Genomic DNA, 114,188 nt, shown 5'->3' with positions numbered 1-114,188 from the left:
GGCACCAAAGACCTTTTCGGCTTCCAGCGACTTGTTCGGCACCCATTTGTCGGTCACCGACATGATCGCCAGGATCACGCCTTCCTGGTCGCGCAGCGCGATGTCCGTGCCCGGCTCCAGCCCTTCGGCGAATTTCTCGGACACGTCCAAGTTGATCGGCATCGGCCACAGCGCGCCCGAAGTCAGGCGCATGTCGTTGACGACGCCGTCATAATCGGCCTGGGTCAGAAAGCCCTTCAGCGGGTTGAAGCCACCGTTCATCAACAGTTCCAGATCACAGATCTGGCGCGGGGTCAGATCCCAGCTGGGCATGTTGCCTGCTTCGTCCTTCAGCGCGGCGGCGGCGGCTTCCGAGACGTAAAGCTCGGGGATCGGGGTCTGGTTGGGATTGGTCATGTGCGAAACCTGGTGATTACATGAGACAAATGACCACGCAGGCCCTTGGGGTCGCGTGACTTGCAAGCGGCATACAAGCCCTGAAAGCGATATTCAAGTCTGGGAAAACGCTTTTTGAGGATGCTGGGCGGTTCTTTGCAACAGCGGGTGGCATGGTTCAAATGGAACGGGGCAGAGGCGGATCACCGCCCCTGCCCCGTCCATGTCGAAACGCCGCCGGTTGCGGTCAGGCGATGCCCACGACCAGTTGTTCGGGCGCGGTGACCACGCCGTCCTGTGCGGCCAGGAAATGTTCCGCGTCCAGCGCCGCCATGCAGCCCATGCCCGCACTGGTGATGGCCTGGCGATAGGTGTGGTCGGTCAGATCGCCCGCCGCAAAGACGCCGGGGATCGAGGTCCGGGTGCTGCCCGCCTCGACCTTCACGTAACCGCCATTGTGCAGTTCCAGCTGATCCTTGACCAGTTCGTTCGCGGGCGCATGACCGATGGCGACAAAGACCCCGTCGGCCGCGATCTGGCGCGTGCTGTCATCGACGGTGGATTTCAGAACCGCCCCGGTGACGCCCATCGGCGTATCGACGCCGGTCACTTCCTCCAGCTGGTGATTCCAGATCACCTCGACCTTGGGATGGTTCATCAGGCGGTGCTGCAGGATCTTTTCCGCGCGCAGGCTGTCGCGGCGATGGACCAGCGTGACCTTGCTTGCGAATTTCGTCAGGAACAGCGCCTCCTCGACGGCGGTGTTGCCGCCGCCGATCACCACGACCTCGCGGTTGCGATAGAAGAAGCCATCGCAGGTCGCGCAGGCGCTGACGCCAAAGCCCTTGAACTTCTCCTCGGACGGCAGGCCCAGCCAGCGCGCCTGCGCACCCGTCGCCAGGATCACCGCATCGGCCGTCACGACGCGGCCGCTGTCGCAGGTGGCGGTGAAGGGACGCTGCTGAAGGTCCAGCGCGGTGACCATGTCGGTCACGATCTCGGTGCCCATCGCGCGGGCATGTGCCTCCATCTTGACCATCAGTTCGGGGCCCTGGATCTCGGTCTCGCCGGGCCAGTTCTCGACTTCGGTGGTGATGGTCAGCTGCCCGCCGGGCTGCATCCCCTGGATCAGCATCGGTTCCAGCATGGCCCGCGACGCATAGACAGCAGCGGTATAGCCGGCCGGACCCGATCCGACGATCAAAAGTTTCACATGCGTGCGTTCGGTCATCTTGCGCCCCAATCTTGGTTTGTGCATGAGGTAGTCCCTTCGACGCCCAACTGCAACGCATCCCGGAACCCCCCGCAATCCCAGAAAGATTGTTGCGCATTTCCGGGCCGCATTGTAGTTTCCGGTAACGCCAAGACCCTGTAAAAGAAAGACCACCATGGCCGGCGCCAAACTTGACGACATCGACCGTAAGATCCTTGCCGAATTGCAGGCCGATGGCCGGATGACCAATGTCGAATTGGCCCGCCGTGTCGGCATATCGGCCCCGCCCTGCCTGCGCCGCGTCCGCACGTTGGAGGAGCTTGGCTATATCCGCGGCTATCATGCCGACATCGACGCCCGAGAGCTGGGATTCGAGGTCCAGGTCTTTGCCATGGTCCGCCTCAATTCGCAATCCGAACGCGACCTGTCGGCCTTCGAGGCGCTGGTCCAGGATTGGCCGCTGGTCCGCGAATGCCACATGCTGAACGGAGAGATCGATTTCATCCTGAAATGCGTCTCGCCGGACCTGTCGACCTTCCAACGCTTTCTGACGAATGCCTTGACGGCGGCGCCGAACGTGGCCTCGGTCAAGACGTCGCTGGTGATCCGCGGCGCCAAGGACGAACCCTCGGTTCCCTTCGAGATCGTCGAAGAGCGCATCCGCGAAGCCGGCTGAGCCACGAAACCCTGCAGCCACCGGCGACGTTCCCTGCCCCACAGGCAACAGGAGCGCATCATGGCACATATCTTCATCGTCGGCGGCGCGGGCCAGATCGCCCGCTTGATGACCCCGCAGCTGATCGCGGGCGGCAATCGCGTCAGTTCTCTCTATCGTCACGACGAACAGCATGACCAGCTGGCCGATCTGGGGGCGACGCCGGTCAAGGGCGACCTGACGCAACTGAGCCCACAGGACATGGCCTCAATGCTGACGGATGTGCAGACCGTGATCTTTGCCGCAGGCGCCGGTGGTGCCGGAGAGGACCTGACCAACGCCGTCGACGGCGAAGGCTTGGAGAAGACGGTCGCCGCCGCCAAGGAGGCCGGCGTCAAGCGCGTCTACCTGATTTCGGTTTTCCCCGAGGCAGGCCGCAACGCGGACTTGGGCGATGGTTTCGAAAATTACATGCGCGTCAAGAAGATGGCGGATGTTCATCTGGTCCAGAGCGGACTGGAATTCGTCATCATCCGTCCCGGCACGCTTGGTGACGACGGCGCGACCGGCAAGGTGTCTGCGGGGCTGGCCGTCCCCTATGGCACCATCCAGCGCGCCGATGTGGCCGATTTCATTGCCCAGGCCGTCGCCACCCCCCAGATCGTCAACACGATCATCGAGCTGGCACCGGGCGATGATCCGATCCCGGTTGCCGTCAGCGCATTGGCCAGCACAGCCCGTTGATCAGCGGGCAATGGCGCTGATCAGGCGGCCATAATCGACCTGGCCCTCATGCGTGGCACGACGATAGCTGAAGAATTTGACGGGGTCGGAATAGGTGCAATGGCGTGACCATTCTGCCTCGACCCCGGCCTCGCGCAGGCGCATCAGGCCAAAGGCAGGCAGGTCGAACATCGGCTTCCCCTTCGCGCCCTGCGCAAAAAAGCGTTCGTAATCCTGATCTTCCGCCAGGAAGTTGTCCATGAAGTCGTCACCGACCTCATAGGCGCGCTGGCTGATGCTGGGGCCGATGACGGCCTTGATGCTTTGCGCGCCCAGATCGTGCATGGCGGCCACGGTCGCCTCGATTACACCGCCGATGGCACCGCGCCATCCCGCATGACAGGCACCGATGACCCCCATATCCGCATCGGCAAGCAGGATCGGCTGACAATCGGCGGTCAAAACGGCCAGCGCCACATCCTGTCGGGCCGTCACGATGCCGTCGGCGCAAATCTCTCGGGTCGCGACAATGTCGTCATCCAGATCCAACGTCACCACATCCGCGGAATGCACCTGCTTGACCGTCGCCAGGCTGGACGCGGCAACTCCCATCGCGGTCGCCACGCGGGCGCGGTTCAACTCGACCATATCACGCTGATCGGTGGACCGCCGGCCGCAGTTCAACCCTGCGAACAATCCCGACGAGGCCCCACCCTTGCGCGTGAAGAAGCCGTGCCTGACATCGGACAGCAATGGGTGGGTCAGTATTTCAAGTGTTGTCTGCATGTATCTCCAGCGCCTCGAAGCCGGGAACGGGGGTGGCCCCTTTCGGCCAAATGGCGATCGCCTTGAACAGGTGACCCATTTCCGCCGGGTCGGTCAAGCGCGCAAGCGCAGCCATCGCCCCCGCATCGCCTGTCTGGGCCAGTTTGCGGGCCCGTTCCGCGGCACCAAGCGACAACAGCCAGTCGCCTTGGTGCACCGGACGCGAGACCATCGCCCCCGCGCGCAGTGCCGCAGCCGCCAAGGGGGCGAAGTCAACATGGGCCGTCAGGTCGGCCAATCCGGGATTGGCCAGCGGATCTTCGGGGGTATGGTTTCTAAGCGCCTGAAATGTATCGCCATATCCGTTCCATCCACCATAATCGACGATGATCGCCGCACCGCCATGATCCGCGATCCTAGTCGCGATCACATCGACGGACGCAACCGCCTCGGCGCAATCCTCGACCACGTCGCCGGGCTTGCCGTCGCGCGGGAACGGGACGACGGGTCCCAGCCCCATCCGCAAACCCCCATCGTCAGACAGGCCGACCATCCGTTCGCGCCAGCCCTCGGCGGTCATCTGATACTGCCGGATCGGCAGGGCATCGGCGAACTCATTCGCAATCAGGAACAGGGGTTTATTGGGTAGATCCTTGAGACTGTGGATATGGTGGGGGGCGCCCAATCGTTCGGACTGCACCCTGCGAAGAAAGGGCGAGGCTTCGATCAGGCAGATCTGTGCCGCGTCCCGCATTCCGGGCGCAACGGCGATTGCCCGCCACATATCCGCCATCAGCGTTCCGCGTCCCGGACCGGGTTCCGCCAAGGTGATCGGCGACGGGCGGCCCTGGTCCATCCAGGCCTGAGCCAGCGCCAAGCCGCAAAATTCACCGAACATCTGATGGATTTCAGGCGCCGTGATAAAATCGCCAGCCTGCCCGAAGGGGTCGCGCGTTGCGTAATATCCGTGGCGGCTGTCCAGCAGGCAGATCTGCATGTAATCCGCCAGCGTGATCGGCCCCGTGGCACGGATGCGGGCCGCGATGATCTGGGCCAGCGGCGTCATGCGGTTCCGGCCACCGCCGGACGCCTGACCGCCATCACGATCAGCACCAGCCCGATCAGCAGCATCGGCAGGGACAGCACCTGACCCATGCTGAGCCCGACGACCGGACCGCCGATGACATGCCCAAGCGGGTTTTCAGGCGTGATGAACTGGGCATCCGCGACCCGGAAAAATTCGACGAAGATGCGGGCAAGGGCGTAGCCTGCAAGGAAAATTCCGAATTGCAGCCCCGGTCGGCGCAGCGCACCCGCGCGCAGCGTCACCAGCAGGATCACGCCCAGGACCAGCCCCTCCAGCCCGGCTTCGTAAAGCTGGCTGGGGTGGCGGGCACAGATGCCTGTGACGCCCGGGCAGTTCTGCGCGGCCTCTCCGGGGAAGGCGACGCCCCATGGCAGGTCGGTCGGGCGGCCCCACAATTCGGCATTGATGAAATTCGCGACGCGGCCGAAAAACAGCCCCACGGGAGCCACGACGGCCATCGCGTCGGCCAGCCGCAAGGCGGGGATGCCGTTCCTGCGGCAATAGATCGCGGTGGCCAGGATGACGCCCGCGAAACCGCCGTGAAAGCTCATCCCGCCCTGCCAGACCTGAAGGATCTGGGCGGGGTTGGCCAGGTAATAGGCCGGTTCGTAGAACAGCACGAAACCAAGCCGCCCCCCCAGGATCACGCCCAGGATCACCCAGGTCAGAAGGTCGTCGACCTTGTCGGCCTGCATCGGCGGACGGTCACCCCAGATGGCGGGCCTGCGCATCATCAGCGCGATCAGCTGCCAGCCGATGATCAGCCCCGCCAGATAGGCCAGCGCGTACCAGCGCAGCGACAGGGACAGGCTGCCAAGGTTGATCGTGAAGATCTCGGGGGCGATATCGGGGAAGGGGATCATGGGGCCTCGGCTTTCGATTGCGGCGCACGCTAGTCAGCAAACCGCCCGTGTCAACATTGAACCCCGCCGCCCGTCGGACCATATAGGACCGGACCAAGCTTGAAGGACAGGCAGACATGAGCACCGATAACCGCTTCTTCGACGACATCTCGAAAATGATGACCAATGCGATGGGCGTGGCCCAGGGCGCCCGCACCGAGGCCGAGAACGCCATGAAGGGCTGGGTCGACCGCTGGCTGGCCGACCGCGATTTCGTTACCCGCGAGGAATTCGAGGCCGTCCGCGAGATGGCCATCAAGGCCCGCACCGAAAACGCCGAACTGAAGGCGCGCCTGGACGCGATGGAAACCGGCCGTCAGGGCGACTGAACCGCGACGGTCTGCTTCAGCGTGCCGTTGCGGTCATAGAGCAGCACCTGCGCGTCCCCGGTGACGACCACGATCCAGTCGGTCGCGAAGGTCACGGCCTGCACCTGAACATTGTCCGGCAGCTTGATATTGCCGGGCAATTCGGGCAGCACCGGCTGACTCAGGCGCAGCCACAGCAGCGCGACCACCGCCACCATCCCGAACCCCATCACCAGCGTCAGCCCGGTGACGAGCGTCTTCAGGAACCTCAGTTCCGGAACCGCTTTCGCCGCTGCCTTCCAATCGGTATCATCTTCCGCCATGTCGAACCTTGTTGTGATCATCCCGGCCAATCCGCCAGAACGGCTTGATAAGGCGCTTGCCCTTGCCGTGCCAGAGGATGCGGCGCTTTCCCGGTCGCGTCTATCGCGCATGATCGCGGATGGCGATGTCCATGGACCGGACGGCGTGGTCCGTGACGGCAAGGCCAAGGTGTCCGAAGGCCAGGAATACCGCATCACCCTGTCGGCCCCCGAAACCGTCGAAACCCTGCCCGAGGCGATTCCCCTGACCATCGTCCATGAAGATGATGACCTGATCGTGATCGACAAGGCGGCAGGCATGGTCGTCCATCCCGCGCCCGGATCGCCCACCGGAACGCTGGTCAACGCGCTGCTGGCGCATTGCGGCGACACGCTGTCGGGCATCGGCGGGGAAAAGCGGCCGGGCATCGTGCACCGGATCGACAAGGACACGTCGGGCCTGTTGGTTGTGGCGAAATCGGACCGCGCCCATCACGGTCTTGCCGCCCAGTTCGAGGCCCACACCGCCCAACGCCGCTATCTGGCGCTGGCGCATGGCGTCATCGATCCCGCCGATCCACGGCTGCGCGGCACCCCCGGCATCAGCTTCGAGGATGGGTTGGTGATGAAGATCACCTCGCGCCTGTCGCGCCACCCGACCGATCGCCAGCGGCAGGCCGTCTATTTCGACAAGGGCCGCCATGCGGTCACGCGCGCCAAGCTGTTGGAACGGTTCGGCACTCCGCCTTCGGCCATGCTGGTGGAATGCCGGCTGGAAACCGGGCGCACCCATCAGATCCGTGTGCACATGACCCATGCGGGACTGGGGCTGATCGGCGACCCGACCTATGGCGGGGCCCGCAAGGCATCAGCCAAGGCGCTTGGCGCGGCGGCCGACCTGGTCCAGGCCTTTTCGCGCCAGGCGCTGCATGCGGCGCATCTGGGGTTCGATCACCCGGTCACGGGCCAGGCCATGTCCTTCGACAGCCCCCTGCCCGATGACATGCAGCAGGTTCTGGACGCTTTGCGCGCCACCGCCTCTTGACGTCAATGTGACCGATACACAGTTTGCAAGGTCCGATTCAGGGCGCAGACTGGCCCCCTGATCGGACGATCGGTGGCCTGCCTGCGGCATTCTGTCCGGAACCCGCAGGCGCAGGGTCGCGTTCGTCGGTCTCTGCGAAAGGCAAACATCATGGCGACATACGGCAATCTTCCGGCCCCCAGTCCCGAACAGGGTTTGAACCGCTATCTGCAAGAGATCCGCAAGTTTCCGCTTCTGGAACCGGAAGAGGAATACATGCTGGCCAAGGCATGGGCCGACCATGAGGACAGCGAGGCCGCGCACCGGATGGTGACCAGCCACCTGCGTCTGGCGGCCAAGATCGCCATGGGTTACCGCGGCTATGGCCTGCCCCAGGCAGAAGTCATCAGCGAGGCCAATGTCGGTTTGATGCAGGCAGTCAAGCGCTTTGATCCCGAACGCGGCTTCCGTCTGGCGACCTACGCGATGTGGTGGATCCGCGCCTCGATCCAGGAATACATCCTGCGGTCCTGGTCGTTGGTCAAGATGGGCACCACCAGCGCGCAGAAGAAGCTGTTCTTCAACCTGCGTAAGGCCAAGTCCAAGATCGGCGCGCTTGAGGAAGGCGATCTGCGCCCCGAAAACGTCGCCCAGATTGCGACCGAGCTGAACGTGACCGAAAAAGAGGTCATCGACATGAACCGCCGCCTGTCGGGCAGCGATGCATCGTTGAACGCGCAGGTCGGTTCGGGCGACGGCGAATCCTTGGCCCAGTGGCAGGACTGGCTGGAGGATACCGATGCCAACCAGGCCGAAGCCTATGCCGAGACCGAAGAGCTGGACACCCGCCGGCAGATGCTGATGTCCGCCATGGACGTGCTGAACGACCGTGAACGCGACATCCTGATGGAACGCCGGCTGCGTGACGATCCGATGACACTGGAGGATCTCTCCAGCCGTTACGACGTGTCGCGCGAACGCATTCGCCAGATCGAGGTGCGTGCCTTTGAAAAGCTGCAGGACCGGATGCGTGTTCTGGCGCGCGAAAAAGGCATGCGGATCAGCGAAGAGGTCGAATAAAGGATCGGCGCCGCATTGACGCGATGCGGCGCTGCTTTATGGTCGGCCAAACCCTGATCTCGTCTCTGAAAGCGTCCCCCAGCCATGACAGCGTTGACCGAATTTCGACGTCTCGAGGCGCAGGGAACCTGGAAGGAATCCCCGACCGCCACCGCGCGTGAGGTCATCGTATCCATCGGCGAGGCGACGCTGACGCTGATGGATCCCAAGACCGACCGGCCCCTGTCGCATTGGTCCCTGCCCGCGGTCGTGCGCCTGAACCCCGGCAAGCTGCCTGCCCGATATACCCCCACATCCGGCCCCCCCGATGAAACCGTCGAGATCGACGACCCGCTGATGGTCGACGGGATCGAGCGTGTTCAGACGGCCATCGCCCGCCACCGCGTCAAGCCGGGGCGGCTGCGTGGCGTGCTGACCGGTTTGGTGATGCTGGGGCTGGTGGGCGCCTTCATCATGTGGCTGCCCGATGCGCTGATCCGCCATGCCGTCCGCATCGCCCCGCCCGCCCAGCTGCGCACCATCGGCAAGGCCGTTCTGGCCGATCTGGAGCAGGGCACCGGCCCGATCTGCCACCGCAATTCCGGCCAGCAGGTGCTGAACTGGATCACACCGCGCCTTCTGAACCGAGATGCGCTGGTCCAGGTGGTGCCGGGGCCGCTGAATGGCGCGCTGCGCCTGCCGGGACAGATGTATCTGCTGGGCAACGACCTGCTGGCATCGACCACCGGCCCCGAGGCAGCGGCGGGGCACCTGATCGCGGCCGAGATCGCGCAGGATGAACAGCAGGTCACACAGCAGGCCTTGGAATATGCGGGGGCCTTCGCGTCGCTGCGGCTGATGACCTTGGGGACGCTGCCGCGCAACGCGCTGGCGGGATATGGGGAACAGCTGCTGGATCAACCGCTGCAGCGGCCCGACGCGGACGCCCTGCCCGCGGCCTTTGCGGACCATGACCTGTCGACCGAGCCCTATGCGCGGTCCCTGGACCCGACCGGCGCATCGGTCCTTTCGCTGATCGAACGAGACCCGATGCGCGACACTGATGGTGGCCGCCCCTTGCTGACCGATGAACAATGGCTGGCCCTGCAGCAGATCTGCGCCGGCTGACCGCTCAGACGAACTGTTCGCGCAACAGGCGTTCGTCCAGCCCGTGACCGCTGTCGAACATCAGCCGATGGCGGATGTCCGAGGCGCTGCGGATCTGGACCTGGGTGACATGGCGGAAGGACCGGCTGTCGGCATCGGCCATGACGGGGCGGCGTTCGGGGTTCATCACCTCGATCACCACTTCGGCGGCCTTGGGCAGCAGGGCGCCGCGCCAGCGACGGGGGCGGAAGGGGGCGATGGCGGTCAGGGCCAGAACCTCGGAGCCGATGGGCAGGATGGGGCCGTGCGCCGAATAATTATAGGCGGTCGATCCGGCGGGTGTGCTGACCAGCGCGCCGTCGCAGACCAGCTCCTCCATTCGCATGCGGCCATCGACATGGATGCGCAGCTTGGCGGCCTGCGGGCCCTCGCGCAGCAGGCTGACCTCGTTGATGGCCAGGGCCTCGTGGCAGGTGCCGTTGGCGCAGGTGGCGCGCATCCGCAGCGGGTTGATCACCGCCTCCTCGGCGGCGGCCAGGCGTTCGGGCAGATCCTGGGCGGCATAGCTGTTCATCAGGAAACCCACCGTCCCGCGGTTCATGCCATAGACCGGCATGTCGCGCCCCTGCATCGCGTGCAGCGTCTGCAGCATGAACCCGTCACCGCCCAGGGCCACCACGACCTGGGCCTGATCCAAGGGGGTATCGCCATATCGCGCAGTCAGTTCGGCATGGGCCTGTCGTGCCGCTCCGGCCTGGCTGGCGGTAAAGTGAATGCGTGCCGTCATAAGCCGGTCGTTTCCCCCATGATGGCGTCCCCGTGATAGGCGCGCAGCATTGACCGCCACCGCGCGGATGACAAGCCCGCCCGGACGGCCCCTTGGGTCGCAAGGGTCACGCGGCGGGTCGTTTTGTCACTTTCCGCAATCAGGATGTTACGTTAGAAGGCCTGCATCCTCTGCCGCCCCAGCCATAAAAGGACGCGAGACCGATGAACGCCCCCACCCGCGACAACGGCTTTTTCACCGAAACCCTGGCCAGCCGTGACCCCGACATCGCCAAGGCCATCACCCAGGAACTGGGTCGTCAGCGCGACGAGATCGAGCTGATCGCCTCGGAAAACATCGTCAGCCGCGCCGTGATGGAGGCGCAGGGATCGGTCCTGACCAACAAATACGCCGAAGGCTATCCGGGCAAGCGTTACTATGGCGGCTGCCAATATGTGGATATCGCGGAAAACCTGGCGATCGAACGCGCGAAGGCCCTGTTCGGCTGCGAATACGCGAACGTCCAGCCCAATTCCGGCAGCCAGATGAACCAGGCCGTCTTCCTGGCGCTGCTGCAGCCGGGCGATACCTTCATGGGGCTGGACCTGAATTCGGGCGGTCACCTGACCCATGGTTCGCCTGTGAACATGTCGGGCAAGTGGTTCAACGTGGTCAGCTATGGCGTGCGCCAGCAGGACCAGATGCTGGACATGGACGTGATCGCCGAAAGCGCCCGCCAACACAAGCCCAAGCTGATCATCGCCGGCGGCACCGCCTATAGCCGCACCTGGGACTGGGCAGCCTTCCGCAAGATCGCGGATGAGGTCGGCGCCTATCTGATGGTGGACATGGCCCATATCGCAGGTCTGGTCGCGGGTGGTCAGCACCCCTCGCCCATCGGTCATGCGCATGTCGTCACCTCGACCACGCATAAATCCCTGCGCGGCCCGCGCGGCGGCCTGATCCTGACGAACGATGCCGACATCGCCAAGAAGGTCAACAGCGCCGTCTTCCCCGGCCTGCAGGGCGGACCGCTGATGCATGTGATCGCCGCCAAGGCCGTGGCCTTCGGCGAGGCCCTGCGCCCCGAGTTCAAGACCTATGCGGCTCAGGTCGTCAAGAACGCCCAGGCCATGGCGGATGAGCTGATGAAGGGCGGCATCGACATCGTGTCGGGCGGCACCGACAACCACCTGTGCCTGGCCGACCTGCGTCCCAAGGGCGTGACCGGCAAGGCGACCGAGGCTGCCCTGGGCCGCGCGCACATCACCTGCAACAAGAACGGCGTGCCCTTCGACCCCGAAAAGCCGTTCGTCACCTCGGGCATCCGTCTGGGTGCGCCTGCAGGCACCACGCGCGGCTTTGCCGAGGCCGAGTTCCGCCAGATCTCTCGCTGGATCGTCGAGGTCGTCGACGGACTGGCCGCCCATGGCGAAGAGGGCAACACCGAGGTCGAAGCCAAGGTCCGTGCCGAAGTGGCCGAGCTCTGCGCCCGCTTCCCCCTCTATGCCGGCATGTGATCAGCGCTGAGTGCTGAAACAGGAACCCCCGTCGCGCAACCCGCGGCGGGGGTTTTTCGTGGCGCTCAGCTGATCCAGGACGGCTTGCGCTTGTCAAAGAAGGCGGCGATGCCTTCGGGGGCCTCGGTTCCCTCCCAGATGGCGACCAGCCGGTCGATGCTGTCCTCGATCACCGCATCGTCGATCCGCATGCCCAGGGCGCGGCATTGCGCCTTGGCGGCCGCGACAGCGCCGGGGGCCGCCTGCAGATAGGGGGCGATCTCGGACTCGATCGCGGCATCCAGGGCATCGGCTGGAACGCTGCGGGCGGCAAGGTTCAGATCCACCGCCTCGGCTGCGCCGAACAGACGCGCCGAAAAGAAGACCCGCCGCGCCCTGTCCTCGCCCATGCGGGCGATGACATAGGGGCCGATGGTGGCGGGGATCAGCCCCAGCTTCACCTCGGTCAGGCCGAACCGCGCGCTGTCGGCGACGATCGCCACGTCGGCCACCGACATCATGCCGACACCGCCGCCGAAGGCATTGCCATGAACCCGCGCGATCAGCGGCTTGGGCAACAGGTTCAGTGATTGCAGCATCCCGGCCAGAACCCGGGCGCCTTCGCGGCGCGTCTGGGCATCCGCGGTCATCTGCGCCTTCATCCAGGCCAGATCGCCGCCCGCGCAAAAGCTGGCGCCCTCTGCCGCCAGGACGACGACGCGCACGGCGGCATCGGCGCCAAGGCTGGAACAGGCTTCCGTGATGTCATCCATCATCTGGCGCGACAGGGCATTGTGCTTGTCAGGGCGCGCCAAGGTGATGGTGGCGACGCCGCGGGCATCGGTTTCGATCCGGATCGTCTCAGGCATGGGTTTCCTCCCGCAGGGTGCGTGCGAATGCGGCCGCGCGGTCGATCACCGCCATGTCCAGCCCGTGATCAAAGCCTTGCGCGGCAAGGTGGCGGGCCAGCGCTTCGGTCGCGACATTGCCCGCCGCACCGGGCGCATAGGGGCAGCCGCCCAGACCACCCACCGCCGCATCAAAGACCCGCAGGCCACGCGCAAGGCTGGCATCGACATTCTGCAGCGCCCGCCCTGCCGTGTCGTGATAATGCCCCGCCAGCCGGTCGGCCGGCAATTCATTTAGCACCGCACCCAACATGGCGTCGATGGTCTCGGGGCGGCCTTGCCCGATCGTGTCGCCCAGGCTGACCTCATAGCAACCCATGTCGCGCAGGGCCGCCACGACGCGGGCCACGTCCGAGGGCGCAGTGGGGCCGTCGAAGGGACAGTCGGTCACCACGCTGACATACCCACGCATCGGAACGCCATCGGCCCGGGCCGCGTCGGCCACGGGCCGGAACCGTTCCAGGCTGTCCGCGATGGATGCGTTCAGATTGGCGCGGCTGAACCCCTCCGAGGCGCTGGCAAAGATCGCAACCTCCGAGGCACGGGCCTGATGCGCCGCCTGATATCCCTTCAGGTTCGGCGTCAGCGCGGCATAGCTGACCCCCGCCCTGCGCGCGATGCCTGCCATGACCTGCGTGGCATCGCCCATCTGCGGCACCCATTTGGGGCTGACGAAACTCGTCACCTCGATCCGGCGAAAGCCGGCCTGCGACAGCAGATCGACCAGGGCGATCTTGTCGGCGGTGGCGATCATGCGCTTTTCGTTCTGCAGCCCGTCGCGCGGGCCCATCTCGAAGATTTCGACGCGGGATGTCATTCGGGACCCTCATCCAGGCGGATCAGGGCGGCGCCCGCCTCGACCTGATCGCCCTGGGCGGCCAGAACCTCGGCCACGGTGCCGTCGCGGCTGGCCAGCAGGCTGTGTTCCATCTTCATCGCCTCCAGCACGCAGAGCCTGTCGCCCGCACGGACCTGCTGGCCTTGCGTGACATGGATCGCCTTGACCAATCCCGGCATCGGCGACCGGGTCAGCCCGTCGCCCCCGTCATCGGCCCCCGCCCGGTCCAGCGGATCGACGGGCTTCAGATGGACCGTGTCGCGCCCAAAGACGCTGACTCCGGCATCATGGTGGACGATCCGCTGGCGGCACAGATCGCCATCGACCCACCACCGGTCGCCCTGCCAGCGCACGTCATGGGTGCTGTCTTCCAGTGTAACGCGGGCATGGCCCGGACCCAGAACCTCCAGCACGGCATGGCCGCCATCCCACGCGATGGTCCGGCGCAAGGGTTGCCACAGCGTCATGCCGCCTTGGGTATGGGGATCGGCCAGCCCGGCCAACCCGATCACTGCCAGTGCGACGGATGGTCCGTCGGCATCGCTCGGGGCCGTCAACATGTCCAGATCGCGCCCGATCAGACCGGTATCGACCTGTCCCGCGCGGAACCCGTCATGCCGGGTCAGGGCAATCAGGAAATCCAGGTTCGTGACCGAACCGGCGACATCGGTATCGTCCAGGGCCGATTCCAGCGACCGCAGCGCCACCGCGCGGGTCTGTCCCCAGGTGACGACCTTGGCGATCATCGGGTCGTACCAAGGCGAGATCACGTCCCCCTGGCGCACCCCCGTCTCGATCCGGGCCGAGGCGGGAAAGCCCAGATGCGCCAGGCGGCCCGTGGCGGGCAGGAAACCCGCGGGCACATCTTCGGCGTAAAGACGGGCCTCGAACGCATGGCCGTTGATGGTCAGGTCATCCTGCCGGGCGGGCAGGTCCTCGCCGCTGGCGACGCGCAGCTGCCATTCGACCAGGTCGATGCCGGTGATCGCCTCGGTCACGGGATGTTCGACCTGCAGGCGCGTGTTCATCTCCATGAACCAGAAGCGGTCGGGGCGCAGGCCGTCGCTGCCATCGACGATGAATTCGATGGTCCCGGCCCCGGAATAGCCGATCGCCTCGGCGGCGCGGACGGCTGCATCGCCCATCGCCCGGCGCATCTCGGCGGTCATGCCGGGGGCCGGGGCTTCCTCGATCACCTTCTGGTGGCGACGTTGCAGCGAACAGTCGCGTTCGAACAGATGCACGGCGCGCTTGCCGTCGCCAAAGACCTGAACCTCGATATGGCGCGGTTGCAGGACGTATTTCTCGATCAGCACGTCGGGGTTGCCGAAAGCCGTCCGCGCCTCGGATTGGGCGGAGTCCAGCGCTTGGGCGAAATCGGCGGGGTCGTCGACACGGCGCATCCCCTTGCCACCGCCGCCCGCCACGGCCTTGATCAGCACCGGATAGCCGACCTCATCCGCCATCCGCGCCAGGTGATCCGCATCCTGATCGGCGCCGTGATAGCCGGGCACCACGGGCACGCCCGCCTTTTCCATCAGCGCCTTGGCCGCATCCTTCAGCCCCATCGCCCGGATCGCATCCCCCGAGGGACCGATGAAGACCAGCCCTGCCGCCTGCACCTGATCGACGAAATCGGGGTTTTCCGACAGGAAGCCGTATCCCGGATGGATCGCCTGCGCCCCTGTCGCCATGGCCGCCGCGATGATGGCATCGCCGCGCAGATAGCTGTCGGCGGGGGCAGGTCCGCCCAGATGGGCCGCCTGATCGGCCATCTGCACATGGCGCGCCGCGCGGTCGGCATCGGAAAAGACGGCGACCGTGGTCACGCCCATGCGGCGGCAGGTGTCGATCACGCGGCAGGCGATCTCTCCGCGGTTGGCGATCAGGATCTTGTCGAACATGGGCGACCTTTCGTGTCGATGGATGGCACCGGCGGCTGTGCGCCCCCGGGCCCCGCGGAATATCTGGCGATGGATGACGGCACGACGGGCCTACATCCGGAAGATGCCGAAGCGCGTCGGCTGGATCGGCGCATTCAGGCTGGCGCGCAGGGACAGGGCCAGCACCTCGCGCGATTTGCGCGGGTCGATGATCCCGTCATCCCAAAGCCGCGCCGAGGCATAGAGCGGGTGGGACTGGCGGTCGAACATCTCGACCGTGGGGCGCTTGAAGGCGGCCTCCTCTTCGGCGGACCATGTGCCGCCCTTGCGCTCGATGCCGTCGCGGCGGACGGTGGCCAGAACGCCGGCCGCCTGTTCGCCGCCCATCACGCTGATGCGGCTGTTGGGCCAGGTCCACAGGAAGCGCGGCGAATAGGCGCGGCCCGACATGCCGTAATTTCCCGCGCCGAAGCTGCCGCCGACCAGCATGGTGATCTTGGGGACGTTCGTCGTGGCGACGGCCGTGACCATCTTGGCGCCGTGTCGGGCGATGCCTTCGTTTTCGTATTTGCGACCGACCATGAAGCCGGTGATGTTCTGCAAAAACACCAGCGGGATGCCCCGCGCGCTGCACAGTTCGATGAAATGCGCGCCCTTCTGGGCAGCTTCGGAAAACAGGACGCCATTGTTGGCGACGATGCCGACCGGGCAGCCCTCGACATGGGCGAAACCGGTGACCAGCGTTTCGCCGAACCGCGCCTTGAATTCGTCAAAACGGCTGCCGTCGACGATGCGGGCGATGACTTCGCGGATGTCATAGGGGGTGCGCAGGTCGGCAGGCACGACGCCGAACAGTTCATCGGGGTCATAGGCGGGCGCTTCGGGCGATTGCCACAGGACCGTCTCGGGGCGGCGGCGGTTCAGGTTGGCGACGGCGCGGCGGGCCTGGGCCAGGGCATGGGCGTCATCCTCGGCCAGGTAATCGGCCACGCCCGACAGGCGCGTATGCACGTCGCCGCCGCCCAGATCCTCGGAGGTCACGACCTCGCCCGTGGCGGCCTTGACCAGCGGTGGGCCTGCCAGAAAGATCGTGCCCTGCCCGCGCACGATGATGGTCACGTCGGACATCGCGGGCACATAGGCGCCGCCCGCGGTGCAGGACCCCATCACCACGGCGATCTGCGGGATGCCCTTGGCGCTCATCCGGGCCTGGTTGAAGAAGATGCGCCCGAAATGGTCGCGGTCGGGAAAGACCTCGTCCTGGTTGGGCAGGTTCGCGCCGCCGCTGTCGACCAGATAGACGCAGGGCAGTTCGCATTCCTCGGCGATCTCCTGGGCGCGCAGGTGCTTCTTGACGGTCATCGGGTAATAGGTGCCGCCCTTGACCGTCGCATCATTCGCCACGACCATTACGTCCTGCCCGTGCACGCGGCCAATCCCCGCGATGACGCCTGCACCCGGGGCCGCGCCGTCATACATGCCATGGGCCGCCGTCGCGCCGATCTCCAGGAACGGGCTGCCGGGGTCCAGCAGGTTCGCCACCCTTTCGCGCGGGGGCATCTTGCCGCGGCTGACATGGCGTTCGGTGGCTGCCGAACCCCCGCCCGCGGCGGCCTGGTCGGCGGCCTGACGCACCGTGTCCAACAGGTCCAGATGCGCCTGCCGGTTGGCACGGAACTGGTCGGAGGAGGGCAAGGCCTGGCTGGTCAGCTTCATTGGGGAACCTCTGATTGGGGCCGGACGGTCATTCGGCTTCTGCCAGCGCGCGCAGTTCGCGGCGCATGACCTTGCCGGTGACGGTCATCGGCAGGCTGTCCAGAAACGCGATCTCGCGCGGATAGGAATGGGCGGCGGATTGGCGGCGGGCATGGTCGCGCAGCTGATCGGCCATGGCGTCATCGGCGGCAAAGCCGGGGCGCAGGACGACATAGGCCTTGACGATCTGGGTGCGCAGGGCGTCGGGTTTGCCGATGACGCCCACCTGGGCCACGGCGGGATGGCGCAGCAGGCAATCCTCGATTTCCGAGGGGCCGATGCGGTATCCGGCCGATGTGATCACATCGTCGTCGCGGCCCACGAAATGGATATGGCCGTCACGGATGACACCCTTGTCGCCCGTCACCATCCAGTCGCCGCGAAATTTATCCGCCGTCGCCTCGGGGCGGTTCCAGTATCCCAGCATCATGCTGGCCGCCCCGCGCAGGATGGCAATGTCGCCATCCTGCCCATCGGGCAAGGGACGGCCCTGATCGTCGATCACCGCCACATCGCATCCCGGGACCGCCTTGCCGATCGCGCCTGGCTGGGCCTGGAACATCCGACCCGCCCCCGACGCGACCATGTTGCATTCGGTCTGGCCATAGAATTCGTTGATCTGCAGGCCAAAAGCACCCTGCCCCCATTCCAGCATCGGCGCCCCAAGCGTTTCCCCGCCCGAGGCGACGCTGCGCAATCCCGGCAGGTGGATATCGGCGGCCTTCAGCATCTTCAGCGCGGTCGGCGGAAAGAAGATGTTGCGGATCTGACAATCGTCGACCAGTCGGGCGACGGCGGCGGGATCGAATTTCGGCATCCGCGCCGCCACGACCGGCACGCCAAGCGCCAGCGCGGGCATGGCCACGTCGAACAGACCGCCGATCCAGGCCCAATCGGCGGGCGTCCAGATGACGTCGCCGGGCTGGCCCAGCAGATCGTGGCTCATCTCGACGCCGGGCAGATGGCCGGTCAGCACGCGGTGGCCGTGCAGCGCGCCCTTGGGCGCCCCCGTCGTCCCCGAGGTATAGATGATGACCGCCGGATCATCGGGTCCGGTTGGGCGTGATGGAAACGCCCCTGCACCTGGCAGCCCATCCTCGGGCACGATCACCCGCAGATCGGGGAAGGCGCGCAGCATCGCGCGGCCTTCGGCATCCGCGATGACCGTGCGGATGCCGGCGTCGTTCAGGCGCAGGGCCAGCGCCTCGGGGCCGAACAGCTTGAACAGCGGGACCGAGATGGCGGCCGATTTCCAAATCGCCAGATGCGCGGCGGCGGTCCAGGACGATTGCGTCCGCAAGACGCCCACGCGTTCGCCCCGCGGCACGTCCAGTGCATGTGCCAGGCGGTTTGTCATCTCGTCCAGTTGCCCGAAGGTCACGGGATGGGGGCTGCCGTCATGGTCGATGATGGCCACGGCGGCGGCGTCATGGGCCAGGCATTGATCGGCCATGTTCAGGCGGGCGGGCAGGTTCCAACGGAAGTCACGGCGCAATGCGTCATGGTCGGTATGCGTCAGCATCCGCATCTTATCGCCCTTCGGTCAGATAGGCGTCCAGCCACAGATATTGCCGCGCGGTCTGGGTCAGCATGCATTGCGTGCCGGCCGGACCCGCGCCGGTGCCGCCGCCCCAACGGCTGCCCTCATAGGAACAGGCCGCGTCGCGATAGGCGATCCAGTCGCGCTGCATCTGGCGCAGCAGGGGCGCCTGTTCGGGCGCGGCGGAACCCAGATCGGCCATCTGGGCGTCGGCGGCCTTGGATTGCGCCATCAGCCTTTCATAGCTGTCGTTCAGCAGGCCGTCCCAGTGTGACAGTTCCTGCGACAGGCAGGATGACATGCCGACCGTCGTGCTGCCTCCGGGGCCTTCCATGCAGGCCTGCGCTGCCCTGCCGATGCAGGACATCGGATCGGCGTCACCCGCCAGACAGGCATCCACGACCGCCGGATCGGCCAGGGGCATCGCACTGTCCTGCGCCATGGCCGGACCCGTCATCGCAACCAGAGCCGCCAGTACCATGCGCATCAGACCAGCCCCATCAGTTCGCGGCCGATCAGCATGCGGCGGATTTCACTGGTGCCGGCACCGATCTCCATCAGCTTGGCGTCGCGGAACAGGCGGCTGACCACGCTGTCGTTCAGAAAACCCGCGCCGCCCATGGCCTGAACGGCCTGATGTGCCTGCACCATCGCCTGTTCGCTGGCATAAAGCACCGCGCCTGCGGCGTCCTGACGGGTGACCTTGCCCGTGTCGCAGGCCCGCGCGACCTCATAGACATAGGCGCGGGCGGTGTTCAGCGCGACATACATGTCGGCGATCTTGCCCTGCATCAGCTGGAAGGACCCGATGGGTTGGCCGAACTGCTTGCGTTCGGACACATAGGGCATGACCTGGTCCAAACAGGCCGCCATGATACCGGTGCCGATGCCGGACAGGACCACGCGTTCGTAGTCCAGTCCCGACATCAGCACCCGAACGCCCCGGCCCTCCTCGCCCAGGACGTTCTCGAACGGGATCTCGACATTGTCGAAGATCAACTCGCCCGTATTCGACCCGCGCATCCCCAGCTTGTCGAAATGCGGGCTGGTGGTGAAACCGGCCATGTCGCGTTCGACGATAAAGGCTGTGATGCCCTTGCTGCCCGCATCCGGGTCGGTCTTGGCATAGACAACCAGCGTGTGGGCATCGGGCGCGTTGGTGATCCAGTATTTATTGCCGTTCAGCACATAGCGGTCGTTCTTCTTTTCCGCCCGCAACTTCATGCCGACCACATCGCTGCCCGCGCCCTCCTCGGACATGGCCAGGGCGCCGACATGTTCGCCGCTGCACAGCTTGGGCAGGTATTTCGCGCGCTGTTCGTCGGTGCCGTTCAGCTTGATCTGGTTCACGCAAAGGTTCGAATGCGCCCCATAGGACAGGCTGACGCTGGCACTGGCGCGGGCGATCTCCTCGACCGCGATGACATGGGCCAGATAGCTCATGCCCGAACCGCCCCATTCCTCGGACACGGTGACGCCCAACAGGCCCAGATCGCCCATTTCGGTCCAAAGTTCGTTCGGAAAGGCGTTGTCGCGATCGACCTGCGCCGCGATGGGAACGATGCGGTCCTGTGCCCAACGATGCACCATCTCGCGCAGCGCGTTCACATCCTCGCCCAGATCGAATTCCATGCCCTTGTTGAACATCGCGATCCCCCCTCCCCGGTTATTGAACGCTTGTTCATTTCCTTTACCGCAGCGCCCCGCCCTGCGTCAAGACAGCCTGCGCCAAGGCGCGCGCTTGCGTCAATCGGGGTCTTGCCCCGCGCCGTCATGCGGGCCAGTAAACGGCCAGAACAATCCAAGCGGGGTCGCCCATGCGCCTTTCCATCCTGCGCCACGCCCCGGCCGTCACCCAAGGCAGGCTGGCGGGTCGCCGCGACGTCCCGGCCGATTGCAGCGACCGGGACGCCTTGGCGCGGGTCAGGTCCCGGATCGGGGTGACCGATCACGTCATCTGCAGCCCGGCACTGCGCTGCCGCCAGACCGCCGACGCCCTGGGCCTGACGCCAGACGCAACCGATCCGGTCCTCTGGGAACAGGATTTCGGCGCATGGGAGGGTCTTCCCTATGCCGAGCTGCCCGATCTGGGGCCGCTGACGACAGACCAGCTGGCCGATCACCGGCCCGAGGGCGGCGAGAGTTTTGTCGATCTTTGTGCCCGGATCACGCCGGCCTTGCGTGCCCTGACCCGTGACACGCTGATCGTGGCCCATGCGGGTACCGTTCGGGCGGCATTGTCGATGGTGGCGGGGAACGGGGCGCTGTCCTTTGCCGTCGCACCGCTGTCGCTGACCATCCTGCACCGGCATGGCAATCAGTGGTCGGTCGAGGCCACGAACCTGCCCATCTTCGAAAGCTGACGCCATGGCATCTGTCGCCCTGATCGCCCTGATCCTTGATGCGCTGATCGGCTGGCCGGGTTGGCTGTTCCGGCGGATCGGCCACCCGGTGACCTGGCTGGGACGGCTGATTGGGGCGCTGGATGCGCGAATGAACCGGGGCGGCTGGCGGCGGGTCAAGGGGGGCGTTGCGGTTCTGATTGTCATCGGAGCGGCGGTGCTGCCTGCGCTGATCCTTCAGGCGGTGCTTGGGCCTTGGGCGGCGGCGGTGCTGGCATGGCCCCTGGTGGCTGCGCGGTCGCTGGACGATCATCTGTGGGCCGTCGCGCGTCCCCTGCTGGCGCGGGACATCGCAGGCGCAAGGCGCGCGGTCGCCATGATCGTCGGCCGCGATGTCAGCCGCGCCGACGAGGCCGCGATCAGCCGCGCAGCCCTTGAGAGCCTGGCCGAAAATGCCAGCGACGGCGTCATCGCGCCCCTGTTCTGGGCCGCGGTGGCGGGCCTGCCGGGCATCGCCGCCTACAAGGCGATCAACACGCTGGATTCGATGATCGGTCACCGGACCCCCCGGCACGAGGCCTTCGGCAACGTGGCGGCGCGGCTGGACGATGTGGTGAACCTGATCCCCGCGCGGCTGACGGCCCTGCTGATCGCGGGCGCCGCGTGGTCCGGGGCGGCCCTGCGATGCGCGTGGCGCGATGCACCGGGGCACCGGTCGCCGAATGCCGGCTGGCCCGAGGGCGCCATGGCGGGCGCCCTGGGCATCCGCCTGTCCGGCCCGCGCGTCTATGGCGACCGCATTGCGGCCGAGCCCTGGCTGAACGGCCCCGCCCCCGACCCGACGGCGCGCGACCTGGATCGCGGCATCACGCTCTATCGTCGGGCGGTGGTGCTGGCGGGGGTTGTCCTGATCCTGATGGCTGTGGCCTAGAGCGTGCGGACGCTGACCGTCTGCTGACGCAGTTCCGCCGTGGTGGTGGTGGTCAGGAAGGCCGCATCCGCCGCATCGCGCCCCACCGCGACAATCGCCATGGTATCGGCATGGGCCATGCCCGTCGGATCGACCAGATGCCAGGCGCCGTCCAGATAGACCTCGACCACGGCATGGAAATCGGGCGGCGTGACCGAAGGCGCATAGACGCTGGCAAAACGCGTCGGGATCTGACAGGCGCGGCACAGCGAGATCATCAGATGCGCGTAATCCCGGCACACCCCCTGACGGTCCAGGAAGGTATCCGCCGAGGTGGTGTCGGCATTGCTGGCGCCCGCGACATAGCTGAGGTTCTCCTCGACCCAATCGCGCAGCGCCGCGACCCTGGCGCCACCGGTCAGCCCGTCGAAACGGGTGTTGATGAAGTTGAAGAAGCGGTCCACCGGGCAATAGACCGACGGCAGCAGATAGCGCAGGGCGTCGCCGGACATGTCCTCGACCTCGACCTGCGACAGGGATGCCAGATCGGGGCGCGGGCGGGTAACCTCGACCGTGGCGGTATAGTTGCAATACAGGCGGTCGCTGGCGCGCACGATCAGACGTTCGCCGATGCCCTCTTCGGCGGGAACACGGGCGGTGCGTTCGGGGTTGCCCAGGTCGATCGCGCTTTGCACGATCTCTTGGCCGGTGGCGCCCGCGGCCTCGATCACCAGCAACGCCGTGCCGGGCTGCTGCAGCGCGTAATCAAGAAGAACGTCGATTTGCATCCGCATGGGCGGGCTCCTGTCAGAAAAATGGGGCAAGGGCGCGGGCATTCGAACCGGTGCCCGCGCAGTCAATCGTGGTGAAGGGATAAGGTTCCCCGCGGCACCCTATCAGGCAAAGCCGACCGAATTGGCATCCAGCTGAATATCGACGTCAAAGGCCGCGCCGCCCATGGGCGATGCTCCGAATGTCAGCGCGCCGCCCATCTGCTGGGCATAGATCTGGCAGATCTGCATGCCCAGCCCGGCGGCGCTGTCGGGGTCGAAATCATCGGGCAGCCCCGGACCGTCATCCATCACGCGCAGCGTCAACCGGTCGTCCTGCGCCGACAGATCGACGGCGATCATCGTCCGGCGATCCTTGCCGCCATGCTTGATGGCATTGCCGATCAGTTCGGCCAGCAGCTGTCCGATGGCCGCCGCCTGCGACGGGTTGACCCGCAGGTCGCGTGGCAGCCGGTCGGTGAAATCCACCTGCGCGTTCAGCGCCTGCCCCAGGTCCTGCGTCAATGCGGCGGCATAATCGGCCAAGGTCACGAAGCCCGATTCCGGGTCCAGATGCAGCTGTTCATGCACGCGCGACAGCGTGCTGATCCGGTTGGCCGCATCCCCGATCAATGCGCCCGCATCGACATCCGCATGGATGCGGGCCTGCATCCGCAAAAGCGCGATCACCGCCGCGAAGCTGTTCTTGACCCGGTGATCGATCTCGCCCAGCAGGACCTTCTGGCGGGCAAGGGCCTCGTTCTTCAGCGCGACCTCGGCCTGCAACTGCAGCGCCTGATCCTGCAGCAGCTTGCGGGCCTCGACGATGTCGGTGACGTCGCGCGAACAGGCCAGAATGCGCATCACGCGGCCATCGGGTGCGCGCACCGGCGACACCGTGACGTCCCACCAGCGCGGGGTGCCCTTGGCGGTGGGGCAGAATGCCTCGAACCGCCTGCTGCGGCCGTCGCGGGCCTCGTTCATGGCATGGGCCAGGGCGTCGTGACTGGCCTTGGGCCACATCACCGGCCATTCGGCCCCGGCGACATCCGCGAAATTGTCGATCTCCATGGCGCACATGCCATTGCTGTTCATGAAGCTGAGCCGGCCATCCATCTCCAGCAGCTTGATGCAATCGGGGGAACTGTCCAGCACGGAAAGGGTGAACCCTTTTTCGGCGCCGTCCAGCACGTCCAATGCGGCAAGATTGTCATCAAGCAGGACCATGGCAGCGATGCGACCTTTCGGATCTGAGGGCTTGCGCGGCTGCGCGGTTCATGGGTGCCACTGTCAAAACATGCCATCCCCTGTCAAGGTCAATCAGGCCTGACCGACCGCGCCGCTGCGTTAGTCCGCCAATGGCCGCAGGCGGGCAAGGTCGTCCCCCTGACGCGACAGCCCCCGCGCCAATGGCAGAAGATCGGCCTGAAGCGCGTGATAGATGTCGGGCTTGCCTTGGAACTGGGTCATCAGCGGCAGGTTGTCGGGGCCGACCTCGTGGTGCCAGCCGCCGTGATGGGCATCGACCATATGGGTGGCCGCGAACTGCCACAGTCTGCGATACCAGTCGTCGAATTCGGGCCTCGGGTCCAGTTTCAGCAGGGCCGCCAGGGCGCCGATCGCCTCGGTCACGGGCCACCAGTATCGCGCGGGGTTGTCGACCCGACCGTCGCGGCCAAGCGTATAGGCCAGCCCGCCAAGATCGTCGTTCCAGGCGTCCGCCAGCCCCGTCCGCACCAGGGCGGTCGCCTGCGCGACGCTGTCGCCTTCGGGCCGTCCCGCCAGATCCCACCATTGCAGCAGCAGGCGTGCCATCTCGAAGCTGTGGCCGGGGGTGGTGCCTGCGGGGCGGAACATGGGATTGCCGGAATAGCCGTGATCGGGCCGCCAATCGGCATCGTAATGTTCGGGAATGCGCCAGCCATTTTCCGCCGCCTGCCCGGCGATGAAGAAGCGCAGGATGCCGCCTGCCCACGACAGGAATTCGCCCTCGCCGGTGGCCTCATGGGCGGCCAGCAGCGCCTCGACCCCGTGCATGTTGGCGTTCATGCCGCGATAGGTGGAAAAGACCTGCCAGTCGCGGGTGAATTCGTCGCGGAACAGCCCCGCCTCGGCGTCCCAGAAATGCCGGTCCAGAACCTGGATGATGTCGGCCAGCAGGCGGTCGGCATCGGGATGCCCGACCATCTTGGCGCTGGAGGCCGCAAGCAGCACGAAGACATGCCCATAGGCCAGCTTGGTGCCGTCGACCGCGCCCTTGCCATCAACCGACCACAGATATCCGCCGTGGTCGCGGTCGCGGTGCCCGTTCCACAGGAATGCCATGCCCTGATCGATGATCCCTGCCCGATCCGGCCGCCCGGACAATTGGGCAAGGGCATAGGAATGGACCAGCCGCGTCGTGCTGTGCAGTTCCTGCAGGTCGCCGGCCAGGGGGCGGCCCGTAGGGTCCAAGCCATGAAAGCCGCCCGCCGCCCGCGGGCTGGCATCGAACAGGTCCAGCGAACACCGGGCATCCTGGGCCAGAAAGGCGCGGTGGTCGGGGTCGTCCAGCAGGATGGCGGTCATGATCCGTTCCTTTCAGCGTTTGCGCAGCGCGTCGGCCAAGGCCGAACCGAAGGCACCCTGCGATTGCGCCGGGCCTGCCGAAGCCGTCGTCTTGCCACGCGGTTTTTCGGCCTTGGGGCGCTCCGGCGCGGGCTGGCCGCCGCCATCCTTGCGCATGGTCAGGCCGATGCGCTTGCGGGGGACATCGACCTCGGTCACGCGGACGCGGACGACATCGCCGGCCTTGACCACCTCATGCGGGTCCTTGACGAACCGGTCGGCCAGCTGGCTGACATGGACCAACCCGTCCTGATGCACGCCGATATCCACGAAGGCGCCGAAGGCCGCGACGTTGGTGACGGTCCCCTCCAGCAACATGCCCGGGCGCAGATCCTTGATGTCCTCGATACCATCGGCGAATGTCGCGGTGACGAAACCGGGGCGTGGGTCGCGGCCGGGCTTTTCCAACTCGGACAGGATGTCGCGCACGGTCGGCAGGCCGAAATCATCGGTCACGAAATCCTGCGCCCGCACCGATTTCAGCGCCGCGCTGTCGCCCATCAGGGCGCGCAGGTCACGCCCGCAGGCGGCCACGATCTTGCGCGCGACGCCATAGGCTTCGGGGTGGACGGCCGATGCGTCCAGCGGCTCGGACCCTTGCACGCGCAGAAAGCCTGCGCTTTGCTGGAAGGCCTTGGGACCCAGCCCCGCGACCTTCTTCAGCGCGGCGCGCGACGGGAAAGCCCCGGTGGCATCGCGATGTGCAACGATCGCCTGCGCCAAGGACGGCCCCAGCCCCGCGACATGGGCCAGCAGCGGCGCCGAGGCGGTGTTCAGATCGACGCCCACGGCGTTCACGGCATCCTCGACCACGGCCTCCAGCGATTTCGCCAGCTGGCGCTGATCGACATCGTGCTGATACTGCCCCACGCCGATGGATTGCGGCGGCACCTTGACCAGTTCGGCCAGCGGGTCCTGCAACCGCCGTGCGATCGACACCGCGCCCCTGATCGACACGTCCAGATCGGGAAACTCCTTCGCCGCCAGTTCCGAGGCCGAATAGACCGAGGCACCGGCTTCGGAGACGATCACCTTGGTCGGTGCCTTGGTCCCCTTGGGCAGACGCTTCAGCACATCGGCCACCAGACGTTCGCTCTCGCGGCTGGCGGTGCCGTTGCCGATGGCGATCAGGTCGACGCCATGTTTCGCGATCAGCGCCAACAGCGTGGCCTCGGCCCCGCGCAGGTCGTTCTTGGGCTGGAAGGGATAGATGGTGGCCGTATCGACCAGCTTGCCGGTCGCGTCGATCACCGCGATCTTGCAGCCGGTGCGGATGCCGGGATCGATGCCAAGCGTGGTCCGCGCGCCCGCAGGAGCCGCCAGCAGCAGGTCGCGCAGGTTGCGGGCAAAGACGCGGATCGCCTCGTCATGGGCGCGTTTGCGCAGATCGGTCAGCAGGTCGATATACATGGTGTTCGACAGGCGCACCCGCCATGCCCAACCTGCCACGCCGCGCAGCCAATCAGCCCCCGGCCCCGCCGCCAGCGGCCCAAGACCCCGCGCGACGATGCCTTCGGCCCGCGCCACGCCGGTTTCGGGGTCCGGAGAGATGTCGATGGTGACGATCTCCTCCTTGGCGGCGCGCAGGATCGCCAGCGCGCGGTGCCCGGGGATGTCCGCCCATTTTTCGCGATGGTCGAAATAATCGCTGAACTTGGCCCCGGCCTCCTCCTTGCCCTTGGCGACGCGGGCCGCGATGAAGGCGTCGCGCTGCATGAAATCGCGCAGGCTGCCCAGGACCTGGGCGTTTTCGGCCAGCTCCTCGACCAGGATGTCGCGGGCACCGTCCAGCGCGTCCTTGGGGGTGGCGACATCGTCGGTGACATAGCCGGGGGCCAGCCTGGCCGGGTCCTGGGACGGGTCGGCCATGATCTGGCGCAGCAGCGGTTCCAGCCCCTTTTCGCGGGCGATCATCGCCTTGGTGCGGCGCTTGGGCTTGAAGGGCAGATAGATGTCCTCCAGCGCGGATTTGGTGTCGGCCTGCGTGATGGCGCGGGCCAGATCGTCGGTCAGCTTGCCCTGATCGCGGATCGACCCCAGGATCGAGGCTCGCCGCGCCTCCATGTCGCGCAGATAGGTCAGGCGGTCGGACAGGGTCCGCAACTGCGTGTCGTCCAGGCCGCCGGTGACCTCCTTGCGGTAACGGGCGACGAAGGGAACCGTCGCGCCCCCGTCCAGCAATTCGGCGGCGGCCATCACCTGCCTGGGCTCGGCGGCGATTTCGGTGGCGATCTGGCGGGCAATGCGAAGCGCGGTGTCCATGGCGGAACCTTTCGTCGTGATCTTTGGCCGCCGTTCTAGCCCGTCGCCTCGTCCCCGCCAAGCGGTGCATCGACCTGCAGTTCCGGCAGGCGCATGACCTCGGCTGCGCTGGCCTTGCCCTTGGCGCTGTCGCGCACGACCTGGCGCAGGGCGGCGGACCGTTTCAGCAGACGCCGAAAGCCGGTTTCATCCAGGGCCAGCAGACTGGTGGGCGTGATGGCCCGCACCTCGGCCCGGCGGACGCGGCTGGTCAGCACGCCCATCTGGCCGAACATGTCGCCCCGGCCCAAGCGCGTCGTCTGACCGGCCGTCAATTGTTCGACCGCCCCCGATGCCACGAAATAGACCGTCCGCGCGGGCGTGTCCTTGCGTGTGATGACATGGCCCGCGTTGATGTACCGGGTGCGGACCTCTTTGCTCAGGCGCTTCAGCTCGGCGTCGTTCAGATCGGCGAATAGCGGGAACTGGCGGACCAGTTCGTTCTTGCGCAGGGCAAGGTCCAGCTTGGGTCGCGTTTCGGAACGGCTGCGGCGGATGGCCAGGTCGTTCATCAGCTGGGTATGGACCTCGGCCCCGATCAGCCCGTCATCGCGCATGGTGTTGTATTCGCGTTCCTCCAACCGCAGGGCGGTGCGGCGGATGAAGCGGCGTTCCAATTCCTCGGCATATCCGGGATATTGCAGGCGCAGACCCTCCAGCGCGGTCTCGACCGCCTCGATCCGGCGGCTCAGCAGTTCATGCAGCAATTCGGCCACACGGCGGCCGTGGATGCGGCGGATGCGCCTGTCGATGAAGCCGTGAAGATCCCGCAGGATTAATCGCTTGGCCAGCAACATCTCGAACCGGTCGGCGGTCAGGGCGGCCAGGGGCCCGGGCACGCCGAAACGGTTGCGCAGGATGGCGGCCATGCGGAAGGTCGGCCCATAGCCCAAGCTGCTGCGCGATGCGCGCTGATAGCCGGTCCGCCCGCTGCTGCGCGCGCCCTCGATCAGGCGGTCCACGTCGAACAGTGCCTGTTCCGACAGCCGGGCCGAGATGATGCGTTCGCGAAAGCGCTGCAGGATCATCTCGCGTTCATGGCCGGCCAGAGCGATCAGGCCCAGGGTGATGCGGTCGCGGTCCAGGATCTCGGCATTGTCTTCGGCCTCGGCGCGTTCGACGGCGGCGTCCAGGCGGGCGGCAAAGCGCTTGGCCTCGGATCGGACCGTGTCGCGGGTCAGGTCGTAATTCTCGGCCGCCTGGGACACGCCTTCGCGCACCGTCTGCAAGGCGACGGCGACCACCTGGTTGGATAGCGCCCGGTCCAGCGGGGACAGCTTGTCCAGACCCAGCAGCGTGATGACGCTGCGCAGCGTCGTCCCCTGCACGATCAGCGTGAAGAGCGTGAAGCCCGTGGCCAGGATGCCCACCAGCCGCTTGGTTTCCACCGGCACGCGCAGGCTTTCGGTCACGGCTAGCGCCAGCGCCAGCGTGACGGCGCCACGCAGGCCGCCCCACAGGATCGCCACGCGATAGGGGCGCTGGATCCGCGGCGACAGCCCCAGCACCGTCAGCAACGGCAGCACCCCGAACAGGATGATCGCGCGGGCCACGAAGGCCGCCAGGATCACCACCAGCACCAGAAGCAGGTCCGACAGGCGCACATTGTCCAGAAGTCGCGGGATCAGCAGCGCGGCCAGGATAAAGATCATCGCGCCCGCCCAATGCGCCAGCAGGCCCCAGACCTCGCGCAGGTTGACCCAGAAGGCGGGCGCAAGACGCCCCGGCCCCATGAAGTTCAGGGTCAGGCCCGCCGCGACCACGCCGATGACGCCCGACGCGCCCAGTATCTGTTCCGCCCCGATATAGGCCAGATAAGGCACCGCGACCGAGACCGAGATCTGCGCGGTTTCGAACCGCGAAAACAGCCCCATCAGCATCAGCGCCACCCGCGCCGACAGCCAGCCCGACAGGACGCCGCCCAAGATCAGGCCGGGAAACTTGCCGAAGGCCTCGGACAGGCTGGGATTGGGGACCCCCAGCATCACATAGCTCATGAAGAGACCGAAGAGGGCGATGGCGGCGGCATCGTTCAGCAGGCTCTCGCCCTCGATGATGCGGGCAAGGCGCTTGGGTGCCGACAGCGACCGGAAGATGCTGACCACCGCCGAAGGGTCGGTCGTGGACACGATCGACCCGACCAGCAGGCAGACCATCAACGGCAGCCCGCTGATCCAGGACAGGGTATAGCCGATGGTCAATGTCGCCACCACGACCGCCACCACGGCCAGCGTCAGGATCGGTACCCAGTCATCCATCATCCGGCGGATGTTCATTTCCAGCGTCGCCTGGAAGATCAATGTCGGCAGGAAGACATAGAGGAACACGCTGGATCGGATCGGCAGCGCCAGGATGCCTTCGGCCAGCGGGTTCAGCGCATCCGTCAGCTCGGTGTTCAAAAGGAAGATCGCGCCGCCCCCGATCAGCGTGCCCACCGCCGCCAGCATGACGCTGAACGGCAGGGACAGGCGCGCCGCCAACGGCTCGGCCATGGCGATCAGCAGGAACAGACAGGCGGTGAACGAGGTCAGAAGCACGATATCCATGACTTTGGAATAGTGGCAGATGTCGTCGCTGGGAAGACCACCTGACGCCATATCTGGCATCTACACCGTCCTGTGACGTCGAATTCAGTGATCGCACCGCGCAGTGCTTGAATTGCGGCCATGCAGCGCACAGCTGACAAGGCCACGGGTCGAACGACCCGCCAGATCAACAAGACCCATGGAAAGGAGGACGCCATGTCCTCGATGTTCGACCCCCTGACGCTTGGTGCCGTGACGCTGAAGAACCGCGTCGTGATGGCCCCCCTGACGCGCAGCCGTTCGGGCGACCAGCGCATTCCCAATGACATGATGGCCGAATACTATGCCCAACGCGCGGGCGCCGGGCTGATCCTGTCCGAGGCGACCAGCGTGATGGCCATGGGCGTCGGCTATGAGGCCACCCCCGGCATCTGGAACCAGGCCCAGGTCGAGGGTTGGTCCAAGGTCACCAAGGCCGTGCACGAACGCGACGGCCTGATCTTCCTGCAGCTGTGGCATGTCGGGCGCATTTCGCATCCCGATCTGCTGGGCGGCGAATTGCCGGTGGCGCCCTCTGCCATTCAACCCGAGGGCCATGTCAGCCTGCTGCGCCCCAAGCGGTCCTATGTCACGCCGCGCGCCCTGGACATCGAAGAAATCCCCGCCATCGTCGAGGCCTATCGCCAAGGTGCCGAAAACGCCCGTCGCGCCGGTTTTGACGGGGTCGAGATCCATGCCGCGAACGGCTATCTGATCGACCAGTTCCTGCAGGATGCCAGCAATACCCGCGACGATGCCTATGGCGGATCGATCGAAAACCGCGCCCGCCTGCTGGACGAGATCACCGATGCGGTCATCGGCGTCTGGGGTGCCGATCGCGTCGGCGTCCATCTGGCCCCGCGCGGCGACGGCCACAGCATGGGCGACAGCGACCCCAAGTCGCTGTTCACCCATGTGGCACGCCAGCTGGGCCGCAAGGGCGTGGCCTTCATCTGCCTGCGCGAACACGTCGCGGGCGACAGCCTGATGGGTGACATCCGCAAGGCCTTCAACGGTCCGGTCATCGCCAATGAGGGCCTGACCAAGGATGTCGCCGAAAAGCTGTTGGCCGAGGACAAGGCCGATGCCGTGGCCTTCGGTCGTGATTTCATCGCCACGCCCGACCTGCCCGAACGCTTTCGTCGGAACCTGGCCCTGAACGACCATGATCCCTCGACCTTCTATGCGGGCGGTGCCGAAGGCTATACCGACTATCCCATCCGGACGGGCATCGCCGCCGAATAGGGTCGCAAGGAACCGCAGATATGGGAAAGGCCGGGCAATCGCCCGGCCTTTTCGGTGACGTGGTCGTTTTCTTACATGCGGTCGCGGCTGGTGTCGTCGACGCGCGTGCCGCTGGGGAAGGAAGAGACCGAGACCGTGTCGCCCGGCATCAGGTTGCGGTCGTCCAGTTCGCGGGCGTTGAACAGGTCGCCGGCGCGGCGATCCACCTGCTGCATCTGGACCTGGCTGAAGTTGTGCATCTCGGGCTGTTCCTTCATGGTCAGCGATCCGGCCGCGGCGGGAATGGCGGCAAGAGCGGTCATGGCGGCGGCAATCAGGGCAAAGCGGGTCATATCTGTGTTCCTTGTTGGGGTTAAGTTTCGCTTGTCGTGATTGCAGTTACGGTCGCCGCGACCCGTTTGTTGCACCCCACACGCGAGCGTGATGCGAAGTTTCCCGCACCATGTGAAAAAGGCGGCCCCGAAGGACCGCCTTTTCCCGTTCACCGATCCCGTGGGATCAGCAGCTGTAATACATCGCGTATTCGATCGGGTGGGGCGTATGCTCGTAGGCATAGACCTCTTCCCACTTGAGGGCCATGTAGCCTTCCAGCTGATCGCGGGTGAAGACGTCGCCGGCCAGCAGGAAGTCCATGTCCTTGTCCAGTTCCTCCAGCGCTTCGCGCAGCGAACCGCAGACGGTCGGGATTTCGGCCAGCTCTTCCGGCGGCAGATCATAGAGATCCTTGTCGGAAGCCGCGCCCGGATCGATCTTGTTCTTGATGCCGTCAAGTCCGGCCATCAACAGCGCTGCAAAGCACAGATAGGGGTTCGCCGCGGGATCGGGGAAGCGGGCCTCGACGCGCTTGGCCTTGGGCGATTCCGTCCACGGAATACGGACGCAGCCCGAACGGTTGCGTGCCGAATAGGCGCGCAGGACCGGGGCCTCGAAGCCCGGGATCAGGCGCTTGTAGCTGTTGGTCGAGGGGTTCGTCAGCGCGTTCAGCGCCTTGGCGTGCTTCAGGATGCCGCCGATGAACCACAGGGCCTCCTGGCTCAGGTCGGCATATTTGTCGCCTGCGAACAGCGGCTTGCCCTCCTTCCAGATCGACATGTTCACATGCATCCCCGACCCGTTGTCGCCCTTCATGGGCTTGGGCATGAACGTGGCCGACTTGCCATAGGCGTGGGCGACGTTGTGGATGATGTACTTGTATTTCTGGATGTTGTCGGCCTGGGTCGTCAGCGTCCCGAAGATCAGCCCCAGCTCGTGCTGCGCGCTGGCAACCTCGTGGTGGTGCTTGTCGACCTTCATGCCCATGCGCTTCATCGTCGTCAGCATCTCGCTGCGGATGTCCTGGGCGGCGTCGGTCGGGTTGACCGGGAAATAACCGCCCTTGTGGGCTGCGCGGTGACCCTGGTTGCCCATTTCGTATTCGGTGTCGGTGTTCCATGCGGCGTCGGAGGCGTCGATCTGGAACGCGACCTTCTGCGGCGTCACGGAATAGCGCACGTCGTCGAACAGGAAGAATTCGGCTTCCGGTCCGAAATAGGCCGTGTCACCGATACCCGAGGACTTCAGATAGGCCTCGGCCTTTTCCGCCGTGCCGCGCGGGTCGCGGCTGTAGGGTTCGCCGGTGTCGGGTTCGACCACGTTGCAATGCACGCACAGCGTCTTTTCGGCATAGAACGGATCGATATAGGCTGATGCCGGATCCAGGATCAGCTTCATGTCGGACTGATCGATCGACTTCCAGCCCGCGATCGAGCTGCCGTCGAACATGAAGCCTTCCTCGAAGAAGTCCTCGTCGATCAGATCGCGATCCAGCGTCACGTGCTGAAGCTTGCCCTTCGGATCGGTGAAGCGGACGTCGACATAGGCGACATCTTCATCCTCGATCAACTTCAAGACATCCTTGATTTTCATCTCTTCCCTTTCTTCGTGGTAACGGCCCGGCGGCATTCTGGCCGGGCCGAGAGATATCGGGTTGTTTCGCCTGCCGCGATCAGACCGCGTCGTCGCCGGTTTCACCGGTCCGGATGCGGATGGCCTGTTCGACCGGCATGACGAAGATCTTTCCATCGCCGATCTTTTCGGTGCGGGCGGCGCCCACGATCGCTTCGACGGCGGCTTCGACCTGGTCGTCGGGCAGCACCATCTCGATCTTCACCTTGGGCAGGAAATCGACAACGTATTCAGCGCCGCGATACAGTTCGGTATGTCCCTTCTGACGCCCGAAGCCCTTGACTTCGGTGACGGACAGACCCTGCACGCCAACTTCCTGCAGGGCTTCCTTCACATCGTCCAGCTTGAACGGCTTGATGATCGCCTCGATCTTCTTCATCGCTCTAGATCCTTCCTCGCGGCTTGCCTGAAGTCTGATTGGCGCGTTTGTTGGATGGCGTAAATGCAGCAGGATGATCTTGGAAGGCCGGAAACGGTTTGTCACGGGGTCCTGCACAAAATATCGGCAACAAGATCAAAATACAGGCAAACACTATGCTGGATGGCGCTGAAATTCTGACACCCGCCCAAATGCGCGCCACCGAGGCTGCGGCCATTGCCAGCGGCGTGGTCACCGCGGCCGAACTGATGGAACGCGCGGGACGCGCCGTGGCGGATCAGATTCGCCTGCGATGGCCTGTGCCGGGGCGGGTCACCGTCTTGTGCGGTCCGGGAAACAACGGCGGCGACGGATATGTCATCGCCCGTCATCTGCATCGTGCGGGCTGGCAGGTCGACGTTCTGGGGATGCGCGGCAAAGCGGCAGGCGATGCAGGCGCCATGGCCACCCGCTGGCGGGCAACGGGGGCGATCCTGCCCCTGGATGACGGTTTCGACCCGACCGGGTCCGATGTCATCGTCGATGCGATCTTCGGCACCGGCCTGACCAGACCGCCGCAGGGCGCGATCGCCCACCTTTTGCGGACCCTGTCGGGTGACGCCCTGCGCGACAGGATCGTCGCGGTCGATTGCCCAAGCGGCCTGCGCCTTGAGGACGGCAGGTTCCCCGGTGACGGGGCGCGGGCGGGTCTGACCGTCGCCTTCGACAGCCCCAAGCCCGGCCATCTGATCGGCGACGGCCCCACGGCCTGCGGCAGGCTGGTGGTCGCCGATATCGGCCTTGGCCCCTGGCGTCAGGCCGATCCGGCAGGCGTCGCCATGACATCCGCGCCAGATGCATCCCAAGGGCGTTGGCTGGCCAAGCTGCATGGTGCGGGGCACAAATTCGCCCATGGCGCGGCATTGATCATCGCCGGCGAACAGGGCAGCGGCGGCGCGGCCCGCCTGTCGGCCCGCGCGGCGCTGAGGATCGGGGCGGGGCTGGTCACGATCTGTCCGACACCCGACGCCATGCCCGAACATGCCGGCCCGCCCGATGCGCTGATGCGCAAACCCGTGCAGGTCCCCGGGGATCTGGCGCGGATGCTGCAGGATGACCGCATCGGCGCCATCTGCATCGGTCCGGGGTGTGGGGTCTACCGCGCGCAGTCGCTGCTGCCGCCGCTTCTGGCCAGCGGACGGGCGGCGGTGCTGGATGCCGATGCCATCACAGCGCTGGCCAAGGGTCTGGCCCCTGCCCTGCATCCCGCCTGCATCCTGACCCCGCATATGGGGGAATTCGCCCGCATCCAGCCCCAGCTTGCGCAGCGTCTTTCCGACCCCCGACAGGACCCGCCCCTCTCTAAGCTCGAGGCCGCCCGTCAGGCCGCAAGGACCCTGAATGCGGTGATGGTCCTGAAAGGTCCCGACACTGTCATTGCCTGCCCCGACGGGTCCATTCGGGTCCATTCCGCCTATGACATTCCCTGGCTTGCCACCGCCGGTGCGGGCGACGTGCTGTCCGGCGTGATCACGGGCCTTCTGGCCCGCGGCCTGCCCCCCTTCCATGCCGCCCAGATGGGGGTCAGCCTGCATGCCCAGGCCGCACGGCATTTCGGTCCCGGCCTGATCGCCGACGATCTGCCCGACCTGCTGCCTGACATCATCCGGCATGCCATGGGTGACGGGCCGGCGTCGTTGCGGTAACACCCATGCCTGCCGCGCGCGAAGGACCCGCCCGCCCTTGGTCGAACTCGTCGTGGCGCGGGCCTTGCATACCCCATTTAATTCCATTAAGCATGAAATATGGAAAAAAACAGAACTCTCGAGGCCCTGTCGGCCCTGGCCCATGACATCCGGCTGGACGTGTTTCGCCTGCTTGTGCAGGCGGGACCGTCGGGCATGGCCGCCGGAGAGATCGCCGCAAGCCTTGATATCAGGGCCAACACCCTGTCGAACAACCTCAATATCCTGGGGGCGGCCGATCTGGTGCGATCAAGGCGCGAAGGCCGTTCGATCCGCTATTTCGCCCGGATGGAGACGATGCGGGGACTGCTGGGCTTCCTGATGGAGGATTGCTGCGGTGGACGGTCCGACCTGTGCCAGCCGGTTCTGGACCAGATCGCCTGCGATTGCTGATCGCGGCCCCATCCCATCACGCAAGGGCAGATAACCATGACCGACATCACGCAATCCCACGCCAGCCCCTTGGGCCGGTTCGAACGCCTGCTGACCCTTTGGGTGGGTCTGGCCATGATCGCGGGGCTTGCCTTGGGCGCGCTGTTTCCCGGGCTGGTTCAGGCCATAGCCGGGGCAGAGGTCGCGTCGATCAACCTGGTCGTCGCCGTCCTGATCTGGGCGATGGTCTATCCGATGATGGTCAGCGTCGATTTCGGTGCCGTGGGCGGGGCCTTTCGCCAGCCACGGGGATTGCTGATCACGCTGGTGGTGAACTGGCTGATCAAGCCCTTCAGCATGGCCTTGCTGGCGGTGCTGTTCTTCGACCATGTCTTCGCCCCTTGGATCGCCCCCCAGGATGCGCAGCAATACATTGCCGGTCTGATCCTGCTGGGCGCCGCGCCCTGCACCGCGATGGTCTTTGTCTGGTCGCAGCTGACGCGGGGTGACGCGACCTATACCCTGGTGCAGGTCTCGGTGAACGACCTGATCATGGTCGTGGCCTTCGCCCCCATCGTAGCGATGCTGCTGGGCGTGACCGAGATCGTGGTGCCCTGGCAGACGCTTGTGCTGGCCACGATCCTCTATGTCGTCCTGCCATTGACGGCGGGGCTGATCACGCGTCGCATCCTTGGCACCCAGTCCCGCATCGACATGTTTTCGGCCCGGGTCAAACCCTGGTCGATGATCGGCCTGATCGCGACGGTGGCCATCCTGTTCGGCCTTCAGGGCCAGACGATCCTGGACCGACCCGTCGTCATCGCGCTGATCGCCGTGCCGATCCTGATCCAAAGCTATCTGATCTTTGCCATCGGTTATGGCGCCGCCTTTCTGTCGGGCGTGCCGCATCGGATCGCCGCGCCCTGCGCCATGATCGGCACGTCGAACTTCTTCGAACTGGCCGTCGCGGTGGCCATCAGCCTGTTCGGGCTGAATTCCGGCGCGGCACTGGCCACGGTCGTCGGCGTGCTGGTCGAGGTGCCGGTCATGCTGTCGCTGGTGGCGTTCGCCAACCGCACCCGGGCCCGTTTCCCGCAGGAGCAGGCATGATCGTCATCCATCACAATCCCGACTGCGGCACATCGCGCAATGTGCTGAACATCATCCGCGCCTCGGGCAGCCAGCCGGTGGTCATCGACTATCTGACCGAGGGCTGGACCCGCGCGCAGCTGCTGGCATTGCTGGCGGCGGCCGACCTGACCCCGCGCAAGGCCCTGCGGGTGACGAAATCGCCCGCGGCAAGCCTGGGCCTGCTGTCCGAGGATGCGACGGATGACCGGATCCTTGCGGCGATGCTGGATCATCCCGTTCTGGTCGATCGCCCCATCGTGGCATCGCCGAAGGGCGTGCGCCTGTGCCGTCCTTCGGAAACGGTCCTGCCGCTTCTGGACCGCCTGCCGCCCGGCCCCCTGTTCAAGGAGGACGGGCAGATGATCCTTGACCAGAAAGGCCATCCCGTTGACTGACCTGCCCAACATCACCCCCGAATGCCTTGGCCCCGTCACCGCCGAGCCGCTGTTTTCGGCCCCGCGCAGCCAGCATCCGCCGCGCATCCTGCTGCTCTATGGTTCGCTGCGCGACCGCAGCTTTTCGCGCTTCTCGGTCGAGGAGGCCGCGCGCCTGCTGACCGCGTTCGGCGCCGAAACCCGCATCTTCGATCCGCACGGCCTGCCCCTTGCCGATGCGACCGAGGCAGACCATCCCAAGGTTGCCGAATTGCGCGACCGGGTCGGCTGGTCCGAGGGCATGGTCTGGTGTTCGCCCGAACGGCACGGAGCGATGACGGGCGTCATGAAGACCCAGATCGACTGGATTCCGCTGTCCCTGGGCGGCGTGCGCCCGACGCAGGGCAAGACGCTGGCCGTGATGCAGGTCTGCGGCGGCAGCCAGAGCTTCAACACCGTCAACCAGCTGCGCATCCTTGGGCGCTGGATGCGGCTGCTGACCATCCCGAACCAATCCTCGGTCGCCAAGGCCTGGGATGAATTCGACGAGGCGGGCCGCATGAAGCCGTCGCCCTATTACGACCGGATCGTGGATGTGATGGAAGAACTGGTCCGCTTCACCCTGCTGACCCGCGACATCAAGGATCACCTTGTCGACCGCTATTCCGAGCGTGTCGAAAGCCACGAGGCCTTGTCCAAGCGCGTGAACCAGACCAAGGCCGTCTGAACCTGCGGCGGCACTTGCCGATGGGCAAGCGGCCGGGCCGGCATTCGGAACGCCGGATGCACCGGCCGGCCGCGCGCCGATATGACAGCGCGATCAGTCGCTTGGGCGACCGGATCATATCTTGTCACCAACAGGGGATGTCGCACCAAGCCCGATTGACGGATGGCCCGGCCCGCGCAATATGGTCGCACCCTTTCCGGATCAGCAACCCCGTGACACATCCCTTGCCCAACCACCTCAGGGTCTACCTCATCAATCTCGATCGTGCGGAAGAACGGTTGCGGCGGATGGAGGAGAAATGCGCCAAGGCGGGCCTTTCCTTCGAACGCGTGGCGGCGACCGATGGGGCGACCCTTGCCTTTCCCCATGCCGACGTAAGTGCCCGCGCCTACCGATATCTGCATGGTCGCCGGATCATTCCGGCCGAGGTCGGGTGCTATTTCAGCCATGTGGAATGCGCGCGCCGGCTGCTGCAAGGCGACGCCGAGCATGCCCTGGTCCTGGAAGATGACGTCGCCTTTTCCCAAGACTTCGCAGCGGTGCTGCGCGACGCCCTGAACGCCGACGAAGATTGGGACATCCTGCGGCTCAGTACCATGAACACGGGGCCGAAATTCCGCTTCCGCGATCTTCCCAACGGTCGCAGCCTGGCCATCGCCCTGACCCGAGAGAAAGGGGCCGGCGCCTATGTCATCAACCGCCGGGCGGCAGCCTGGATCGTCGAAGACCTGATGCCCATGCGCCTGTCATACGACATCGCGTTCGATCTGGAATATCTGGACGGCCTGCGTGCCGCCTTTGTCGACCCGCCCCCCGTCGATCAACGGGACGAGGCGAAATCGCAGATCCAGAACAACATCCGCGCCTATAAATATCCCCGGTCGCGCTACCTGACGGTGCTGCCCTATCGTGCATGGATCGAAACGGCGCGGCTGGTCATGCGGTCGCTTTGCTATCTGATGCTGGTCTTTCAGCATCAGCCGCGCCTTGCCGCCATCCGCCTTGTGCCCATCCTGGCCGCGACCGTGCTGGGCATCGATGAGGTTTTCGACCATCTGAGAGACTAGCGTCCGCCCGCGTGGAACCGGCCCGACAGGGGTATTCCGGCACAGGCGTCGCATCCTGCGGGCGCGCCATAGGGCCGAACCGTCATCATGGTTGATCTTTGCCATCCTTTCCGGATAAGAGAACCCCAAGCGCAAGGACCCGGTGAAAGCCCGGGTGGCTCTTCCGGCCGCTGATCCGCCGGACAATCCTTGGTAAAACCCTGTCAAACAGCGACACCGGAACGTCTTGAAAACAAGATCGACCGCTGCAGGGTACCGGATATTCATGACCTCAATTTCCGAATACAAGAACCAATGGTTCGACAACATCCGCGGCGATCTGCTGGCGGGGGTGGTGGTGGCCTTGGCCCTGATCCCCGAAGCCATCGCCTTTTCCATCATCGCCGGCGTGGACCCCAAGGTGGGGCTTTACGCCAGCTTCTCGATTGCCGTGCTGATCGCCTTTGTCGGCGGCAGGCCGGGCATGATCTCGGCCGCGACCGCGGCCACGGCCGTCCTGATGATCACGCTGGTGCGCGACCACGGACTGCAATACCTGCTGGCGGCCACCGTGCTGGCCGGCCTGATCCAGATCGGTGCGGGCCTGCTAAAGCTGGGCCGCTTCATGCGCTATGTCTCGAAATCGGTGATGACCGGGTTCGTGAACGCGCTGGCGATCCTGATCTTCATGGCGCAGCTGCCCGAGTTGGACTTGTCCGTCCCGGGCATCACCTGGCTGTCCTATGCCCTGGTGGCGGCGGGCCTGGCCATCATCTATCTGCTGCCGCGCCTGACCACGGCGATCCCGTCGCCGCTGGTGACCATCGTGGTGCTGACGGCGCTGGTCTGGTTCATGGGCTGGGACGTGCGCACGGTGGGCGACATGGGCGCATTGCCCGATACGCTGCCGATCTTCCTGATCCCCGACATCCCGCTGAACCTGGAGACGCTGCTGATCATCCTGCCCTATTCGCTGGCGGTCGCCGTCGTGGGTCTGCTGGAAAGCCTGATGACACAGAACATCGTCGATGACCTGACCGACACCCGGTCGAACCGCAACCAGGAATGCGTGGGCCAGGGCATCGCCAACACGGCCACCGGCTTCATCGGCGGCATGGCGGGCTGTGCGATGATCGGCCAGTCGATCATCAACGTCAAATCCGGCGGGCGGGGGCGTCTGTCGACCTTCACCGCCGGTCTGGCGCTTCTGATCATGGTGGTGGGCCTGGGCGGCCTGGTCGCGATCATCCCGATGGCAGCGCTGGTCGCGATCATGATCATGGTGTCGATCGGGACGTTCAGCTGGTCGTCGATCGGCAACCTGAAGACGCATCCCCGGTCGTCATCGGTGGTGATGATCGCGACGGTGGCGACGGTGGTCTATACCCACAACCTGGCCATCGGCGTGCTGGTCGGCGTGATGCTGTCGGGCATCTTCTTCGCCGCCAAGATCGCGCAGTTGTTCGGCATCAGGAAGACCCTGTCGCCCGACGGCCGCGAGCGGACCTATATCGTCGAGGGGCAGCTGTTCTATGGCTCGTCCGAGGATTTCGCCGATGCCTTCGACTTCAAGGAAGCCGTCGACACGGTCGTCATCGATGTCAGCCGCGCGCATATCTGGGACATCAGTTCGGTTCAGGCGCTGGACATGGCAATCCTGAAATTCCGCCGCGAAGGCGCCGAGGTCGAACTGATCGGCATGAACGAGGCTTCGGAAACGCTGGTCGACAAGCTGGCCATCCATGACAAGCCGGGCGCGCTTGACACGCTGATGGCACATTGAGGGAGGATATGATGACCAACAAGATACTCGCACTGGTCGACGGTTCGGCCTATTCCGAAAGCGTCTGTCACCACACCGCCTGGATCGCCGGACGGCTGAGCGCATCGGTCGATGTCATGCACGTCCTTGGGCGTCGCGAAACGGGGGCCGGACAGAACCTGTCCGGGGCCTTGACCCTGGGTGCCCGCAGCGCCCTTCTGGCCGAACTCTCCGCCGCCGACGAAACGCGCGCCCGCCTGGCCCAGACCAAGGGCCGCGCGATCCTGGAGGATGCCCAGAAGATCCTCGAGGCGGACGGCACCGCACCCGTGGTGCCGCATCTGCGCAAGGGCGACCTTCTGGAGGCCGTGCGCGAGGTCGAGCCGGATCTGCGCGCCATCGTCATCGGCAAGCGCGGCGAGGGTGCGGATTTCGCGACCGGTCATCTGGGTTCGAACCTTGAACGGATCGCGCGTGCCTCGAAGGTCCCCGTGGTCGTCGCGTCACGGTCGTTCAAGCCGATCACCAAGGTGCTGGTGGCGTTCGACGGCAGCCCATCGGCCATGAAGGCGATCGGGCGGATGTCGAAAAGCCCGGTCTTCGAGGGGCTGGAGATCACGGTGCTTTATGTCGACAATGGCAGCGGCCGGATCGGGTCGCGCATGGACGACGCCGTCGCGGCCCTGAAAGCGGCGGGGCTGACCGCCACCGCCCGCACGACCAAGGGAGAGCCTGACGAGGCTTTGCAACAGATCGTGGCAACCGAAGGCTTTGACCTGCTGGTCATGGGCGCCTATGGGCACAGCCGGATCCGCAGCCTGATCATCGGTTCGACCACGACGGCCATGGTGCAGGCGGTCAAGATCCCCGTCCTGCTTTACCGCTGACGCCCGATCCTGAACCGGCCCCCGCGCTTGCAGGATCAAGCGCGGGGGCCGGAACGCCGCCGATCAGCCCGTCGCAAGATCGGTCCGCACCCGCGCGGCAATGATCCAGCACAAGACCACCATCATGGCGCACCACAGCCCCAGGAACAGGCTCTGGGTCGGAAAATCGACGCCCATGTCGATCAGGATGCCCGTGATCCCCGGCCCGATCGCGGTCGAAATCACCATGATCGTCGTCGCCAAGGACCGGATGGCACCCAGATGCGCGGTCCCGTAAAGGACCGGGAACAACACGCCCCACAGCGAACCTGCCATGCCCTGCGTCACCCCGACCACCGCCAGCGCGACATACCAACCCGCGACGCTTTCGGCCGGACCGATCAGGCTGACGCCGACGCCCATCGGCAGCAGCAGCAGCGGCAACAGACGGATCACCCCGAACCGATCGGCGGCCCATCCCGACGCGAATGCCGCAATCACGGTCGATATGCCGAAAGCCGTATAGCCGGGGGCCATTTCCGCCAGGGTCCATCCCTTGACCTGCGCGACATGGGCCTGATGGAAGAAGATCACGGTGGCGATGAAGCCGGGCGTCAGAAGGACGGGCAACAGCGCGGGCAGCAGCCAGTGCCGCACCGCGTCCCTGCGCCGCCATTGGCGACCCAACAGACCGGGCCTGGCCGTCTGCGTTGCATGGGTGACGGGGGCACGCGCCTCGGACAGCAGCAGGCTGAGAAGGGGTGCGACGGCAAGGCACAGCACGGCCGCCACGACCAGCCACGTTCCCCGCCAGCCGATGGAGCCGATCAGCAGGACCACCAGCAGCGGGACGATGATCTCGCCCGCGGGGTGGCCCAGATTGGTGATGGAAACGGCTTGGCCGCGCCGGGCCTCGAACCAGCGGCCCATCGCCGTCATGGCGATATGGCTGAACATGCCCTGCCCGCAAAAGCGCAGCAGAAACAGCGCGACACCCAGAATCCACAGCGTCGGCGCCCAGGCCATGCCGATCGCGGCGAAGGCAAAGACCAGCGCGACCGCCGGTGCCAGCCGCGACAGCGGCACGCTGTCCGCCATGCCGCCGCGCCAGAACATCAAGCCCGCCGCAGACAGGGTGGCCACCGTATAGAGGCTGCCCCAACTGCCATCCGTCAGACCGTGTTCATCCTTGATGAACACCGCGAAAAGCGAAATGAACCAGGTTTGCCCAAAAGCCGAGGTGAAGGTCAGCAGCAACCCCGCACCAAGCCAGCGGAGATTGTCGCGAAGAAACTGGATCATGGGCAATCAACATGGCTGGAGAGGCAGGATTTGCAGAAGCTGCAATTCGTGATCTGTGACATGGGATGAGACAGGAGGCAATGCCGCGATCCACCCGGCCGCTAGTCGCACCTGAGGCCAGATCGACACTATGATGGCACTCATGCGTTCAGGTGCCGATCACCATCTGGCGGATGCGATGTCGCAGGTCGGGATGACAGTAGGCCAATGCAGACCGCCTATGATTTGTCCCGCCTGACTTGAGGGGATTCTTACCCGCTCTGGTGGACAGGTGTCGAGGTCATGGCAGCACAAGTTATGGCACTACATTTTTCGCCACGTGTGGCGCATGACACCTTCGGCCAAGTCGGCCAAGGCGCTGCTCATTGTCTCCCCGTTCAGAGGTTTGCCGGATTGACTGTCTCGGGTCAGCATCCCGGTTATGATAGCCGCAAGGTAGCAAGTATAGTTTTCGGCGTACCGGTCATCTGGCAGTTCTATATAGGCCAGCGCAGGCGCTTCCGAAACGGCGCTACGAACCTATGGCCCCGCTGCCGGACAGAGAGGTGAGGTTGCCTGCATGCAACAGGCCGATCCATGCTATCTGCGACGCACCTGCCGACTGTGCGGCGATGGCACGATGGTGCTGATCTGATCTCTCGATCAGGATCCATCTCAGATGATATGCAAGCTTGCTTCGATCAATTGTCAGCGCCGAAGCTGGCTTTGGCGCTGACGACATCCTCCGGCAGACTTGGCTGGGGTGAACTCATCTCCCCCGTCTGCTAGTCCCGAAACGCGTTGATGCCCTCCGTAAGCCGATGAGCCGATCTGGTGCCGAAGGTGTTGATCAGCCAGCAGAACTGCCGCGTCAGGGCGTCCACGAACGCAACATAGCGCGCAGCATAGAAAAGGCCCCGCCAGCTTGCGCCGGCGGAGCCCCGTCACATGTTCTGCGATCCGTGATCAGCGACGGCGCACCAGTCCTGCCCAGATACGACCGGCATCGCGGTCGTGGCCGCCCTTGATGGCACCCATCCACGCAGCCACGCCGGCCACCAGGGCAGACACGGCCAGGAACAGCGCCGTCCAGATGGCGGCATGACGGGCGCTTTCGGCCACTTCGATGGCACGATCCTGCGCCTCTTGCACGCGCTGTTCAGCCTCGGCGCGCAGCTCTTGGGCGCGGGCTTCGGCAGCTGCAGCGGCTTCCTCGGCCTGGGTCCGGGCGTCTTCCAGACGCTGCTGCGCTTCGGCGCGCAGATCCTGGGCCTGCTGGACGGCCTGTTCGACACGGGCGTCGATCTGCGCCGGGGTCAGCTCGGTCCGTGCGGCAAGCGCGTCGCGCAGATAGTCCAGATCGTCCTCGGGAACCTCGCCCGTGCGAAGGACGGTGCTCAGGATGTTGGTCACTTCGCCGCGGATCTGTTCGTTGGAAAACTGATCGGGAGCGGCAGCTTCGCTGCGCAGGAAGCGATCCGCGACATAGTCCAGCGGATTGCCGCCAGCGCCCTGTCCGCCTTCCTCTCCGCCAATGGCCGAGGCCGCGCCGCCTGCCAACTGACCGACACCGCTGATCGCGCCACCCGCGACCTGACCCACGCCACCGACGACGCCACCGGCCAGTTGACCGGCACCTTGGGCCACGCCGCCCACGGCGGAACCTGCCGCTTCGACTGCGGTGGTGGCGGCATTGCCTGCCGCGCGCACACCGCTTGTCACGGCACTGGCCGCCAGAATGCCGCTGAGCAGCATGCCCAAGGCCCAGACCGTCAAACCGTGAATGCCGTCGCGGGCCTCGACCTCATCTTCGGAGGTCGAGCTGCGCCGACGCATACGTCCAGCGACATAGCCGCCCAGACCATAGACGGCGACCATCGCGATAAAGGCAAAGAGCCCCACCAGGATCAGCGCGAAGGTCCCCAGACCCTCGCCTTCCTCGGGCGAGACCGAACCGAGCCCGATCGCGGTCGTGAAGCCGGTGAAGACGACGGACGCGCCAGCCGCGATCGCGGCACCCGCCAGAATCGATGCCCAATCGACATGGCCGCGCTTGGTGTCGTCCTCCAAGATTCTTTCGTTCATAATGTCTCTCCCAAAGATGCGAACGCCTTGTCCCAGGCCGGTCTCTGACCGCCCGGACCCGTGTTCACGAACGCCGAAGGGTCGGAATGTTTCCCCAAGCCGGTCAATTATATGAACTTCGCGCCGTGATATCGGTGTTCGGGGCGAAACGGCCTAGGAAGGCGGCCCGATTGGATCGGCAGGATCGACCGCCGACGGAGGGCATCTGCGCCATGGGAATTGAGAGACTGGACATAAAGCCGCCTAGACTGCCACGGAAGGCTTGGCCCCCGCATTCCGTCAGTCTGGAAATTGATCTTTGATAGAGCGCAGCCGCTGCGGGGAACATGTGCCGCCGCGCGATGTTGGCCCCACTGGCAACAAGAGGTGTGCAGCTGCGCCGGGTGAATTTTACCCTGGATGGCTCGGGCCCCTTCGCCGGGATGATGCGCTTCGGCCTCATCGGTGACGGCGAGGTCGAGTTCATCGCGATTGGGGTGACGCGCGATGAGATGTCGCGCTTCCAGACAATCGAAATTCTACCCGAAGATGAGGAGTCGTTCGAAGCCCCCATCAAGGAGGCCGTCGTCGCCGAAAGCTGTCTTGATACCGCCGATGCCCGCGCATCGGGATATATCACGTTCGAAACGCTTTAGAACGGTGGGGTTATGGAAGGTGTGGCATTCCGCAAACTTTCGCGCCATCGGTCTTCCAAATGCGCCGGGGCATGCCAAAATTCCATAACTGGCATACGACCGATTTCACGAAGCCGATCCTGCCACGATGTGGAACTAGGCAAACCGACCCGGTCGCAACCGATTTCGGATCACCTGTTTTTTATCAGTTGGGAACGGATGTGTTTCACCCGTTCATATCCAAGCTGAATATCAGAAGATCAGGGACAATATCCCGATAACGACAAGCAGTCCGATGATGAAGATGATGCCGACAGCACCGCCGAGAAATTTAAGCATGGTGATCTCCTGTTTTTCAGAAGGGTAAACCATGTCGGACCGGTCTTGTTCCCTGACCGGCGCATTGCGTCATATGATGGCGCATGGGAAAGCGGATAATTTATTGTCTGCATTTAAATGGAACCCGTCCCGCCATACCGCGTTTTTCATCATTGTATGACCAAAGAGTTTAACCCAGATGCTATCCCCTTTGAACATCCTCAGCGTATCGGACGATGACTGGCAGATGATCCAGAGTGCATTGCGCATGTTCGATCACAACTTGGAATACCGGCGCCTTCGTGCGCGACTGGAGCATGCCGTCGAAAGGCCAGAAGGCGATGATGCCGAAGACGATAAGGCACCCCGGTCCAGGGCGCATTGACGATCATCGCCTGGGCAAGCCACCGTTTGGATACTTGGCGCAGTCGCGACGCATTTTTCCACCTTCACTAGTGAAAATCCGCCATCCCCTCGCCTGCGATCACAGGCCAGATGCTTTGCTGGAATGCCGATCCAACCCGTGCACAGATTTCCTCTGGTGCGGATTTCGGGACTGTGCTAGATCGCCCAAAGTCCTGCGATTACTGGTTTAATGCGGGCGCGTGCGGGTGTGGCGGAACTGGTAGACGCACCAGATTTAGGTTCTGGCGCCTTTGGCGTGGGGGTTCGAGTCCCTTCACCCGCACCAATTTCCCCGGTTTGATGCGCCCTTCCAAGGCGGCATTGTTCAGGTGCGATCGTCAGCCGTCCGCGTCGGTGATGACGTTCAAGTCGCGCAGCTGCTCCGGCGTCAGAATATTGATCTCGTCGGGTGGGGTGCGCAGTGCCAGCGGCATCAGCCGCAGATCGACACCCATCTGGTCCAGAAATTCCATCACGCTGGCTTGGGCCTGTTGGACATCTGCCACGGCCATTAAGGCTGGCAGGATGGTGTTCTTGCCGAAATAATGTTGATGGACGCCGACGACGCCCCCCTCCTCTACCAGCCTTTCCCGCCCTCCGGCCAGGATATACGGACAGGCAGACAGGCAGACTGCGCCATCTTGGATGGTCGTCGACAGACCCACCGACCGGATGCTGCGCCCGATCGCCAGCGCATCCGACACCGACCCGCCCGAGCTGTCCAGCGCCACCTGCGTCGCCTGCGGACGCGCCTCCTCCAGCCAGGCCACAAAGCGGTCGCCATCGCCCGGCGCGATCTGTCCGGTGATGGCGATCAGGTCGGCACCTTCGCTGAATTCCAGCTGGTCGGGCATCGGTCGCATGGCCGGCGCGCCGGGACGTGACGGATCCGATGGCCGCAGGTCGGGGCGATAGGGGCGCACGCTTGGTCCCTGCGCCGGAGGGGCGAACAGGCCCGGTGCGGCGCTTCCGGGGCTGCGCATCATGTCGATGCCGACGATGGCCGCACCCATCAGCACCTGCGACACCAGCACCGCCCTGATGACGCGTTGAGGCGAGGAAAAGAGCCCCACCTCAGCGATCCTCGGGACGCGGCGGGGCCTGGCGGGCGTGTGGCACGGCATCGGCGCGATGCAGCAGGTCCTGCGCCGCAAGGGCCGCGCGCAGTTCGCCCACCGTCATGCGGTCGTCGCTGTGACCTTCGCCGCGACCCGACCGGATGGCGGCCTGCACCACCATGATGATGAAGACCAGCACCGCGGGCAGCAGGTCGATGGAGATCGCGCCCGCCCATGCCGGTACGAAATTCCCTGCATAGGCGATGACCGCATCGGCGGCCGACATGGGGGTGTAAAGCGCCTCGTCCGGTGCGGGCATCGCGATCACCGCGCCGGCTGCATCGTTCAGCGTCTGCGCGCGCTGCGCGACCAGCCCCAGGACGGAATTGATGGTGCTGGACTGCCCCGCCCGCATTTCGGCGGTCGAGCCGTCCAGTTCGGGCAGGACCACTGCGTCGGAAAGATCCTGCGCCGCACGCGACACGAGGGGGGCGGGGTTCAGCTGGCGCAGCTGGGTGATCAGGCCCGCCAGTTCGACCGCGTCTTCGGAGAAGCGGACCGTCCGATCCTCCAGCGGGCCCGGTTCGACCGAAATGCCGCGCATCTGCGACAGGATCGTGTTGCCTTGGCTGAAGGTCGCCTCGATGGGTGCTTCGGCTTGGTCAAGCTGGGCCTCCAACGCCTGCAGTTCGGCGCTTTTCTGGGTCAGGACGCGAAAGACCGCGCCGCGTCCCGAAAAGCCCGACAGAGTGCCCCCGGCCTCCTGTTCCGAAAGGTCCTGGAAGGATTGGCGCACGCGGGCCACATCGCGCGACAGCGACTGACCGGCCACCGCGTTGGCATGGGCGCGTTCCAGCGAGGTCTGATAATGCTGGACCGTGGTCGCCATATGCGTCTCGACCGCCGCACCCCCGGCAAGGGCCGCCGCATTCAGCCAGGACGACATCGCCACGATCGCGACCGAGCCGAGCGCCATCGTCAGCAAAAGCCCAACCCGCGACGCAGCCGACCGCACCGCGGGCAGCAGGCGCAGCAGATAGGACCAGAAGACGAAGATGCCTACCGACACGGCGATGGAATAGGCCAGCGCCGCAAAGGTCGTCCACATGCCGGGATCGTCCAGCAGCGTCCGGACCCCCAGATAGGTATAGATCCCGGAAGCCGCCGACAGAACGCCAAGCGCCGTCGAGGTAAAGCTGTCCAGCCAATCCAGATGGCGTTCCAGTTCACGGGCATAGCGATCGCCCGCACGGTCCGGCAGGGCATGGTCGGGGATGGTCCGTTCAGGCGGGGCGCGGTCCGGTTGGGGGCTGGGGGATGACATGCGCGCTCCGATGCTTGGGGTTCATCGCCAGATAAACGCAATTGGCCGTGGGTCTCAGCCCCCGACCGCTCACTTCTGCGTCAGGCGATATGCTTGTGGGGGGCGATCGGCGCGCCGTCCAGGATGACCTGATCGCCGCCGGGCCGGCTCAGCGACAGCCTGTCGCGGTCCAGAACGCTGACCGTGCCCCGCTGAATGGCGACGATCCCCTCGGCCCGCAGTTGTGCCAGCGTTCGGTTCACGGTCTGGCGCGAACATCCCGCGAAACCCGCCAGTTCGGTCTGGCTGATCTGGACCGAGGGGTTCTGGTCACTGGTCATGCCCAGCAGGTGGATGCGGATGCGATCTTCGGCGGCATAGAACATCGCCACCGATTGCTGGCGGTTGTCGCGCGTCAGGCGGTCATGGAAGATGCCCGCGAAATTGGCAAGGATCAGGTCGGCGGGCATGTGCTTGAGCACCAGCGCGGCGTCGAACAGCATGACCGTCGTGTCCGGCAGCGTGGTGCAGGTGGCAGCGCAGGTCAGGCCGGAAAACTGCTCGACCTCGCCCAGAACTTCGCCCACGCGGGCAAGATGCGCCAGGATGCGATTGCCGTTGACGTCGATGAAGCTGACCTCAATGCGACCGCGCAGGATCAGGTATCCCCAACGGGCAGGTTCGCCCTGGCGCAGGATCTCGGTCGGGCGGCGCAGATGCTGGATGGTGGTTTCGGACATCAGCTGCGCCATCTGGCGCCGTGTCAGGCCCTTGAACAGCGCCGGCGGCGCCTTGTCCAGATGATCCAGCCATTCCAGAATGTCGAAGTTGCGCCGCCCGACCGGAACGGGCGACGCCAAATCGTGCTGATTGCCCGCCTCGCTCACGCGTGGCCCCCTGTCGCGACTGATGCTGCATCAAGTATAGCCCGAAATCGCGGGCCCAATGCAAGCTGCCGTCACAGCACTTCAACCGACAGGTGGTCAATTCTCGCACCGACCGAGACTGTAAACGGGCACGGGAAAAAAACACAAACGTCCCGATCGGTGCCAGGTCTTTGTAAATCAGAACTATCTGGATGAATGTCGGCTGCACGACATTCCGCGGAAATAATAAATGATTAGTTAACGAAAAATTACCAGTTTCATGCGCCCCGCGCGGAAAAAGGGCAATTTGCGGTCGAATCGCCCCGGCATGCCGCCGGATTCGCGGATCGAGGGGGCCATCCCCCCGATCCGTCCAAGTGTGCCGGCTTTACAAAAACGTCATTCAAGCACCCCGTTCGCCCCGATCCGCATGCGGTCGCACAGGGTATGGCACCTGTCGGCGGCACAAGGGGCGGTGGCCTTGGGCGAGACAACATGCCACATCTTCGGGTTGTAGTTGACTATTATAGTAAAGAATATTAACCGGCCTTGAGCCAGCACCTGCCAGCCTTGTGATTTCCCTGCGGTCCATGCCGCACGAACCCCAGAGGCTGACATGCTGCATTCCGATCCCTGCCGGACCGCCGATCCCGACCATCTGGCCGATCTGGCCAGCCTGCGCGCGCTGCTGATCTGCGCCATCCGCGAACTGGGCCTTGACCCCGATCGCATCCCGACCCCCGAGGGACGCCTGCAGGTTCGCACCCAACAGGATCTTGCGACCGGGTTGGGGCGACTGCAGACCCTGACGGTGGAGGGGGCGCAGGGCACCAGGCCCATCGACGCGGGTCACGCATTGCGGCTGATGATGGCCTGGGTCGCGCAGGGATACGGCCCCCCGGCCGATCAGTTGGTGGCGCGCATAGCCGACAGCCGTGACCGAATGGCGCGGATGTTGCCCGCGCGGATCGCCGATCCGCAGCCCCGGCTTGATTTTCTAGCCGCCGAACAGGCGCTGCTGTTCGGACACTGGATGCATCCCTGCCCCAAGGCCCTGACCGGCATGACCCGCCCCGAGGAACGCGCCATGACCCCCGATTGGCATGGCCAGCTGCGGCTGAATGCGCTGTCGGTCCGCGCCGACCTGATCGAGGCCACCGATCCCACCATCGCCCGCGACCTGCCCGGCATGGAGGGCGATCCGGGGGCCGGGCGCATCATCCTGCCCGCCCATCCGCTGACATGGGACCGCGCCAAGGCCGATCCGCAGATCGCGGCGCTGCTGAAGGCGGGCGATATCATCGATCTGGGTCCGGTGGGGGATGCGTGGTGGGCCACGTCGTCGGTCCGCACGCTGTGGCGCGGAGATTGCCGCTGGCAGGTCAAGGTTTCGCTGCCCGTGACGATCACCAATTCGCGGCGCGTGAACAAGCGCCATGAATTGCTGGCCGGTGCCGCCATGGCGCGGCGCATCGGGGGGCTGATGGCGCGCTGCGGCCCGCTGCGGCTGATCGGCGATCCGCATTGGATGGCGCTGCGGCTGCCGGGCCGGGACGAATCCGGGCTGGAAGTGATCTTTCGCGACAATCCTTGGCAGGGCGGCAAGGTCATGCAGGTGGCGGGGCTGGTGGCGGAACCCCTGCCCGGGCGGGAGTCGCTGTTGGCGCAGGTGATGGCGGGGCATGATGCGGTGCGCTGGTTCGACGCCTATCTGGCATGCGCCGTCGCGCCCCTGCTGCGCGTCTATGACGCCACGGGCATCGCGGTCGAGGCGCATCAGCAGAATGCCCTGCTGGACCTGTCCCACGGCCTGCCGCGCCGCTGCGACATTCGCGACAACCAGGGCTTCTATGTCGCTGAGGACATGGCCGATGCCGAACTGCGCGCCATCGCGCAGCTGGTCTATCCCCGGCCCGAGGCCGAGGACGCGCTGACCTATACGCTGATCGTGAACCAGGTCTTTGGCGTCATTCACCGCATGGCGCTGGACGGGATCATGACGGAAAGTCACGCGCTGGAGCAGCTGGCGGTGCATCTGCGCGGGCTGACCGACCTGCCGGGTCATGGCGGGCGGCTTGCCGCGCGCTGGCTGTCGGATGCGGATCTGCCCGCCAAGGGAAACATGCTGACCCAGCTGGGCGGCACGGATGAATTGCTGATCCCGGGCGAACGCGCGCCGATGATCCGCGTCCCGAACCCACTGCCCCGGCAGGCCAAGGTGCTGGCCGATGTCGCCTGAGACCCGCACCCTGCGCCAGACGATCGAGGCCTTGGCCTTCGAAGGCATCCTGACGCCCTGCCCTAGTGGCTGGACCATCGGCGGTGTCACGATCCTGGCGCCCCATCGCCTGCAGATGACGGGCCGCATCCGCCTGTTGGGCGATCCGCAGGGGCAGGCGGGCGGGCCGCTGACGCCCGAGGATCTGGGGCGCGGGCTGGAACGGGCGGGCCATGACCCCGCCCCCCTGCTGCGCGCCATGCGCCGCAGCGCGCATTTCCTGCGCGCAGCGGGTCCGCCGCGTCCCGACCGCCTGTCGCTGCGCGCCCTGCCGCTGGAGGCGGCCCTGTCCGAAGGGCATCCCTATCACCCGGGCTTCAAGGCGCGGATCGGCTTTACGGATGCCGACAACGCGGCCTATGCCCCCGAATTCGGGGCGCCGATCCATCCGCTGTGGCTGGCCGTCGATCCGGCGCTGATCACCCGCACCGGCAGCGATGTCGCGGCAGACCTGGCACCGGATGGCGCGATGCCCGTCCACCCCTGGCAATGGGCACGGCTGCGCGACGAACCCCTGATCCGCGCGTGGCTGGATCGGGGCCGCCTGGCGGTGCTGGACCATCGGGGCCCGGCAATGCAGGCGACGGCGTCGCTGCGGACCTTGGCAGCGCGCGATGGCGGCGATCATCTGAAACTGGCGCTTGGGGTCGGGGTCACATCCTCGGTCCGCGATCTGGTGCCCTGGTCGGTGGGCGTCGCGCCCGCGATCTCGGGGTGGCTGATGCGGGTGGTGGACAGTGACCCGGCGCTGGCGGGGCTGACCATCCTGCCGGAACATGGCGCGGCCATCGTCGGACGCAACCGGATCGGCGGCCGGCTGGCCGTCATCCGCCGCAGCCCGCCCCCCGATGACGCCGTGCCGCTGTCGATGCTGTCGCTGCGCGACCCCGACGGGCGGGCGGTCATCGCGCCCTGGCTTGCACGCCATGGGGTGCGGCCTTGGGTGGCGCGGTTCCTGACGGTCCTGCGCCCCATCTGGCACCTGATGACCCATCACGGCATCGCGCTGGAGGCGCATGGCCAAAACATGCTGATCCGCCAGTCGGATGGCTGGCCCACCGGTCTGGTCGCCCGCGATTTCAGCGAAAGCCTGGAATACGTCCCCGGCCTGCTGGCACGTCCCGATCTGCTGCCCGACCTGGCCACCATCGAACCCGCGATGGCCGATGCCCTCGACGGCGTTTATCATCGGATGGGGTCGGCGACCGATCTGCGCGACCTGGTGATGGATTGCCTGGTCACGCATGTGCTGTCCGACATGGCCGACATGCTGCACCGGGACGGCACCCTGCCCGAGGCCGAATTCTGGGCCATGGCCCGCGACGTGCTGCGCCCCGCGCCGGGGTTCGGGACCGACCAGCCGACCTATCCCGCCGAAAGCCTTGCCGCGCGCATCTTGGGCGTGACGGCGACCCACCCTGCCCCCAACCCGCTGAGGATTGCTGAACCAATGGCCGATCTCTTTTGTCTTGATGACCGCATCGTGGACCCGAACGATCCCGCCCTGCCCGACCTGCTGCAGGGCCGCGACCCCGAACGGACGCGGATCGCCCTGCACATGACGAACAAGGCCACCTGCCTGTCGCAGATCCTGCGGCTGCGCGATGCGGGGGCGTCCTGCTATCCGATCCACCCCGAGACGCCCACCGATCAGGGCCGTCAGATGGCGTTGCGCGCAGGCTGCAATGCCATGGCCGATGATGCGGGCATCAGCGATCTGGATCAGGATGCGCCCCACTGTCCCGGTGGCGTGCTGATCCAAACCAGCAGCGGCACGACGGGCGCCCCCAAGATCATCGCCCGCAGCTGGGCCGCGATCCGGACTGAGATCGAGGCCTATATCACGGCCTTCCCGCAGGCCGCCGAGATGACGCCGGTGATCGCGGCACCGATCACCCATTCCTATGGGCTGATCGCGGGGGTGATGGTGGGACAGGCGCGTGGCCACCGGCCCGTCGTGCTGGACGGCACCAATCCCAAGGCCATCCTGCGCCAGCTGAAGGCGATCGACCGGCCGCTGCTCTATGCGGCGCCGCCGCTGCTGCACATCCTGTCGCGCTTCGCGGGCAAGGGCGGGATGCACGCGGTCATGTCATCGGGGACGGTGCTGCCGCAGGGCTGGTTCGATGACATCGGCGCGGCCTGCACGCACCTGTTCCAGCAATATGGTTGTTCCGAGACCGGCTGCGTGGCGATTGCCAGCGCCCCCGTCAGCCCGCAGGACATGGGCGCGCCGCTGCCCCATGTCCGGATCACGGCGGGTCGGGTCGCGCCCGGCCCCGTCACCATCCACGGCGCGGGCGATCCGGTTCCGACGGGCGATCTGGGGGTCATGGATGACCGCGGTCACCTGATCTATGCCGGGCGCGCGGCCGAGGTGATCGACGTGTCCGGCCTGAATGTCTATCCCGACCAGATCGAGGCCGCGGCCCTGTCGCTGCCAGGCATCCGGGACGCCGTCGCCTTCGCCATCCCCGACCCGGTTTCCACGCAGCGCCCCGCGCTGGCCTATGTGGGCGATGTGCCCCCCGACATGCTGGACGCCCATCTGGCGCGGACGTTGTCGCCCCGCCAGCGCCCTGCCCGCCTGATCCGCATGGAGAAGCTGCCGCGTGGCGCGAATGGCAAGATCGCGCGCCGCAGCCTGGCCGAATCTTTGGCCGAAACCCTGACCGAGGTATCCGCATGAACCAGCCCGCTCCCATCCCCACCCCCGATGATGCCATGGCGGCCATCCGGGACATTCTGGCCGGACCGATGGCGAACCCCCGTATGGCCGATTTCGGCCCCGACGCTCGGCTTGGCCATGACCTGGGCCTGGATTCCGTCGCGCTGATGACGCTGATGCTGCACCTGGACGAGGCGGGCATCGAGATGGCCGAAGACACCTTCGACCGCGCCCCCGGCATGACCGTCCGCGCTTTGGCCGAGGCTTTGGCAGGCGTCACCCCGGCGGACGACGAACCCGTGGACATCAAGGTCCATTGCGTCGTCAGCTGCCTGTCGCAGGCGTTGAAGGACAAGGGCGGCATCGATCACCGTCCCCTCTATATCGGGCTGTGGGATGGGCAGGTGGTGGTCGATGACCGGATGCGCCTGTCCTATCATGCCACCGATATCGACCACGGCTTCTATCTGGACTGGGCGCAGCGCCTGTTCGGGCTGCGGGTCACGCGCTGGTACGACGATGCCGCGTCCAAGCGGGACAACCTGGCCCGCCTGCAACAGCTGCTGGCCGATTGGCGTCCGGGTCTTTACATCATGCCGATGGTGGACATGTTCCTGCTGCCGACCCGCGACAACAAATTCGCCCAGGACCCCTTTCCGCATTACGCACTGATCCAGCCGACCGCCGATCCCGACACCTGGCTGATGCGCGACCCCGATTTCCGGTGGGAGGGCGACGTCCCCGCCGCCGATCTGCGCGCGGCCTTTCTGCGCGACAGCGTGGCCGGGGGATATGTCTTCGACAATGCCGACGCCCATCCCGCCAGCGATGCCGACATCCAGGCGATCCATGATGCGACCTTCGATGCTGATGCCGTGCCCCTGATCGACGCGATCACCCGCATCGTCCAGGCCCATGCGACATTCCTGCCCCGCCCCGACCTGGAAGGGGCGCTGCGCGAGCTGCCGGTCATCGCGATCCGGAAATATGCCTATGAACATGCGCTGGCGATCTTTGGCGATATCGAGGGCACCGATCACGATGCCTTCGAGGAATGCTGCGACCGGATCGCGGCGCTGCATGGCGGGCTGAACGCGGTCCATCTGCGCGCCGTGGCCTTTGCCCGGAACGGCGATGCGGACGATCTGGCCCGCGTGATGCAGGATCTGAATGCGCTGGCGACGCTGGAACGCGGGATCAAGGCCACGGTGGCTGAATGGCACGCCCGCTGGCAGGGGCGCCGGACATGAGGGTCCATGCCTGTTCCGTCGCCCTGCGCCATGACAGGATCACCGCGCAGGGTCTGGCGACCCAGGTTCTGGACGCAGGCTTTGACGGGCTGGAGATCTGGGCACCCCATGCGGAAGCACTTCAGGCCGATTGGGCGGCCTTGGCGCGGCGGCCCGTCGTTCCGATGCTGTCTGGATACCTGCCGGTCGGCACCGCTGCCTTTGACGCCCAGGATGCGCTGCGGCTGGTGGGGCTGACGACCCGCTGGCAGGCCCGGCGACTGCGGCTTTTTGCGGGCGGCGTGGGCTGGGACACGGCCAGCGGTGACGACCGCGCCGCCATCATCCGCGACCTGCGCATCGTGGCCGACATGGCGCAGGACCATGGCATCCGCATCGCGATCGAGACCCATCCCGGCACGCTGGCCGACAGCCTGCCCGCCACGCTGGCGCTGATGCAGGGGCTGGACCATCCGGCGGTCGGGCTGAACGTCGATATCCTGCATGTCTGGGAGGGCGGCGCCGACCCGCTGGCCGCCCTGCCCGTGCTGTCCCCCCATCTGCTGCACCTGCACCTGAAGAACGTGACGGCGCGCGATCGGCTTTCGGTCTTTGCCCCCGGGAACGTCCATGATGCCGCGGGCAGCCGCGACGGGATGTGCCCTCTGTTCGAAGGCGTGCTGGATTACCGGACGATCCTCTCCGGGGTCCCGGATGATGCCGACATGTCGCTGGAATGGTTCGGGCCCGCCCCGATGGCGACCATGACGGCCGATCTGGGCCGCATCAGGTTGCTGGCCGCCCGCCGCGCCGCCTGATGCCGGATCGCACAAAGGGCCCGGCGATCTGCCGGGCCCTTGCCATTTGCGCCGATCGCGCTGTCGTCAGAACCGGACGCGGGCGGACAGGCCGATGCTGCGACCGGGTTCCTTCTGGCCCAGGATTTCGTCGAAATCACCGCCATAGCTGGCGCGGTCGACATAATCGCGATCGAACAGGTTGTTGACCTCGGCGCGCAGGGTGACGTTGGCATATTGCGCGGGTTCGTATTCGGCAAAGACGTCGACGACGGTATAGCCGGGCCAGTCGCGGGTCGCATCCACGCCCTTGCCGTCCTCGTCCAGCGTGTGCTGGACGACACCGCCCAGTTCCAGACCGGCCATGACCTCGTGGCGGGCCTCCAGCGTCAGGATGCGGCCCGGAACGGTGCCCAGATCCAACAGGTCATAGGTGCTGGCATCGCCGCCATCGACCTGCACATCCGTGTCGCTATAGCGCAGCGTGGCATAGCCCCCCAGCCAATCCTGACGGGCCGACAGGCGGAAGCCCTTGGATTCGACGTCACGCACGGCCAGCTTCTTGCGGGCATCGTTCAGGCGGGTGCGGAACAGCTCGGCCCCCAGGGTGGTGTTTCCGGTGGTCCATTCGGCCCCAAGGACGACGTTCTGCGCGCGGGTGTGGCGCAGATCGTCATAGGCGCCGGCAAGTTGATAGGCATCGGAAAGGTCATAGACAGCAGCCAGCGGCGTGCCCCCGAAGACCGTCGAATACCCGGCATTCAACGCCAGCGCATCGGTCGCGTGCCAGGTGACGGCGGCATTGGCACTGGCGCCCTCGGTATCGACCGACTGGCCGCCCGCTCCGGTAAAGCGGTTCCAGTCATAGCGCAGGCCGGCGCTGTAATCGAACCGGCCATGCGTCCCGCGTGCCTGGGCGAAGGCGCCGGTATTGGTCACATCCTCGCGGAAGGAACCGGCGGTGCCACGGAAGACACCATCATAGGTGGCCTTGCTGCGGCTGTTCTCGACACCGGCGGTGACGTCCATCACGCCAAGCGCGAAATGGTTCTGCGCCTTGACGGTCAGCGTGTCGGCATCGCCCTTGTTGAAATCGCCGCTGGGGCTGCTGTCGGCATTCAGGTCGGTGGTGTCCAGATCGCTGCGGGACTGGGTGACGAGGAATTCCGGATCGACAAGCCCATCCGCCGACAGGCGCCGCAGGCTCAGGGTCTGGGTCGTCTGCTTCAGCGCATAGCGGCGCTTGTCGTTGGGACGACCGACCAGACCGCCGAAATTCGCACGATAGGGGCGCAGCGCGTCGTCCTGCACCTGCAGGGCGCCGAATTCGGCCCGCCAGTCGCCCATCTGGGCGCCCAGCTTCAGCGCATAGCTGTTCAGGTCCGCGCCCGAATAGGCGACGTCATCGCCGGCGCCGTCCTGGTAATCATCGCCGGTCGCGCGCTTGGCATAGACCAACGCATCGACGGGACCCTGACGCCCATAGAGCGTCACCGACCCCTCGGTCGTTCCCCCGTTCGAGGCATAGCCCGTCGTCACCTGCCCGCCATGGGTCTGGCCATCCTCCAGCATGTCCAGCGCGGATTTGGTCTCATAGGCGATACTGCCCGCCAGCGCGCCAAAGCCCGCATCGGCCGGTGCCACGCCCGCATCGACGCGCGCGGCCTTCAGCAGGTTCGGATCGATGATGTTGGTGCCGGTGTGGTGGAACATCCGGTTGTTCTGGGCCGCGCCATCGACGGTGACGGCCAGCTGCTGCTGGTCGATGCCGTTGACGAAGACGCGTTCGGTCACGGTCATGCCGCCGCCGACGATGACGCTTGGTTCGGCGCGAAAGATGTCCTTCATGCTGCCGGTGCGGGCGTCGTCCAGCTGATCGGCGGTCACCGACACCTGGCTGGTGTCCTGTTCGTCGGCCTGAAGGACGATCGGCTGCAGCACGACGGGGTCGGCTGCGGTTTGCGCGAAAGCGATTGCGGGAAGAAAGGCAGTGCCAAGCAAAAGCGCTGCCATGCTGGGTCTGGGCATGGGTCGTCTCCATCGGGTGCGTGGACGGCTGGCGATGGCGACGATGCGCGCGGGCTTGCTGCAGGGGCGTCTTTAGTCGGATTGTACCTCGCTGTTAAGAGGGATTTCACAAATCCGTGCATTTCCGCCGGGGCGGCTGGCGTTCAGAAGGTCGGCGGCGTGCAGGCGCTGACCAGCACGCATTTCTCTGGTCCGACCTAGCGGAACCTGTGGGGGGCGCGGCTGTCGAAGTAATAGGCGTCCCCCGGCCCCAGGATCTTGCGCTGCGGGCCGACGGTCACCTCGACCCGGCCCGACAGGACGATCCCGGCCTCCTCGCCCAGGTGGCCATACATGACGCGGCCCGTATCGGCGCCGATGTCATAGGTTTCGCGCAGCATCATCAACTGGCGTCCGAAAAGATTGGCCCCCACCTGTTTCAGCGACAGCTTGCCCTTGCCGATCTCGGTCAGGTCGCGTTCGGAATAGAAGCTGACCTGTTCGGGATCGGGTTCGAAGGCGAAGAATTCCGACAGGCTGATCGGGATGCCCTCCAGCACCCGACGCAGCGCCCCGACCGATGGGTTCATCTTGCCGGATTCGATCAGCGATATGGTGGAATTGGGAACGCCGGTCAGCTTCGCCAGCGCGCGCTGCGAATGCCCGGCACGTTCGCGAACGAACCGCAGGCGCAACCCAAGTTCAGTTTCGGGGGGCAAAGCGTTAATGTCGTTCATGATTCACCTACGGATCATTATGCCGTCAACCATTACAATCACTTGGCGGATCGAAGAAACAGACTTTCGCAGAAAACTTAACGTTCTATCCTGCTGTCATCACCACCACCCATGGACAGGACCTGACCAATGAAGAATGCAGAGATCTCGAAGCGGCGCGATGCGGCCATCTCGAACGGGGTGGGGATGCAGACGCAGGTCTATGTCGAGCGCGCCCTGGGGTCCGAGGTGTGGGACATCGAGGGCAACCGCTATATCGATTTCGCCGCCGGCATCGCGGTCGTGAACACCGGCCACTGCCATCCCCGCATCATCGAGGCGGTGACGAAGCAGGCCCAGGCCTTCACCCATACCTGCCACCAGGTCCTGCCCTATGAGAACTATATTCACCTGGCCGAGCGTCTGAACGACAAGGTGCCGGGCGATTTCGCCAAGAAAACCGTTTTTGTCACCACCGGCGCCGAGGCCGTCGAAAACGCCATCAAGGTCGCCCGCGCTGCCACCGGCCGCCCCGCCGTCATCGCCTTCGGCGGCGCCTTCCACGGCCGGACCTTCATGGGCATGAGCCTGACGGGCAAGGTCGCGCCTTACAAGAAGAACTTCGGCGCGATGATGCCCGACGTCTATCACGTGCCCTTCCCGATCGAATTGCACGGCACCTCGGTCGAGGAGACGATGGGGTCGCTGCACAAGCTGTTCAAGGCCGACCTGGACCCCGACCGCGTCGCCGCCATCATCATCGAACCCGTGCAGGGCGAAGGCGGCTTCTATCCCGCGCCCGCCCAGCTGATGCGCGACCTGCGCCAGTTGTGCGACGACCATGGCATCATCATGATCGCGGATGAGATCCAGACCGGTTTCGCCCGCACGGGCCGCATGTTCGCGATGGAGAATTACGACGTCGTCCCGGACATCACCACCATGGCCAAGGGCCTTGCGGGCGGCCTGCCCCTTGCCGCGCTGACCGGACGGGCCGAGATCATGGATGCGGCCCAGCCCGGCGGCCTTGGCGGCACCTATGGCGGCAACCCCCTGGGCATCGCCGCGTCCCACGCCGTCTTGGACGTGATCGAGGACGAGGATCTGTGCAACCGCGCCAATGCCTTGGGATCGCGGCTGAAGCAGCGCCTGGAATCGATCCGCGCCCGCGTGCCGGAAATGGTCGATGTGCGCGGCCCGGGCTTCATGGTCGCCGCGGAATTCAACATGCCCGACGGCAAGACCCCCAACCCCGACATGACCAATGCCATCCGCGCCGAGGCGCTGCGCCGTGGCCTGGTCCTGCTGACCTGCGGCGTCTATGGCAACGTCATCCGGTTCCTGGCGCCGCTGACCATCCCCGACGACATCTTCGCCGAAGCGCTGGACATCCTCGAGGCGTCGATCGATGCCGTGAAAGGTGCCGGGAAATGAACATCGCCACCAGCCCGAAACCCCTGACATTGAACGACCCCTCGCTGCTGGAAACGCGCGGTTTCGTGGATGGCCGTTGGATCGAGGGTGCGGCCCGCTTTGACGTCCAGGACCCCGCGACGGGCGCGTTGATCGCCCAGGTCGCGGACCTGACCGTCGAAGATACCGCCGCCGCCATTGATGCCGCCCATCGCGCCGGTCCCGATTGGGCTGCGATGACGGGCAAGGAACGCGCGGCCATCATGCGTCGCTGGCATGACCTGATCGTGGCCAATGCCGATGATCTGGCCACCATCCTGACTGTTGAAATGGGCAAGCCCTTGCCCGAGGCGCGCGGAGAGATCCTCTATGGCGCGTCCTTCATCGAATGGTTCGCCGAAGAGGCCAAGCGCATCTATGGCGATGTCATCCCGGGCCATCAGCGCGACAAGCGCATCATGGTCCTGAAGCAGCCCATCGGCGTCGTGGGCGCCATCACGCCGTGGAATTTCCCGAACGCCATGATCGCCCGCAAGGTCGCGCCCGCGCTGGCCGCCGGTTGCACCTTTGTCGGGCGGCCCGCCGACCTGACGCCGCTGTCCGCGCTGGCGATGGCGGTGCTGGGCGAACGGGCGGGGATTCCGGCGGGGGTGCTGAACATCATCCCCTCGACCGACGCGGCAGGTGTGGGGCAGGAACTCTGCGCCAATCCCAAGGTGGCCAAGATCACCTTCACCGGATCGACCCGCGTCGGCAAAATCCTGATGGAGCAGAGCGCGGGCACCATCAAGAAGCTGTCGCTGGAACTGGGCGGCAATGCCCCCTTCATCGTCTTCGACGACGCCGATCTGGACGCCGCGGTCGAGGGCGCGATGATCGCCAAGTTCCGCAACAACGGCCAGACCTGCGTCTGCGCCAACCGCATCTATGTGCAGGCGGGGGTCTATGAAGCCTTTGCCGACAAGCTGGTCGCGGCTGTCGCGGCGCTGAGGGTCGGCAACGGTTTCGACCAGGGCATCACCACCGGCCCGCTGATCAACGATGCCGCCGTCGCCAAGGTCGAAAGCCACATCGCCGATGCGCAGGGCAATGGCGCCACGGTGCTGGCGGGCGGTACACGATCCGATCTGGGCGGGTCGTTCTTCCAGCCCACCGTGATCCGCGATGTGACCCGCGACATGCTGGTCTGCCGCGAGGAAACCTTTGGCCCGCTGGCCGCCCTGATCCGCTTCGACACCGATGCGCAGGCGATCGAAATGGCCAATGACAGCGAATTCGGGCTGGCGGCCTATTTCTACAGCCGCGACCTGAACCGCGTCTGGCGCGTGTCCGAACGTCTGGAAAGCGGCATGGTCGGGGTGAATACCGGCCTGATCTCGACCGAGGTCGCGCCGTTCGGTGGCATCAAGCAGTCGGGGCTGGGCCGCGAAGGGTCGAAATACGGGATCGAGGATTACCTCGAGATCAAGAACATCTGCCTTGGCGGCATCGGCTGAGGGCGGATCCCGCCGCGCCCGTCACCGGGCGCGGCGCAGACATCATGCCTGCACGGCCTCGGCTTCGGCGACGGCCAGTTCGGCCATGTTCATGATCGCCTCGCGCGTGTCGGCGACAGCGATGAAGCGGCCGTTGTGACAGAATTTGGCGCCCTTGACGCCGGATGCATCCTCAAGCTCCTTGTCGGTCAGGCCCGCCCATGCGGCGGGCAGGTCGGCGCGCTGTTCGAACCCGTCCTCGGACAGGCGGATGCCGGTCAGGGTCCAGCCGTCCGAACGCGGCGTCGCCACGAACAGCAGGTGGTCGGCCCCGGCCTTCAGGACCGCCGACCGGAACGGCATGCCCATCGGCAGTTCCAGAACCTTGCCGTTCCCTGCCCGTTCGATCGCCGCCATCACCATGGATTCGGCGCGCAGCTTGGATGCCTTGCGCTGGATGCGGGCCTCGACGAAGGCGCGGGCGATCTGCAGGGCGGCGTGGAAGGCCCGGTCATCGGCATCGGGGCTCTGGTCGTCAAAGACCGGCTTCAGGCTCTCCAGCAGCGCAGGCAGGGTCATGTCGGACAGCATCGCGCCAGCGGCCGCGGTCACCAGAACGCCGTTATCCACCAGGTCGATGGGCAGCACGAAGCCCTGGTCGAAGGACCGGAAGACCTCGGGGCGGTGATCGTCGGGGATGTCCAGCGCGGCCAGGTAATCCATGCCGAAATGCCGCCAGATCAGCCCGAAGGAACTGAGCGGATGACCCTCTTCGCGCAGCGGCGCGTCGGGCTGATGGTGGTCGAAGATGCTGCGATCGGCGTCGTATTCGCGGCCCACGTCATAGATGACGCGCCCTTCGGCGGGGGTGGTCAGGTCGCGGTCGCGGGTGCGGATCACCGCAGCGTCGGGGAACAGCCGAGTCAGGATGACGCTGGAGAGCAGTTCATCGGCGTGAAACGCGCCGGAATGGGTGACAAGCTGGGTGATGGTCATGAAACGGGTCTTTCGGGTAAGGCGCGCGGCGCGTTGAAACGGGATCGCCGCCCGGCCCTGACGGCGCGGACGGCGTTTGACGGGCGTTCTAGCGTGAAAGGGCGCCCAAGCTCAATCAGGCAGGCTGATAGCCGCTTGAAGCGCGGATCAGGTGGCGGGTGTAGTCCTGTTCGCCCGCACCCCGGCGCAGGGCATCGACCGACATCACCTCGACGATGCGGCCATGTTGCATGACCGCCAGGCGGTCGCACATATGCCCGACCACCGACAGATCATGGCTGACCATCACATAGGTCAGCCCGTGTTCGGCGCGCAGATCGGCCAGCAGGTTCAGGATTTCAGCCTGAACACTGACATCCAGCGCGCTGGTCGGTTCGTCCAGCAGCAGCAGGCGCGGTTCGGCGGCCAGGGCCCGCGCAATGGCCACCCGCTGGCGCTGGCCGCCCGACAGCTGGTGCGGATAGCGGAAACGGAAGCCGCGGCCCAGGCCCACATCCTCCAACAGGCGGGTGATGCGGGCGTCGATATTGTCCATGCCCTGCAGGCGCAGCGTCTCGGCCAGCACGGCGTCGACGGAATGACGCGGATGCAGGCTGGCATAGGGGTCCTGAAAGACCATCTGCACGGTCTTGAAAAAGGCACGGTCGCGGCGGTCGGATTTCAGCGTCCTGCCCTCCACCGCGATGTCGCCCGACCATGTCGGGATCAGGCCCGCGATCGCCCGCAGGATGGTCGATTTCCCCGACCCCGATTCCCCGACCAAGCCAAAGCTTTCGCCCGGCTGGACCGAAAAAGTGGCATCCTTGACCGCATCGACCCGGTCCGGCGCAAGGCCGAACCAGACATTCAGTTCGTTGACGTTCAGCATGGCTTACAGCCCTCCGGGCAGGTCGGTGTCGGCATGGGGCATCAGGGTTTCCCCGTCACGCCAGCTGTCCTGGCGCTGCAGCACCGGCAGGCGGTCGACCGGTGCCTCCAGCCGCGGCAGGCTGGAGAGCAGTCCCTGGGTATAGGGGTGGCGCGCCTTGTGCAGATCGCGCGCCGCCAGCGTTTCCACGATGCGCCCCGCATACATGATCAGCACCCGGTCGCAGAACTGCGCCACCAGGTTCAGGTCGTGGCTGACGAAGATCAGCCCCATGCCCCGGTCGCGCACCAAACGGTCCATGATGTTCAGAACCTCGGTCCGGACCGACACGTCCAGCGCCGATGTCGGTTCATCGGCGATCAGGATGCGCGGATCGGGGGCCAGCATCATGGCGATCATGATGCGCTGGCCCATGCCGCCCGACACCTCGTGGGGATAGGCGTTCATGACGCGTTCGGGGTCGCGGATCTGCACGGCCTCCAGCATCTCCAGCGCCTTCTGGCGGGCGGTGTCGCGTGGGGCCTTGGCGTGCAGGCGGTAAGCCTCAATGATCTGCTGGCCGACGGTCATCACGGGGTTCAGGCTGAACTTGGGGTCCTGCATGACCATGCTGATGCGCCCGCCGCGGATCTGGCGCATCTGGCGATCGGGCAGGTTCAGGATCGACTGTCCCTCGAGCGTCATCGACGCCGCGGTGACCTGGCCGGGGGGGCGGACCAAGCCCAGGATGGCGCGGCCCGTCATCGACTTGCCGCTGCCGGATTCGCCCACGACCCCCAGACGTTCGCGGCCCAGATCGAAGCTGACCCCGCGCACGGCCTGAAAGCTGCCCTGACGGGTCGGGAAGGTGACGCGCAGGTCGCGCACCGACAGAAGGGGGGCGTCGGTCATGACTTGTCTCCTTTCGGGTCCAGGACGTCACGCAGCCCGTCGCCCAGCAGGTTGAACGCGATCGAGACGGTGAAGATCGCCAGGCCCGGCATGGCCGCGACCCACCAGAAATCCAGGATATAGGTCCGCCCATCCGAGATCATCGCCCCCCATTCGGGCATCGGCGGCTGCGCGCCAAGCCCCAGGAAGCCCAGGCCCGCGGCCGACAGGATGATCCCCGCCATGTCCAGCGCCACCCGCACGATCAGCGAACTGACGCAGAGGGGCCAGATATGCCGGATCAGCAGACGCAGGCGACCGGCGCCTTGCAGGCGCGCGGCGGCGATGAAATCGGCGTGGCGGATGGTCAGCGTCTCGGCCCGTGCCAGTCGCGCATAGGGCGGCCATGCGGTCAGCGCCAGGGCCAGCACCGCGTTGCCGATACTGGGACCAAGCGCCGCCACGAAGGCCAGCGCCAGGATCAGCTTGGGGAAGGCCAGGAAGATGTCGGTCACGCGCATCAGCACCTGATCGACCCAACCGCCCGCAAAGCCCGCGACGGTGCCGATGAACAGCCCGATCACCGGCGCGATCAACGCCACCGTGCCCACGATGAACAGCGTGATCCGCGACCCGTGGATCAGGCGGGACATGATATCGCGGCCCAGCCCGTCCGTGCCCAGCCAATGGGCCGCCGATGGCGGCTGCAACCGCGCGCCCAGATCCTGGGCATAGGGGTTCTGCGGCGCCAGCAGCGGCGCAAAGATCGCCATCCCGATCAACAGGACAAGGATGATCAGCCCGACCATGGCCAGCTTGTTGGACCGAAAGGTCAGCCAGCCCTGATAGATGGCCCCAAGACGCGCCTGTCTGCGGGTCTGGGGGGCGTCGGACAGCAGCCAGTCGCGACGGGATATGGAGTTGCTCATTTCGACCTCGGGTCAAGGACGCGGTACAGCAGGTCGCTGAACAGGTTCAGGACGACGAAGCAGACGCCGACGACGACCGTGCCGCCCAGGACCGCGTTCATGTCGCCCGAAAGAAGGCCGCGCGTGATATAGCTGCCAAGACCGGGCCAGCTGAAGATGATCTCGGTCAGGACCGACCCCTCCAGCAGCGATCCAAAGGACAGGGCGATGACCGTGGTCAGGGGAATGGCGATGTTGCGGAAGGCGTGGCGCCAGATGACCGCGCCTTCGGACATGCCCTTGACGCGGGCGGTGATGACATATTCCGCTGACAGCTGTTCCAGCATGAAGCTGCGCGTCATCCGGCTGATATAGGCCAAGCTGTAATAGCCCAGCAGGCTGGCCGGCAGGATGATGTGGCTGAAGGCGTCGCGGAAGGCTGCCCAATCCCCCGCCAGCAGGCTGTCGACCAGGATCATGCCGGTGACGGTGGGCACCATGCCGTCATAGATGATGCCTTGGCGCCCCGGTCCGCCGACCCAGCCCAGGATGCCATAGAAGATCAGCAAGCCCATCAGCCCCAGCCAGAAGATCGGCATGGAATACCCGACCAGCGCCACCACGCGGGCCACCTGGTCGATGATGCCGCCCTTGCGCGCGGCGGCGATGACGCCCAAGGGCACGCCCACGAAGATGCCGATCAGCGTCCCCAGGGTCGCCAGCTCGAATGTGGCGGGGAAGACGCGCTTGATATCCTCGGCCACGGGTTGGCCGGTCGATATGGACCTGCCGAAATCGCCGGTCAGCACGTCGCCGATATAGCCGAAGAACTGCACGATCAGCGGGCGGTCCAGCCCCATGGCGACATAGGCGGCGTCATATTGCGCCTGCGTCGCGCGGTCGCCCACGACCTTCAGCACCGGGTCGATGGGCATGACGCGACCGATGATGAAGGTCACCAGCAACAGGCCCAGCAATGTCAGGGCCAGCGACAGGACGGTGCCTGCGATGCTGCGGGCGCGGCGGCGGCGCAAGGCGTTGCGGGCCGAGGGGTCGGGACGGTCTGCGCCGGGGGTGTTGCCCCCGGCGCCCGTGTTGTCGGTCATGGCCACAGGCTTATTCGCCCTTCGTCACCTGGCGGTAGATGACCGAGGTGACGGCCCCGCCGCTGAACCAGTTTTCGACATTGTCCTGCAGGCCCGCCTGTTCGATGCGCTGGAACAGCGGGATGATCGGAGCCTCGGCCTGGTACTGGGCCTGGATGTCCTTGTACATCTGGGCGCGCTTGTCGGCATCCTGTTCGAGGGTCGCGGCAACGGTGGCCTCGTTCATCTCCTCGGGGACGGCATAAGCGTTGCGCCATGCCAGAAGACCCACGGCCTGCGCCTCGTCGCTGTTGTCGGGGTTATAGGCGAATGTCGCGGCATTGGTGTTCGGGTCGGAATAATCCGGGCCCCATTCGCCGATGAAGATCGGCACTTCGCGGGCGCGATAGGCGTCCAGCACCTGCGCCCCGGTCATCTGCTCGATCTCCAGCGTCAGGCCGGCCTGTGCCATGGATGCCTGCAGGGTCTGCGCGACATCGATATATTCGCGCAGGTCGCGGATGCGGGTGGTGATGGTGCCGCCCTCGATGCCTGCATCGGCCAGGATCTGCTTGGCCTTTTCGACGTCATAGGTCCAGGGCTGGTCCTCCAGCACGCCCAGATAGCCAAGCGGCAGGAAGGCCTGATGGGTGGTGAACTGGCCCTTCAGGAAGCTGCCGGTGATGCCTTCGTAATCGACCAGATATTTCATCGCCTCGATCACGGCAGGGTTGGACAGCAGTTCGTCCTTCTGGTTCAGGCCCATATACATCATGCGGCCGCGCGGTTCGTCCTGGATCTTGACGCCCTCGACTGCGCCGATGCTTTCGACATCGGTGGGGGTCAGGTTGCGCGCGACATCGATATCGCCCTGTTCCAGCAGCAGGCGCTGCGCGCTGGATTCGGCCACGTTGCGCACGATCACCCGCTTCATCGCGGGGGCGCCCTGCCAGTAATCCTCATAGGCGGCCAGCTGCACGGCCTCGTTCGGGCGCCAGGCGGACAGCGTATAGGCGCCGGACCCCGCCTCGTTCGTGTTCAGCCAGCCATTGCCCAGATCGCCGTCCTGTTCATTGGCAAGCACGGTTTCCTTGTCCACGACGCTGGCGATGTTTGCGGTCAGGCAGTTCAGGACGAAGGACGGCGCATAGGGCTTGTCCATCACCAGGGTCAGCTTGTTGCCGTCGGCGGTGATCTTTTCCTCGGCATTGTCGGCGGTAAAGCCGAACTGCGTCAGGATGAAGGCAGGCGTCTTGTCCAGCTTGACGGCGCGCTGCAACGACCAGGCGGCGTCTTCGGCGCGGACGGGGTTGCCGGAATGGAAGGTCACCCCCTCGCGCAGGGTGAAGGTGATCGACAGGCCGTCCTCGGACACTTCCCAGCTTTCGGCCAGGCTGGGCTTGAAACCCGCTTCCATGTCCAGCGGGTCGAAATCGACCAGCCGGTCATAGGTGTTGTTGTTCACGTCATTGCCCGAAAACTCGAAGGATTGGGCAGGATCCAGGCTGATGATGTCGTCGATGGTATGGGCGACGACCAGCGTATCGGCCGGGGTCTCGGCATAGGCGGCGGTCGACAGCGCAAGGGCGGATGCCAGCAGCGCGGCGCGCGTGGTCAGGTTCAGCGTCATGATGGGTTTCCCTGTAGGTTATTTTTTCGGTCCCGCTTGGTGCAGGGTTCATGACGTGCAGGTTGGCGCATGCCCGCCATCCTTGCAAGTGCCCTGCAAGACGCGCCGATGGCCGGAATGCGGCCTGACTGCCGATCGTTCCGGATACGCCCATAACAACCTTTAATTGTGCAGAGTTAATCTGCCAAAAATGCCATTTAATTCCAGATTCTGAGAAATTTGCACGCTGCGCGTGTGAATTTCTTGATTGGAATCATCTGCCGTCACAGCATGGCTTGGTTAACGGCATCTGGCGGCAGTGCAATCCGGCCGCTTCAATCAGGAAAGTGCGCCCATGACCTTGGTCATCGTAGATCCCGCTTCGGTTGAATTGGAACATCTCAGCGCCGTGGACGTGAAGTTTTCGGGTGCCCATATCGGAGGGGGGATATATTTCAGCGCCAACCACGATCCTGCACTGGGAGGAGGCAGCAAAGCCATCCCGCAGCGCAGCCTTGACGGCCAGGCCCCCCAGCACAAGACCAACGAATATGAATTCACCCTGCGTGACGGCACCTCGCCTTGGACCGCCTATCGCGACGATCTGGACGGCGATGGCAACAAGGATTTCGTCAAGGCCGGCTTCGACATCGGGCTGCAGGTGGGCCACCGGCTGACTTCGACCGGCGATTTCTATGACGGGCCTGCCGCGCCCTTGCTGATCGCCAATGATCCGGGCGATCTGACGGGAACCGTGACCATCACCGGCTATCCTTCGGCGGATGGGTCGCTGAACGGGCGGGACGGCGTTCTGCACGAGACCAGCGGAACGCTGTCGCAGGGGGGCTATACCGAACAGCAGGTGAACGGCGATATCGGCGGCTATTTCACCATCCAGGGCGCCGAGGTCACCGGCGGCATGAGCGGTTCGGGAAATTACTTGGATTTCGATCCCGATGGGGATGGGCAGTCCCAGACCTATCTGATCGGCGCGGTCGCGCGTGCGGGAACCATGACGGACAGTTCGGGACATGTGCAGCACTTCGCGCAATCGACGTCCTTTTCGCCCCATTACGCGGATCTGGCTGAAACCATCCAGTCGCTGTCATCTGCGAATGCCCGCGTGGCGGATGATTTCCCGCGCATGACGATGCTGTCGGCCCAGACCCAAGGAGCAAGCGCCACCACCGTTCAGGGCCAGTTCTTCCACGAGGACATCTATGGCGGCATCAATGACGACACGCTTCTTGGCGGCGGGGGCGACGATTACCTTTGGGGAGGCGAGGGCGACGACCTGCTTGAGGGTGGCACCGGCAACGACACGCTGGATGGCGGCAGCGGCAATGACCGTCTGACCGGCGGCGCAGGTGCGGACCTGTTCCGCATCCGCCCCGAGGGGACCGGCACCATCACCGACTTTTCGGATGCCGATGGCGATGTCATCGACCTGGGATCGCATTTCAACACGCTGGATGCGGTGGTCGCGGCCGCGACGCAGATGCCGGACGGGTCGCTGATGATCGCTCTGCCCCCTGAATCGGGTGGTGGCAGCATTCGCGTCCTCGACACCAGCATGGACGATCTGACGGCCATCAACATCAATGTCGTCTGCTTCTGTGCGGGAACCCTGATCCAGACCCCGCAAGGCGCGCGACCGATCGAGACCCTGCGCGTGGGCGACCTGATCACGACCCGCGACGGCACCGCCCTTCCCCTGCGCGCCATCAACTGCCGGACCTTGGGCGCGCAAGAGATCGCGCTGCGCCCCCATCTCTGGCCCGTGACGATCAGGGCCGGCAGCCTTGGCCCGCAGGTTCCCGCGCAGGACCTGGACGTATCCCCGCAGCACCGCATCCTGGTGGACAGCCCCATCGCCCGACGCATGGCGGGCGCGGCAACGCTGATCCCGGCCAAGGCACTGCTGTCGATGCCCGGCATCACCCAGCCATCCCCCCGCGGGCCGGTCAGCTATCTGCACCTGGTCTTTGACGGGCATCAGGTGATCTGCGCCAACGGTTGCTGGTCGGAAAGCTTCTTTCCCGGCGATCAGGCGATGCGGTCCCTGCCTGCGCGCCTCAGGCTGGAATATGCACAGATCTTCCAGACATCCGAAAGCCGCGTGGCGGCGCGACGGCTGGTGCAGGGTGCCCGGGCCAGGCGCATGGTGGCCCGCCATGTGGCCAACGGGCGCGCGATGCAGGAGAGCCGGACCCAGCTGACCCCCTAGGGCCAGGCGGCAAAGGTCGTGCCGGTGTTCTGGTTGGCGGGGTCGCGGCGCTGGCGGTTCGGGGAATGCCCCGTCATGCGCTTGTAGAAGCGGCTGAAATAGGCCGGATCGGAAAAGCCCAGGTTCTCGGCGATATCCGCGATCTGCATGCTGGAACTGGCCAGCAGGACGTTCGCCTCCTGGATGATGCGGGCATGGATCAGCGCCAGGGGCGCCCGTTCCGTCGTCTTGCGCAGGATCGCGCTGAGACGTTCGGGCGTGATCTGCAATTCCTGGGCATAGCGGGCGATCGGCCATTGGGCGCGCAGGTTCTTTTCCACCAGCTGCAGAAAGCGCACGGCGATCATGCGGTCCGAATTCTGCGCCGAATGGTCCAGCGGTCGCGTCAGCCGCCAGATATCGATGCACAGGACCGCCGTGTGGTGGCGCATCACTTCCAGATGACCGGGCTGTTCACCCTCGATCTCGGCGCGCAGGCGGTCCAGGCCGCGATGGAACTGTTCGGCGAACCCGCGATCAAGATCGGTCGAGACGAAGGGCAGCATGATGATCGAGCGCAGGCTGTCGGCCATGGGTCCTGCGGCGATGGCCTGGGCGATGCCGACCTCGGACAGGGACAGGATCATGCCGCGCGTGCCGGCCTGCATGGTGACCGAATTTCCGGTATCGGCAGGAAGCCAGATGATGCAGGGGGCCACGAAGGGAACGGCCCCCTCCTTCAGATGCACCTTCCCCTGCCCCGCCTTCATGGCGACGGCATGGTGCCGCCGGTCGCGGAAGGACCGCGCCCCGGCCGTCAACTGGCTGTGGATCGGCAGCACCTCGATTTCGGGCGCGATGGTGCCCTTGGTGTCTCGGGCATAGGTCATACGGTCACGTCGTCCCAATCCGGCACCGATTTCATTTGCAATCCGATCTTGTCGCCATCGTGTTTCCCCCTGCCCTTCATCCCCCCAAAGGAACGAGCTTGAAACATAGTTTCTTGTGCAAACATAATCAATGACCCGGCGTCATCCGCCAGCGCAGCCCCCTCTGTTGCCCCCGCCATCAATCTTACCACGGGCGCCGCAGACTTGACGATTGTCAATTCACGCGAGGCTTGCTGAACGGGCAAAATCCCCCGCGCCTTGGGCAGGATCGGTCGGCCATGACCCGTGACGCAGCCGCGTCACGGAATTAACGTTTTCTTTACCCTGATCGGGCAGGTTCGCAGGGAAATGGCGGGCGACATCCCGGCGGCCGCCTTCTGGACGAAATCACGACTGGACAGAATGGATGACGGATCGGTTCGAACCCAAAGGCGACCCCGCCCCGATCGCTGAGCAGAGCCTTGATCGGATGACGGGCTCCGGGCGTCGACAGGGCGGCTTTTCCGAGGAGGCGATGGCGGGGCTGGCCGAACTGGAGGCGCGCATGCCTCCGGCCGATGCCATGACCGAACCCGCCTTTGCGCCATCCTTCCGCATGACCGACCGCCTGAGACCGGACGCCGCAGCGGGGGGCGGGCTGATCCGCGCCGCAAACGGCACGGCCCGTCCGCATTACTGGGGGCACCGGGAGCGGCTTCGGACCCGGTTTCTGGCCAGTGGCCACGGCCCGATGCCCGAATATGAATTGCTGGAACTGCTGCTGTTCAACGCGATCCAGAAGATCGACGTCAAACCGCTGGCCAAGCGCCTGCTGGAGGCCTTCGGGGATCTGAACGGCGTGATCGCCGCGTCCGAGCATCGCATCCTACAGGTCGAGGGCGCAGATCGCTGGGTCTATCTGCAGCTGCGCATCATCGACGCCTTCGCCCAGCGCATGGCCCAGGCCAAGGTGCTTCAACGCGAGGTCCTGTCATCCTGGGACGAATTGATCGCCTATTGCCGGACCTGCATGGCCCATCGTGGGACCGAGCAGTTCCGCGTGCTGTTCCTGGACCGCAAGAACACCGTCGTCGCCGATGAAGCGCTGGGCACGGGCACGGTCGGACATGTCCCAGTCTATCCGCGCGAGGTCGCAAAGCGCGCGTTGGAGCTGGAGGCCAGCGCCGTCATCCTGGTGCACAATCACCCCTCGGGCGATCCCACCCCCAGCCGCGAGGACATCACTATGACCGCCCGCGTCATGGCGGCCTGCGAGGCGATCGATGTCACCGTCCATGACCACGTCATCATCGGCAAGGATGCCGAAACGTCCTTCCGGGCCTCGGGCCTTTTGTGAAACGCGGCCTGATGGCCTAAAGCGGCGGCGGTCGGTAAGCGGTCGGCCTCCGTCCCAGCAGCGCGGGCCGATGGGGGCGTCGCATTCCGGCCTGTCCATAAAGCCAACTGTGTCCATGACGTCATCGATGGCTAGGCTGATGGGGTGTCGAATGATGGCACTTTTGTTCTCAGTTGGGTTTTGATGATGAAAAAGACATATGCTGCACCGGCACTGCGCACCCACGGTACGTTGGAGGATCTGACCCACGGTATGGGCGGTGGCCGGGACTTTCCCGGCCGGGGTCATGGACATGGCCACGGCCACGACAAGAAGCATCAGGAACTGACCTTCTCCTAATGAACGGCGCGGGCGGCGGCCTGTCCGTCGCCCCCATCGGGCATTGTGTCTGCCCCTCGGGTCGCGTCCGTTATTCCAGCAGGTTGATCCGCAGGCCCAGGTCGATCCCGACATCCGTGCCGCCATAGGTGTCGATGGTCGACTGGCGTCCCTCGGCATAGACCCCCAGATCCAGAATGGAGAGCGGAGTCTCGACCCTGACGCGCGTGATGCGGTCCTCTCGGGCGGCACCCAGAAACATTGCGCCGGTGGTAAGGGCCCTGGACAACCGGAGCGTCACCGGCTGCCTGCCCAGGGTTCCGGACCAACTGGCCGCGACCCGGGTGCGCAGGGTGTTCTGCCCCGTCATACGTTCCCCCGGTGAGACGTCCAACCCGAACAACCCCGCCTTGGTCAGCGTATGGCTGGTCAGATGGATGGCATCCTTGCGATAATCATCCTGATGCGTTCGGGCCAACGCGACCTGCGCCTGATGAAAGCCGACCGGAGTGCGGAACAGCCGCCGCATGCCGATCTGGCCGGTCACGGCTGTTTCGGCATCCACGCTGTCATCATCGTAAAACCCCGACGGCAGCCCTTGACCCATGTCCAGCGTTCCAAGGGCCGGTCAGCACAGGCGCGCGCCCCGGCATACAAGCGATGAAACCCATGCTTCGGTTCGGCCTCGGCACTGTAGCTGTGTGACAGACGCAGGCGGGCCGCGCAACTGAATGACAGGCTTTGCCAACCAGTATAGCGCAGCCCCATCAGAACACCCGATCTTGCCCGCGAATCGTCGGACACCCGAAAGGGCAGTCCACCGATGGTGATGCGGTCCGACGGGATGCCTCCATTGACGTTCGTGTCATGGCGCAACAGCGGCACCAGCGCATGTCTCGATGGCAGGGGCTGAAGGGATGGACCCGCGGGGCCGTGCAGAAAGCACTGTAGGCCCAGAAAGGCCCGTCCCGCCGATGAAACCCGCGTCTCGGTCCAGGTCGCGCTGTCCGCGGAACACCAGCGACACGTCGCCGCCGGCACTGGACCCGGTCCCGCTCCCCGACAAGTCATCCGCCCCAAGCCCGGGGAACCCGCCCTGGACCGTCGCATCGACCCGGCCCGGCGCGTCCGCGCCCCCCGCAAGGGTTCCACGCTCAGTTCCCGAGAAGCCCGAGCCGTCGATGCGGCCATCCGTGACTCTCAGTTCCCCCTCCAGTTCGCGACTGTCGCGGGTGTTGAAATCGTCCATTTCACTCCGGATCGTGCCGGCCACGAAATCGGCATCCAGATATAGATCGTCGATGACGTCGGCCCTTTCTAGGGATGCGGATTCATCGCCGAAGGCAAGACCGACGACACCGTCATATTCCGCCCTGCCCCGGACCGGCATCGATGCCGCCGACGTCTGCGCGAGGTTCTGGGTCTCGGCGACGATGCGGACGGCGCGCGCGGCGTCATCGTTGTAATCGGCCAGTGGGTCATCATTGTCGCCGCCACCGCTGCCGCACGCCGCAAGGGCCAGCAGGCTGCCCAGCATCATGAACCGTACCATGGATGATTCTCCGTCATTGCTTGTGTTCGCCCCCCTTCTGCATGACGCCTGCTGACAGCGACCTGATGGCGGCTGTCAGGGAATTGTCAGCAGGATCGCGCTAGGGGGTGGGGCATGTTGCATGTCATCACATTCCTTTTGGGCAGCTTGCCCACCACGACCGAGGCCATGCCCTCGCTTGAGACCGAGGACGGTCTTGATGCCGCCTTCGCGCGTGCGGCCGTCCAAAGCGGGCGGATCATGCCGCTGGAGAAGATCCTCGACATTCTGCGGGACCGGATCGAAGGCGAGATCATCGCCATCCAGCTTGAACTGGAAGAAGGCGCGCTGATCTATGAATTCGACCTGATCAGCCCCAACGACCATGTCTTCGAGGTTGAGGTGGACGCGGCGACGGGCCAGATACTCGAAATCGAACATGGCGCCGGGGACAAGGATTTATGACGCGATGCATTGCCTGATCGTCGAGGATGACGACACCATTGCCGCCGACCTGTCAGAGGCGCTGACCCGCAGCGGCTTTCACGTCGAACGCCGGGCGGATGGCGAGGAGGCATGGTTTGCCGGAGGAACCGAGGGCTACGATCTTGTGGTGCTGGATCTGGGCTTGCCGCGGATGGATGGGCATCTATGACGCGCACAACGTCGCGAAGAAGCTGATTTACCGCAAGGAACAGTCTTACCTCGAAGTCATCTCTGGCGATGGCGGGCCGCGACATGGCCGCACCCCCGGCTTCGTGCTGGCCGATGAAAGCCAGATCTGGAAGGGCCGCTACCTTTGGGAGGCGCCGACCAACGGCTTGGAAAAGATCGATGACAGCCTTCTGGTAGTGGCCTCGACCGCTGGCCGGGGTCAGGAAAACTTGGCCTGGGACTTCTTCGAGGATGCCCGCAAGGTGGCGCGCGGCAAGGTCGATGATCCCTCAATCCTGCCGATCCTGTTTGAGGCCGACCGGCGAGAGGATTGGGAAGACGAAGACCTTTGGCACCGCGTGAACCCCGGCTTGCAGCATGGCTATCCGTCGCTGGCAGGCTTCCGGCGTCACGCCAAGCGGTCGCAGCGCAGCGTTGGTGATCGGCAGAGCTTCAGGCAGCTCAAGCTGAACATCTGGCTGGATGCCTCGACCGAACCGCTGGTGGACATGGATAAGCGATGAACGGGGCCTCGTCGTTGCGGCTCACCTAGCTGCCAAAGGCGGTGAAACATGAGCGACGCTGCAAAAGAGCAGATCTGGGCGCTCGAATCAAAGCTGAACAATATTGCCAACCTGGTCGCGACCGTGGAGGCTGTTTCTTGGAAGTTGGCCCAGTCTGACGTCCCCGATGACGTTAAGCCGTTTAGAGACGCTGCTATCGGAATCAGCCATGCTCTGCATGTGCAAACCGAAGGGGGTCACGATGGCGGATAGAGTGATGATTCTGGTCGAGGCTGACGAAATCACCCGGCTGCGCGCTGAAAATAGGGCGCTCAGGGATGAACTGAAGGCAGTGAAAATCACGCCCCTTCCCGACTGGATATCGATCAAGGATTACGCCGATCGTGTCGGTGTAACCACTGCCACGGTGCGAAATTGGATCAGGAAAGGTGTACTTGAAACTTATCGCCATGGCAGCAAAACCATGATGCGGACGCGACCGCGCAGATGAACAATCTTCCCGCGCCTCCCTGCATCATCCATTTTACGGTGGGGGATCGCGCGGGGGGTCAAATCAGAAAATTTTAGGAAACCAGAATGAAAACAGTGCTTTACAAGGTTAAATGGCGGAGACGAAGGGATTCGAACCCTCGAGACCCTTTCGGGCCTGCACCCTTAGCAGGGGTGTGCCTTCGACCACTCGGCCACGTCTCCGCTGATCCGTATATGGATGTCGCCGGGGGGTGACAAGGGCATTTTTGGCATATTCTCAATCTCTTTGAACAGATCGTCAGGCGGTGCCTTTCGGCAGAACGATCACCCTAGGCCTTTCGGGTCACGGCGACGGATTTGATAATGGCATAGACCGCAAAACCTGGCCCCAGCTGCAGCGACGCCGCGGACCGGGCGGTGATGCGGGCCAGCAAGTGGTCCTGGCCCACAGACAGTTGGACCAGAACATCCGGACCAGCGCCCCTGGTCACGGACAAGACCCTGGCGGCCAAGATGTTCAACGCCGAGACATCCTTCGGCGGCGACAAGGACAGCATGACGTCCTGCGCATGGATACGCAGGCGCAGGTGCTGGCCGGGTGGCGCGGCCATTCCGGGTACAAGCAATTGCCCCAGGGAACTTGCCAGCCGTGTCAAACCGTCATCGTCATGCCCTTCGACCGTGGCCTCGACGACCGAACCGGTTTCCTGCATTCCAAGATGTCGCGCGGTCTCCGGGTCGGACATCAGCTGTCCCAACGGCCCGACCTGCGCGACCTTTCCGTCCTGCATGATCACCAACGTCGTCGCCAGCCGGGCGACTTCGGACATCGCGTGGCTGACATAGAGGATGGGGATCTGCGTCTGATCGCGCAGACGCTCCAGATAGGGCAGGATTTCGGATTTGCGCGCATCATCCAACGCGGCCAGGGGTTCGTCCATCAGCAACATGCGCGGGCGGGACAGAAGGGCGCGGCCGATGGCGACGCGCTGCTTCTCTCCTCCCGACAGGGCGCCCGGGCGGCGGTCCAGCAGATCGCCGATCCCCAGAAGCGACACGACATCGTCCAGGCCGATCCGGTCGGAATGGCGGGAAAACCAGCGGCCATAGGTCAGGTTCTGCCGCACGCTCAGATGCGGAAACAGGCGACTGTCCTGAAAGACATAGCCCAGCCCGCGACGGTGAGGCGGCAGCCAGCGCCCCGTCTGGCTGTTCGACAGGTCCTGACCGTCCAGCGTCACGCGCCCGCGCTCGGGGCGCAACAGACCCGCCACCGCATTGATCACCGAGGTCTTGCCCGACCCCGATCGTCCGAACAGCGCCGTGACACCAGCCTGGGCTTGGAATTCGACGTCCAGGGTGAAGCCGGCAAAGCGATGATGCAGCGTGACAGAGAGGCTCATGTCCCGGCGATCCGTCGGGCGATGGCGCGGCCGACCCATTCCGACATCACCAGCGCAACCATGGCGATGCCGACCGCGATCAGGACAAGGCGCAGCGCGGCTCCTTCGCCACCGGGGACCTGCAGGAAGGAATAGATGGCCGAAGGCAGGGTCTGGGTCTGGCCGGGGATGTTGCTGACGAAGGTGATGGTGGCGCCGAACTCTCCCATCGCCTTGGCGAAGGCCAGGATGGCGCCCGCGACGATGCCCGGCAGGATCAGCGGCAGGGTGACGGTCAGAAAGACCCACGCGCCGTTCGCGCCAAGCGTGCCTGCGACCTGTTCCAGCTTGGGGTCCACGGCCTCGATGGCCAGTCGGATGGCGCGGACCATCAGCGGAAAGGCCATGATCGCCGCCGCCAGCGCGGCCCCGGTCCAGCGGAAGGCCAGAACGATGCCGCAGCAGTCGTCAAGAAAGCCGCCGACCGGGCCGCGCCTGCCGAACCCCATCAGCAGGATATAGCCTGTCACGACCGGCGGCAGGATCAGCGGCAGATGCACCAATCCGTTCAGCAGCTGCTTGCCCCAGAACTGGCGTCGCGCCAGCAGATAGGCGACCGCCACCCCAAAAGGCAGGCTGACCACCGTCGCCCAGAGCGACACCTTGAGCGACAGGACCACGGCCTGCCATTCCTGCGGCGTCAGGCCAAAGGTGCTATCCATCGGCGCCGATCACGGTAAATCCTTCGGCCTCGAAGACACCTTCGGCCTGATCGCCCTGAAGGTGATCCAGGAAATCGCGGGCCTGCGGGTGGCTGCTCTCGGCGACAAGGGCTGCGGGATAGGTGATCGGATCGTGGCTGTCGTCGGGCAAGCGGCCGATCACGACCACATCCGGTTCAGCCGCGGCATCGGTGGCGTAAACGATGCCCAAGGGCGCCTCGCCGCTGGCGACCAACGCCAGGGCAGCGCGGACATTGTCGGCCTGCGCCACATTGGCCGCCACCCCCTGCCACAGCCCAAGCGACTGAAGCGACTGCTTGCCATAGACGCCGGCAGGAACCGAATCGACCAGCGCCATCGCCAGCTTGCCCTGACCCAGCAGACCCGACAGGTCGAAATCGGGGGCCAGCGTGAGGGGTTCGGCACCCTGCCCGCCGATCAGCACCAGGCTGTTGCCCAGCAGGTCAACCCGGCTGTCCGGTACGATCAGGTCCTGATCCTGCAGCAGGTCCATCCAATCCACCGCGGCCGAGATGAAGATGTCGGCCGGTGCGCCCTGCTGGATCTGTTTGGCCAAGGCCGAACTGCCCGCATAGGACACCACCACCGTGTCATCCGACATCGCGTTCCAATCATCGGCAACCCGGTCCAGCGCAGTCTTCAGGCTGGCGGCGGCGAAGACGGTGATCTGTTCGGCGCGCATCGGGGTGGCGCAGGCCAAGGCCAGCACGACCCCCAAAGTCAGTTTCGGCGCAAGGCGCGTCATCGCATGTCCCGTCGGCGTTATGTTCCGGCGACCATAACACTCGATCGGGCACCGGGTTGCAATCCATTCGCATGCGGAACCCCCGATCACGCCACCGTGTTGACCCTGTGACGCCCTGATCCGACGCGACGCCCGTGGCGGTCGAAATACGCAGGCGTCGAATGATTGCGTTACATATCCATGAGGTTTAACAGGCCCGCAGGTTCGGCATGCAATGGTACATCATCGCGGCGTGATCCGGACCTTTTCTGATTTTCATGCATCGCATCCGGCATCCCTCCTCCTCGTTTCATGCCTGATGCCGATATGGACAAAAAAGGAAGATCATCATGATGATCTCATTCATGTCCTGCATTCTTGGATTGCTTGGTTTGGCGCTGGCCTTGGGCGGCACGAAACTGGCAATGCTGGGAGGCAGTCTCTATTATATCATTGTCGGGGTGGCGCTGCTGGTGACCGCCCTTCTGATGTTCCGCCGCAAGGCCGCATCGCTTTGGCTCTATGCCGCGATCGTCATCGGAACATTGGCATGGGCCGTCTGGGAAGTCGGTTTCGACTGGTGGCAGCTTGCGCCCCGCGGCGGCATCCTGGTCCTGATCGCGCTGATCCTGTGCCTGCCGGCCTTCCGTCGCAACCTGGGCGACCGCTCCGAGGTCGGCGCCCCGCGCGCGGCGTCGGTGCTGCCGGTTGCCTTGGCATCGGTCGTGTCGATCCTGGTGGCGGGTTATTCGCTGTTCCAGGAACCCAGCCGGATCATCGGCGAATTGCCCGCCGAAAAGCTGACCACCGACGCCAATACCGGCAACGCCATGGAAGACGGCGAATGGCATCAGTACGGCCGCACGAATTACGGCCAGCGCTGGTCACCGCTGGAACAGATCACCCCCGCCAACGTGGCCGATCTGGAGCTGGCCTGGGAATACCAGACAGGCGACGTCAAGCGCCCCGACGACGTGGGCGAGACGACCTATCAGGTCACGCCGTTGAAGGTGGGCGACAGCCTCTATGTCTGCACGCCGCATAACATTGCGATCTCGATCGATGCCAAGACCGGCAAGGAAAACTGGCGGTTCGACGCCAATTCGGGCATGAACCCGGATCGCCAGCACCAGACCTGCCGCGGTGTCACCTATTGGCAGGCACCCGAGGTCACGGCAGCCGCATCCACGGACGATCAGCCCGATGCGACCCAGGTCGAAACCGCGGACGAGCCTGCGGTGCAGCCCGTCGATGACCAACCCGCCGACGACACCGCCCTGCGCGCGGCGGCGGCGGCCGAATGCCCCCGCCGTGTCTACCTGCCCACCGCGGATGCGCGTCTGATCGCGTTGAATGCCGATACGGGCGAGGTTTGCAGCTTCTTTGGCGAAGAGGGCACGCTGGCGCTGGAGCGTGGCATGGAATACAACCCGGCGGGTTACTACTACTCGACCTCGCCCCCCGTCGCGGTCGATGGCAAGCTGATCATCGGCGGCGCCGTCAACGACAACTTCTCGACCAAGTCGCAGTCGGGCGTCATCCGCGCCTTCGACATCGACACGGGCGAACTGCTGTGGAACTGGGACAGCGGCAACCCCGAGGATACCACCCCCATCGATATCGAGGGCGGCGAACGCTACACCACCAATTCGCCCAACAGCTGGTCGGTGTTTTCCGCCGATGCGGAACTGGGGCTGGTCTATATCCCCACCGGCAACCAGGTCCCCGACCAGCTGGGCATGAACCGCAGCCCCGAGGTCGAGGCACGGTCCTCGGCCATCGTGGCGCTGGACATCGCGACGGGTCAGGAACAGTGGATCCGCCAGACGGTGCATCACGACCTGTGGGACATGGATGTTCCCGCGCAGCCGGTGCTGATCGACCTGACGCGCGACGGACAGACCGTTCCCGCCCTTGTCGGTCCCACCAAGCAGGGCGACATCTGGATCCTGGACCGCCGCACCGGCGAACCGCTGAGCCCGCGTGACGAACTGCCCGCGGCCCCCAGCAAGATCCCGGGCGAGGAGACCTCGCCCACGCAGCCCATCTCGGCGCTGACCTTCCGTCCCGACCGCCTGACGGGCGCGAACATGTGGGGCGGCACGATGATCGACCAGATGATGTGCCGCATCCAGTTCCAAAGCCTGGACTATGAAGGCCAGTACACGCCGCCGTCGCTGAACGGCACGCTGGTCTATCCGGGCAATTTCGGGACCTTCAACTGGGGTTCGGTGGCGGTCGATCCCGAACGTCAGGTGATGTTCGGCATGCCGACCTATCTGCCCTTCACCGCGCGCCTGGTTCCGGCCAGCGAAATCCCCCCCAAGGGCGAGGATGAGAAGGCCAGCGAACAGGGCCTGAACCGCAACGAGGGTGCCGATTACGGCGTCTTCATGGGTCCCTTCCTCAGCCCGCTTGGCGTGCCCTGCACCGCCCCGCCCTGGGGCTTTGTCGCCGGTGCCGATCTGAACACCGAAAGCGTCGTGTGGAAGCACAAGAACGGCACGATCCGCGACATGACGCCCCTGCCCCTGAAGATCAAGCTGGGCGTTCCGGGCATCGGTGGTCCGATGATCACCCGGGGCGGCGTGGTCTTCCTGGGTGCTGCGGTGGACGATTACCTGCGCGCCTATGACCTGACGACCGGCGACCAGCTGTGGGAAACCCGTCTGCCTGCAGGCGGCCAGTCCACGCCCATGACCTATGAGCAGGATGGCGAACAATACGTCGTCATCGTGGCCGGCGGTCACGGGTCGGTCGGCACCAAGCCGGGCGATTACATCATGTCCTACAAGCTGCCCTGATCCTGTCGGACTGAATGACGGAAAGGCCCGGTCGATCGACCGGGCCTTTTCATTGCGGATCGGCGAACGCCCTGGTCAGACGATGCCCTCCAACCAATCCAGAAAGACCGCCAGCCTGCGTAGGCCCGAACTGCGGGTCAGGTAAAGCGCGGTGATCTGCAGGGGTTCGGCCACCAGTTCGTCCGAAAACAGATCGACAAGACGACCCGCCGCCAGATCCTCGGCCACCATGAACTGCGAAAACCGCGCGATCCCCAGACCGCCCAGTACCAGATGCCGCACGGCCTCTCCATTGCCCGCCGTCACCGATGTCCGTAACGCCACGGGCGCGGGCATGTGCCGAAAGCGCAACAGGTTGATGTGATCGGGGGCCGCAAAGCGGACCTGCTCCAGCCTTTCCAGATCGGCGGGGGTGGCGGGCCATCCCACCCGGTCCAGATATTGCGGGGCGGCCACCAGCCGCCAGGGCGCATGTCCCAGACGGCGGTGCAGCATCGCGCTGTCGGGCAGCGGGCCAAAGCGGATGGCGACATCCGCATGCGCGCCAATCAGGTCCACCGGGTTGTCGGTCATGTCCAAGGTCAGCTCGACCTCGGGATAGGCGGCGCGAAATTCGGCCAGGCGCGGGGCCAGGCCGTGCAGCACAAATGGCACAGGCGCGTTCACCCGCAACGGGCCGCGCGGGCTCCGACTGCCCAGGACAAGGTCCGACAGGGCCTCGGTCCGGTCAAGGATGCCGCGCGCGGCCTCCAGCAGGTCGCGACCCTCGGGCGTCATCTCGATCATGCGCGTGGAGCGTCGCAGCAGGGTCGCGCCCAGCTGCTGTTCCAGCCGCGACACCGTCCGGCTGAGCGTCGAGGGCGCAACGCCAAGCCGCCGCCCGGCCTCGGCGAAACCGCCATCCTCGACCACCGCCACAAAGGCGGCCAGATCGCGGGTCTGGGGCAATTCGTGCATCTGGCGCAATGATCCTTTGCCAAGCTGTCCGTTCACGCAAAAGCCTAACGCTGCCATCTTCTGCGCGAAAGCTCAAACCACCAGGAGATCCCCATGCCTCTCGCCCTTTGGGCGCTGACCATCAGCGCCTTTGCCGTCGGCACGACCGAATTCGTGATCGTCGGCCTGCTTCCCACCATCGCCGCGGACCTTGACGTCTCACTGCCTTCGGCGGGATTGCTGGTCAGCCTCTATGCCCTTGGCGTGACCATCGGCGCGCCGGTGCTGACGGCGCTGGCCGGTCGCATGCCGCGCAAGACCCTGCTGCTGTCGCTGCTGTCGCTGTTCATCGCGGGCAACGCCTTTGCGGCCTTTGCCCCCGGTTATGAAAGCCTGATCGCCGCGCGGTTCCTGACCGGGCTGGCGCATGGCGTCTTCTTCGCCATCGCCTCGACCATCGCCACCAGCCTTGTCGCCCGCGAAAAAGAAAGTTCGGCCATCGCGCTGGTCTTCCTGGGACTGACCGTCGCACTGGTGACGGGCGTGCCCCTGGGGACCTGGATCGGCCAGAGCTTCGGTTGGCAGTCGACCTTCCTGGGCGTGGTCGCCCTGGGCCTGATCGGGCTGATCGCCTCGGCGCTGCTGATCCCGTCGAACCTGCCACAGGGTGCGGCACCGGGATTGCGGGCGCAGGCCAGGGTGCTGACATCGCCCCGGCTGCTGATGGTCTATCTGATCACCGCGATCGGGTATGGCGGCAACTTCATCGCCTTCACCTATCTTGCCCCGATGCTGACACAGGTGACCGGGCTTGGCGCCGGTGCGGTCAGCCTGGTGATCCTGCTTTACGGCGCCTCGGTCGCGGTGGGCAATGTCGTCGGCGGCAAGCTGGCGGACCGCATGGGCGCGGTTCCCGCACTGACGCTGATCTTCGGCGGGCTGACCCTGGTGTTGCTGGCGCTTGGCCTGACGATCACCTCGCCCATTGCGGCCGTCGCGGTCATCGCCGTCTGGGGCGGCTTCGCCTTTGCCAATGTCCCGCCGCTGCAGGTCTATACCGTGCAGATCGCCCGCGAGGTTGCCCCCGAGGCCGTCGACGTCGCCTCGGGGCTGAATATCGGGGCCTTCAACCTTGGCATCGCCTTGGGTGCCTGGGCGGGCGGGATTGCCGTCGAAACCGTGGGCCTTGCGGCGACTCCCTTCCTGGGCGCCGGCGTCGTCGCGGTGGGGGTGGTGCTGACGCGCCTTTCAGGTCGCCTGGACCGGCAGGCGGCCGCCCTGCCCGCCGAATAGGGCGTGCGGGATGCCCCGCCCCCGACATGAAAGAACGGCGCGGGACTATCCCGCGCCGTTCCTGTCAATCCGCGACGGCAACGCCGTCCGTGCCGACAGCCAAAAGTTTTCCTCCACGAAATTCTAAGCATCTGAAAACGCGCCGCCTTGATCTAGAAACAGAGAGAAGCTTGTCCTTCCGCAAGGGAAAGATGTCTTCGGCGTATCGGCCACCAGTCATGAAAAAGCCGCCTCAAAGGGCGGCTTTTTTATACCTGGAGAGGGCTGGTCAGAATACGTTCGTATGGAATTCCGGCGGAATGTCGGTTCTTCTAGAAAGCGTGACCATCAGGACGGCCGGGTCTGCGACCGGTTCGATCCCAAGATCCCGCAGTGCTGAGCTACTCCCCATCTCTTGGACAGGATCGGGGGACATGAGCGAACCTCATTTCAGAGGCAAAACTGAACTGGACGGAGAAGCGAACGCTTTTTCGCAGGCGATGGCAACTATACGTGAGGCTTCAAGCGAGGCCGGGCAGCATTGAGCCACGACCAGCCATCACAAAGCAGGTGCTCTGACGATGCGTAGTCATACCCGGTTCGTCAACAGACCCTGGCCCTCATCGGACGGGCTGGAAATAGCCCTTGGGTCTAAAGATGCCGATTTTACTATGATTTTGATAAGTAATATAAAAATGAGCCCGGGAAATTCCCGGGCTCACTTTATGTTTGCAAAAAGGCTCAAAGAGTTTTGGTAAGGCTCATTTCATGCTTGGCCGCGCAGTCAGCCCTATGGCATCAGCCGCATTTGGAATGGCCGCAGCTGGGGCAGGTCATGCAGCCTTCGACCATGCGCATGCCGAACTGGCCACAGCTGGGGCAGGACGGCCCGCGCGGCGCTTCGCCCACGGCCATCACCTCGGCCTTGGGGTCGGTCTTCAGGCCCAGGCCTTCGCCGGCCAGGAAGCCCGTCTCGATCAGGTGCCGCTCGATCACGCCGCCGATGGCCGCCAGGATCGAGGGGACATAGCGTCCCTGCATCCAGGCACCGCCGCGCGGATCGAAGACCGCCTTCAGCTCCTCGACCACGAAGCTGACATCGCCGCCGCGACGGAAGACCGCCGACACCATGCGCGTCAGCGCCACGGTCCAGGCGTAGTGTTCCATGTTCTTCGAGTTGATGAAGATCTCGAACGGGCGGCGGTGGTTGCCGTGGATGATGTCGTTGATCGTGATATAGATCGCGTGTTCGGACCCCGGCCATTTCAGCTTGTAGGTCGCGCCCTCCAGGGCCGCGGGGCGGTCCAGCGGCTCGGTCAGATAGACGACATCGGCGCCGGTATCGGCTTCGGGGGCCTTTTCGGTCTTTTCGCTGACCGACAGGACCGAACCCGTGACGTCGTTCGGACGATAGGTGGTGCAGCCCTTGCAGCCCAGGTCCCAAGCCGACATGTAGACGTCCTTGAACGCCTCGAAGCTGATATCTTCCGGGCAGTTGATCGTCTTCGAGATCGAGCTGTCGACCCATTCCTGTGCTGCCGCCTGCATCGCCACGTGGTCCTTGGGGGCCAGGGTCTGGGCGTTCACGAAGTAATCGGGCAGTTCGGCATCGCCTTTCAGGTCGCGCCACATCTGCACGGCGTAATCGACCACCTCTTCCTCGGTGCGCGACCCGTCCTTCTGCAGGACCTTGCGGGTATAGGCATAGGCAAAGACCGGCTCGATCCCCGAGGACACGTTGCCCGCATAGAGGCTGATGGTGCCCGTGGGCGCGATCGAGGTCAGCAGCGCGTTGCGGATGCCGTGCTTGGCGATGGCGTCACGCACGTCCTTGTCCATCTTGGACATGAAGCCCGAGGCCAGGTATTTCTTGGCATCGAACAGCGGGAACGCGCCCTTTTCCTTGGCCAGATCGACCGAAGCCAGATAGGCCGACCGCGCGATCGCCTTCATCCAGGCACCGGTCTGCGCCACGGCATCCTCGGCGCCATAGCGCAGGCCCAGCATCAGCAGCGCATCGGCCAGACCGGTGACGCCCAACCCGATGCGGCGCTTGTTCTGCGCTTCCAGCGCCTGCGCCTCCAGCGGGAATTTCGACGCGTCGACGACGTTGTCCATCATGCGGATCGCGGTGCGGACCAGATCGTCCAGCGCCTCGGGGTCCAGTTCGGCGGCGTCGGTGAAGGGATTGGTCACCAGGCGCGCCAGGTTGATCGACCCCAGCAGGCAGGCGCCATAGGGCGGCAGCGGCTGTTCGCCGCAGGGGTTGGTGGCCGCGATCGTCTCGACATAGGACAGGTTGTTGGCCTTGTTGATCCGGTCGATGAAGATGACGCCCGGCTCGGCATAGTCATAGGTCGCCTTCATGATCCGGTTCCACAGGTCCAGCGCCTGGACGGTGCGGTACACCTTGCCGTCGAATTTCAGCTCCCACGGGGCATCGGCACGCACGGCATCCATGAAGTCGTCGGTGACCAGCACCGACAGGTTGAACATGCGCAGGCGGGCGCTGTCCTGCTTGGCCTCGATGAACTGTTCGACGTCCGGGTGGTCGCAGCGCATCGTGGCCATCATCGCACCGCGGCGCGAACCGGCGGACATGATCGTGCGGCACATCGCGTCCCAGACATCCATGAAGGACAAAGGACCGCTGGCATCCGCCGCCACGCCCTTGACCGCCGCGCCGCGCGGACGGACCGTGCTGAAGTCATAGCCGATGCCGCCACCCTGCTGCATGGTCAGGGCGGCTTCCTTCAGCATGTCGAAGATGCCCGACATGCTGTCCGGAATCGTGCCCATGACAAAGCAGTTGAACAGCGTCACCGAACGGCCCGTGCCGGCACCGGCCAGGATGCGACCTGCGGGCAGATATTTGAAATCCTCCAGCGCGGAATAGAACTTTTCCTCCCACTTGGCGGGTTCCTGTTCCACGCGCGCCAGATCACGCGCGACGCGACGCCAGCTATCCTCGACCGAGCCGTCGACCGCCTGCCCGTCGGCATCTTTCATCCGGTATTTCATGTCCCAGATCTGTTCGGCGATCGGCGCGGCAAAGCGGGTCATCAGAGCATCCTTTGATGTTAGAGTGTTCATCTGCACTAGATGTAGTGCGTTGGAGAGGTCTTTAGACCTCTCCAACGATGAACTCAACAATAAGATGACGTTGACAAACCGATCTTGTCATGATGCCCGCGACGGACCATTTCTTCCGCCTTGGCAGATAAGGATTTTCGCGATTCATCCACAACGGGAATCGAATCATGCAGGCAGACGACCACCGATCCCTGCCGCTTGACTGCCAGGACGTTCAGCAGATGGGACCCCAGATCCATGTCCGCCCACCAGCCATAGAATCGCGGATCCTCGCCTTCAGGCGCGCGATATATCGCCGTCATCGGCTGGATGGCCAGATCGCGCGGCAGGTCATCGGCGAGAAACCCCTGGAACAGCGTCGCCTTGAAGGGCAGCACGCGCAGACCGTCCGATGACGTTCCTTCGGGAAAGAACAGCAGGCGATGCCCTGCACGGATGCGCGCCGCGAATTCGCCGGCCTGCTGGCGGGCCAGGCGCGGGTCGCGGATGACGAAATGGGTGTTGGTGACGCGGGTCAGGATGTTGATGCCGGGCCAGGACGCGACCTCGGACTTGCTGACGAAAAAGACCGGCATGGCGGCGTTCATCACCAGGATGTCCAGCCAGCTGGAATGGTTCGCCACGATCGCGCCCGGGCCGCGCATGGGTTGCCCAAGGCGCGACCAGCGGATGCCAAGGCAGATCAGCACCAGGCGGCAAACGATCTGGACATGCGGCCCGGTCCAGGGACGGCGCAGGCCAAAGATCAGCCGCTCGATCCCGCGAAGGGGCAGCAGCAGGATCACCCCGATCATCAGGACCAGCACCGCCGGGACGATCCGCCGCACCACGCGCAGCCAGGCGCGCGGCCCCTGCGGGCCGGGCAAGGGACGGGGCGGACTGTCGCGCCAGGTCGCCTGCGTCATGACGGCTGCCGACGGCTTTCGTAGAACTGCTTGTGACGCGCCGACATCAGCGAGGTGTCCATCATCAGGAAGACGTCCGTGGTGTTGAAGGCGCGGTCCAGATAGGCGCCCTCGCCCACCAGCCCGCCGACCCGTAGATAGGCCTTGATCAGGGCGGGCATGCCGACCATCGCCTCGCGTCGGTCCAGCCGATCCGGCGCGATCAGGTTCATTTCGACAAAGCCGTCGGGCTGCGCGCGCGCCCGCAATTCAGGGGGCGCCAGATGGTTGTGGTGCAGCCAGCTGAGCGATGGTGCCAGCATCGGCACGTCGGTCCCGTGAAAGCTGGCGACGCCGAACAGGATCTCGCTCTTCTTCTCCAGCACGTAATCGGACAGGGCGTTCCACATCAGGAACATGGCCGACCCGCCCCGGTAATCGGCATGCACACAGGACCGACCCAGTTCCAGAAGCGGACGGCCGCTGGCGCGCAGGGGCGCCAGATCGTATTCCGTGTCGCAATAGAAGCGACCAAAGGCCTCGGCCCGGTCACTGGGCAGCAGGCGATAGACACCGACCACGTGATCCAGATCCCGTTCGCTGCGCCGGGTGTCGATCAGGCACAGATGATCGACCACCGGATCGAATTCATCGCGTTCCAGCCTGGCGTCGTGATCGACCATCGGGCCGGTCCCGCCCAGTTCCTCGACAAAGACCCGATAGCGCAGGCGCTGCGCGGCCATCAGGTCCCGCGAATTTTCCGCAAGACGGATCTGGAAGAAGGACGGTTCGGCGCGGTTCACGGGGCCTCGGCTCTCATAGGGTTGCGCCTGTCTAGGAAACGCGGGGCATCATTGCAACATGGCAGCCCGCCAATGGTCCGTCGCGGCAAGGTTACGCTTGCGTCACGCAACCAAGGGTTGCAGGGTCGTCGCATGAACCAGGATCACCCCCCGTTGAACCGCAGGATCTGCAACTGGACGCGCTTGCCGTCGATCACCTGCTTGCCGGCTTCGGCAAAGTTGATCGTGATGCGGTCGCCGATGCGGGACTGGACCTGCCCCTCGCCCCATTCGGGTGCACCGGGGTGACGCACGATCATGCCGGGTTCCAGGATTTCATTCACCGGGACACCTCCTTCAGAAAAAAGGAAGATAGACAATCATGACGGTCGATACAACGCGGATCGCTGCGGGCGATCTGGCCGCCTTGCTGGGATCGCGCCTGTGCCACGATCTGGTATCCCCCCTTGGGGCGATCGGAAACGGCGTCGAACTGCTGGAAATGTCACCCGATTTTCCCGACATCGCCCAATCCCCCGAGATGCGCCTGATCGCCGAGGCGGTGGCCGCCGCGCGGTCGCGGATCCAAGGGTATCGCATGGCGTTCGGGATGGCCTCGGGCGATCAGCGCGTCCCCCGCGCCGAACTGTCGCGCCTGCTGGACGGCGTGGCCGCGCAGGGGCGGCTGAAGATCACGCTGGACGCCGAGGGTGATTTCGCCCGGACCGAGATACGGCTGGTGATGCTGGCCCTGATGTGCCTGGAAACCGCGATGCCTTGGGGCGGGCGCGTGATCGTGCTGCGCAATGCGCCCGGCTGGCGGCTGGTGGCCGAATGCGACCGTGCGCGCGTGGATGCGGATCTGTGGGCCTGGCTGGACGGCGGAGCGGCCCGCACGCCGACCGCATCCGAGGTGCATTTCGCCATGCTGGCCGAAGCCGCCCGTTCGGCGGGCAAGCGCCTGACCCATGAATTCGACGACAAGGGGGGCGAGATCAGCTTCTGATCCCGCCCGTATGCGCCGTCAGGTTCGGATGGTGCCGTCGCCGGTGACCAGGTATTTGAAGCTGGTCAGCTGTTCGGCGCCAACCGGCCCGCGCGCATGCATCTTGCCCGTCGCGATGCCGATCTCGGCGCCCATGCCGAATTCGGCCCCGTCGGCAAACTGGGTCGAGGCGTTGCGCATCAAAATCGCGCTGTCCAGACCCGCAAAGAAGCGTTCGGCCACCGCGTCTTCCTGCGTCAGGATCGATTCGGTGTGTTGGCTGCCATATTGGCGGATATGGGCAATCGCGCCGTCGACCCCGTCGACCAGTTTGGCCGCGATGATCATGTCCAGAAACTCGCGCCCGAAATCATCGGGTTCGGCAGGCACGGTGCCGGGGATCTGTGCCAACTCGCCCTCGGCGCGGACTTCGACGCCGGCCTTCAGAAGATCCTCGATCAGGACCGGGCCATGGGCCGCCAGAAAGGCGCGGTCGATCAGCAGGCATTCCGCCGATCCGCAGATGCCCGTGCGGCGCGTCTTGGCGTTCAGCACCACGCGGCGCGCCTTTTCCAGATCGGCGGCACCATCGGCATAGACGTGGCAGATGCCTTCCAGATGCGCAAAGACCGGCACGCGGGCCTCGCGCTGGACCAGCCCGACCAGACCTTTGCCGCCGCGCGGAATGATCACGTCGATCAGCCCCTGCGCGCCCAGCATCGCCGTCACGGCGGCACGGTCGCGGGTCGGCACCATCTGGATCGCGGTTTCGGGCAGGCCGGCGGCACGCAGCCCCTCGACCATGCAGGCATGGATCGCGGCGCTGGAATTCAGGCTTTCCGATCCGCCGCGAAGGATCACCGCATTGCCGGATTTCAGCGCCAGCGCCCCCGCGTCGGCCGTCACGTTCGGGCGGCTTTCATAGATGACCCCGATCACCCCGATCGGCGTGCGCACGCGCCGGATGTTCAGCCCCGAGGGCCGGTCCCATTCGGCGATGACCTGCCCGACCGGATCGTCCTGCCCCGCCACGTCGCGCAAGCCCTTCGCAATGGCGTGCAGGCGCTGTGAGTCCAGCCTCAGGCGGTCCATCATCGCGTCGCTCAGACCCTTGTCGCGGCCGAATTGCAGGTCCTGTTCATTCGCGGCCAGAATGTCGTCGGTTCGCGCGATGACGGCATCGGCAGCAGCCATCAGGGCCGCGCGCTTGGCTGGTGCAGGGGCCTGAGCCAGTTCGACCGCAGCCTTGCGGGCCGCCTTGCCAAGACCGTCGATCAGTGTCTGCGCCGTTGCCATGTCAGTCATCGTCATCCCCCTGCGCCATCGCGCGTGAAAACCAAGGCAGCCAAACCAGGCTGCACCCCTGCAGGGGCGGCTTTCCAAGTCGTCTGTCGTCATGTTCGGGAAAGGTGAAGAAATGGCGCGGTTGACGGGGCTCGAACCCGCGACCCCCGGCGTGACAGGCCGGTACTCTAACCAACTGAGCTACAACCGCGCATATCTTCGGACGACAAATGAGTTGTGGCGCGGTTGACGGGGCTCGAACCCGCGACCCCCGGCGTGACAGGCCGGTACTCTAACCAACTGAGCTACAACCGCCCAACTCATTCACTCCAGCGTTCGTCCTCTGGAGTAAGGCGGTGTCTACTCACAGCGGGCGACCCCGTCAAGGCCGCCCGTGACATTTTTCTGAAATATCCGCCATTATTTTGAAGGCATTGATATTTCTTGAGGAATTGGCGAATTATTCGCTGGCCTCATGCTCGGGCAGCGCTTCGATCTGGTCTGAAGGCGTCGAGATATAGGCGCGCAGTTCACCGTCCCCATCCTGCTGGAAGGACAGCTCTGCCAGCGGCAGCGCGACGTCCTTTTCACCCAGCCCCAGGAAACCGCCGACGCCGATGATGGCGGCCTGCTGCTCGGCATCGAACATCGAGATCTCGCCGACCTCCTGATCGTCCGAGCTGAAGACGGGGGTTCCGTCCATTCCCTCGGCCATCACCTCGTCGGCATCGACCAGGACGCTGCCTTCGCGCAGGGCGATGGCATTGACGGTTGCCTCGACCTCACCCGCACTGGGCGCAGTGCCCGTGGCAGCCTGGTCGGCAGCGGCCTCGTCGCTTGTGCCAACGGCAGGGGCTTCCTCGGTGGTTTCGGCCTCGGCAGGCAGTTCCGCGGGATCGACATTCTCCGTGGCTTCATCGGTCGAAGCCTGGTCATCGGTCGTTTCGTTGCTGGCCAGCGGATCGGATGCGGGCATCGCCTCGGTCGGTTCGGTCGTGCTTTCCGAGGCAACTTCGGCCGTCCCGCCCTCGACAGGCGCATTCATGTCGGCCGTCGGGTCGGCAGCGGGCTGCACTGCGGGTTCGGCGTCATTCGTCGCCTCGTCTTCGGATTCGGGTGCTTCACCCATCTGATCCATCGCCTCGTCGTCCGCATTCGCTTCACCAGCATCCGCGCCTTCAGCATTCTCGGGTGCCTGCTCTGTGGTCTCCTCCGCCGGGGCCGGCTGGTCATTGCCTTCCTGCTCGGGCTGCACGGCCATCGGCTCCTCAGCCGCATCAGCCGCAGGCTCCTCTGCCATGGCGTCATCCGCTGCGGGTTCAGGGGCATCGGCCTGCTCAGTCGCGGCTTCCTCAGCCGCCGGTTCTTCCGGTGCCGCAGCATCCTCGGCCTCGGGGCTGTCCGTCATCGCGGGATCGGCTGCCGCTTCACCACCCTCCATCCGTTCGACCGCCAGTTCGGCAGTTTCGGGGGCATTGATGGTGATCTCGGGCTCCGCCTCGGTGACCTCGGCCTGCATTTCCTCGCCATCGGGCCCGATGACCTTCGGCGCACAGTTCTCGACGGAAACCTCGGGTGCGGCCTGCGTGACGGTGACGGTCGGCTCGCCGCCTTCAGCCTCGGGCATGGTGACCGTGACGGTCGGCGGGGTCTGGGTGACCGTGATGGACGCGGCGCATTGCTCGACGGTCAAGCTGCCCTGCTCGGCGCCTTCTTCGGCATCCTGTGCAAAGGCGGGGCCGGTCAGCAATGCGACGGCGGCGGCGGTTCCCAACAGATGTCTGACCATCATATCCTCCTTGGTGATACGGGCGCCCGAGGGCGTTCCCGTCCCAACCGCCAAGGATCGGCAAGGGTTCCTTGCGTGGCCCTATCTTGGATGGCTGATCCGTCCGCCACAGACCGGCGCGGGCACGCCCGTCGTCATCGGACCCGAGATCGGCAGCCCCCGCATGACCCGGACCGCCATCCATCCAAAGGCCTGGGCCTCCAGCATGTCGCCATCAAGGCCGATGGTTTCGATCGGCAGCACGGGAATGCCCAGATCCCGCCGCAGGGCGTCCATCATGGCGGCGTTGTGGCGACCGCCGCCGCAGACCAGAACCTGCGAACATCCCCCGGGCAGCCAGCGCATCCCCGCCGCCACCGAACCCGACACGGCCGCCACCAGCGTCGCCGCCGCATCCGCGACGTCCAACCCTTCGACCGCGCGGATCAGGTCGGCGAACTGGTCACGGTCCAGCGATTTCGGGGCGGGTCGGGCGAAATAAGGGTGCGACAGGAAATCCGCGATGATGGCCGCATCGGACCGCCCGCTGGCGGCCAGCGCGCCGCCTTCATCGCGTGTCCGGTGCAGGCGACGGCGCATCAGGTCGTTCAGCGGCGCGTTGGCGGGGCCGGTATCGAAGGCGATGCAAGCCCCGTCGTCTTCAGGCGCGGTCCTGCGTGGATCGACCCAGCTGATATTGCCCACGCCGCCAAGGTTCAGGAAGGCCACGGGGGCCGATGGCAGATGCCCCTGCCCCACGGCCCATTCCGCGCAGGCCCAGTGAAAGAACGGCACCAACGGCGCGCCTTCGCCGCCCTGGCGGACATCCTCGGACCGAAAATCCCACACGACGGGCCGGTCGATGGCGCGGGCAAGGTCCGCGCCGCTGCCCGCCTGATGGGTGCCGCGACCCCGCGGGTCATGGGCCAACGTCTGGCCGTGAAAGCCCACGACCTGCGCCTGCGGAAACTGGCGGGCCAGGGCGGCATGGCTGTCCTCTACCAGCTTTGCCGCCTCGGGGACGCAGGGCGCATCCTGCCACGACCCAAGCGCCGCGTACAGCACCGCGGCCTCGTTGTCGGAAAACGCCCGGAAGGCGCTGTCGCCGAAGGCGGCGATCCTTTCGCCGTCGGTCTCGATCATCGCCGCGTCCACCCCGTCCAGCGAGGTTCCCGACATCATCCCCAAAGCCCGGATCATCGCGCCTTTTCCTTTATTGCCGCAGCCTGTATATCGCGAGCGTTCAAAAGGATGAAGCCCATGACCTATCAGCCCAAATCCGACTTTCTGCGCGTGATGACCGAGCGCGGCTATCTGGCCGACTGCACGGATTACGAAGCTTTGGACAAGGTACTGCTTGCCGGGCCGGTCACCGCCTATATCGGCTATGACGCGACGGCGGCCAGCCTGCATGTGGGCCACCTGCTGAATGTCATGATGCTGCGCTGGTTCCAGAAGACCGGCAACCGTCCGATCACCCTGATGGGCGGCGGCACGACCAAGGTGGGCGATCCGTCCTTCCGCAGCGACGAACGCCCGCTGCTGGACGATGCCGCGATCCAGACGAATATCGACGGCATGCAGCAGGTCTTTGCCCGCTATCTGGATTACGGCGATGACGGCGCGCAGATGCTGAACAACGCCGAATGGCTGGACGGGCTGAACTATCTGACCTTCCTGCGCGACATCGGGCGGCATTTCAGCGTCAACCGGATGCTGTCCTTCGAATCCGTGAAATCCCGCCTGGACCGCGAACAGTCGCTGTCCTTCCTGGAATTCAACTACATGATCCTGCAGGCCTATGATTTCCTGGAACTGAACCGCCGCTATGGCTGCCAGTTGCAGATGGGCGGGTCGGACCAGTGGGGCAACATCATCAACGGCATCGACCTGACGCGCCGCGTGGATGACAAGCCGCTGTTCGGGCTGACCTCGCCGCTGCTGACCACCAGCGACGGGCGCAAGATGGGCAAATCCGCGGGCGGGGCCGTCTGGCTGAACGGCGCGATGCTGTCGCCCTATGAATTCTGGCAGTTCTGGCGCAACACCACCGATGCCGATGTGGGCCGCTTCCTGAAGCTCTATACCGAGCTGCCGGTCGAGGAATGCGATCGACTGGGGGCGTTGGAAGGGTCCGAGATCAACGCCGCCAAGGTCCTGCTGGCAAATGAGGTCACCGCCCTGCTGCACGGCGCCGATGCCGCCGCCAGCGCCGAGGCAACCGCGCGCCAAGTCTTTGAACAGGGCGGCGCCGGTGGCGATCTGGAGGTTGCCACGCTGCCTGCGGACACGGCGACCGACGGGCTGAGCGTGATCCAGGCGCTGGTCCAGTCGGGCATCGTTGCTTCGGGCAAGGAGGCCAAGCGCCTGATCGCCGAAGGCGGTCTGCGCATGGACAACGATCCCGTGACGGACCCCCAGACGATGATCGACCCGGCCGCCCTGCAATCGGGCATCAAGGTGTCGGTGGGCAAGAAGAAGCACCGGATGCTGCGCCTGGAAAACCCGGCCATCTGACGCAAACTTGAGGACTCCACCGCTTTGACCTTGCGTCAGGGCGGTGGTATTTTGACTGACCGATCAATAAGTGATCCCCGGGGCAGGAAAACCGAATCCCAGGATATGGAATCATGACCAAGATCGAACAGAAGCCGCTCAGCATCGAAGACCGCAAGCGCAGCATCGAAGCCGAAGCAGTGCTGGACCAGATGTACGGATATTATGTTCGCGAAGACGCGCCGCGTTACGTCGTCAGCGAACTGGACGCACGCAATGCCGCCTGATCGCGGATTGCATGGTGACGACCAAGGGGCCCCGCGGGGCCCCTTCGCATATCCGCATCATCCGAGCGCGACCAAGGCGACGACCCGGTCATTCGTGACCTGTTACAGTCAGACTTCTGCCCAATTGCCGCGCAGTATCCGGCTTTCGTCACGCATCGCCAGGCTGTCAGGTCGCGAATGACGCGTTGGGCATTGCTTTTTGTCTATCGTCGGAACGGCTCGGCCCCCAGCATCATTATCCAATGGGATAGTTGTTCGAGGGGGGTGACATGCAGCAGCGATACTGGGGCCCCCGATATGCGGATGGCACGTGGCAGATTTGTCTGTGGGCACCCAAGGCCAAAGAGGTCCGGGTCATGCTGGACGACACCCCCCTACCGATGACACAAACGGACCAGGGGGTCTGGTGCGCCGATCTGCAGGCCGCCCCCGGCAGCTGCTATCGCTTTGATGTCGATGGGGTGGTGATGCCGGACCCGGCCAGCAGACTGCAGGCGGGTGGTGTCGATGGCGCCTCGGTCCTGATGCTTCCGGACAGTCACGAATGGCGCTGCAATTGGCAGGGCCGCCCTTGGTCCCAGGCCGTGATCTACGAACTTCACGTCGGGACCTTCACGCCGCAGGGCACCTATGCCTCGGCCCAAGACAAGCTGGTTCAGTTGGCCGAGATGGGCTTCACCGCCATCCAGCTGATGCCGGTGGGTCAGTTCGCGGGTCAGCGCGGCTGGGGCTATGACGGGGTGATGCCCTACGCGCCCCACCCCGTCTATGGATCACCCGGCGATCTGAAGCGGCTGATCGACGCCGCCCATGACTGCGGGCTGATGGTTTACCTCGATCTGGTGATGAACCATTTCGGTCCCGAAGGCGCGTTCATACATCACAGCTCACCCGATTTCTTCGATGCCTCCCGCAAGACCCCCTGGGGTCCGGCCATCGATTTCTCTCGACCGGCGGTGCAGGAATTCTGGATCGACTGCGCGTTGCACTGGCTGGACGAATACCGCTTCGACGGTTTGCGCCTGGATGCGGTCCATCAGATCCAGGGGCCGGGAGCCGATGCATTCATGACACGCCTGGCGGAGGAGGTTCATGCCCTGTCCCCGCGCCGCCACCTGATCACCGAGGATGAGCGCAACATCCCCGACCTGCGGCAGGCGGGCTATGACGCCAGTTGGAACGATGATTTCCACCACGCCGTCCACGTCGCCCTGACCGGAGAAGATGACAGCTATTACGCCAGCTTTGCCGACGATCCCGTGGGTGATCTGGCGACCGCATTGGCGCGGGGCCATATCGAGGAGGGCCAGCCTCGCCCCCACCTTGCCACGCCGCGCGGCGCCCCCTGCGACCACCTGCCCGTAACGGGCTTTGTCAACGCGGTCCAGACCCATGACCAGGTCGGCAACCGCGCCATGGGCGACCGGCTGGTCACCCTGGCCGACCCAAGGGCGGTCGCCGCGGCCTATGCATTGCTGCTGATCTCGCCCTATATCCCGATGGTCTTCATGGGCGAAGAACGTGGCGAAACCGCCCCCTTCCAGTTCTTCGCCGATTTCGATGGCGATCTGGCCCAGGCCGTGCGGGACGGGCGCGCATCCGAATTCGCAGGCATCGCCGCCCTGGGGCAATCCGTTCCCGACCCGCTGTCGCCCGCGACCTTCCAGCGATCCAAACTGACTTGGAACGAGGATACGTCGGCCAGCGCCTGGATCGACCTGACCCGCAAGGCACTTCATTTCCGGGCCGCGCATGTGATGCCGCTGATCGCCTCGCCGCGGCTTGGCGTCGAGGTCACCCGGCCTGCGCCGGGCCTGATCCGCGCCGAATGGCGATTTGCGGCCGGAACGCTGGCCTTGTCGCTGGCTTTCGGTCAACCTGACCCGAACCCGATCCCCGACGCGAATTTCCGCGCCGGCCATCCCAATGCAGATTACGCGCTGACAGCAAGGGCTATTCATCATGACGCCAAGCATTCCGACCGCCACCTATCGCGTGCAACTGCGTGACGGTCTGGATTTCGACAGTCTGAGTTCGCATCTTGGCTATATCGCGGATCTGGGAATATCGCATCTCTACCTGTCTCCGATCTTCACGGCCGGCACCGGTTCGACCCATGGCTATGACATCACCGATCCTTCGCAAATCGATCCTGTCCTGGGCGGGGCCGAAGGATTTCGCGCCCTGGCCAGGGCGGCGCAGGCAGCGGGCCTGGGCATCATCTTGGATATCGTGCCCAACCACACGGCGTTTTCGCCCGAAAATCCCTGGCTGGCGGATGTGCTGCGGCATGGTCCGGCCAGCCGTTATGCCCCGCATTTCGACATCGACTGGCAGGCGGGCCCGCTGATCCTGCCCTTCCTGCCAGAACCGTTCGAAAAGCTGATGGCCGATGACGCCTTCAGCGTGTCGGACGGCATGTGGCGCATGGGCGATCTGGCCATTCCGCTGGCCGAAGGGACGCAGGGCGACGATCTGCGCGACGTTCACCAGGCCCAGCATTGGCGGCTTGCCCATAGCGATCTGGACCGTGACGGCATCACCCACCGGCGTTTCTTCAACGTCACCGGGCTGATCGGCATGCGGGTCGAGGATCCGCGCGTCTTTCACGACACCCATGCGCTGATCCTGGATCTGGTACGGCAAGGTCTGGTTCAGGGGCTTCGGGTCGATCATATCGACGGGCTGGTGGATCCGGCGGGCTATCTGCGCCATTTGAAGGCCGAGCTGCCCGACACCCCGATCTGGGTCGAGAAGATCCTGGTCCGCGACGAGACATTGGCCCCCGAATGGCCCACCGCCGGAACCACCGGCTATGAGGCCGCACGCCTGATCGCCCGCATGCTGACCGACGGCACCGGCTTGCAACGGCTGGATGCCGACTGGCGTCGCGTCACCGGCAACGATGTCAGCTTTCACGCCGAGCTGATCCGCTCCAAGACCGACATCCTGGACAATGAACTGGCCGCCGAACGGCGTCAGCTGGCGGGCATGGCGGCCGATGCCTGCGCTGGTTCGACGGTGGCCCAGCCCGGACCCGAATCCCTGCGCGAGGCCGTCACTGCCCTTCTGGTCGCGATGCCGCGCTATCGCAGCTATGTCCACGATGGTCCGGCATCGGCCGAAGACCGCGCCCTGATCGCTCAGGTGGCCGACGAGGCGGCCCAGGGCCTGCGTTCGGACGTGGTGCTGCGCATGCTCCAGGACATCATCTGCGACCCCGAGACCGAGGCCCAGCATGCCTTCGTCACCCGCTTTCAGCAGGTGTCAGGCGCGCTGCTGGCCAAATCGCAGGAGGATACCGCCGGTTTCCGCTGGACCCGCTTTCTGGCTGCCAACGAGGTCGGTGCCGAACCTGACGAGCCCACCGTCACCGCCGCGGACGCATCACGCTTTCTGGCGAATGCCAGCCCGACGGGGATGGTCCTGACCTCGACCCACGACACCAAGCGATCCGAGGACTCGCGCATGCGTCTGGTCGCCATCAGTCACCTGCCCCAGGACTTTGCGTCCCTGATGGAGGACACGGGCGGCCTGCCCTGCGCCCGTCATGTGACACCGGATTGGCAATGGTATCTGCTGCAATCGGCGCTGGCGCTTCATGGGGCGCAGGATGCGGGCGACCGCCTTGCCCAGCACATGGAAAAGGCCATGCGCGAGGCCAAGCTGACCAGTTTCTGGTCCAATCCCGACGAAAACGCCGAGGCCGCCGCGGCCGATCTGGGTTACGCCATTCTTGACCGTTGGCAATCCGCAGCGCCCCCTGCGCTGGACCGGCTGATCGCCCGGGGGCAATCGCTGGCCATGGCACAGCTGCTGTTCAAGATGGTCATGCCGGGCTTTCCCGACATCTATCGCGGGTCCGAGGATCAGTTCCTGGCCCTGACCGATCCCGACAACCGGCTTGCCGTCGATTGGGATCACCTGTCGGCGCTTCCCAAGGGCGACGGGTTCGGCGCGACCAAAGCCCGCTGGACGCGTGACCTGCTGCTGCTGCGCGGCCAGGAAGCCGCCTTCCTGCAGCGCGCGGATGCCAATGCGGTGATGGATGACGGACAAGTGGCCATCAAGCGTATCTTGGACGGGCGCGGTCTGCTGGCGCGGTGGGCGGATCGTGCGGATGCGCCCCTGGCGGGACAGCCGGTGCTGTCCTTCACGGCATCGGATGGGTCGCGCGTCGACCTGGCCTGGCTGCAATCATGACTTGCGGTTCTTAACATTTGACAACCGCAGGAACACGGGCCGCGGATCGACGTTTCATGGATATTCCGGCGCGCACTTCCAGTCAGAAGGCGCGCAGGGCTTCCACCTCGATCCAAGGATTGCAGCCGTGTCCTCTTTGCCCCAGAACCGAATTTTCGATGCACCCTCCTCGCCGCTGAAATGCGCGACCATCCTGCTTGCCGGTGGCAAGGGGACGCGCCTTCATGATCTGACCGCCAGCGACAGCAAACCCGCGGTTCCCTTTGCCGGGCGCAACCGCATCATCGATTTCGCGATGGCCAACGCGGTCCGGTCGGGTATCGGGCAGATGCTGGTCGCCACGCAATACGCACCCCAGACGCTGCATGATTATCTTCCCGCGCGGTGGGGCCGGCATTTCGACCGGAGCGGGCTGGTCCTTCAGGATGGTTGCGGGCGCTATCTGGGTACGGCGGATGCATTGCGCCACAACTGGGACCGGATCGCCCAATCGCCCTCGGACGAGGTTCTGGTGCTGGCCGCCGACCACGTCTATGACATGGATTACGCCGCCCTTGTCGCGCGTCATCGCCAGTCGGGTGCCGTGGCGACGGTCGCCGTCGACGTCGTTCCCCTGGCGCAGGCCAGCGCCTTTGGCGTGATGCAGGCCGATGGCGACGGCAAGATCACCTCGTTCCTGGAAAAGCCCGCGCATCCGCCTGGCATGCATGGCGATCCGCGTCGGGCGCTGGTGTCGATGGGGGTCTATGTCCTGTCGAAACGCTGGCTGAAGACGGTGCTGTTCGACACCCACCCGCAGGCGATGGATTTCGGGCATGACGTTATCCCGCTGGCGGTCGATCAGGGCATGGCGGCGGTCTACAAGCTTCCCGCGGGACCCGATGGCCATACCTATTGGCGCGATGTCGGGACGCTGGATGCCCTGCGGCTGGCGCAGCTGGATTTCGTCCACGGCACCCCCGCCCGTCTTCCCCGCGCGGGTGCCGTGACCGATTGGCATCTGGGCCAAGGCAGCGTCGCGATGATGGGCGCCGTGGTGTCGCAGAGCGCGGACCTGCGCAACACCATCGTGGCACCGGGCTGTTATGTCCCGCCGGGGCTGGTCGCGGGCTATGATCCCCAGGAAGACGCCGCCTGGTTTACCCGCACGCCCGGGGGAACCGTGCTTATCACGCAGGCAATGCTGGATCGCCGCGCCGTTCTGCGGATCCCGCAGAGCCGCATGCGCGTTGCCCCCCAGTTCGGACATCCGCACCAGGTGCGATCGTCCCTTGTGAAAGACCAGCAACATGCGTGACATGACCACTCCTCCCCTTTTCGATCCGACGATGGCGCGGTCCGATATCCTTGGGGCGGAATTCCTGGGCGAAGGCACGAACTTCGCCCTCTTTTCGGAAAACGCGACACAGGTCGATCTGTGCCTGTTCGACGAGACCGGCGACAAGGAACTGCACCGACTGACCCTGCCCTTGATGGAGGGCGGCATCTGGTACGGCTATCTGCCCGAAATCATGCCCGGTCAGGTCTATGGCTATCGCGTCCACGGCCCCTACGAACCCGAAAAGGGACATCGCTTCAACCACAACAAACTGCTTCTGGACCCCTATGCCCGCGAATTGCGTGGAGAGATTATCTGGGACGATGCCCTGCACGGTTACGCCATCGGTCAGGACGACTTGTCCTTCGACGAACGCGACAGCGCGCCCTTCATGCCCAAGGCCGTGGTCGTCGACAGCCAGTTCGACTGGGACAGCGACCGCGCCCTGCGGACCCCCTGGCCCGAAACCGTCATCTATGAGGCCCATGTCAAGGGCATGACCCAGCTGCACCCGAACGTGCCCGAAGACCTGCGTGGCAGCGTCCAGGGTCTGGCGTCGGATGCGGTGATCGACCACCTGAAATCGATCGGCGTCACCACGATCGAGCTGTTGCCCATCCATGCCTTCGCCAACGACCATTTCTTGGTGGAAAAGGACCTCTCGAACTATTGGGGCTATTCCACCCTGTCCTTCTTTGCCCCCCATGCCCCCTATCTGCACAGCGGCCAGATCAAGGAGGTCAAGGAGGCGATCCGCCGGTTCCACAAGGCGGGTCTGGAGGTCATTCTGGACGTGGTCTTCAACCACACCTGCGAAGGCAACGAACTGGGCCAGACGCTGTCCTTCCGCGGCATCGACAATGCCTCCTATTACCTGCTGTCGCCCGATGACAAGCGTCATGGTTTCGACACGACCGGCACCGGAAACACGCTGAACCTGTCGCATCCCATGGTGCTGCGCATGGTCATGGACAGCCTGCGTTACTGGGTCGAGGCGATGCATGTCGACGGCTTCCGCTTTGACCTGGCATCGACCCTTGGTCGCGAAGGCTATGGCTTTGAACGCGACGGGTCCTTCTTCAACGCGATCCGCCAGGACCCGGTCCTGTCGGGCATCAAGCTGATTGCGGAGCCTTGGGATATCGGTGACGGCGGTTATCAGGTGGGCGGATATCGCTGGCCCTTCCGCGAATGGAACGACAAGTTCCGCGACGATACCCGAGCCTTCTGGCGCCGGGATCAGGGTCTGCTGCCGGTCATGTCCGAGCGTTTTTCCGGATCGCCGGTCCAGTTCAACCACAGCCAGCGTCCCGCGACCTCCAGCGTCAATTTCGTGGCGGCCCATGACGGGTTCACGCTGTGGGACACGGTCAGCTATAATGACAAGCACAATGACGCCAATGGCGAAGGTGGCCGTGACGGCCATGATCACAACCTGTCGGACAATATGGGCATCGAAGGCCCGACCGACGATCCGGTCACCGAGGCCGCCCGCATCCGCCGCACCCGCGCCATGCTGGCGACCGTGATCCTGTCGCAAGGGGTCCCGATGATCCTGGCCGGGGATGAGATGGGCAACAGCCAAGGCGGCAACAACAACGCCTATTGCCAGGACAACGAAATTGCCTGGCTGGAATGGGACAAGGCGAAACCGGAGCTGGTTACGGCGGTGCGGGCCCTGACCGCCTTCCGCGCGCGGCACAATCTGGCGCAGGCGCGCTTTGCCATGCCGCCTGACCAACCCCATCCCGACCACCCGATCACCTGCTGGCTGCATCCGCGCGGTGATGAGATGACGCAGGACGACTGGTCGGATGACAACCTGTGCTGCATGGGCATGCTGCTGAAGGGCAGCGGCCCCGACCATGTGCTGATCATCGTCAATGCGGGCGACGATGGTGAATTCGCGCTGCCCGATGGCGACTGGCACATGCAGATCGACACCGCCAGCGACGAGGTCGCCTGCGACACGGCGGTTTCGGGGGTGGTGCCGGTCCCGTGGCAATCGGTTCTGGCCTTCACCCGCCCTGCGGAATGACATGTCGCGCCGCCCTTCGGGGCGGCGCCTTCGTCACAGGCCGACCAGATGGTTGTCCCATGCCCGATCATGCATCGCCGCATGGCCGGGACAGATCACGCCGCCCATGCCGTCGGTAAAGGCCAACCCGCCACCCGCCCGCGCGACGCCGCAGACATCCATGCGCCGAATGATCGTCGGCCCTTCCTCGGCATCAGGGTCGAAGATATGCGCCGCCCCGCCGCGCGGCCCCGTGATCGCCACCTGTGCCCCATCGCCCGAAAACGACACCCAAGCCGCATATCCCCGCAACGCCCGCTGATCGGCTTCGCCCGCCCTGCGCAGGCGCGGTGCCTCACCCAGCTTGTTCAGCATCAGCAGCGGCACGACCCGTTCCGGGTCCCCTTCCCATGGCAGGGCAGCCGCCACGGTCCCGTCGCTGCGGGACGAGATATGCCGGATGGAGGCATGGGCCAGTTCCGACGCCAATGTGACGGTCTAAGTGATGCGGCCGTCGTCGATATAGACCAGGCTGGGATGCATGTCGTCCAGGTTCAGCTTGGCGCGGTCGCTGTCGCTGTCGCTGTCGCTGTCGGGATGGGTGCGGATGCCGCCATGGGCGACCACCAGGGACTGGGTTCCCGAAAGGCGGATCACCTCATGTGGGCCGATGCCGCCGGTGGGGATCTCTGCGATCCGGGCATAATTACGGCGCGCGTCCCAGATGCCCAGAACGCCCGCGCCCGTGGCATAGTCGTTTTCGGTGATGACCAGCCCATCGCCATCCTGCAGATAGGCGCCGTTCCCATAGAAATGCCGCCCCCGCGGCGCCTTCAGTCGCTGGACGACCCGCCCGCCAGCGCAATCCATGACCAACGCGAAGGTGCCGGAACCGCGGCCAAAGGCCACGGCCTCGGCCCGCGTCGGATGTGCGGCAGCGGCATGGCCGCGATCGGGCAGATCGACGCGAAAGACGATCTGCGCCTTGGCCGTCAGCCCGCGCAGCGCAAAGCGTCCCTGATCCTGGAAGGGATCCGTCTCAAGATGCAAGATCCCGGCCCAGGCCTGCGCCACCCCGGCAATGCCCTGCCGCAGCGCATGTGGGTCGCAATCGATTTCCGCCAAGGTGTCGGCCGCATCGGCAAGGCGGTCGACGTTCGGCAGGATATGCGTGTCGATGACATCGGTCGCACTGGCATCGGCGGCGGTGGCAAGGGCCGCGGCGGTCGGGCAGATCAGGGAAAGGCTGCGGATCGTCACAGGGACTCCAGGAATGCGATCAGGGCGGCACGGTCTTCGGCGGGCAGGTCGACGAAGCCGTCGCGGGCGGCGCGCGCCTCGCCGTCATGCCACAGGATGACCTCGGTCAGGGAACGGGCGCGCCCGTCATGCAGATAGGTGTCATGGCCGGAAACCTGCGCGGTCATCCCGATCCCCCACAGGGGTGCGGTCCGCCATTCCGCCCCCGACGCCTGCCCCGCCGGCAGCCGATCGGCCGGCCCCGGCCCCATGTCATGGACCACGAAATCGGAATAGGGCCGGATCAGCTGAAAGCTCTGTTCCGGGCGATCGGTCAGGCGATGGGTCACGAAGGACGGGCGATGCCAGAATATGCAGCCCGTGCGGTGGAAGACCTGCTTGCCGCGCACCACCCGCGCGTCGTCCACGTCTTCGCGCGCAGGCACCGCCAAGCTGCGGCTGTAGAAGGTCACCAGGTCCCGGCTGTCGCCCGCCAGCTCAAGCCCGTCCTGTTCCGTTGAGGCCATCGGGCGCGGCCCGGCAGGCTGTCTGGCCCGGCGTGCAGTCGCCTTAAGGCTGCGGATGCAGCAGTGATGCGACGCCGATATCGCTGTGAACGGCGTCGGCGACCTGCTGGCGCAGCGTCGGGGTGCTTGGCGCGCACGCCGAAACGGCCCAGCATCGGCTGATCGTAATCGGGCGACCAGACGATGTTGGCGCGACCGCTGATCCCGTCGCCATCGGCGTCCCTTGGGTCGGCAAGGGCGATGATATCGCTGGCAAGGATGGCCTCGACCAGGCCCAGGCCGATCATCTGGGGCGCGACGCGCGGGCTGATGTGGGTGGCGGGGTCCATCGGGCCGTAACCCAGATCCTTCAGCGACCAGACGGGGCGGCGCAGGGTGACCCTCTCTCCGCCCGGCAGATCGAAGCGGTCGGCATCGCGCCAGCGGACCCGCACGCGGCCTTCGGAGGGGATGCCCGCCACCGACAGGTCCGAAAACTGGTGCCCATAGACCGGATCGCCCTTGGTCGAGAGATAATCGCGCAACGTCTTGATATCCGCCGGCCCGGCATCCGTGGGAATGCCCAGCCGGACCACCAGGCTGCCCGCATCGTCGTCAAGCCCCGCGGGCGGATGACCGCGACCGTCCATAACGTGGCAATTCTGGCAGGCGCGCGTGTTCAACAGCGGCCCCAGCCCGTCAGAGGCAATGGTTGATGCGGGCGGGATCACCCAGATGCGTTCGAATAATCCGTTTCCGATGTTGAACCGCGCGTCCTGCTGAAAGATCAGGTTCTTCTGCGGCATGCTGATGGCCTGCGGACCGGCGCGACGGCGGACCGTGCCCACGCCGCCCTGATTGGCCTCGACGCGGGCCGGCGCGGTGAAATCGGTGGCGGGCTTCGTCACCGTCGCGATCCGCGCCGCCTCGGCCCTGGTACGGGGTTCGATCGACAGATGCGGATCGGACACCTGCGCCAGGCCCGTGCCGGGCAGCAGAAACGCCAGGCAGGTTGCAATGACGCCCGAACGGGCCCTGTGGCTGATCATGGTCGAAACCCCCGGTCGGCCCGGCAGGTTGTGATGCCGGGCCATCTGCATCGCCGTCCTACTGGAACACGGCTTCGGGATCGTCCAGACTGTCCGATCCTTCGAAGTCGATGGCATCACGGCCCAGCGCGGCGACGGCACGTTCGATATCGCGGGTCTGCGCGATCAGCCCGTCGATCGCATCCTGGATCAGCTGCCCTCCGGCCTCGTTGCCGGGGTCCAGCGACTGCGCCAACGCGTCGGCCACGCCCGCGTCCTTTTCGGCGACCAGTTCCCGCAGGGATGCCCCCTTCATCACGCTGCCGTCGATGCCGGGATAGGTGCCCTCATAGATGTTGCGCCCGCCCAGCGCGTCCTTGAAATGGTCGTTATTGGTGTTGTCGGAAAAGCAGGAATGCTTTTCCTCGGGGTCGTTCAACATCAGGCCCGGCGGCATGCGCTGACCTGCCTCTTCGCCATAGGACAGGCTGCCCATGCCGGTCAGGATGCGGTTCACGCCGCCCTGATCCTGCATGATGCTGGTGCGGGCCTCGCCTTCCGGTGCCCAGGCCGCGGCCATGAATTCCAGGTCCGCAACCAGAGGGTCCATTGCCGCATTCAGGTATTCGCCCCGGCGGTCGCAATTGTCGTTCGTGCAGGCGTCACCTTTGGCGCAGTCGGTCCAGGGGCGCTGGCCCGCCGTCGCGTCATAGGGCCCCAGATCCTGCCCCCACAGCAAAAATTCGATGGCGTGATAGCCGGTGGCGACATTCGCCGCAGCGCCATTGGCCGATTGCAGGGTGTTTTCCAGCAGATCGGGCGTGATCGTCGCCGCATCGACCGTCTGCCCCGAGATCGACAGCGCGGGGTTGGCGATCACGTTCAGCCCGGCCGCCGGGTTTTCATCGTATCCTTCGCTCGGGGCGGGTTCGGCGGCATCGACATAGTCGATCAGCCCCTCGTTCAGCGGCCAGGCGTTCACCGTTCCCTCCATTCATCGACGATGGGATTGCCGAAGCGGAAGACTTCGGTCTGCTGATAGGACAGGCGCGCCGCCAGCCAGGCATCGCGCGCCATCTGCAGGCTGTCTGCCGACGGGTCCTGCACCAGCGTCTGCACCGCTTGTTGCAGCTGCCTTGCGGTGGTCAGGCTGTCGCCATAGGAAGCCGCCGCGATATCAGCATAGGTCGTCAGCACCTGAGCCTCTTCGACGGCATGGGCGGCCGAGGCGGTCAGAACGCAAAGGGCGGTGGTTGTCAGAAGGCGCATGAAAACTCTGGGATGCTGGTGGAACAGGCCTTTCCTATCTTCGGATAAAAGCTGTCAGGAAAAGCAAGTGAAACACTGATGGCCTTCGGCGGTCGCGGTTCGGGGCCCGGATGATGCCTTGCGTCGCGGACGATCATCGCCCATCCCTGTCGAATAGCGACGCAGCCCCGCACCGGAAAAGGACTCGGCATGAGCATCCATCTGTTTGACCTGACTGGGAAACGGGCGCTGATCACCGGATCGTCGCAGGGGATCGGCCTTGCCTTGGCCCGTGGGCTGGCCGATGCGGGCGCTGAAATCGTGCTGAACGGTCGCGATGCGGACAGGTTGGCCAAGGCGACGACCGCCCTGCGCGACGGGGGCGCCGTCGTCCATGAACTGCCCTTCGACGTGACCGACCATGGGGCCGTACGCACCGCCGTCGATCGCTTCGAAACCGAGACAGGCGCCATCGACATCCTGATCAACAATGCCGGCATGCAACATCGCAGCCCGCTGGAGGATTTCCCCGCGGAGGCCTTCGAACGCCTGCTGCAGACGAACATCGCTTCGGTCTTCCATGTCGGCCAAGCGGTCGCGCGGCACATGATCGCGCGGGGCATGGGTAAGATCGTGAATATCTGTTCGGTCCAGACGGCCTTGGCGCGTCCGGGCATCGCGCCCTATACTGCCACCAAGGGGGCCGTCGCGAACCTGACCAAGGGCATGGCCACCGATTGGGCGCGCCACGGCCTGCAGTGCAACGGACTGGCGCCCGGCTATTTCGAGACGCCGTTGAACCAGGCTCTGGTCGATGATCCGGAATTCAGCGCCTGGCTGGCCCGGCGCACCCCGGCCGGTCGCTGGGGCAAGGTCGAGGAACTGGTTGGCGCGGCCATCTTCCTGTCGTCGGATGCATCGTCATTCGTCAACGGCACGACCCTTTTTGTGGATGGGGGCATCAGCGCTTCGCTCTAACCGGTCCGCCATTCATGATGCGGACCGAACAGGTGCGCACTGGATTGCCGCATGATGTCGCGCCGTGGCGGTGCCATTTGACGCCGCGGCAACCGGCGCTAGACTGCGCGAAATGCAATTTGGGGGAACAGCATGGAATTCATGGCACGCGCGACGGCCATTGTCGGCGGCACGATGGTCGCACTGCGCCGCTTCGGGGCGCCGCGGACCCAGGCAATGGGCAGCACGCCGCAGATCCCCGAGGCCCGCAAGCAGGGGATCATGACGCTGAAGATGCCGACCGCGCAAGGATGGGGTCCGGGACACGTCCCTTCGGCCGCGCCGGGGCTGAAGGTCAACGCCTTCGCATCCGGTCTGGACCATCCCCGCTGGATCGAGGTCCTGCCGAATGGCGACGTCCTGGTGGCGGAATCCAAGGAACAGCCCGGCCCGGCCAAGACCCTGTTCGACATGGCGGCCCAGGCCACGATGCGGCGCGCCCGCGCCATCGGCGTCAGCGCCAACCGCATCAGCCTGTGGCGCGATGACGATGGCGACGGCGTGGCCGAAATCCGCAAGACCTTCGTCGAAAACCAGAACCAGCCCTTCGGCATGGCGCTGGTGGGTGATACCTTCTATGTCGGCAATACCGACGGGATCGTCGCCTTCGACTATCGTGACGGCGACACCAGCCTGACCGGACCGGGGCGCAAGCTGGTCGATTTCAAGCCCTCGGGCCATTGGACGCGCAGCCTACTGGTGTCGCCCGACGGGACGCGCATCTATGCGGGGGTCGGATCGCTCAGCAATATTGGCGACAAGGGGATGGAGGCCGAGGAAGGCCGAGCCGCCATCTGGGAACTGGATGTCGCCACCGAGGAAGCGCGCATCTTTGCCTCGGGCCTGCGCAATGCCGTGGGGATGGCGTGGGAACCGGTGACGGGCGCGCTGTGGACCGTGGTCAATGAACGCGACGGGCTGGGCGATGAAACGCCGCCCGATTACCTGACCTCGGTCCGGCGGGACGGGTTCTATGGGTGGCCCTATTGCTATTGGGGGCAGACGGTCGATGACCGCGTGCCGCAGGATGCCGCCAAGGTCGCATCGGCCATCACCCCCGATTACGCGCTTGGCGGGCACACGGCCTCCTTGGGGCTCTGCTGGATGCCCGAGGGCACCCTGCCCGGCTTCCCCGACGGCATGGTCATCGGCCAGCACGGGTCGTGGAACCGATCCACGCTCAGCGGGTACAAGCTGATCTTCGTGCCGTTCAAGGATGGCAAACCCAGCGGCGCGCCGCGCGACATCCTGTGGGGCTTCTTGTCGGATGACGAAAAGATCGCCTATGGCCGCCCCGTCGGCGTGACCATCGGTCCCGACGGCAAATCGCTGCTGATGGCCGATGACGTGGGCGACATCATCTGGCGCGTCACCGCCGCCTGACGAAAGACAGGCGGGCCGCGGCGCTCAGCCGCGGTTCGCCGCAATCGCTAGCCCGTCGGCGACGGCGGTGAAGACCTCGGAAAAGCTGTGCTGCGCGTCTGGAAACAGCGCCCGCATCCGGTCCGACACCATCGTCATCAGGCTGGACCCGCCGACATAGATGACCTGACCCACCTGATCCGCCCGCAACCCGGCCATGCCCAGCGTCACCTGAGCGCCCTCGGACAACTGATCGCCATGACGCGACAGGCTGTCGTCCAGATCCTGCGGCGTCAGGGGGGCCGACAGGCCGAGCTGGATCATGTCCAGCATGATGCGCGGATCATCCTGCCCGCCATTCGCCGCAATCTTGCCCCGTTCGGTCGCGAAGGCCAGGTCGTGGCCCAGCTCATCCTCCAGCACGGTGGCAAGACGGGACAGCTTCTCCGGCTCCTGCGCCAGGCGGACCATCTCGGCGACCATGCGGGTGTTCTGGGGGGTATAGACGAAGGGGATCTTTTCCCATGTCGCAAGGTCGTTAAAGATCGCGTTCGGCGTGGGCGAGGTGCCATCGCCCATGACCTTGCGCAACACCGATCCCTTGCCCAACAGCGGCATGACCCGGTCGATGTTGATGGCACGGTCGAAATCGGTGCCGCCGATCCGCACGCCGTGATTGGCCAGGATCTCGACCCCATTCGCCCCCGACCGGAACAGCGAGAAATCCGACGTCCCGCCCCCCACGTCGACGATCAGGCCGATGCCCCCCGACTGGTCCAGCGCCCCGCTGGCAATGGCTGCCGCCTGGGGTTCGGGCATGAAATCCACATGGGTGAAACCCGCCGCCAGATAGCAGGCGCGCAGATCCTGTTCGGCCTGCGCCTCTCGTGGGTCGTCCTGGCCGTGAAAGACCACGGGGCGGCCCGACAGGACGCGATCAAAGGTCAGGCCGGTCTCGGCCTCGGCGCGTGTCTTGATCTGGTTCAGAAAGCGACCGATGATATCGACGAAGGTCACGCGCTCGTGCAGGATCTGACGCTTTTCATGCATCAGGCTGGTGCCCAGCACGCGTTTCAGCGCGCGCATGAAGCGGCCCTCGACCCCGTCCAGCAGGGCTTGGTTGGCGGGTTCGCCGATCAGCGTGCGGCGGGTTTCCTGGTCGAAGAAGAAGGTCGTCGGCATCGTCATCTGGCCGGGACCCATCGGGATCATCCGCGGCCTGCCATCGACCAGATAGGCCGCGGCCGAGTTCGAAGTCCCGAAATCAATGCCGATCGCCTGTGCCATGACCACATCCTGTCAGTAAAGGAAGGGGGGCTTTAGGCAGGGCATGGGGGCTTGTCAAGGAAACCCGCCCCCGGTGGTGGCATGGGCCGTCACCGGGGGCGGGGGAAGTCGATCAGCCAGCGCGGTAATTGGGCGATTCCCGCGTGATCTGGACGTCGTGGACATGGCTTTCCTTCAGGCCCGCCCCGGTGATGCGCACAAATTCGCAATTCTTGCGCATTTCGGGAACGGTGGCGCAGCCGGTATAGCCCATGGCCGCCCGCAGGCCGCCGACCAGCTGGTGGATGACATTGCCCGCCGGACCCTTGTAGGGGACCTGACCTTCGATCCCTTCGGGGACCAGCTTGTCGCTGGCCGCGTCCTTCTGGAAATAGCGGTCGGCCGAGCCGCGCGCCATGGCGCCCAGGCTGCCCATGCCGCGATAGGACTTGAAGCTGCGGCCCTGGTACAGGATCACCTCGCCGGGGCTTTCATCGGTGCCCGCGATGGCGCTGCCGACCATGGCGCAGCTTGCGCCCGCCGCGATCGCCTTGGCGAAATCGCCCGAAAACTTGATGCCGCCATCCGCGATGATCGGGATGTCGCCCGCAGCGGAAGCGGTATCCATGATCGCCGTCAGCTGCGGCACGCCCACGCCCGCCACGATGCGGGTGGTGCAGATGCTGCCCGGCCCGATGCCCACCTTGATGGCGTCGGCACCCGAACCGATCAGGGCACGGACGGCCTCGGCGGTGGCGACGTTGCCCGCGACGATCTGGACGTCGCCCGCGACCGCCTTCAGGCGTTCGACCGCACGGGCAACGCCTGCGGAATGGCCATGCGCGGTGTCGATGACGACCATGTCCACGCCCGCCTCGATCAACGCCATGCTGCGCTCGAAGCCCTCGTCGCCGACGGTGGATGCGGCGGCGACGCGCAGGCGGCCCATCTCATCCTTGCAGGCCAGGGGGTTCAGCACGGCCTTTTCGGTGTCCTTCAGCGTCAGCAGGCCCGTCAGCTTGCCTTCGGCATCCGTGATCAGCAGCTTTTCGATGCGGCGCGCCTTCATCAGGCTGATCGCCTCGGCGCGGTCGGCCGGTTCGCGCAGGATGGCCAGGTTCTGATCACTCATCATGGCACGGACGGGGGTGCGGGCATCGTTGGCAAAGCGCATGTCGCGGTTGGTGACGATGCCGACGACGCGACCTTTTTCATCCACCACCGGAAAACCGGTGACGTTATAGCGGTCCTGGAACGCCTTGGCGTCGGCCAAGGTCTGGTCGGGCGTCAGGGTGATCGGGTTATAGACGATGCCGGATTCGAACCGCTTGACGCGGCTGACTTCGCCCGCCTGCTGTTCGGTGGTCAGGTTGCGGTGGATGACGCCCATGCCGCCCGATTGTGCCATGGCGATGGCCATCCGGCTTTCCGTGACCGTATCCATGGCCGAGGACAGAAGCGGGATGTTCATCCAGATGGACCGGGTGACATTCGTGGTCACGTCAGCGGTCGACGGCATCACCGTCGAGGCGGCCGGAACCAGAAGAACGTCGTCGAATGTGAGAGCCTCACGAATCTGCATGGGGGTGTCCTTGCGGCAATTTCGTTTGGCAGTTTCCACTTTCACGGGCAGCCCGCTTTGTCCAGCCCGAAGACGCATCAATCTGCGTTGCCGAACTGCCACCACTGCATCGCGATGGATGACGCGAACGTCACGTCAAGTGGACCCGTCAATTGATTCGCAACCATGCTGTCGTAATGTTGATTCGGGCTTGCGCGCCCTCAAGGGGAGGAAACTATGAAAATCGCAACATCGGGAATCGCTGTTCTGATGCTGACTGCGTCCCAGCTGGTTGCCGGCGGGATCGAACGTGCACCGCAATCACTGAACGCCCTGTTCGAAGAGGGCAATTATGTCGAACTGAGCTTCGGCGGCGTCGACCCCACGGTCGAGGGGACCGATATCGCCGGTTTCGAAACGGGCGATGTGGCGCAGGGCTATGGCTTTGTCGGCATGGCCTACAAGCATCAGTTCACGCCGGAGTTTTCGGGCGCGATCATCATCGAACAGCCCTTCGGTGCCGACATCCTCTATCAGCCGGCCACGGATGGCGGTTCGCCCGTGTTGGGAGGCACGAGGGCCAAGGTCGACAGCACCACCTTCACCGCGCTTGGCCGCTACAAGATGCCGAACAACTTCTCTGTCCATGGCGGTATTCGCGGATCGCGCGCCGATGGTCAGGTGACGCTGAACGGTTTGGCCTATGGTCCGGTCGGCGGTTATAACGTCGATCTGGACAAGGATACCGGCATCGGCTGGGTCGCCGGCGCGGCCTGGGAAAAGCCCGAGATCGCGGCGCGCGTGTCTTTGACGTACAACTCCAAGATCGAGCACAAGTTCGACACCACCGAAACCGGTCCGCTGATCGATCCCGACGGCCCCGGTCCGATCCCGGCGGTGCCGCTGCTGGACGGCACGTCGAACACCAGTGTCGACACGCCCGAAAGCTGGAACCTGGAATTCCAGACCGGCGTCGCACAGGATACGCTGGTCTTCGGTTCGATCCGTTGGGTCAACTGGAGCGAATTCCGCGTCGATCCGACGAATTTCGTGACCGTCACCGGCGGCGGCCTGGTGGATCTGGAGGATACCACGACCTATACCCTGGGCGTGGGGCGCAAGTTCACCGAAAGCTGGTCGGGTTCGGCCTCCTTCGTCTATGAAAAGGCGGGCGATGATCTGGTTTCGCCACTGGCACCGACGAATGGTCGCAAGGGTATCACCCTGGCCGCGATCTATACCCAAGGGGCGATGAAGATCTCGACCGGGATCAACTATTCCAAGCTGGGTGACGCGACCCCCGAAACCGGCACGCCGGACACGGCGCGCGCACAGATGGAAGACAACCACCTGTTCGGCGTGGGTGTCCGCGTCGGCTACAGCTTCTGATCCGTCCGGCCTGACCATCACGGCCCCTTCCGACTGGAGGGG

Annotated in this window: 99 protein-coding genes, 4 tRNA genes, 2 pseudogenes and 1 other annotated feature (1 of these 106 cut by a window edge); of the genes and pseudogenes, 46 read left to right on the top strand and 59 right to left on the bottom strand. The window is 65.2% G+C overall.

Annotated elements, in window-relative coordinates; all coding sequences use genetic code 11:
- Both IE00_RS11360 and trxB read right to left on the bottom strand, forming a co-directional pair.
- A protein-coding gene (locus tag IE00_RS11360) for a bifunctional sulfate adenylyltransferase/adenylylsulfate kinase (protein WP_072297223.1) crosses the window boundary here: on the bottom strand, nt 1-396 show its 5' end (the start). 1,314 nt of this gene lie to the left of the window's left edge; 396 of the gene's 1,710 nt are visible here — the first part of the coding sequence; its start codon is at nt 394-396; the stop codon falls past the left edge of the window.
- A 226-nt stretch (nt 397-622) separates the two neighbouring features.
- Nucleotides 623-1,606, bottom strand: coding sequence for a thioredoxin-disulfide reductase (trxB, locus tag IE00_RS11355; RefSeq protein ID WP_083554316.1), 984 nt, complete (start codon nt 1,604-1,606; stop codon nt 623-625).
- 157 nt (nt 1,607-1,763) lie between these two features.
- Between trxB and IE00_RS11350 the strand changes: the two genes are divergently transcribed.
- Nucleotides 1,764-2,264 carry an Lrp/AsnC family transcriptional regulator gene (locus tag IE00_RS11350; protein ID WP_072297221.1) on the top strand — a complete coding sequence of 167 codons (501 nt, stop codon included), beginning with the start codon at nt 1,764-1,766 and terminating at the stop codon, nt 2,262-2,264.
- Between the two features lie 60 nt (nt 2,265-2,324).
- Complete coding sequence (locus IE00_RS11345; protein ID WP_072297220.1) at nt 2,325-2,987, top strand: NAD(P)H-binding protein; 663 nt, start codon at nt 2,325-2,327, stop codon at nt 2,985-2,987.
- Here the strand turns inward: IE00_RS11345 and pgeF are convergent, their stop codons facing one another.
- The 3 genes from pgeF to lgt are packed head-to-tail and all read right to left on the bottom strand — an operon-like array spanning nt 2,988 to nt 5,681.
- Complete coding sequence (pgeF, locus tag IE00_RS11340; protein ID WP_072297219.1) at nt 2,988-3,752, bottom strand: peptidoglycan editing factor PgeF; 765 nt, start codon at nt 3,750-3,752, stop codon at nt 2,988-2,990.
- Entirely contained in the window at nt 3,736-4,797 is a 1,062-nt protein-coding gene (locus IE00_RS11335) for a class I SAM-dependent methyltransferase (RefSeq protein WP_072297218.1), read from the bottom strand. The genes pgeF and IE00_RS11335 overlap by 17 nt, the downstream gene beginning before the upstream one ends.
- Nucleotides 4,794-5,681, bottom strand: coding sequence for a prolipoprotein diacylglyceryl transferase (gene lgt / locus IE00_RS11330; RefSeq protein ID WP_072297217.1), 888 nt, complete (start codon nt 5,679-5,681; stop codon nt 4,794-4,796). Before lgt ends, IE00_RS11335 begins: the two co-directional genes overlap by 4 nt.
- A 116-nt stretch (nt 5,682-5,797) precedes the next feature.
- Here lgt and IE00_RS11325 point away from each other — a divergent pair, with 116 nt between their 5' ends.
- Complete coding sequence (locus IE00_RS11325) at nt 5,798-6,049, top strand: accessory factor UbiK family protein (protein WP_072297216.1); 252 nt, start codon at nt 5,798-5,800, stop codon at nt 6,047-6,049.
- On the opposite strand, the gene IE00_RS11320 is transcribed toward IE00_RS11325, so the two are convergent.
- The gene (locus IE00_RS11320; protein ID WP_072297215.1) at nt 6,037-6,351 is read right to left on the bottom strand and encodes a DUF6476 family protein; all 315 of its coding nucleotides are present in this window, start codon (nt 6,349-6,351) and stop codon (nt 6,037-6,039) included. The two genes, IE00_RS11325 and IE00_RS11320, sit on opposite strands and share 13 nt — an antisense overlap.
- On the opposite strand from IE00_RS11320, the gene IE00_RS11315 reads away from it, so the two are divergent.
- The 3 genes from IE00_RS11315 (at nt 6,350) to IE00_RS11305 (ending at nt 9,541) form a co-directional block, all read left to right on the top strand.
- Nucleotides 6,350-7,375 (top strand): RluA family pseudouridine synthase, encoded by a 1,026-nt coding sequence (locus IE00_RS11315; RefSeq protein ID WP_072297214.1) that lies wholly within the window; start codon nt 6,350-6,352, stop codon nt 7,373-7,375. The genes IE00_RS11320 and IE00_RS11315 overlap by 2 nt on opposite strands.
- A gap of 150 nt (nt 7,376-7,525) precedes the next feature.
- Entirely contained in the window at nt 7,526-8,434 is a 909-nt protein-coding gene (rpoH, locus tag IE00_RS11310; protein WP_072297213.1) for an RNA polymerase sigma factor RpoH, read from the top strand.
- Between the two features lie 84 nt (nt 8,435-8,518).
- Nucleotides 8,519-9,541 carry a hypothetical protein gene (locus IE00_RS11305; RefSeq protein WP_072297212.1) on the top strand — a complete coding sequence of 341 codons (1,023 nt, stop codon included), beginning with the start codon at nt 8,519-8,521 and terminating at the stop codon, nt 9,539-9,541.
- Between the two features lie 4 nt (nt 9,542-9,545).
- Here the strand turns inward: IE00_RS11305 and IE00_RS11300 are convergent, their stop codons facing one another.
- Complete coding sequence (locus IE00_RS11300) at nt 9,546-10,307, bottom strand: NAD kinase (protein WP_072297211.1); 762 nt, start codon at nt 10,305-10,307, stop codon at nt 9,546-9,548.
- Between the two features lie 203 nt (nt 10,308-10,510).
- Between IE00_RS11300 and glyA the strand changes: the two genes are divergently transcribed.
- Nucleotides 10,511-11,806: a serine hydroxymethyltransferase gene (gene glyA, locus IE00_RS11295; RefSeq protein WP_072297210.1), complete on the top strand. Its 1,296-nt coding sequence runs from the start codon at nt 10,511-10,513 to the stop codon at nt 11,804-11,806.
- Between the two features lie 65 nt (nt 11,807-11,871).
- Here glyA and IE00_RS11290 read toward each other — a convergent pair whose 3' ends face one another.
- The 7 genes from IE00_RS11290 to IE00_RS11260 all read right to left on the bottom strand — a co-directional run bounded on the left by IE00_RS11290 (nt 11,872) and on the right by IE00_RS11260 (nt 20,356).
- A complete protein-coding gene (locus tag IE00_RS11290; protein ID WP_072297209.1) occupies nt 11,872-12,654 on the bottom strand; it encodes a crotonase/enoyl-CoA hydratase family protein in 783 nt (260 codons plus the stop codon).
- Complete coding sequence (locus tag IE00_RS11285) at nt 12,647-13,510, bottom strand: hydroxymethylglutaryl-CoA lyase (protein ID WP_072297208.1); 864 nt, start codon at nt 13,508-13,510, stop codon at nt 12,647-12,649. Before IE00_RS11285 ends, IE00_RS11290 begins: the two co-directional genes overlap by 8 nt.
- The gene (locus IE00_RS11280; protein WP_072297207.1) at nt 13,507-15,435 is read right to left on the bottom strand and encodes an acetyl/propionyl/methylcrotonyl-CoA carboxylase subunit alpha; all 1,929 of its coding nucleotides are present in this window, start codon (nt 15,433-15,435) and stop codon (nt 13,507-13,509) included. Before IE00_RS11280 ends, IE00_RS11285 begins: the two co-directional genes overlap by 4 nt.
- A gap of 90 nt (nt 15,436-15,525) precedes the next feature.
- Entirely contained in the window at nt 15,526-17,130 is a 1,605-nt protein-coding gene (locus IE00_RS11275; protein WP_072297206.1) for a carboxyl transferase domain-containing protein, read from the bottom strand.
- Between the two features lie 28 nt (nt 17,131-17,158).
- Nucleotides 17,159-18,691: an AMP-binding protein gene (locus IE00_RS11270; RefSeq protein WP_072297261.1), complete on the bottom strand. Its 1,533-nt coding sequence runs from the start codon at nt 18,689-18,691 to the stop codon at nt 17,159-17,161.
- Between the two features lie 7 nt (nt 18,692-18,698).
- A complete protein-coding gene (locus IE00_RS11265; RefSeq protein WP_072297205.1) occupies nt 18,699-19,196 on the bottom strand; it encodes a lysozyme inhibitor LprI family protein in 498 nt (165 codons plus the stop codon).
- Nucleotides 19,196-20,356, bottom strand: a complete 1,161-nt coding sequence (locus IE00_RS11260; protein WP_072297204.1) for an isovaleryl-CoA dehydrogenase — start codon at nt 20,354-20,356, stop codon at nt 19,196-19,198. The genes IE00_RS11265 and IE00_RS11260 overlap by 1 nt, the downstream gene beginning before the upstream one ends.
- A 170-nt stretch (nt 20,357-20,526) precedes the next feature.
- On the opposite strand from IE00_RS11260, the gene IE00_RS11255 reads away from it, so the two are divergent.
- Together IE00_RS11255 and cbiB are read left to right on the top strand one after the other, a co-directional pair.
- On the top strand, nt 20,527-21,072 hold the full coding sequence (locus IE00_RS11255; RefSeq protein ID WP_072297203.1) for a histidine phosphatase family protein: 546 nt from the start codon (nt 20,527-20,529) through the stop codon (nt 21,070-21,072).
- A gap of 4 nt (nt 21,073-21,076) precedes the next feature.
- Entirely contained in the window at nt 21,077-21,982 is a 906-nt protein-coding gene (gene cbiB, locus IE00_RS11250) for an adenosylcobinamide-phosphate synthase CbiB (RefSeq protein ID WP_072297202.1), read from the top strand.
- Here the strand turns inward: cbiB and IE00_RS11245 are convergent.
- The 5 genes from IE00_RS11245 to IE00_RS11225 form a co-directional block, all read right to left on the bottom strand.
- The gene (locus tag IE00_RS11245; protein WP_072297201.1) at nt 21,979-22,755 is read right to left on the bottom strand and encodes a transglutaminase family protein; all 777 of its coding nucleotides are present in this window, start codon (nt 22,753-22,755) and stop codon (nt 21,979-21,981) included. The two genes, cbiB and IE00_RS11245, sit on opposite strands and share 4 nt — an antisense overlap.
- Nucleotides 22,756-22,857: 102 nt before the next feature.
- Nucleotides 22,858-23,958 carry a sensor histidine kinase gene (locus IE00_RS11240; protein ID WP_072297200.1) on the bottom strand — a complete coding sequence of 367 codons (1,101 nt, stop codon included), beginning with the start codon at nt 23,956-23,958 and terminating at the stop codon, nt 22,858-22,860.
- Between the two features lie 120 nt (nt 23,959-24,078).
- Entirely contained in the window at nt 24,079-25,299 is a 1,221-nt protein-coding gene (locus IE00_RS11235; protein WP_072297199.1) for an AGE family epimerase/isomerase, read from the bottom strand.
- 12 nt (nt 25,300-25,311) lie between these two features.
- On the bottom strand, nt 25,312-27,600 hold the full coding sequence (locus IE00_RS11230) for a Tex family protein (protein WP_072297198.1): 2,289 nt from the start codon (nt 27,598-27,600) through the stop codon (nt 25,312-25,314).
- A gap of 35 nt (nt 27,601-27,635) precedes the next feature.
- Nucleotides 27,636-30,185 (bottom strand): cation:proton antiporter, encoded by a 2,550-nt coding sequence (locus tag IE00_RS11225; RefSeq protein ID WP_072297260.1) that lies wholly within the window; start codon nt 30,183-30,185, stop codon nt 27,636-27,638.
- A gap of 120 nt (nt 30,186-30,305) precedes the next feature.
- On the opposite strand from IE00_RS11225, the gene IE00_RS11220 reads away from it, so the two are divergent.
- A complete protein-coding gene (locus IE00_RS11220) occupies nt 30,306-31,448 on the top strand; it encodes an alkene reductase (RefSeq protein WP_305790322.1) in 1,143 nt (380 codons plus the stop codon).
- 71 nt (nt 31,449-31,519) lie between these two features.
- Here IE00_RS11220 and IE00_RS11215 read toward each other — a convergent pair whose 3' ends face one another.
- From IE00_RS11215 to IE00_RS11205, 3 genes are all read right to left on the bottom strand, one after another.
- Nucleotides 31,520-31,780, bottom strand: coding sequence for a hypothetical protein (locus IE00_RS11215; protein WP_072297196.1), 261 nt, complete (start codon nt 31,778-31,780; stop codon nt 31,520-31,522).
- 166 nt (nt 31,781-31,946) lie between these two features.
- Nucleotides 31,947-33,353: a type I glutamate--ammonia ligase gene (glnA, locus tag IE00_RS11210; RefSeq protein ID WP_072297195.1), complete on the bottom strand. Its 1,407-nt coding sequence runs from the start codon at nt 33,351-33,353 to the stop codon at nt 31,947-31,949.
- Between the two features lie 79 nt (nt 33,354-33,432).
- Nucleotides 33,433-33,771 (bottom strand): P-II family nitrogen regulator, encoded by a 339-nt coding sequence (locus IE00_RS11205; RefSeq protein WP_072297194.1) that lies wholly within the window; start codon nt 33,769-33,771, stop codon nt 33,433-33,435.
- Between the two features lie 155 nt (nt 33,772-33,926).
- On the opposite strand from IE00_RS11205, the gene IE00_RS11200 reads away from it, so the two are divergent.
- The 8 genes from IE00_RS11200 (at nt 33,927) to IE00_RS11165 (ending at nt 41,794) form a co-directional block, all read left to right on the top strand.
- Entirely contained in the window at nt 33,927-35,456 is a 1,530-nt protein-coding gene (locus tag IE00_RS11200) for a bifunctional ADP-dependent NAD(P)H-hydrate dehydratase/NAD(P)H-hydrate epimerase (protein ID WP_072297193.1), read from the top strand.
- 99 nt (nt 35,457-35,555) lie between these two features.
- Nucleotides 35,556-35,888 (top strand): helix-turn-helix transcriptional regulator, encoded by a 333-nt coding sequence (locus IE00_RS11195; protein WP_072297192.1) that lies wholly within the window; start codon nt 35,556-35,558, stop codon nt 35,886-35,888.
- A 36-nt stretch (nt 35,889-35,924) separates the two neighbouring features.
- Nucleotides 35,925-36,977, top strand: coding sequence for an ACR3 family arsenite efflux transporter (gene arsB, locus IE00_RS11190; protein ID WP_072297191.1), 1,053 nt, complete (start codon nt 35,925-35,927; stop codon nt 36,975-36,977).
- Nucleotides 36,974-37,393 (top strand): arsenate reductase family protein, encoded by a 420-nt coding sequence (locus IE00_RS11185; RefSeq protein WP_072297190.1) that lies wholly within the window; start codon nt 36,974-36,976, stop codon nt 37,391-37,393. The genes arsB and IE00_RS11185 overlap by 4 nt, the downstream gene beginning before the upstream one ends.
- A complete protein-coding gene (gene arsH, locus IE00_RS11180) occupies nt 37,386-38,099 on the top strand; it encodes an arsenical resistance protein ArsH (RefSeq protein ID WP_371328439.1) in 714 nt (237 codons plus the stop codon). Before IE00_RS11185 ends, arsH begins: the two co-directional genes overlap by 8 nt.
- Nucleotides 38,100-38,311: 212 nt before the next feature.
- Nucleotides 38,312-39,166, top strand: a complete 855-nt coding sequence (locus IE00_RS11175) for a glycosyltransferase family 25 protein (protein ID WP_205949669.1) — start codon at nt 38,312-38,314, stop codon at nt 39,164-39,166.
- Nucleotides 39,167-39,298: 132 nt separating this feature from the next.
- Nucleotides 39,299-39,354, top strand: a sequence feature (sul1 is cis-regulatory element that is thought to sense ions involved in sulfur or methionine metabolism; They are found in Alphaproteobacteria).
- A gap of 77 nt (nt 39,355-39,431) precedes the next feature.
- On the top strand, nt 39,432-40,928 hold the full coding sequence (locus IE00_RS11170) for a SulP family inorganic anion transporter (protein WP_072297188.1): 1,497 nt from the start codon (nt 39,432-39,434) through the stop codon (nt 40,926-40,928).
- A gap of 11 nt (nt 40,929-40,939) precedes the next feature.
- Nucleotides 40,940-41,794 carry a universal stress protein gene (locus IE00_RS11165; RefSeq protein ID WP_072297258.1) on the top strand — a complete coding sequence of 285 codons (855 nt, stop codon included), beginning with the start codon at nt 40,940-40,942 and terminating at the stop codon, nt 41,792-41,794.
- A 63-nt stretch (nt 41,795-41,857) separates the two neighbouring features.
- Here the strand turns inward: IE00_RS11165 and IE00_RS11160 are convergent, their stop codons facing one another.
- A complete protein-coding gene (locus IE00_RS11160; protein WP_072297187.1) occupies nt 41,858-43,075 on the bottom strand; it encodes an MFS transporter in 1,218 nt (405 codons plus the stop codon).
- A gap of 945 nt (nt 43,076-44,020) precedes the next feature.
- Entirely contained in the window at nt 44,021-45,139 is a 1,119-nt protein-coding gene (locus tag IE00_RS11155) for a hypothetical protein (RefSeq protein WP_072297186.1), read from the bottom strand.
- A 326-nt stretch (nt 45,140-45,465) separates the two neighbouring features.
- Between IE00_RS11155 and IE00_RS11150 the strand changes: the two genes are divergently transcribed.
- Nucleotides 45,466-45,774, top strand: a complete 309-nt coding sequence (locus IE00_RS11150; protein ID WP_139291409.1) for a hypothetical protein — start codon at nt 45,466-45,468, stop codon at nt 45,772-45,774.
- Between the two features lie 904 nt (nt 45,775-46,678).
- Nucleotides 46,679-46,762: transfer RNA gene (locus IE00_RS11140), tRNA-Leu, on the top strand.
- A gap of 52 nt (nt 46,763-46,814) precedes the next feature.
- On the opposite strand, the gene IE00_RS11135 is transcribed toward IE00_RS11140, so the two are convergent.
- The 3 genes from IE00_RS11135 to IE00_RS11125 all read right to left on the bottom strand — a co-directional run bounded on the left by IE00_RS11135 (nt 46,815) and on the right by IE00_RS11125 (nt 49,724).
- Entirely contained in the window at nt 46,815-47,549 is a 735-nt protein-coding gene (locus IE00_RS11135) for a hypothetical protein (protein ID WP_139291408.1), read from the bottom strand.
- Nucleotide 47,550: 1 nt separating this feature from the next.
- Nucleotides 47,551-48,858, bottom strand: a complete 1,308-nt coding sequence (locus IE00_RS11130; protein WP_072297183.1) for a hypothetical protein — start codon at nt 48,856-48,858, stop codon at nt 47,551-47,553.
- A gap of 80 nt (nt 48,859-48,938) precedes the next feature.
- Complete coding sequence (locus IE00_RS11125; RefSeq protein WP_072297182.1) at nt 48,939-49,724, bottom strand: Crp/Fnr family transcriptional regulator; 786 nt, start codon at nt 49,722-49,724, stop codon at nt 48,939-48,941.
- Between the two features lie 595 nt (nt 49,725-50,319).
- On the opposite strand from IE00_RS11125, the gene IE00_RS11120 reads away from it, so the two are divergent.
- From IE00_RS11120 to IE00_RS11105, 4 genes are read left to right on the top strand one after another with little or no spacing between them, the layout of a single operon-like run.
- Nucleotides 50,320-51,942 (top strand): IucA/IucC family siderophore biosynthesis protein, encoded by a 1,623-nt coding sequence (locus IE00_RS11120; protein WP_072297181.1) that lies wholly within the window; start codon nt 50,320-50,322, stop codon nt 51,940-51,942.
- Nucleotides 51,932-54,670, top strand: a complete 2,739-nt coding sequence (locus tag IE00_RS11115) for an IucA/IucC family protein (protein WP_072297180.1) — start codon at nt 51,932-51,934, stop codon at nt 54,668-54,670. Before IE00_RS11120 ends, IE00_RS11115 begins: the two co-directional genes overlap by 11 nt.
- Complete coding sequence (locus tag IE00_RS11110; RefSeq protein ID WP_072297179.1) at nt 54,667-55,899, top strand: DUF6005 family protein; 1,233 nt, start codon at nt 54,667-54,669, stop codon at nt 55,897-55,899. Before IE00_RS11115 ends, IE00_RS11110 begins: the two co-directional genes overlap by 4 nt.
- On the top strand, nt 55,866-56,696 hold the full coding sequence (locus IE00_RS11105; protein ID WP_083554314.1) for a sugar phosphate isomerase/epimerase: 831 nt from the start codon (nt 55,866-55,868) through the stop codon (nt 56,694-56,696). The genes IE00_RS11110 and IE00_RS11105 overlap by 34 nt, the downstream gene beginning before the upstream one ends.
- A 66-nt stretch (nt 56,697-56,762) precedes the next feature.
- On the opposite strand, the gene IE00_RS11100 is transcribed toward IE00_RS11105, so the two are convergent.
- Entirely contained in the window at nt 56,763-58,703 is a 1,941-nt protein-coding gene (locus IE00_RS11100) for a TonB-dependent receptor domain-containing protein (RefSeq protein WP_072297178.1), read from the bottom strand.
- Between the two features lie 197 nt (nt 58,704-58,900).
- Nucleotides 58,901-59,419: a cupin domain-containing protein gene (locus IE00_RS11095; protein WP_072297177.1), complete on the bottom strand. Its 519-nt coding sequence runs from the start codon at nt 59,417-59,419 to the stop codon at nt 58,901-58,903.
- A 129-nt stretch (nt 59,420-59,548) separates the two neighbouring features.
- On the opposite strand from IE00_RS11095, the gene IE00_RS11090 reads away from it, so the two are divergent.
- Together IE00_RS11090 and IE00_RS11085 are read left to right on the top strand one after the other, a co-directional pair.
- Nucleotides 59,549-60,832, top strand: a complete 1,284-nt coding sequence (locus tag IE00_RS11090; protein ID WP_072297176.1) for a 4-aminobutyrate--2-oxoglutarate transaminase — start codon at nt 59,549-59,551, stop codon at nt 60,830-60,832.
- Nucleotides 60,829-62,307 carry an NAD-dependent succinate-semialdehyde dehydrogenase gene (locus tag IE00_RS11085; protein ID WP_072297175.1) on the top strand — a complete coding sequence of 493 codons (1,479 nt, stop codon included), beginning with the start codon at nt 60,829-60,831 and terminating at the stop codon, nt 62,305-62,307. Before IE00_RS11090 ends, IE00_RS11085 begins: the two co-directional genes overlap by 4 nt.
- Nucleotides 62,308-62,349: 42 nt before the next feature.
- Here IE00_RS11085 and IE00_RS11080 read toward each other — a convergent pair whose 3' ends face one another.
- The 6 genes from IE00_RS11080 to IE00_RS11055 all read right to left on the bottom strand — a co-directional run bounded on the left by IE00_RS11080 (nt 62,350) and on the right by IE00_RS11055 (nt 68,643).
- Nucleotides 62,350-63,282, bottom strand: coding sequence for an MYG1 family protein (locus IE00_RS11080; protein ID WP_072297174.1), 933 nt, complete (start codon nt 63,280-63,282; stop codon nt 62,350-62,352).
- 115 nt (nt 63,283-63,397) lie between these two features.
- On the bottom strand, nt 63,398-64,150 hold the full coding sequence (locus IE00_RS11075; protein ID WP_072297173.1) for an ABC transporter ATP-binding protein: 753 nt from the start codon (nt 64,148-64,150) through the stop codon (nt 63,398-63,400).
- A 3-nt stretch (nt 64,151-64,153) separates the two neighbouring features.
- Complete coding sequence (locus IE00_RS11070; RefSeq protein WP_072297172.1) at nt 64,154-65,041, bottom strand: ABC transporter ATP-binding protein; 888 nt, start codon at nt 65,039-65,041, stop codon at nt 64,154-64,156.
- Nucleotides 65,038-65,949, bottom strand: a complete 912-nt coding sequence (gene nikC / locus IE00_RS11065; protein ID WP_072297171.1) for a nickel transporter permease — start codon at nt 65,947-65,949, stop codon at nt 65,038-65,040. The genes IE00_RS11070 and nikC overlap by 4 nt, the downstream gene beginning before the upstream one ends.
- A complete protein-coding gene (locus tag IE00_RS11060; protein WP_083554312.1) occupies nt 65,946-67,034 on the bottom strand; it encodes an ABC transporter permease in 1,089 nt (362 codons plus the stop codon). The genes nikC and IE00_RS11060 overlap by 4 nt, the downstream gene beginning before the upstream one ends.
- Before the next feature lie 10 nt (nt 67,035-67,044).
- Nucleotides 67,045-68,643, bottom strand: coding sequence for an ABC transporter substrate-binding protein (locus tag IE00_RS11055; protein ID WP_170864133.1), 1,599 nt, complete (start codon nt 68,641-68,643; stop codon nt 67,045-67,047).
- A 334-nt stretch (nt 68,644-68,977) separates the two neighbouring features.
- Here IE00_RS11055 and IE00_RS20810 point away from each other — a divergent pair, with 334 nt between their 5' ends.
- Complete coding sequence (locus IE00_RS20810) at nt 68,978-70,849, top strand: Hint domain-containing protein (RefSeq protein ID WP_072297170.1); 1,872 nt, start codon at nt 68,978-68,980, stop codon at nt 70,847-70,849.
- On the opposite strand, the gene IE00_RS11045 is transcribed toward IE00_RS20810, so the two are convergent.
- Together IE00_RS11045 and IE00_RS11040 are read right to left on the bottom strand one after the other, a co-directional pair.
- Complete coding sequence (locus IE00_RS11045) at nt 70,846-71,718, bottom strand: helix-turn-helix domain-containing protein (protein WP_072297169.1); 873 nt, start codon at nt 71,716-71,718, stop codon at nt 70,846-70,848. The two genes, IE00_RS20810 and IE00_RS11045, sit on opposite strands and share 4 nt — an antisense overlap.
- On the bottom strand, nt 71,715-71,909 hold the full coding sequence (locus tag IE00_RS11040) for a hypothetical protein (RefSeq protein WP_139291407.1): 195 nt from the start codon (nt 71,907-71,909) through the stop codon (nt 71,715-71,717). The genes IE00_RS11045 and IE00_RS11040 overlap by 4 nt, the downstream gene beginning before the upstream one ends.
- A 323-nt stretch (nt 71,910-72,232) precedes the next feature.
- Between IE00_RS11040 and radC the strand changes: the two genes are divergently transcribed.
- Both radC and IE00_RS20135 read left to right on the top strand, forming a co-directional pair.
- Nucleotides 72,233-73,054, top strand: coding sequence for a DNA repair protein RadC (radC, locus tag IE00_RS11035; protein WP_072297253.1), 822 nt, complete (start codon nt 72,233-72,235; stop codon nt 73,052-73,054).
- Nucleotides 73,055-73,240: 186 nt separating this feature from the next.
- A complete protein-coding gene (locus IE00_RS20135) occupies nt 73,241-73,393 on the top strand; it encodes a hypothetical protein (protein WP_170864132.1) in 153 nt (50 codons plus the stop codon).
- Between the two features lie 70 nt (nt 73,394-73,463).
- On the opposite strand, the gene IE00_RS11030 is transcribed toward IE00_RS20135, so the two are convergent.
- Nucleotides 73,464-73,979 carry a hypothetical protein gene (locus tag IE00_RS11030; protein ID WP_072297167.1) on the bottom strand — a complete coding sequence of 172 codons (516 nt, stop codon included), beginning with the start codon at nt 73,977-73,979 and terminating at the stop codon, nt 73,464-73,466.
- A 258-nt stretch (nt 73,980-74,237) separates the two neighbouring features.
- Nucleotides 74,238-74,924: a transferrin-binding protein-like solute binding protein gene (locus IE00_RS11025; protein ID WP_139291406.1), complete on the bottom strand. Its 687-nt coding sequence runs from the start codon at nt 74,922-74,924 to the stop codon at nt 74,238-74,240.
- A gap of 114 nt (nt 74,925-75,038) precedes the next feature.
- Between IE00_RS11025 and IE00_RS11020 the strand changes: the two genes are divergently transcribed.
- From IE00_RS11020 to IE00_RS11000, 5 genes are read left to right on the top strand one after another with little or no spacing between them, the layout of a single operon-like run.
- Complete coding sequence (locus tag IE00_RS11020) at nt 75,039-75,368, top strand: PepSY domain-containing protein (protein ID WP_083554311.1); 330 nt, start codon at nt 75,039-75,041, stop codon at nt 75,366-75,368.
- A 4-nt stretch (nt 75,369-75,372) separates the two neighbouring features.
- Nucleotides 75,373-75,558, top strand: coding sequence for a response regulator (locus tag IE00_RS11015; protein ID WP_072297165.1), 186 nt, complete (start codon nt 75,373-75,375; stop codon nt 75,556-75,558).
- Nucleotides 75,545-76,081, top strand: coding sequence for a terminase large subunit (locus IE00_RS11010; protein WP_072297164.1), 537 nt, complete (start codon nt 75,545-75,547; stop codon nt 76,079-76,081). The genes IE00_RS11015 and IE00_RS11010 overlap by 14 nt, the downstream gene beginning before the upstream one ends.
- Before the next feature lie 48 nt (nt 76,082-76,129).
- The gene (locus tag IE00_RS11005; protein WP_072297163.1) at nt 76,130-76,333 is read left to right on the top strand and encodes a hypothetical protein; all 204 of its coding nucleotides are present in this window, start codon (nt 76,130-76,132) and stop codon (nt 76,331-76,333) included.
- Nucleotides 76,334-76,337: 4 nt separating this feature from the next.
- Nucleotides 76,338-76,571 carry a helix-turn-helix domain-containing protein gene (locus IE00_RS11000; RefSeq protein ID WP_139291404.1) on the top strand — a complete coding sequence of 78 codons (234 nt, stop codon included), beginning with the start codon at nt 76,338-76,340 and terminating at the stop codon, nt 76,569-76,571.
- A gap of 113 nt (nt 76,572-76,684) precedes the next feature.
- Here IE00_RS11000 and IE00_RS10995 read toward each other — a convergent pair.
- From IE00_RS10995 to modA, 4 genes are all read right to left on the bottom strand, one after another.
- A tRNA-Ser gene (locus IE00_RS10995) sits at nt 76,685-76,774 on the bottom strand.
- A 107-nt stretch (nt 76,775-76,881) separates the two neighbouring features.
- Nucleotides 76,882-77,955 (bottom strand): molybdenum ABC transporter ATP-binding protein, encoded by a 1,074-nt coding sequence (gene modC / locus IE00_RS10990; RefSeq protein ID WP_072297161.1) that lies wholly within the window; start codon nt 77,953-77,955, stop codon nt 76,882-76,884.
- Entirely contained in the window at nt 77,952-78,656 is a 705-nt protein-coding gene (gene modB / locus IE00_RS10985) for a molybdate ABC transporter permease subunit (RefSeq protein WP_072297160.1), read from the bottom strand. The genes modC and modB overlap by 4 nt, the downstream gene beginning before the upstream one ends.
- Entirely contained in the window at nt 78,649-79,422 is a 774-nt protein-coding gene (gene modA / locus IE00_RS10980) for a molybdate ABC transporter substrate-binding protein (RefSeq protein ID WP_072297159.1), read from the bottom strand. The genes modB and modA overlap by 8 nt, the downstream gene beginning before the upstream one ends.
- Before the next feature lie 329 nt (nt 79,423-79,751).
- On the opposite strand from modA, the gene IE00_RS10975 reads away from it, so the two are divergent.
- Nucleotides 79,752-82,205, top strand: coding sequence for a glucose/quinate/shikimate family membrane-bound PQQ-dependent dehydrogenase (locus IE00_RS10975; RefSeq protein WP_072297158.1), 2,454 nt, complete (start codon nt 79,752-79,754; stop codon nt 82,203-82,205).
- A 75-nt stretch (nt 82,206-82,280) separates the two neighbouring features.
- On the opposite strand, the gene IE00_RS10970 is transcribed toward IE00_RS10975, so the two are convergent.
- The gene (locus tag IE00_RS10970) at nt 82,281-83,162 is read right to left on the bottom strand and encodes a LysR family transcriptional regulator (protein WP_072297157.1); all 882 of its coding nucleotides are present in this window, start codon (nt 83,160-83,162) and stop codon (nt 82,281-82,283) included.
- A 93-nt stretch (nt 83,163-83,255) separates the two neighbouring features.
- Here IE00_RS10970 and IE00_RS10965 point away from each other — a divergent pair, with 93 nt between their 5' ends.
- The gene (locus IE00_RS10965; RefSeq protein WP_072297156.1) at nt 83,256-84,434 is read left to right on the top strand and encodes an MFS transporter; all 1,179 of its coding nucleotides are present in this window, start codon (nt 83,256-83,258) and stop codon (nt 84,432-84,434) included.
- A gap of 777 nt (nt 84,435-85,211) precedes the next feature.
- On the opposite strand, the gene IE00_RS10960 is transcribed toward IE00_RS10965, so the two are convergent.
- The 4 genes from IE00_RS10960 to IE00_RS10945 all read right to left on the bottom strand — a co-directional run bounded on the left by IE00_RS10960 (nt 85,212) and on the right by IE00_RS10945 (nt 89,516).
- Nucleotides 85,212-87,476, bottom strand: coding sequence for an adenosylcobalamin-dependent ribonucleoside-diphosphate reductase (locus IE00_RS10960; RefSeq protein WP_072297155.1), 2,265 nt, complete (start codon nt 87,474-87,476; stop codon nt 85,212-85,214).
- Between the two features lie 83 nt (nt 87,477-87,559).
- Nucleotides 87,560-88,411 carry a 1-acyl-sn-glycerol-3-phosphate acyltransferase gene (locus tag IE00_RS10955; RefSeq protein ID WP_072297154.1) on the bottom strand — a complete coding sequence of 284 codons (852 nt, stop codon included), beginning with the start codon at nt 88,409-88,411 and terminating at the stop codon, nt 87,560-87,562.
- Nucleotides 88,408-89,133, bottom strand: a complete 726-nt coding sequence (locus IE00_RS10950) for a GNAT family N-acetyltransferase (protein ID WP_072297251.1) — start codon at nt 89,131-89,133, stop codon at nt 88,408-88,410. Before IE00_RS10950 ends, IE00_RS10955 begins: the two co-directional genes overlap by 4 nt.
- 203 nt (nt 89,134-89,336) lie before the next feature.
- Complete coding sequence (locus IE00_RS10945; protein ID WP_083554308.1) at nt 89,337-89,516, bottom strand: DUF3553 domain-containing protein; 180 nt, start codon at nt 89,514-89,516, stop codon at nt 89,337-89,339.
- 38 nt (nt 89,517-89,554) lie between these two features.
- Here IE00_RS10945 and IE00_RS10940 point away from each other — a divergent pair, with 38 nt between their 5' ends.
- Nucleotides 89,555-90,178: a histidine phosphotransferase family protein gene (locus IE00_RS10940; RefSeq protein ID WP_072297153.1), complete on the top strand. Its 624-nt coding sequence runs from the start codon at nt 89,555-89,557 to the stop codon at nt 90,176-90,178.
- Between the two features lie 18 nt (nt 90,179-90,196).
- On the opposite strand, the gene IE00_RS10935 is transcribed toward IE00_RS10940, so the two are convergent.
- The 5 genes from IE00_RS10935 to IE00_RS10915 all read right to left on the bottom strand — a co-directional run bounded on the left by IE00_RS10935 (nt 90,197) and on the right by IE00_RS10915 (nt 94,409).
- Nucleotides 90,197-91,462 (bottom strand): glutamate-5-semialdehyde dehydrogenase, encoded by a 1,266-nt coding sequence (locus IE00_RS10935; RefSeq protein ID WP_072297249.1) that lies wholly within the window; start codon nt 91,460-91,462, stop codon nt 90,197-90,199.
- Between the two features lie 113 nt (nt 91,463-91,575).
- A tRNA-Asp gene (locus tag IE00_RS10930) sits at nt 91,576-91,652 on the bottom strand.
- 27 nt (nt 91,653-91,679) lie between these two features.
- Nucleotides 91,680-91,756 (bottom strand) — tRNA-Asp (locus IE00_RS10925).
- A gap of 145 nt (nt 91,757-91,901) precedes the next feature.
- Nucleotides 91,902-93,230 carry a hypothetical protein gene (locus IE00_RS10920; protein ID WP_139291403.1) on the bottom strand — a complete coding sequence of 443 codons (1,329 nt, stop codon included), beginning with the start codon at nt 93,228-93,230 and terminating at the stop codon, nt 91,902-91,904.
- Nucleotides 93,231-93,311: 81 nt separating this feature from the next.
- Complete coding sequence (locus IE00_RS10915; RefSeq protein ID WP_072297151.1) at nt 93,312-94,409, bottom strand: anhydro-N-acetylmuramic acid kinase; 1,098 nt, start codon at nt 94,407-94,409, stop codon at nt 93,312-93,314.
- A gap of 60 nt (nt 94,410-94,469) precedes the next feature.
- On the opposite strand from IE00_RS10915, the gene tyrS reads away from it, so the two are divergent.
- The 6 genes from tyrS to glgX all read left to right on the top strand — a co-directional run bounded on the left by tyrS (nt 94,470) and on the right by glgX (nt 103,551).
- Nucleotides 94,470-95,726, top strand: coding sequence for a tyrosine--tRNA ligase (gene tyrS, locus IE00_RS10910; RefSeq protein WP_072297150.1), 1,257 nt, complete (start codon nt 94,470-94,472; stop codon nt 95,724-95,726).
- A gap of 113 nt (nt 95,727-95,839) precedes the next feature.
- Nucleotides 95,840-95,992 carry a hypothetical protein gene (locus tag IE00_RS20130; RefSeq protein ID WP_170864130.1) on the top strand — a complete coding sequence of 51 codons (153 nt, stop codon included), beginning with the start codon at nt 95,840-95,842 and terminating at the stop codon, nt 95,990-95,992.
- A gap of 269 nt (nt 95,993-96,261) precedes the next feature.
- The gene (gene treZ / locus IE00_RS10905) at nt 96,262-98,001 is read left to right on the top strand and encodes a malto-oligosyltrehalose trehalohydrolase (RefSeq protein ID WP_072297149.1); all 1,740 of its coding nucleotides are present in this window, start codon (nt 96,262-96,264) and stop codon (nt 97,999-98,001) included.
- Nucleotides 97,955-100,195: a malto-oligosyltrehalose synthase gene (gene treY, locus IE00_RS10900; protein WP_072297148.1), complete on the top strand. Its 2,241-nt coding sequence runs from the start codon at nt 97,955-97,957 to the stop codon at nt 100,193-100,195. Before treZ ends, treY begins: the two co-directional genes overlap by 47 nt.
- Nucleotides 100,196-100,322: 127 nt before the next feature.
- Nucleotides 100,323-101,492, top strand: coding sequence for a sugar phosphate nucleotidyltransferase (locus tag IE00_RS10895; RefSeq protein WP_240493859.1), 1,170 nt, complete (start codon nt 100,323-100,325; stop codon nt 101,490-101,492).
- Nucleotides 101,485-103,551, top strand: a complete 2,067-nt coding sequence (gene glgX, locus IE00_RS10890) for a glycogen debranching protein GlgX (protein WP_072297146.1) — start codon at nt 101,485-101,487, stop codon at nt 103,549-103,551. The genes IE00_RS10895 and glgX overlap by 8 nt, the downstream gene beginning before the upstream one ends.
- A gap of 33 nt (nt 103,552-103,584) precedes the next feature.
- Here glgX and IE00_RS20555 read toward each other — a convergent pair.
- From IE00_RS20555 to IE00_RS10870, 4 genes and pseudogenes are all read right to left on the bottom strand, one after another.
- A pseudogene (locus IE00_RS20555) lies at nt 103,585-104,604 on the bottom strand (DUF1513 domain-containing protein).
- A gap of 182 nt (nt 104,605-104,786) precedes the next feature.
- Nucleotides 104,787-105,296, bottom strand: a complete 510-nt coding sequence (locus IE00_RS20875) for a di-heme oxidoredictase family protein (RefSeq protein ID WP_371328438.1) — start codon at nt 105,294-105,296, stop codon at nt 104,787-104,789.
- A complete protein-coding gene (locus IE00_RS10875) occupies nt 105,239-106,324 on the bottom strand; it encodes a di-heme oxidoredictase family protein (protein WP_371328437.1) in 1,086 nt (361 codons plus the stop codon). Before IE00_RS10875 ends, IE00_RS20875 begins: the two co-directional genes overlap by 58 nt.
- Before the next feature lie 58 nt (nt 106,325-106,382).
- A pseudogene (locus IE00_RS10870) lies at nt 106,383-107,572 on the bottom strand (imelysin family protein).
- A gap of 189 nt (nt 107,573-107,761) precedes the next feature.
- On the opposite strand from IE00_RS10870, the gene IE00_RS10865 reads away from it, so the two are divergent.
- Entirely contained in the window at nt 107,762-108,529 is a 768-nt protein-coding gene (locus IE00_RS10865) for an SDR family oxidoreductase (protein ID WP_072297143.1), read from the top strand.
- Nucleotides 108,530-108,661: 132 nt separating this feature from the next.
- Nucleotides 108,662-109,951 (top strand): sorbosone dehydrogenase family protein, encoded by a 1,290-nt coding sequence (locus IE00_RS10860; RefSeq protein WP_072297142.1) that lies wholly within the window; start codon nt 108,662-108,664, stop codon nt 109,949-109,951.
- A gap of 24 nt (nt 109,952-109,975) precedes the next feature.
- Here IE00_RS10860 and IE00_RS10855 read toward each other — a convergent pair whose 3' ends face one another.
- Nucleotides 109,976-111,217: an Hsp70 family protein gene (locus IE00_RS10855; protein WP_072297141.1), complete on the bottom strand. Its 1,242-nt coding sequence runs from the start codon at nt 111,215-111,217 to the stop codon at nt 109,976-109,978.
- Nucleotides 111,218-111,329: 112 nt separating this feature from the next.
- Nucleotides 111,330-112,778, bottom strand: a complete 1,449-nt coding sequence (gene guaB / locus IE00_RS10850; protein ID WP_072297140.1) for an IMP dehydrogenase — start codon at nt 112,776-112,778, stop codon at nt 111,330-111,332.
- 249 nt (nt 112,779-113,027) lie between these two features.
- On the opposite strand from guaB, the gene IE00_RS10845 reads away from it, so the two are divergent.
- Complete coding sequence (locus IE00_RS10845) at nt 113,028-114,146, top strand: OmpP1/FadL family transporter (protein ID WP_240493858.1); 1,119 nt, start codon at nt 113,028-113,030, stop codon at nt 114,144-114,146.
- Nucleotides 114,147-114,188 lie beyond the last annotated feature (42 nt).

It is taken from the genome of Paracoccus sp. SM22M-07 (assembly GCF_001887735.1).
Taxonomy (GTDB): Bacteria; Pseudomonadota; Alphaproteobacteria; order Rhodobacterales; family Rhodobacteraceae; genus Paracoccus.
Note: the sequence above shows the minus strand (reverse complement) of the source record. Positions and strands in the feature narration are given on the sequence as shown.

Excerpts from the sequence above, each read along its gene's own strand:
- IE00_RS11110 (WP_072297179.1), top strand. The coding sequence starts at position 54,667 with ATGAACCAGCCCGCTCCCATCCCCACCCCCGATGATGCCATGGCGGCC.
- treY (WP_072297148.1), top strand. The coding sequence starts at position 97,955 with ATGACGCCAAGCATTCCGACCGCCACCTATCGCGTGCAACTGCGTGAC.
- IE00_RS11265 (WP_072297205.1), bottom strand. The coding sequence starts at position 19,196 with ATGCGCATGGTACTGGCGGCTCTGGTTGCGATGACGGGTCCGGCCATG.
- IE00_RS11000 (WP_139291404.1), top strand. The coding sequence starts at position 76,338 with ATGATTCTGGTCGAGGCTGACGAAATCACCCGGCTGCGCGCTGAAAAT.
- IE00_RS11215 (WP_072297196.1), bottom strand. The coding sequence starts at position 31,780 with ATGACCCGCTTTGCCCTGATTGCCGCCGCCATGACCGCTCTTGCCGCC.
- tyrS (WP_072297150.1), top strand. The coding sequence starts at position 94,470 with ATGACCTATCAGCCCAAATCCGACTTTCTGCGCGTGATGACCGAGCGC.
- IE00_RS11280 (WP_072297207.1), bottom strand. The coding sequence starts at position 15,435 with ATGTTCGACAAGATCCTGATCGCCAACCGCGGAGAGATCGCCTGCCGC.
- IE00_RS11115 (WP_072297180.1), top strand. The coding sequence starts at position 51,932 with ATGTCGCCTGAGACCCGCACCCTGCGCCAGACGATCGAGGCCTTGGCC.
- nikC (WP_072297171.1), bottom strand. The coding sequence starts at position 65,949 with ATGAGCAACTCCATATCCCGTCGCGACTGGCTGCTGTCCGACGCCCCC.
- modB (WP_072297160.1), bottom strand. The coding sequence starts at position 78,656 with ATGGATAGCACCTTTGGCCTGACGCCGCAGGAATGGCAGGCCGTGGTC.
- IE00_RS11045 (WP_072297169.1), bottom strand. The coding sequence starts at position 71,718 with ATGACCTATGCCCGAGACACCAAGGGCACCATCGCGCCCGAAATCGAG.
- IE00_RS11325 (WP_072297216.1), top strand. The coding sequence starts at position 5,798 with ATGAGCACCGATAACCGCTTCTTCGACGACATCTCGAAAATGATGACC.
- IE00_RS20810 (WP_072297170.1), top strand. The coding sequence starts at position 68,978 with ATGACCTTGGTCATCGTAGATCCCGCTTCGGTTGAATTGGAACATCTC.
- IE00_RS11025 (WP_139291406.1), bottom strand. The coding sequence starts at position 74,924 with ATGGTACGGTTCATGATGCTGGGCAGCCTGCTGGCCCTTGCGGCGTGC.
- IE00_RS11020 (WP_083554311.1), top strand. The coding sequence starts at position 75,039 with ATGTTGCATGTCATCACATTCCTTTTGGGCAGCTTGCCCACCACGACC.
- IE00_RS10915 (WP_072297151.1), bottom strand. The coding sequence starts at position 94,409 with ATGATCCGGGCTTTGGGGATGATGTCGGGAACCTCGCTGGACGGGGTG.
- modC (WP_072297161.1), bottom strand. The coding sequence starts at position 77,955 with ATGAGCCTCTCTGTCACGCTGCATCATCGCTTTGCCGGCTTCACCCTG.
- IE00_RS11335 (WP_072297218.1), bottom strand. The coding sequence starts at position 4,797 with ATGACGCCGCTGGCCCAGATCATCGCGGCCCGCATCCGTGCCACGGGG.
- IE00_RS11255 (WP_072297203.1), top strand. The coding sequence starts at position 20,527 with ATGCGCCTTTCCATCCTGCGCCACGCCCCGGCCGTCACCCAAGGCAGG.
- IE00_RS11130 (WP_072297183.1), bottom strand. The coding sequence starts at position 48,858 with ATGTCATCCCCCAGCCCCCAACCGGACCGCGCCCCGCCTGAACGGACC.
- IE00_RS10855 (WP_072297141.1), bottom strand. The coding sequence starts at position 111,217 with ATGGCACAGGCGATCGGCATTGATTTCGGGACTTCGAACTCGGCCGCG.
- IE00_RS20130 (WP_170864130.1), top strand. The coding sequence starts at position 95,840 with ATGACCAAGATCGAACAGAAGCCGCTCAGCATCGAAGACCGCAAGCGC.
- glgX (WP_072297146.1), top strand. The coding sequence starts at position 101,485 with ATGCGTGACATGACCACTCCTCCCCTTTTCGATCCGACGATGGCGCGG.
- IE00_RS11080 (WP_072297174.1), bottom strand. The coding sequence starts at position 63,282 with ATGACCATCACCCAGCTTGTCACCCATTCCGGCGCGTTTCACGCCGAT.
- IE00_RS11055 (WP_170864133.1), bottom strand. The coding sequence starts at position 68,643 with ATGACGCTGAACCTGACCACGCGCGCCGCGCTGCTGGCATCCGCCCTT.
- IE00_RS11245 (WP_072297201.1), bottom strand. The coding sequence starts at position 22,755 with ATGCGGATGCAAATCGACGTTCTTCTTGATTACGCGCTGCAGCAGCCC.
- IE00_RS11150 (WP_139291409.1), top strand. The coding sequence starts at position 45,466 with ATGTGCCGCCGCGCGATGTTGGCCCCACTGGCAACAAGAGGTGTGCAG.
- IE00_RS11075 (WP_072297173.1), bottom strand. The coding sequence starts at position 64,150 with ATGCTGAACGTCAACGAACTGAATGTCTGGTTCGGCCTTGCGCCGGAC.
- IE00_RS11185 (WP_072297190.1), top strand. The coding sequence starts at position 36,974 with ATGATCGTCATCCATCACAATCCCGACTGCGGCACATCGCGCAATGTG.
- IE00_RS11060 (WP_083554312.1), bottom strand. The coding sequence starts at position 67,034 with ATGACCGACAACACGGGCGCCGGGGGCAACACCCCCGGCGCAGACCGT.
- IE00_RS11090 (WP_072297176.1), top strand. The coding sequence starts at position 59,549 with ATGAAGAATGCAGAGATCTCGAAGCGGCGCGATGCGGCCATCTCGAAC.
- IE00_RS11085 (WP_072297175.1), top strand. The coding sequence starts at position 60,829 with ATGAACATCGCCACCAGCCCGAAACCCCTGACATTGAACGACCCCTCG.
- trxB (WP_083554316.1), bottom strand. The coding sequence starts at position 1,606 with ATGACCGAACGCACGCATGTGAAACTTTTGATCGTCGGATCGGGTCCG.
- IE00_RS11270 (WP_072297261.1), bottom strand. The coding sequence starts at position 18,691 with ATGCTGACGCATACCGACCATGACGCATTGCGCCGTGACTTCCGTTGG.
- IE00_RS11095 (WP_072297177.1), bottom strand. The coding sequence starts at position 59,419 with ATGAACGACATTAACGCTTTGCCCCCCGAAACTGAACTTGGGTTGCGC.
- IE00_RS11290 (WP_072297209.1), bottom strand. The coding sequence starts at position 12,654 with ATGCCTGAGACGATCCGGATCGAAACCGATGCCCGCGGCGTCGCCACC.
- treZ (WP_072297149.1), top strand. The coding sequence starts at position 96,262 with ATGCAGCAGCGATACTGGGGCCCCCGATATGCGGATGGCACGTGGCAG.
- IE00_RS11230 (WP_072297198.1), bottom strand. The coding sequence starts at position 27,600 with ATGGACACCGCGCTTCGCATTGCCCGCCAGATCGCCACCGAAATCGCC.
- IE00_RS11345 (WP_072297220.1), top strand. The coding sequence starts at position 2,325 with ATGGCACATATCTTCATCGTCGGCGGCGCGGGCCAGATCGCCCGCTTG.
- IE00_RS11275 (WP_072297206.1), bottom strand. The coding sequence starts at position 17,130 with ATGAAGCTGACCAGCCAGGCCTTGCCCTCCTCCGACCAGTTCCGTGCC.
- IE00_RS10965 (WP_072297156.1), top strand. The coding sequence starts at position 83,256 with ATGCCTCTCGCCCTTTGGGCGCTGACCATCAGCGCCTTTGCCGTCGGC.
- IE00_RS11105 (WP_083554314.1), top strand. The coding sequence starts at position 55,866 with ATGGCACGCCCGCTGGCAGGGGCGCCGGACATGAGGGTCCATGCCTGT.
- IE00_RS11070 (WP_072297172.1), bottom strand. The coding sequence starts at position 65,041 with ATGACCGACGCCCCCCTTCTGTCGGTGCGCGACCTGCGCGTCACCTTC.
- IE00_RS11225 (WP_072297260.1), bottom strand. The coding sequence starts at position 30,185 with ATGGATATCGTGCTTCTGACCTCGTTCACCGCCTGTCTGTTCCTGCTG.
- radC (WP_072297253.1), top strand. The coding sequence starts at position 72,233 with ATGGCGGGGCTGGCCGAACTGGAGGCGCGCATGCCTCCGGCCGATGCC.
- IE00_RS11305 (WP_072297212.1), top strand. The coding sequence starts at position 8,519 with ATGACAGCGTTGACCGAATTTCGACGTCTCGAGGCGCAGGGAACCTGG.
- pgeF (WP_072297219.1), bottom strand. The coding sequence starts at position 3,752 with ATGCAGACAACACTTGAAATACTGACCCACCCATTGCTGTCCGATGTC.
- rpoH (WP_072297213.1), top strand. The coding sequence starts at position 7,526 with ATGGCGACATACGGCAATCTTCCGGCCCCCAGTCCCGAACAGGGTTTG.
- lgt (WP_072297217.1), bottom strand. The coding sequence starts at position 5,681 with ATGATCCCCTTCCCCGATATCGCCCCCGAGATCTTCACGATCAACCTT.
- IE00_RS10920 (WP_139291403.1), bottom strand. The coding sequence starts at position 93,230 with ATGGTCAGACATCTGTTGGGAACCGCCGCCGCCGTCGCATTGCTGACC.
- IE00_RS10935 (WP_072297249.1), bottom strand. The coding sequence starts at position 91,462 with ATGACTGACATGGCAACGGCGCAGACACTGATCGACGGTCTTGGCAAG.
- glyA (WP_072297210.1), top strand. The coding sequence starts at position 10,511 with ATGAACGCCCCCACCCGCGACAACGGCTTTTTCACCGAAACCCTGGCC.
- IE00_RS11350 (WP_072297221.1), top strand. The coding sequence starts at position 1,764 with ATGGCCGGCGCCAAACTTGACGACATCGACCGTAAGATCCTTGCCGAA.
- IE00_RS11100 (WP_072297178.1), bottom strand. The coding sequence starts at position 58,703 with ATGCCCAGACCCAGCATGGCAGCGCTTTTGCTTGGCACTGCCTTTCTT.
- IE00_RS11015 (WP_072297165.1), top strand. The coding sequence starts at position 75,373 with ATGCATTGCCTGATCGTCGAGGATGACGACACCATTGCCGCCGACCTG.
- IE00_RS10950 (WP_072297251.1), bottom strand. The coding sequence starts at position 89,133 with ATGGCCGCGCAGCGCCTGCGCTATCGGGTCTTTGTCGAGGAACTGGGC.
- modA (WP_072297159.1), bottom strand. The coding sequence starts at position 79,422 with ATGACGCGCCTTGCGCCGAAACTGACTTTGGGGGTCGTGCTGGCCTTG.
- IE00_RS11320 (WP_072297215.1), bottom strand. The coding sequence starts at position 6,351 with ATGGCGGAAGATGATACCGATTGGAAGGCAGCGGCGAAAGCGGTTCCG.
- IE00_RS11300 (WP_072297211.1), bottom strand. The coding sequence starts at position 10,307 with ATGACGGCACGCATTCACTTTACCGCCAGCCAGGCCGGAGCGGCACGA.
- IE00_RS10875 (WP_371328437.1), bottom strand. The coding sequence starts at position 106,324 with ATGATCAGCCACAGGGCCCGTTCGGGCGTCATTGCAACCTGCCTGGCG.
- IE00_RS10955 (WP_072297154.1), bottom strand. The coding sequence starts at position 88,411 with ATGACGCAGGCGACCTGGCGCGACAGTCCGCCCCGTCCCTTGCCCGGC.
- guaB (WP_072297140.1), bottom strand. The coding sequence starts at position 112,778 with ATGCAGATTCGTGAGGCTCTCACATTCGACGACGTTCTTCTGGTTCCG.
- IE00_RS11155 (WP_072297186.1), bottom strand. The coding sequence starts at position 45,139 with ATGAACGAAAGAATCTTGGAGGACGACACCAAGCGCGGCCATGTCGAT.
- glnA (WP_072297195.1), bottom strand. The coding sequence starts at position 33,353 with ATGAAAATCAAGGATGTCTTGAAGTTGATCGAGGATGAAGATGTCGCC.
- IE00_RS11205 (WP_072297194.1), bottom strand. The coding sequence starts at position 33,771 with ATGAAGAAGATCGAGGCGATCATCAAGCCGTTCAAGCTGGACGATGTG.
- IE00_RS11165 (WP_072297258.1), top strand. The coding sequence starts at position 40,940 with ATGACCAACAAGATACTCGCACTGGTCGACGGTTCGGCCTATTCCGAA.
- IE00_RS10975 (WP_072297158.1), top strand. The coding sequence starts at position 79,752 with ATGATGATCTCATTCATGTCCTGCATTCTTGGATTGCTTGGTTTGGCG.
- IE00_RS10845 (WP_240493858.1), top strand. The coding sequence starts at position 113,028 with ATGCTGACTGCGTCCCAGCTGGTTGCCGGCGGGATCGAACGTGCACCG.
- IE00_RS10960 (WP_072297155.1), bottom strand. The coding sequence starts at position 87,476 with ATGACCCGCTTTGCCGCGCCGATCGCCGAACAGATCTGGGACATGAAA.
- IE00_RS11240 (WP_072297200.1), bottom strand. The coding sequence starts at position 23,958 with ATGGTCCTGCTTGATGACAATCTTGCCGCATTGGACGTGCTGGACGGC.
- IE00_RS11285 (WP_072297208.1), bottom strand. The coding sequence starts at position 13,510 with ATGACATCCCGCGTCGAAATCTTCGAGATGGGCCCGCGCGACGGGCTG.
- IE00_RS11030 (WP_072297167.1), bottom strand. The coding sequence starts at position 73,979 with ATGGGTCAAGGGCTGCCGTCGGGGTTTTACGATGATGACAGCGTGGAT.
- IE00_RS11010 (WP_072297164.1), top strand. The coding sequence starts at position 75,545 with ATGGGCATCTATGACGCGCACAACGTCGCGAAGAAGCTGATTTACCGC.
- cbiB (WP_072297202.1), top strand. The coding sequence starts at position 21,077 with ATGGCATCTGTCGCCCTGATCGCCCTGATCCTTGATGCGCTGATCGGC.
- IE00_RS11160 (WP_072297187.1), bottom strand. The coding sequence starts at position 43,075 with ATGATCCAGTTTCTTCGCGACAATCTCCGCTGGCTTGGTGCGGGGTTG.
- IE00_RS11170 (WP_072297188.1), top strand. The coding sequence starts at position 39,432 with ATGACCTCAATTTCCGAATACAAGAACCAATGGTTCGACAACATCCGC.
- IE00_RS11235 (WP_072297199.1), bottom strand. The coding sequence starts at position 25,299 with ATGACCGCCATCCTGCTGGACGACCCCGACCACCGCGCCTTTCTGGCC.
- IE00_RS10940 (WP_072297153.1), top strand. The coding sequence starts at position 89,555 with ATGACGGTCGATACAACGCGGATCGCTGCGGGCGATCTGGCCGCCTTG.
- IE00_RS11220 (WP_305790322.1), top strand. The coding sequence starts at position 30,306 with ATGCAGCGCACAGCTGACAAGGCCACGGGTCGAACGACCCGCCAGATC.
- arsB (WP_072297191.1), top strand. The coding sequence starts at position 35,925 with ATGACCGACATCACGCAATCCCACGCCAGCCCCTTGGGCCGGTTCGAA.
- IE00_RS20875 (WP_371328438.1), bottom strand. The coding sequence starts at position 105,296 with ATGGCCTCAACGGAACAGGACGGGCTTGAGCTGGCGGGCGACAGCCGG.
- IE00_RS10970 (WP_072297157.1), bottom strand. The coding sequence starts at position 83,162 with ATGCACGAATTGCCCCAGACCCGCGATCTGGCCGCCTTTGTGGCGGTG.
- IE00_RS11260 (WP_072297204.1), bottom strand. The coding sequence starts at position 20,356 with ATGTTCAACAAGGGCATGGAATTCGATCTGGGCGAGGATGTGAACGCG.
- IE00_RS10865 (WP_072297143.1), top strand. The coding sequence starts at position 107,762 with ATGAGCATCCATCTGTTTGACCTGACTGGGAAACGGGCGCTGATCACC.
- IE00_RS10860 (WP_072297142.1), top strand. The coding sequence starts at position 108,662 with ATGGAATTCATGGCACGCGCGACGGCCATTGTCGGCGGCACGATGGTC.
- IE00_RS11315 (WP_072297214.1), top strand. The coding sequence starts at position 6,350 with ATGTCGAACCTTGTTGTGATCATCCCGGCCAATCCGCCAGAACGGCTT.
- IE00_RS11005 (WP_072297163.1), top strand. The coding sequence starts at position 76,130 with ATGAGCGACGCTGCAAAAGAGCAGATCTGGGCGCTCGAATCAAAGCTG.
- IE00_RS20135 (WP_170864132.1), top strand. The coding sequence starts at position 73,241 with ATGAAAAAGACATATGCTGCACCGGCACTGCGCACCCACGGTACGTTG.
- IE00_RS11200 (WP_072297193.1), top strand. The coding sequence starts at position 33,927 with ATGCTGGATGGCGCTGAAATTCTGACACCCGCCCAAATGCGCGCCACC.
- IE00_RS11195 (WP_072297192.1), top strand. The coding sequence starts at position 35,556 with ATGGAAAAAAACAGAACTCTCGAGGCCCTGTCGGCCCTGGCCCATGAC.
- IE00_RS11120 (WP_072297181.1), top strand. The coding sequence starts at position 50,320 with ATGCTGCATTCCGATCCCTGCCGGACCGCCGATCCCGACCATCTGGCC.